At 73.7% G+C, this 114,393-nt stretch carries 98 protein-coding genes, 5 tRNA genes and 1 pseudogene (2 of these 104 running past the window's edge); 57 read left to right on the forward strand and 47 right to left on the reverse strand.

The genetic code is table 11. From position 1 onward, the window contains the following. Both dxs and M8C11_RS17490 read left to right on the forward strand, forming a co-directional pair. Positions 1–132, forward strand: the 3' portion of a protein-coding gene (gene dxs / locus M8C11_RS17485) for a 1-deoxy-D-xylulose-5-phosphate synthase (protein WP_252450680.1). Its footprint begins 1,812 nt before the window's first position; the window shows 132 of its 1,944 coding nt (coding positions 1,813–1,944); its start codon lies beyond the left edge, outside the window; its stop codon occupies positions 130–132. Positions 133–263: 131 nt separating this feature from the next. Next, entirely contained in the window at positions 264–770 is a 507-nt protein-coding gene (locus tag M8C11_RS17490) for a GNAT family N-acetyltransferase (protein ID WP_252450682.1), read from the forward strand. A 277-nt stretch (positions 771–1,047) separates the two neighbouring features. Here M8C11_RS17490 and M8C11_RS17495 read toward each other — a convergent pair whose 3' ends face one another. Then, positions 1,048–2,238: a hypothetical protein gene (locus M8C11_RS17495; RefSeq protein WP_252450684.1), complete on the reverse strand. Its 1,191-nt coding sequence runs from the start codon at positions 2,236–2,238 to the stop codon at positions 1,048–1,050. Between the two features lie 156 nt (positions 2,239–2,394). Between M8C11_RS17495 and M8C11_RS17500 the strand changes: the two genes are divergently transcribed. Together M8C11_RS17500 and M8C11_RS17505 are read left to right on the forward strand one after the other, a co-directional pair. Continuing rightward, entirely contained in the window at positions 2,395–4,326 is a 1,932-nt protein-coding gene (locus M8C11_RS17500; protein ID WP_252450686.1) for a hypothetical protein, read from the forward strand. Beyond that, positions 4,284–6,068, forward strand: coding sequence for a hypothetical protein (locus M8C11_RS17505; protein ID WP_252450688.1), 1,785 nt, complete (start codon positions 4,284–4,286; stop codon positions 6,066–6,068). The genes M8C11_RS17500 and M8C11_RS17505 overlap by 43 nt, the downstream gene beginning before the upstream one ends. A 9-nt stretch (positions 6,069–6,077) precedes the next feature. Here M8C11_RS17505 and M8C11_RS17510 read toward each other — a convergent pair whose 3' ends face one another. Then, complete coding sequence (locus M8C11_RS17510) at positions 6,078–7,949, reverse strand: hypothetical protein (protein ID WP_374668627.1); 1,872 nt, start codon at positions 7,947–7,949, stop codon at positions 6,078–6,080. A gap of 90 nt (positions 7,950–8,039) precedes the next feature. Between M8C11_RS17510 and M8C11_RS17515 the strand changes: the two genes are divergently transcribed. After that, on the forward strand, positions 8,040–9,296 hold the full coding sequence (locus tag M8C11_RS17515; RefSeq protein ID WP_252450690.1) for a PQQ-binding-like beta-propeller repeat protein: 1,257 nt from the start codon (positions 8,040–8,042) through the stop codon (positions 9,294–9,296). Between the two features lie 5 nt (positions 9,297–9,301). Next, positions 9,302–10,585, forward strand: coding sequence for a PQQ-binding-like beta-propeller repeat protein (locus M8C11_RS17520; RefSeq protein WP_252450693.1), 1,284 nt, complete (start codon positions 9,302–9,304; stop codon positions 10,583–10,585). On the opposite strand, the gene M8C11_RS17525 is transcribed toward M8C11_RS17520, so the two are convergent. After that, positions 10,586–11,962, reverse strand: a complete 1,377-nt coding sequence (locus M8C11_RS17525) for a peptidase C39 family protein (protein WP_252450695.1) — start codon at positions 11,960–11,962, stop codon at positions 10,586–10,588. A gap of 423 nt (positions 11,963–12,385) precedes the next feature. On the opposite strand from M8C11_RS17525, the gene M8C11_RS17530 reads away from it, so the two are divergent. The 4 genes from M8C11_RS17530 to M8C11_RS17545 all read left to right on the forward strand — a co-directional run bounded on the left by M8C11_RS17530 (position 12,386) and on the right by M8C11_RS17545 (position 17,564). Next, the gene (locus tag M8C11_RS17530) at positions 12,386–13,054 is read left to right on the forward strand and encodes a response regulator transcription factor (RefSeq protein WP_252450697.1); all 669 of its coding nucleotides are present in this window, start codon (positions 12,386–12,388) and stop codon (positions 13,052–13,054) included. Continuing rightward, on the forward strand, positions 13,051–14,217 hold the full coding sequence (locus tag M8C11_RS17535) for a sensor histidine kinase (protein WP_374668547.1): 1,167 nt from the start codon (positions 13,051–13,053) through the stop codon (positions 14,215–14,217). Before M8C11_RS17530 ends, M8C11_RS17535 begins: the two co-directional genes overlap by 4 nt. A gap of 205 nt (positions 14,218–14,422) precedes the next feature. Then, positions 14,423–16,972, forward strand: a complete 2,550-nt coding sequence (locus M8C11_RS17540; RefSeq protein WP_252450709.1) for a malectin domain-containing carbohydrate-binding protein — start codon at positions 14,423–14,425, stop codon at positions 16,970–16,972. 205 nt (positions 16,973–17,177) lie between these two features. After that, positions 17,178–17,564: a VOC family protein gene (locus M8C11_RS17545; RefSeq protein WP_120571008.1), complete on the forward strand. Its 387-nt coding sequence runs from the start codon at positions 17,178–17,180 to the stop codon at positions 17,562–17,564. Between the two features lie 57 nt (positions 17,565–17,621). Here M8C11_RS17545 and M8C11_RS17550 read toward each other — a convergent pair whose 3' ends face one another. The 4 genes from M8C11_RS17550 to M8C11_RS17565 form a co-directional block, all read right to left on the reverse strand. Beyond that, complete coding sequence (locus tag M8C11_RS17550) at positions 17,622–18,368, reverse strand: hypothetical protein (protein WP_121686449.1); 747 nt, start codon at positions 18,366–18,368, stop codon at positions 17,622–17,624. Between the two features lie 188 nt (positions 18,369–18,556). Continuing rightward, a complete protein-coding gene (locus M8C11_RS17555) occupies positions 18,557–20,620 on the reverse strand; it encodes a 3-hydroxyacyl-CoA dehydrogenase NAD-binding domain-containing protein (RefSeq protein WP_120571006.1) in 2,064 nt (687 codons plus the stop codon). Then, positions 20,617–21,813 carry a thiolase family protein gene (locus M8C11_RS17560; protein WP_120571005.1) on the reverse strand — a complete coding sequence of 399 codons (1,197 nt, stop codon included), beginning with the start codon at positions 21,811–21,813 and terminating at the stop codon, positions 20,617–20,619. Before M8C11_RS17560 ends, M8C11_RS17555 begins: the two co-directional genes overlap by 4 nt. A 101-nt stretch (positions 21,814–21,914) precedes the next feature. Then, positions 21,915–23,237: a ribonuclease D gene (locus M8C11_RS17565; RefSeq protein ID WP_121686448.1), complete on the reverse strand. Its 1,323-nt coding sequence runs from the start codon at positions 23,235–23,237 to the stop codon at positions 21,915–21,917. A 235-nt stretch (positions 23,238–23,472) separates the two neighbouring features. On the opposite strand from M8C11_RS17565, the gene M8C11_RS17570 reads away from it, so the two are divergent. Together M8C11_RS17570 and M8C11_RS17575 are read left to right on the forward strand one after the other, a co-directional pair. Beyond that, a complete protein-coding gene (locus M8C11_RS17570; RefSeq protein WP_252450711.1) occupies positions 23,473–24,891 on the forward strand; it encodes a trypsin-like peptidase domain-containing protein in 1,419 nt (472 codons plus the stop codon). An 87-nt stretch (positions 24,892–24,978) separates the two neighbouring features. Next, a complete protein-coding gene (locus tag M8C11_RS17575; protein WP_252450714.1) occupies positions 24,979–25,857 on the forward strand; it encodes a hypothetical protein in 879 nt (292 codons plus the stop codon). Positions 25,858–25,955: 98 nt separating this feature from the next. Here M8C11_RS17575 and M8C11_RS17580 read toward each other — a convergent pair whose 3' ends face one another. After that, complete coding sequence (locus M8C11_RS17580; RefSeq protein WP_120571001.1) at positions 25,956–26,528, reverse strand: DUF3000 domain-containing protein; 573 nt, start codon at positions 26,526–26,528, stop codon at positions 25,956–25,958. Between the two features lie 166 nt (positions 26,529–26,694). On the opposite strand from M8C11_RS17580, the gene hemE reads away from it, so the two are divergent. Genes hemE through hemQ form a run of 3 tightly spaced genes read left to right on the forward strand, consistent with a single transcriptional unit; the run spans position 26,695 to position 29,903 of the window. After that, the gene (gene hemE / locus M8C11_RS17585) at positions 26,695–27,786 is read left to right on the forward strand and encodes a uroporphyrinogen decarboxylase (protein WP_252450730.1); all 1,092 of its coding nucleotides are present in this window, start codon (positions 26,695–26,697) and stop codon (positions 27,784–27,786) included. Positions 27,787–27,795: 9 nt separating this feature from the next. Next, the gene (gene hemG / locus M8C11_RS17590; protein ID WP_252450742.1) at positions 27,796–29,205 is read left to right on the forward strand and encodes a protoporphyrinogen oxidase; all 1,410 of its coding nucleotides are present in this window, start codon (positions 27,796–27,798) and stop codon (positions 29,203–29,205) included. Beyond that, positions 29,202–29,903, forward strand: a complete 702-nt coding sequence (gene hemQ / locus M8C11_RS17595; protein WP_120570998.1) for a hydrogen peroxide-dependent heme synthase — start codon at positions 29,202–29,204, stop codon at positions 29,901–29,903. Before hemG ends, hemQ begins: the two co-directional genes overlap by 4 nt. Positions 29,904–29,948: 45 nt before the next feature. Here hemQ and M8C11_RS17600 read toward each other — a convergent pair whose 3' ends face one another. From M8C11_RS17600 to M8C11_RS17615, 4 genes are all read right to left on the reverse strand, one after another. Beyond that, positions 29,949–31,079 carry a lytic polysaccharide monooxygenase gene (locus tag M8C11_RS17600; protein WP_120570997.1) on the reverse strand — a complete coding sequence of 377 codons (1,131 nt, stop codon included), beginning with the start codon at positions 31,077–31,079 and terminating at the stop codon, positions 29,949–29,951. Between the two features lie 107 nt (positions 31,080–31,186). Further along, positions 31,187–31,630: a GNAT family N-acetyltransferase gene (locus tag M8C11_RS17605; protein WP_252450750.1), complete on the reverse strand. Its 444-nt coding sequence runs from the start codon at positions 31,628–31,630 to the stop codon at positions 31,187–31,189. A gap of 55 nt (positions 31,631–31,685) precedes the next feature. Next, a complete protein-coding gene (locus M8C11_RS17610) occupies positions 31,686–32,363 on the reverse strand; it encodes a hypothetical protein (protein ID WP_252450753.1) in 678 nt (225 codons plus the stop codon). A gap of 54 nt (positions 32,364–32,417) precedes the next feature. After that, positions 32,418–32,678 carry a hypothetical protein gene (locus tag M8C11_RS17615; protein ID WP_013284826.1) on the reverse strand — a complete coding sequence of 87 codons (261 nt, stop codon included), beginning with the start codon at positions 32,676–32,678 and terminating at the stop codon, positions 32,418–32,420. Positions 32,679–32,833: 155 nt separating this feature from the next. Between M8C11_RS17615 and M8C11_RS17620 the strand changes: the two genes are divergently transcribed. Continuing rightward, positions 32,834–33,109 carry an isoamylase early set domain-containing protein gene (locus M8C11_RS17620; protein ID WP_120570994.1) on the forward strand — a complete coding sequence of 92 codons (276 nt, stop codon included), beginning with the start codon at positions 32,834–32,836 and terminating at the stop codon, positions 33,107–33,109. 8 nt (positions 33,110–33,117) lie between these two features. Here M8C11_RS17620 and msrB read toward each other — a convergent pair whose 3' ends face one another. Continuing rightward, the gene (msrB, locus tag M8C11_RS17625; protein ID WP_013284828.1) at positions 33,118–33,528 is read right to left on the reverse strand and encodes a peptide-methionine (R)-S-oxide reductase MsrB; all 411 of its coding nucleotides are present in this window, start codon (positions 33,526–33,528) and stop codon (positions 33,118–33,120) included. Positions 33,529–33,575: 47 nt separating this feature from the next. Here msrB and ligD point away from each other — a divergent pair, with 47 nt between their 5' ends. Continuing rightward, positions 33,576–34,601, forward strand: coding sequence for a non-homologous end-joining DNA ligase (ligD, locus tag M8C11_RS17630; RefSeq protein WP_252450755.1), 1,026 nt, complete (start codon positions 33,576–33,578; stop codon positions 34,599–34,601). Between the two features lie 20 nt (positions 34,602–34,621). On the opposite strand, the gene M8C11_RS17635 is transcribed toward ligD, so the two are convergent. Genes M8C11_RS17635 through M8C11_RS17645 form a run of 3 tightly spaced genes read right to left on the reverse strand, consistent with a single transcriptional unit; the run spans position 34,622 to position 35,387 of the window. Then, entirely contained in the window at positions 34,622–34,864 is a 243-nt protein-coding gene (locus M8C11_RS17635; RefSeq protein WP_252450758.1) for a hypothetical protein, read from the reverse strand. Continuing rightward, positions 34,861–35,136, reverse strand: coding sequence for a DivIVA domain-containing protein (locus tag M8C11_RS17640; RefSeq protein ID WP_252450760.1), 276 nt, complete (start codon positions 35,134–35,136; stop codon positions 34,861–34,863). The genes M8C11_RS17635 and M8C11_RS17640 overlap by 4 nt, the downstream gene beginning before the upstream one ends. Further along, the gene (locus M8C11_RS17645) at positions 35,133–35,387 is read right to left on the reverse strand and encodes a hypothetical protein (protein WP_252450761.1); all 255 of its coding nucleotides are present in this window, start codon (positions 35,385–35,387) and stop codon (positions 35,133–35,135) included. Before M8C11_RS17645 ends, M8C11_RS17640 begins: the two co-directional genes overlap by 4 nt. A gap of 202 nt (positions 35,388–35,589) precedes the next feature. Between M8C11_RS17645 and M8C11_RS17650 the strand changes: the two are divergent. The 8 genes and pseudogenes from M8C11_RS17650 (at position 35,590) to M8C11_RS17685 (ending at position 47,372) form a co-directional block, all read left to right on the forward strand. Further along, positions 35,590–36,472: pseudogene (locus tag M8C11_RS17650) on the forward strand (helix-turn-helix domain-containing protein). Between the two features lie 4 nt (positions 36,473–36,476). Then, positions 36,477–36,659, forward strand: a complete 183-nt coding sequence (locus tag M8C11_RS17655; RefSeq protein WP_252451119.1) for a DUF397 domain-containing protein — start codon at positions 36,477–36,479, stop codon at positions 36,657–36,659. Positions 36,660–36,968: 309 nt separating this feature from the next. Continuing rightward, a complete protein-coding gene (locus M8C11_RS17660; protein WP_252450764.1) occupies positions 36,969–38,321 on the forward strand; it encodes a DNA cytosine methyltransferase in 1,353 nt (450 codons plus the stop codon). Positions 38,322–38,483: 162 nt separating this feature from the next. After that, a complete protein-coding gene (locus M8C11_RS17665) occupies positions 38,484–39,380 on the forward strand; it encodes a PmeII family type II restriction endonuclease (protein ID WP_252450770.1) in 897 nt (298 codons plus the stop codon). A gap of 325 nt (positions 39,381–39,705) precedes the next feature. Continuing rightward, on the forward strand, positions 39,706–42,891 hold the full coding sequence (locus M8C11_RS17670; RefSeq protein ID WP_252450772.1) for an FtsX-like permease family protein: 3,186 nt from the start codon (positions 39,706–39,708) through the stop codon (positions 42,889–42,891). After that, positions 42,888–45,611, forward strand: a complete 2,724-nt coding sequence (locus M8C11_RS17675) for an FtsX-like permease family protein (protein WP_252450774.1) — start codon at positions 42,888–42,890, stop codon at positions 45,609–45,611. Before M8C11_RS17670 ends, M8C11_RS17675 begins: the two co-directional genes overlap by 4 nt. A 1-nt stretch (position 45,612) precedes the next feature. Further along, positions 45,613–46,647 (forward strand): ABC transporter ATP-binding protein, encoded by a 1,035-nt coding sequence (locus tag M8C11_RS17680; RefSeq protein ID WP_013284833.1) that lies wholly within the window; start codon positions 45,613–45,615, stop codon positions 46,645–46,647. Further along, positions 46,647–47,372 (forward strand): ABC transporter ATP-binding protein, encoded by a 726-nt coding sequence (locus M8C11_RS17685; protein ID WP_252450776.1) that lies wholly within the window; start codon positions 46,647–46,649, stop codon positions 47,370–47,372. The genes M8C11_RS17680 and M8C11_RS17685 overlap by 1 nt, the downstream gene beginning before the upstream one ends. Positions 47,373–47,424: 52 nt before the next feature. Here the strand turns inward: M8C11_RS17685 and M8C11_RS17690 are convergent, their stop codons facing one another. Then, a complete protein-coding gene (locus M8C11_RS17690) occupies positions 47,425–47,877 on the reverse strand; it encodes a GNAT family N-acetyltransferase (protein WP_252450778.1) in 453 nt (150 codons plus the stop codon). A 143-nt stretch (positions 47,878–48,020) separates the two neighbouring features. After that, the gene (locus tag M8C11_RS17695) at positions 48,021–49,169 is read right to left on the reverse strand and encodes a helix-turn-helix domain-containing protein (RefSeq protein ID WP_252450780.1); all 1,149 of its coding nucleotides are present in this window, start codon (positions 49,167–49,169) and stop codon (positions 48,021–48,023) included. 170 nt (positions 49,170–49,339) lie between these two features. Here M8C11_RS17695 and M8C11_RS17700 point away from each other — a divergent pair, with 170 nt between their 5' ends. Beyond that, positions 49,340–50,614: a YncE family protein gene (locus tag M8C11_RS17700; RefSeq protein WP_252450792.1), complete on the forward strand. Its 1,275-nt coding sequence runs from the start codon at positions 49,340–49,342 to the stop codon at positions 50,612–50,614. Positions 50,615–50,629: 15 nt separating this feature from the next. Here the strand turns inward: M8C11_RS17700 and M8C11_RS17705 are convergent, their stop codons facing one another. Together M8C11_RS17705 and M8C11_RS17710 are read right to left on the reverse strand one after the other, a co-directional pair. Then, a complete protein-coding gene (locus tag M8C11_RS17705) occupies positions 50,630–52,219 on the reverse strand; it encodes an alpha/beta hydrolase (RefSeq protein WP_252450794.1) in 1,590 nt (529 codons plus the stop codon). 34 nt (positions 52,220–52,253) lie between these two features. Beyond that, positions 52,254–53,366, reverse strand: a complete 1,113-nt coding sequence (locus tag M8C11_RS17710; RefSeq protein ID WP_120570980.1) for an ATP-dependent DNA ligase — start codon at positions 53,364–53,366, stop codon at positions 52,254–52,256. Positions 53,367–53,502: 136 nt separating this feature from the next. Here M8C11_RS17710 and M8C11_RS17715 point away from each other — a divergent pair, with 136 nt between their 5' ends. Further along, complete coding sequence (locus M8C11_RS17715; RefSeq protein WP_252450796.1) at positions 53,503–53,715, forward strand: hypothetical protein; 213 nt, start codon at positions 53,503–53,505, stop codon at positions 53,713–53,715. Between the two features lie 213 nt (positions 53,716–53,928). Further along, complete coding sequence (locus M8C11_RS17720) at positions 53,929–54,351, forward strand: SRPBCC family protein (RefSeq protein WP_252450799.1); 423 nt, start codon at positions 53,929–53,931, stop codon at positions 54,349–54,351. Between the two features lie 19 nt (positions 54,352–54,370). Here M8C11_RS17720 and M8C11_RS17725 read toward each other — a convergent pair whose 3' ends face one another. After that, positions 54,371–54,859, reverse strand: coding sequence for a GNAT family N-acetyltransferase (locus M8C11_RS17725; RefSeq protein WP_252450806.1), 489 nt, complete (start codon positions 54,857–54,859; stop codon positions 54,371–54,373). A gap of 55 nt (positions 54,860–54,914) precedes the next feature. Between M8C11_RS17725 and M8C11_RS17730 the strand changes: the two genes are divergently transcribed. After that, positions 54,915–55,436, forward strand: a complete 522-nt coding sequence (locus M8C11_RS17730; RefSeq protein ID WP_252450809.1) for a DUF1990 family protein — start codon at positions 54,915–54,917, stop codon at positions 55,434–55,436. Positions 55,437–55,440: 4 nt separating this feature from the next. Here the strand turns inward: M8C11_RS17730 and M8C11_RS17735 are convergent, their stop codons facing one another. The 10 genes from M8C11_RS17735 to M8C11_RS17780 all read right to left on the reverse strand — a co-directional run bounded on the left by M8C11_RS17735 (position 55,441) and on the right by M8C11_RS17780 (position 67,199). Next, positions 55,441–56,355: a DNA-3-methyladenine glycosylase gene (locus M8C11_RS17735; RefSeq protein ID WP_121683104.1), complete on the reverse strand. Its 915-nt coding sequence runs from the start codon at positions 56,353–56,355 to the stop codon at positions 55,441–55,443. 150 nt (positions 56,356–56,505) lie between these two features. Next, the gene (locus tag M8C11_RS17740) at positions 56,506–57,165 is read right to left on the reverse strand and encodes a hypothetical protein (protein ID WP_120570974.1); all 660 of its coding nucleotides are present in this window, start codon (positions 57,163–57,165) and stop codon (positions 56,506–56,508) included. Between the two features lie 204 nt (positions 57,166–57,369). Further along, complete coding sequence (locus M8C11_RS17745; protein WP_252450812.1) at positions 57,370–58,149, reverse strand: anti-sigma factor; 780 nt, start codon at positions 58,147–58,149, stop codon at positions 57,370–57,372. Next, on the reverse strand, positions 58,146–58,844 hold the full coding sequence (locus tag M8C11_RS17750; protein ID WP_013284847.1) for a sigma-70 family RNA polymerase sigma factor: 699 nt from the start codon (positions 58,842–58,844) through the stop codon (positions 58,146–58,148). Before M8C11_RS17750 ends, M8C11_RS17745 begins: the two co-directional genes overlap by 4 nt. An 81-nt stretch (positions 58,845–58,925) precedes the next feature. Beyond that, positions 58,926–59,783: a spermidine synthase gene (locus tag M8C11_RS17755; protein WP_252450824.1), complete on the reverse strand. Its 858-nt coding sequence runs from the start codon at positions 59,781–59,783 to the stop codon at positions 58,926–58,928. Beyond that, a complete protein-coding gene (locus M8C11_RS17760) occupies positions 59,783–60,754 on the reverse strand; it encodes a hypothetical protein (RefSeq protein WP_252450827.1) in 972 nt (323 codons plus the stop codon). The genes M8C11_RS17755 and M8C11_RS17760 overlap by 1 nt, the downstream gene beginning before the upstream one ends. Continuing rightward, complete coding sequence (locus tag M8C11_RS17765; protein ID WP_252450830.1) at positions 60,751–63,225, reverse strand: AAA family ATPase; 2,475 nt, start codon at positions 63,223–63,225, stop codon at positions 60,751–60,753. Before M8C11_RS17765 ends, M8C11_RS17760 begins: the two co-directional genes overlap by 4 nt. Further along, complete coding sequence (locus M8C11_RS17770) at positions 63,225–64,373, reverse strand: exonuclease SbcCD subunit D (protein ID WP_252450833.1); 1,149 nt, start codon at positions 64,371–64,373, stop codon at positions 63,225–63,227. Before M8C11_RS17770 ends, M8C11_RS17765 begins: the two co-directional genes overlap by 1 nt. Before the next feature lie 11 nt (positions 64,374–64,384). After that, positions 64,385–66,133 (reverse strand): ATP-binding protein, encoded by a 1,749-nt coding sequence (locus tag M8C11_RS17775; protein WP_121683098.1) that lies wholly within the window; start codon positions 66,131–66,133, stop codon positions 64,385–64,387. Between the two features lie 280 nt (positions 66,134–66,413). Next, positions 66,414–67,199, reverse strand: a complete 786-nt coding sequence (locus M8C11_RS17780) for a pyrimidine reductase family protein (protein WP_252450836.1) — start codon at positions 67,197–67,199, stop codon at positions 66,414–66,416. Between the two features lie 150 nt (positions 67,200–67,349). Here M8C11_RS17780 and M8C11_RS17785 point away from each other — a divergent pair, with 150 nt between their 5' ends. The 6 genes from M8C11_RS17785 to M8C11_RS17810 all read left to right on the forward strand — a co-directional run bounded on the left by M8C11_RS17785 (position 67,350) and on the right by M8C11_RS17810 (position 74,061). Beyond that, entirely contained in the window at positions 67,350–67,895 is a 546-nt protein-coding gene (locus M8C11_RS17785) for a plasmid pRiA4b ORF-3 family protein (RefSeq protein ID WP_252450839.1), read from the forward strand. A 280-nt stretch (positions 67,896–68,175) separates the two neighbouring features. Next, the gene (locus tag M8C11_RS17790) at positions 68,176–69,495 is read left to right on the forward strand and encodes an ABC transporter substrate-binding protein (RefSeq protein ID WP_120570966.1); all 1,320 of its coding nucleotides are present in this window, start codon (positions 68,176–68,178) and stop codon (positions 69,493–69,495) included. A 118-nt stretch (positions 69,496–69,613) separates the two neighbouring features. Then, positions 69,614–70,594, forward strand: coding sequence for a carbohydrate ABC transporter permease (locus tag M8C11_RS17795; RefSeq protein ID WP_120570965.1), 981 nt, complete (start codon positions 69,614–69,616; stop codon positions 70,592–70,594). A gap of 105 nt (positions 70,595–70,699) precedes the next feature. Next, positions 70,700–71,500 (forward strand): carbohydrate ABC transporter permease, encoded by an 801-nt coding sequence (locus tag M8C11_RS17800; protein ID WP_199733042.1) that lies wholly within the window; start codon positions 70,700–70,702, stop codon positions 71,498–71,500. Continuing rightward, the gene (locus M8C11_RS17805) at positions 71,497–72,930 is read left to right on the forward strand and encodes a GH1 family beta-glucosidase (RefSeq protein WP_120570963.1); all 1,434 of its coding nucleotides are present in this window, start codon (positions 71,497–71,499) and stop codon (positions 72,928–72,930) included. The genes M8C11_RS17800 and M8C11_RS17805 overlap by 4 nt, the downstream gene beginning before the upstream one ends. Positions 72,931–73,014: 84 nt before the next feature. Beyond that, positions 73,015–74,061: a LacI family DNA-binding transcriptional regulator gene (locus M8C11_RS17810; protein WP_120570962.1), complete on the forward strand. Its 1,047-nt coding sequence runs from the start codon at positions 73,015–73,017 to the stop codon at positions 74,059–74,061. Between the two features lie 22 nt (positions 74,062–74,083). On the opposite strand, the gene M8C11_RS17815 is transcribed toward M8C11_RS17810, so the two are convergent. Both M8C11_RS17815 and M8C11_RS17820 read right to left on the reverse strand, forming a co-directional pair. Continuing rightward, positions 74,084–75,295, reverse strand: a complete 1,212-nt coding sequence (locus M8C11_RS17815; RefSeq protein ID WP_252450855.1) for an acyl-CoA dehydrogenase family protein — start codon at positions 75,293–75,295, stop codon at positions 74,084–74,086. Continuing rightward, positions 75,296–76,369: a phosphotransferase family protein gene (locus M8C11_RS17820; protein ID WP_252450858.1), complete on the reverse strand. Its 1,074-nt coding sequence runs from the start codon at positions 76,367–76,369 to the stop codon at positions 75,296–75,298. A 150-nt stretch (positions 76,370–76,519) separates the two neighbouring features. On the opposite strand from M8C11_RS17820, the gene M8C11_RS17825 reads away from it, so the two are divergent. Then, positions 76,520–77,224, forward strand: coding sequence for an amino acid-binding protein (locus M8C11_RS17825; protein ID WP_120570959.1), 705 nt, complete (start codon positions 76,520–76,522; stop codon positions 77,222–77,224). 80 nt (positions 77,225–77,304) lie between these two features. After that, positions 77,305–78,393: a GNAT family N-acetyltransferase gene (locus M8C11_RS17830; RefSeq protein ID WP_252450861.1), complete on the forward strand. Its 1,089-nt coding sequence runs from the start codon at positions 77,305–77,307 to the stop codon at positions 78,391–78,393. 175 nt (positions 78,394–78,568) lie between these two features. Here M8C11_RS17830 and M8C11_RS17835 read toward each other — a convergent pair whose 3' ends face one another. After that, positions 78,569–80,134 (reverse strand): aldehyde dehydrogenase family protein, encoded by a 1,566-nt coding sequence (locus M8C11_RS17835; protein ID WP_252450872.1) that lies wholly within the window; start codon positions 80,132–80,134, stop codon positions 78,569–78,571. Positions 80,135–80,562: 428 nt separating this feature from the next. Between M8C11_RS17835 and M8C11_RS17840 the strand changes: the two genes are divergently transcribed. The 3 genes from M8C11_RS17840 to M8C11_RS17850 all read left to right on the forward strand — a co-directional run bounded on the left by M8C11_RS17840 (position 80,563) and on the right by M8C11_RS17850 (position 86,738). After that, positions 80,563–83,436, forward strand: coding sequence for a glycoside hydrolase family 9 protein (locus M8C11_RS17840; protein ID WP_252450886.1), 2,874 nt, complete (start codon positions 80,563–80,565; stop codon positions 83,434–83,436). A gap of 159 nt (positions 83,437–83,595) precedes the next feature. Then, on the forward strand, positions 83,596–86,091 hold the full coding sequence (locus M8C11_RS17845; RefSeq protein ID WP_252450902.1) for a non-reducing end alpha-L-arabinofuranosidase family hydrolase: 2,496 nt from the start codon (positions 83,596–83,598) through the stop codon (positions 86,089–86,091). A gap of 125 nt (positions 86,092–86,216) precedes the next feature. Next, entirely contained in the window at positions 86,217–86,738 is a 522-nt protein-coding gene (locus M8C11_RS17850; RefSeq protein WP_252451121.1) for a DUF488 family protein, read from the forward strand. 1 nt (position 86,739) lies between these two features. On the opposite strand, the gene M8C11_RS17855 is transcribed toward M8C11_RS17850, so the two are convergent. Genes M8C11_RS17855 through bioB form a run of 3 tightly spaced genes read right to left on the reverse strand, consistent with a single transcriptional unit; the run spans position 86,740 to position 88,471 of the window. Next, a complete protein-coding gene (locus tag M8C11_RS17855) occupies positions 86,740–87,246 on the reverse strand; it encodes a GNAT family N-acetyltransferase (RefSeq protein ID WP_252450905.1) in 507 nt (168 codons plus the stop codon). A 3-nt stretch (positions 87,247–87,249) separates the two neighbouring features. Further along, a complete protein-coding gene (locus M8C11_RS17860) occupies positions 87,250–87,468 on the reverse strand; it encodes a hypothetical protein (protein WP_252450907.1) in 219 nt (72 codons plus the stop codon). 7 nt (positions 87,469–87,475) lie between these two features. Next, on the reverse strand, positions 87,476–88,471 hold the full coding sequence (gene bioB / locus M8C11_RS17865; RefSeq protein ID WP_120570953.1) for a biotin synthase BioB: 996 nt from the start codon (positions 88,469–88,471) through the stop codon (positions 87,476–87,478). Positions 88,472–88,630: 159 nt separating this feature from the next. Between bioB and M8C11_RS17870 the strand changes: the two genes are divergently transcribed. The 4 genes from M8C11_RS17870 to M8C11_RS17885 are packed head-to-tail and all read left to right on the forward strand — an operon-like array spanning position 88,631 to position 92,808. Next, a complete protein-coding gene (locus tag M8C11_RS17870) occupies positions 88,631–89,767 on the forward strand; it encodes an 8-amino-7-oxononanoate synthase (protein ID WP_151501531.1) in 1,137 nt (378 codons plus the stop codon). Further along, complete coding sequence (gene bioD, locus M8C11_RS17875; protein ID WP_120570951.1) at positions 89,764–90,495, forward strand: dethiobiotin synthase; 732 nt, start codon at positions 89,764–89,766, stop codon at positions 90,493–90,495. Before M8C11_RS17870 ends, bioD begins: the two co-directional genes overlap by 4 nt. 46 nt (positions 90,496–90,541) lie before the next feature. Further along, positions 90,542–92,134, forward strand: coding sequence for a sensor histidine kinase (locus M8C11_RS17880; protein WP_252450920.1), 1,593 nt, complete (start codon positions 90,542–90,544; stop codon positions 92,132–92,134). Beyond that, positions 92,131–92,808, forward strand: a complete 678-nt coding sequence (locus M8C11_RS17885) for a response regulator transcription factor (protein WP_252450923.1) — start codon at positions 92,131–92,133, stop codon at positions 92,806–92,808. Before M8C11_RS17880 ends, M8C11_RS17885 begins: the two co-directional genes overlap by 4 nt. A 14-nt stretch (positions 92,809–92,822) precedes the next feature. Here the strand turns inward: M8C11_RS17885 and M8C11_RS17890 are convergent, their stop codons facing one another. From M8C11_RS17890 to M8C11_RS17905, 4 genes are all read right to left on the reverse strand, one after another. Beyond that, entirely contained in the window at positions 92,823–93,644 is an 822-nt protein-coding gene (locus M8C11_RS17890) for an ABC transporter permease subunit (protein WP_252450938.1), read from the reverse strand. Continuing rightward, positions 93,641–94,573 carry an ABC transporter ATP-binding protein gene (locus M8C11_RS17895; protein WP_252450949.1) on the reverse strand — a complete coding sequence of 311 codons (933 nt, stop codon included), beginning with the start codon at positions 94,571–94,573 and terminating at the stop codon, positions 93,641–93,643. The genes M8C11_RS17890 and M8C11_RS17895 overlap by 4 nt, the downstream gene beginning before the upstream one ends. A 69-nt stretch (positions 94,574–94,642) precedes the next feature. Then, positions 94,643–95,806 (reverse strand): cytochrome P450, encoded by a 1,164-nt coding sequence (locus M8C11_RS17900; RefSeq protein WP_252450952.1) that lies wholly within the window; start codon positions 95,804–95,806, stop codon positions 94,643–94,645. Between the two features lie 9 nt (positions 95,807–95,815). Further along, positions 95,816–96,484, reverse strand: coding sequence for a methyltransferase (locus M8C11_RS17905; RefSeq protein ID WP_252450955.1), 669 nt, complete (start codon positions 96,482–96,484; stop codon positions 95,816–95,818). Positions 96,485–96,674: 190 nt separating this feature from the next. Between M8C11_RS17905 and M8C11_RS17910 the strand changes: the two genes are divergently transcribed. Then, positions 96,675–97,505, forward strand: a complete 831-nt coding sequence (locus M8C11_RS17910; RefSeq protein ID WP_252450958.1) for a hypothetical protein — start codon at positions 96,675–96,677, stop codon at positions 97,503–97,505. A gap of 19 nt (positions 97,506–97,524) precedes the next feature. Here M8C11_RS17910 and M8C11_RS17915 read toward each other — a convergent pair whose 3' ends face one another. Then, on the reverse strand, positions 97,525–98,127 hold the full coding sequence (locus M8C11_RS17915; protein ID WP_091420285.1) for a TetR/AcrR family transcriptional regulator: 603 nt from the start codon (positions 98,125–98,127) through the stop codon (positions 97,525–97,527). Positions 98,128–98,401: 274 nt separating this feature from the next. Here M8C11_RS17915 and M8C11_RS17920 point away from each other — a divergent pair. The 6 genes from M8C11_RS17920 to M8C11_RS17945 all read left to right on the forward strand — a co-directional run bounded on the left by M8C11_RS17920 (position 98,402) and on the right by M8C11_RS17945 (position 101,922). Next, a tRNA-Gly gene (locus tag M8C11_RS17920) sits at positions 98,402–98,474 on the forward strand. 34 nt (positions 98,475–98,508) lie between these two features. After that, a tRNA-Cys gene (locus tag M8C11_RS17925) sits at positions 98,509–98,579 on the forward strand. 12 nt (positions 98,580–98,591) lie between these two features. Further along, positions 98,592–98,666 (forward strand) — tRNA-Val (locus tag M8C11_RS17930). A 112-nt stretch (positions 98,667–98,778) separates the two neighbouring features. Continuing rightward, positions 98,779–99,597: an isocitrate lyase/phosphoenolpyruvate mutase family protein gene (locus M8C11_RS17935; protein ID WP_252450961.1), complete on the forward strand. Its 819-nt coding sequence runs from the start codon at positions 98,779–98,781 to the stop codon at positions 99,595–99,597. Positions 99,598–99,649: 52 nt separating this feature from the next. Next, positions 99,650–101,158 carry a response regulator transcription factor gene (locus M8C11_RS30565; protein WP_252450963.1) on the forward strand — a complete coding sequence of 503 codons (1,509 nt, stop codon included), beginning with the start codon at positions 99,650–99,652 and terminating at the stop codon, positions 101,156–101,158. Positions 101,159–101,253: 95 nt separating this feature from the next. Then, a complete protein-coding gene (locus M8C11_RS17945) occupies positions 101,254–101,922 on the forward strand; it encodes a hypothetical protein (protein WP_252450965.1) in 669 nt (222 codons plus the stop codon). 76 nt (positions 101,923–101,998) lie between these two features. Here M8C11_RS17945 and M8C11_RS30570 read toward each other — a convergent pair whose 3' ends face one another. Continuing rightward, positions 101,999–102,244 carry a DUF6458 family protein gene (locus M8C11_RS30570; protein ID WP_013284878.1) on the reverse strand — a complete coding sequence of 82 codons (246 nt, stop codon included), beginning with the start codon at positions 102,242–102,244 and terminating at the stop codon, positions 101,999–102,001. 159 nt (positions 102,245–102,403) lie between these two features. On the opposite strand from M8C11_RS30570, the gene M8C11_RS17955 reads away from it, so the two are divergent. The 3 genes from M8C11_RS17955 (at position 102,404) to M8C11_RS17965 (ending at position 104,373) form a co-directional block, all read left to right on the forward strand. Then, a tRNA-Gly gene (locus tag M8C11_RS17955) sits at positions 102,404–102,476 on the forward strand. 11 nt (positions 102,477–102,487) lie between these two features. Continuing rightward, a tRNA-Val gene (locus M8C11_RS17960) sits at positions 102,488–102,559 on the forward strand. Between the two features lie 167 nt (positions 102,560–102,726). Continuing rightward, positions 102,727–104,373: a PKD domain-containing protein gene (locus M8C11_RS17965; RefSeq protein WP_252450967.1), complete on the forward strand. Its 1,647-nt coding sequence runs from the start codon at positions 102,727–102,729 to the stop codon at positions 104,371–104,373. A gap of 77 nt (positions 104,374–104,450) precedes the next feature. Here the strand turns inward: M8C11_RS17965 and M8C11_RS17970 are convergent, their stop codons facing one another. Further along, positions 104,451–105,026 (reverse strand): hypothetical protein, encoded by a 576-nt coding sequence (locus M8C11_RS17970; RefSeq protein ID WP_252450969.1) that lies wholly within the window; start codon positions 105,024–105,026, stop codon positions 104,451–104,453. Positions 105,027–106,306: 1,280 nt separating this feature from the next. Here M8C11_RS17970 and M8C11_RS17975 point away from each other — a divergent pair. Then, the gene (locus tag M8C11_RS17975; RefSeq protein ID WP_252450977.1) at positions 106,307–107,308 is read left to right on the forward strand and encodes an NAD-dependent epimerase/dehydratase family protein; all 1,002 of its coding nucleotides are present in this window, start codon (positions 106,307–106,309) and stop codon (positions 107,306–107,308) included. Between the two features lie 17 nt (positions 107,309–107,325). On the opposite strand, the gene M8C11_RS17980 is transcribed toward M8C11_RS17975, so the two are convergent. After that, positions 107,326–108,300 (reverse strand): nitroreductase, encoded by a 975-nt coding sequence (locus tag M8C11_RS17980; RefSeq protein WP_252450979.1) that lies wholly within the window; start codon positions 108,298–108,300, stop codon positions 107,326–107,328. Positions 108,301–108,487: 187 nt separating this feature from the next. On the opposite strand from M8C11_RS17980, the gene M8C11_RS17985 reads away from it, so the two are divergent. Then, positions 108,488–109,126 carry a response regulator transcription factor gene (locus M8C11_RS17985; protein WP_013284884.1) on the forward strand — a complete coding sequence of 213 codons (639 nt, stop codon included), beginning with the start codon at positions 108,488–108,490 and terminating at the stop codon, positions 109,124–109,126. A gap of 7 nt (positions 109,127–109,133) precedes the next feature. On the opposite strand, the gene M8C11_RS17990 is transcribed toward M8C11_RS17985, so the two are convergent. Next, the gene (locus tag M8C11_RS17990; RefSeq protein ID WP_252451123.1) at positions 109,134–110,801 is read right to left on the reverse strand and encodes a GAF domain-containing sensor histidine kinase; all 1,668 of its coding nucleotides are present in this window, start codon (positions 110,799–110,801) and stop codon (positions 109,134–109,136) included. A 93-nt stretch (positions 110,802–110,894) separates the two neighbouring features. Then, positions 110,895–111,905: a nitroreductase gene (locus M8C11_RS17995; protein WP_252450992.1), complete on the reverse strand. Its 1,011-nt coding sequence runs from the start codon at positions 111,903–111,905 to the stop codon at positions 110,895–110,897. 153 nt (positions 111,906–112,058) lie between these two features. Here M8C11_RS17995 and M8C11_RS18000 point away from each other — a divergent pair, with 153 nt between their 5' ends. Next, positions 112,059–114,393 carry the 5' portion of a heavy metal translocating P-type ATPase gene (locus M8C11_RS18000; protein ID WP_308212752.1) on the forward strand. 14 nt of this gene lie beyond the right edge of the window, so the window shows 2,335 of its 2,349 coding nt (coding positions 1–2,335); the start codon lies at positions 112,059–112,061; its stop codon lies beyond the right edge, outside the window.

Below are 114,393 nucleotides of genomic sequence, written 5' to 3' on the forward strand. Positions count from 1 at the left end.
ACCCGCGCGCAGATCCTGGCCGACCTGCGGCTGACCGCGCAGGACGTGGCGCGCGACGTGACCGGCTGGATCTCCGGCCTGGACGCCGCCCCGGTCGACCCGGCCACGAACGGAGCCCGAGCCCAGAGCTGACCCGCCCCGCGCGCGCCTCGGTCGGCGCCCGCGTCGATCTTGCACTTGCGGCCCTCCTGATGTCGGCTTCGCCCGATTACGGAGGGCCGCAATCGCAAGATCGCGGGGGCCTTGACGTGGAGGGAGGACTCGTGGAGGTGCGGGAGGCGGGGCTCGGGGATCTCTTGGGGATCGTCGAGGTGCACAGCCGGGCGCGGGTCGCCTATTACGGGGCCGGTGGGCTGCCGGTCGGGGAGATCCTCACGCCGGAGCTGGCCCGGGAGCAGCGGGAGGGCTGGACGGCGGCGATCACCTCGGTGCACAAGCAGGTGCGAGTCGCCATCGTGGACGGTGTGCTGGCCGGGGTGCTCGCCATGGGGCCGCCGCACTCGTCCGACCTGGATCCGCGGACGACCGCGCAGCTCTACCAGATCCACGTCGACCCGGAGATGTGGGGACGAGGCGTGGGCGGTGCGCTGCACGCGTTGTTCGTACGTCACCTGGCGGACGAGGGGTTGGCGCGGGGCGTGCTGGAGGTGTGGGAGCGCAACACCCGGGCCCGCGCGTTCTACACGCGCCACGGATGGCGCCCCGACGGCACCTCCCGCCCCGGCCCAGCCGAGACCCCCTACGTAGGCATGCAGCTGACCCACCCCTAGCCCGTCCCGGGCCTTCGCCGCAGGTCACGCCCGCACCCCGCCCCGATCCCGTCGATCTTGCACTTCCGGCCCCCAGATCGCCGGTTTTGCCCTGATCGGCGGGCCCCCAACTGCAAGATCGCCGAGTCCCGCCAGCCCTGGCCCGATGACACGAACTCCTTGATCACCGAGCCAGTCGGGTGATCATGAGGTTGGCGGTGGTTCGTGTCTGGTTTGTCGCCGTCAAGTTCATGGTCGACGGGGTGGGCGACCCCGGGGCGGGGAAGCGCGGGTCAGGTCAGGGGGTGGGGAGGGAGCGGTACCAGGTCTTCTCGGTGCCGGCCAGGCTGAACGTCTGCCTCTGGTCGGTGTGCTCGACCACCACCAGGCCGGGACGGTCGACCAGACGCGTCGTGCCGGGCGGGGCGGAGAACGAGGCGTCCCGGGTGCGCCAGGACAGCACCGCGAGCGGCCGGCCCGGCATCGGCAGGTGGTACGCCTGAAGCGTGGTGGACCGGTCCGCGGGGGACACCACCGGAGTGCCGCCGTCAGCCGGCCGGTAGACCACCGCCGTCATCGTCCCGGCCGGCGTCTCCCAGCTGAGCTGCTCCAACTCGCCCGGTTCGCCCTCGCCGAGCGCCACCGAGCCGAGCGACCGCGTCGCGATCTTCGCCATCGGCCAGGACTCCGGCGCGGAGCGGGGCGCCTCGCGGTCGCCGATGCGGCGCGGCACGCTGCCGAACGGACCCCGTTCACCGGCCAGCACGCAGGTGTCCAGTCCGGTCAGCGCGCGCTTCCCGGCGCCCGTCTCGTCGCGTACCAGGGGATAGCGGGGCGCTTCGGTGGCCGTACCCAGGTCGAGGACGCGGTCCGCGGCCCGGCCGCGCGGCAGCGACGGCGTGGACCGCAGCGTCGCGGTCAGTTCGACGGCCCGGCAGGCCGGTACGGCGACCGGGTCGGTGACGCCGTCGGTGCTGTCGAGCACCTTGCCGTCGGGCCCGGTCAGGCGCTCGACGCGGGCCGAGGTGAGGTAGCGGCGGCCGGCCGGCTCCCGCACCGGCAGCACGTCGGAGTAGACCAGGTAACCGGGGTCGGTGTACTCGGTGGCGTGGACGACCCGCCAGCGCTGCCCGTCCCGGTCGAGTTGCAGCAGCCAGGACGCGGCCTCACCGGGCACGTCGGCGGCGACGAGCGCGAGCGCCGACCCGGCGACCTGACCGGAGAAGAGGATGCCGGACGTGGGCACGTGCACCCGGTCGTCCACCGGGGAGCGCCAGTCGCGTACCGCTGTGGTGATCGCGGCGGTGGCCTCGGCGTCGCGGGCCAGGCTGCCGCGCGGCGGCCACACCGCGAGCGTGCCGTCCAGACTGTCGTAGCCGACCCGCAGGTCCGCCGGCTGCCGTTCGGCGACCGGTCCGCAACCGACCGTGACCAGCAGCAGAGCTGCCAGCGCGGTGCCCGTCGTAGCGCCTCGGCGGGCTGAAAGCACCCTGATCCCCTCGCCGGTCGTCGGTCGGAAGCCCACATGGTACGAGACGGCCGGTCACCCGGCCGCGCCCGGCTCACCCTTTCGGCCGATCGCCCACTGCGGAACGTGACGGGCGATTCGGGTACCAATATCCGGCTCCGGTAGACTCCGCCGACTGTGACGCCTGCCGAGACCCGCGGCGCCTCGACGCCGGACGCCGCCGCCCCGACGGGCCACCGCGCCGTCACCCTGGACCCACCACCGGTCACCGTCGCCGACGCGCCGGAGCGGGCGGCCACGACCACGCCGGAGGCGCCAGCCGAGCCGGAGGCGCCAGCCACGCCGGGCGCGCGCCGCGCGCGCCGGTGGCGGTGGACCCGCCGCCGGATCGACCTCACGGTGTACGGCGGATTCCTGCTCGCCGCGATCTGGGTCACCAGCGGCATCTGGGTCGACCCGGCCGGGCGGGTGGCCGCGCTCTACAGCAGCGACCCGGCGCAGGTGCAGTTCTTCCTGGCCCACTCGGTGCGGGTGGTGCTGCACGGCGAGTTCCCGTTCTTCACCGAGCAGTTCAACTACCCCGACGGCGTCAACCTGATGGCGAACACCGCCATCCTGGCGCTGGGCATCCCGATGGTGCCGGTGACCCTCCTGTTCGGACCGGCGGTCTCCTTCGTCACGCTCGTCACGCTCGGCCTCGCCGGCACCGCCGCCGCCTGGTACCGGGTGCTGTCCCGGCACCTGATCCGGCACCGCCCGGCCGCCGCCGTGGCGGCCTGGTTCTGCGGGTTCTCACCGGCCATGCTGTCGCACGCCAACTGGCACCCGAACATCATCAGCCAGTTCCTGCTGCCGTTCATCGTGTGGCGGGTGCTGGTGCTGACCCGGTCGGCCCGGCCGGTCCGCGACGGCGTGCTGCTGGCGCTGCTGGTCACCGCGCAGGCGTTCATCAACGAGGAGATCCTCCTCTTCACCGCGCTGGCGCTGGGCGTGTTCCTGATCGCCGTGGTGGTGCAGCAGCGCGAGCGGTGGGCGACCGCCTGGCGGCCGCTCGGCGCCGGGCTCGCGGTGTGCGCGGCACTGGCCGGGGCGCTGCTGGCGTACCCGCTGTGGGTGCAGTTCGCCGGGCCGATGGCGTACCACGGGCTCAGCGACGCGGTGCGCGACTACGGCAACGACATCGCCGCCTTCTTCGCGCCCGGCTCGCCCACGTTCGGCGGCAACGAACGCGCCAACGTCAACCTCGCGCCGAACTACTCGGAGGAGAACGCGTTCTTCGGCTGGAGCCTGTCGCTGCTGGTCGTGGGCATCGTGGTGTGGCTGCGGCGGGACGTGATCGTCCGCGCGCTCGCCGCCACCGGGCTGTTCTTCGCCGTGCTCTCCCTCGGCGAGCGGATCTCCTGGTGGGACCGGGAGATCGCCACCGGCCCGTGGGAGCTGCTGGTACGGCTGCCGCTGCTCGACGCCGTGGTGCCGACCCGCTTCGGCCTGATCACCGGCGTGACGGTGGCGATCCTGCTCGCGTACGCGGTGCGCCGCGCCTGGGCGCTGCGCGGCGTGGACCGGCGTACCGCCCGCAGGCTCACCGCCGCGGGCCTGGTCCTCGCGCTGCTGCCGATCGCGCCGATGCCGTTGCAGGTCACCACGCGGGAGCCGGTGCCGGAGTTCATCACCGCCGACCGGTGGCGCAAGTACGTCGGGCCGGACCAGACGCTCGTCTCCGTGCCGGTGCCCGCGATGGGCAACACCGACCCGATGCGCTGGGCGGCCAGCACCAACCTCGACTTCAAGATCCCCGGCGGCTACTTCCTCGCGCCGCGCAACGGCGTCACCGGCGACCCCGGACGCTTCGGCGGCCGGCCCAGCGGCATCGGCGAGATGCTGCGGGAGGTATCGTCCACCGGCCGTACGCCGAAGCTGGACGATCGGCAGCGCCGTCGCTACCTGGACGAGCTGCGGCACTGGAACGCGGCGGTGGTGGTGCTGCCGCGCGACGAGCAGAACGCCGAGCCGCTGCGCCGAACAGTGGAGCAGCTGGTCGGCCCCGGACGGCAGGAGCTGGACGTGTGGCTGTGGGACGTGCGGAAACTGACCAGCCGGTCCGCCTGACCGAACCGGCGGTCCCCGCCGCCGCGCCCCGCCGCCGCCGGCCCCGCCCGGTCGACGTGCTGGTGGTGGCCGGCTACCTCGGTCTCGCCGTGCTGCTCACCACCGGCCAGTGGCGCCGGCCGGAACGGCTGTTCCACCAGGCCGGCGACCAGATGCTGTTCGAGTGGATGCTGGCCCGGGCCGCCCGCGCGGTCACCGGCGGCGAGAACCCGCTGTGGAGCGGCGCGTTGAACGCCCCGGACGGGGTGAACCTGATGGCGAACACGTCGGTGCTCGGGCTGGGCGTGCCGCTCACCCCGGTCACCGTGGTCTTCGGCTCCCAGGCGGCCTTCCTCGTCGCCGTGACGGTCAGCCTCGCCGGCACCGCCACCGCCTGGTACGCGCTGCTCGCCCGCCGGCTGGTCCGCTCCCGGGCCGCCGCCGGGGTGGGTGGCCTGTTCTGCGGCTTCGCCCCGGGCATGGTGGCGCAGGCCGGGGCGCACCTGCACATGGCCGCCCAGTTCCTGGTGCCGGTGATCCTCGCGCTGGTGTTCCGCCCGGCCACCGACCGGGTACGCCGCGACGGCGTGCTGCTCGGGCTCGCGGTCGCGTACCAGGTGTTCCTCGGCGAGGAGGTGCTGGTCTTCCTGGCGCTCGCCGCCGGGGTGTTCGCCGGGGCGTACGCGCTCGCCGACCGGGCCGCCGCGCGTCGCCTGGCGCCGGTGCTGGCCCGCCGGCTGGGCGTCGGCGCGCTGGTGGCGGGCGTGCTGCTGGCGTACCCGCTGTGGTTCCAGTTCGCCGGGCCGGGCCACTACCGGGGCATGCCGTTCCACACCGAGGGTTACCGGCTGGACGTGGTCTCGTTCGCCGCCACCGCCCGGCAGACGGTCGCCGGGGACGCCCACCGGGCCGGGCTGCTGTCACCGAACCCGACCGAGCAGAACTCTTTCTTCGGTCCGTTCCTGCCGCTGCTGGCCGTACTCGTGGTGGTGCGGCTGTGGCGGCGGCCGCTGGTGCGCGCGCTCGCCGCGTGCGGCCTGCTGTTCGCGCTGCTGTCACTCGGTTCCCCGGTGGTGGTGAACCGGCACGACACCGGGCTGCCCGGCCCGTACCGCCTGCTCGCCGGGGTGCCGCTGCTGGACCTGGTGGTGCCGGCGCGGTTCGCGCTGGTCTGCGTACCGGTGCTCGGGGTGCTGCTCGCGCTGGCTCTGGACCGGGTCCGGCGCGGCGGCGTGCGCACCTGGGCGCCGTGGGCCGGCGCGGTCGCCGCCGCGCTGCTGCCGCTGGCGCCGACGCCGATCCGCGCGGTGCCGGTCCCGCCGGTCCCGGCCGTGGTGTCCGGCGGCGGCTGGCGGGAGTACGTGCCGGCGGGCCGGACGCTGGTGCCGGTGCCGCCGGTGACCGGCGCGGCGGTCAGCCCCGCCATGTTCTGGTCGGCGCGCACCGCGCTGGCGTTCGACGCGCCGGGCGGCTACTTCATCGGCCCGCGGTCGGCCGGCGACCCGGCCGCCCGCTGGGGCGCGCCGGACCGGCCCACGTCGCTGCTGCTGCGCCGGGCCGCCGAGACCGGCCGGGTGCCGCCGGTCGGTGAGACGGAACGCCGGCAGGCGGTCGACGACCTGCGGCACTGGCGGGCGGCGGCCCTGGTGCAGGGCGACTCGTCACCCGGCGACCCGGTCCGCGCCACAGTGGACGCGCTGGTCGGCCCCGGCCGGGACGTGCCCGGCGGGTACCTGTGGGACGTCCGGCCGCTCGTCGGCTGACCGGCGGGGTCACACCCGGTCGCGGACGTCCCAGATCCACACGTCGTCCACCCGCTGCGGCGGGCCGAGCAGCTCGGCCATCAGGTCGCGCAGCACCGCCTCGCGCGGGCCGGCCCCGAGCACCACCACCGAGGCCCGCCAGAAGCGCAGGTCGTCCACGGCCTGGCGGCGGTTCTCCTCGGTGATCTCCGGCACCTCGTTGGCGTCCATCGTGGCGTAGATGAGCGTGCTGGTGGGGCGGTTCGGGGCGCCGAAGACGCCCTCGCCGCGCTCGTTCGGGCCGATGAAGTAGCCACCCGGGATCGGGAACTCCTGGCCGGTCAGCGCGCTCCAGCGCAGCGTGTGCAGCCCGTGCACGTTGCTCGGGATCGGCACCGGCACGAGCGTGCGGCCCTCCGGCACGTACGGCCGCCAGCCGCCGGCGGTGATGAAGTGCGGCGGCGGGTCGATCCGCTCGGCGGGCAGCGGACGCGGGATCAGCGGCACCACGGCGGCGGCGATGGCGACCAGCCCGGCCAGGCGCAGCACCCGGCGGCGCGTGTCGCGCGCGGCCGACTCGCCGTCGGCGTCGTCCCCGCCGTCGTCGGCGCCGGAGCGGGGGGCGGGCACCGGCGGGCGGCCGGCACCGGCGAGCGCGTCCCACGCCAGGGCGAGCAGCACGCCGACGGCGGCCACCACGACCAGGCTCAACCGGGTCGGCATCATCATCTCGACCAGCGGCAGGTCGTCCGGCACGTACGCCCACGGCCCGTCGATGTCGGTCTCCGCGCCGTTGAACCGTACGACCGGGCCGATCGAGGCGATCGTGAACACGACCACCAGCACGGCCAGGATCCGGGCCGGCACCGAGCGGCGGACCAGCAGCACCAGCGCGGCCAGCGCCACCAGCACCAGCGGCCAGCCGAACCAGGTGTTCTGCTCGGTCAGGCCGATGGTCTTCTCCACCGCCTCGTCACCGGCGATCGTGTCCCGGGCGAACGTGACGAACGCGACCAGGTCCTCGCCCCAGTTGTGGAAGACGCCGCCCTGCAAGCCGCGGTAGGACTGCGGGCCGTTGAACTGGAACCAGATCGGGTACGCGGTCAGCAGCAGCGCCAGGCCGCCGCCGAGACCGAGCGCGGCCACGAACGACCCGGCCCGCTCGCGGGCCGCGCGGGGCCGCTGCACCACGAACGCCACCACGACGACCAGGCAGGCCAGCGCGGTCAGCAGCAGCATCTCCTCGTTGATGAAGATCTGGTACGCGACCAGCAACCCGAGCGCCAGCCCGTTGCGCCGCCAGCGGCCCGGCTCACCCAGCCGCAACACCCGGGCCACGATCAGCGGCAGCAGGAAGTTCGACACGAAGTTGGGCTGCCCGTTGGCGTGGTGCACGATGCCCGGCGCGAAACCGAGGAACGCGCCACCGACGAACGCCGCGCCCCGCGAGCGGACCAGGTGCCGGGACAGCACCCAGTACGACGTGGCGGCGGTCGCGGACAGCGCGGCGCCCAGGTAGAGCGCGTACATCACCTGCGGGCCGAGCAGCAGCGTCAGCGGCGCCAGCGGCAACGTCGCCCCGAGCAGCGAGGTGTTCGCCATCATGTTCACCCCGTCCGGCGCGTTCTGCCGGGTGGTGAACAGCGGGTTCTCCAGGTGCTGCACCGAGTACGCGCCGTGCGCGAACAGCCACTCGAACCAGCTGTGGTCGGTGGGCAGGTGCGAGGAGACCCGGTGCTCCACGTCGCCCCAGTAGTTGAGGCAGACGAGGACGCCGAGGAGCACATAGGCTCCGATGGCCAGCACGTCGGCGCGGGCCGGCCGGCGACGGGCGCGGCGTGGCGGGTCGGCCACGACGGCGTCCGCCTCGACGGACGAGGGGTTCAACGAGGGGTCCACCACGGGCACGGCCACGACGCGCCATCGTACAGGCGGTTCGTCACGCGGCCGGTCACGGTCGGGCGGCGGCCCGGCGCGCGGGAGAGGATGGTCGTGACCGTCATCGATCTGGGGGAGATGCGCGACGACGCCTCGCCCGGTCCGGCGCCCCGCCCGCCGCGCGCCGTCGGGCGGCCGTTCCGCCTCCTTGTGGTGCTGCTGGTGGCGCTGCTCACGCTCACCGCCGCGACGCCGCCCCGACGCCCGGCGGAGTGGACGCTGCCCGGCGGGCTGGGATCGGCCGTGTTCGTCTCCGGCGACGTGGTCTACGTGGTGCAACCGGACCGCGGAGGCACCGGCGGCGGGCGGGAACTCGTCGCGTACCGGGGCGACCGGGAGCGGTGGCGCAGTCGGCTGCCCGGCACCGGCACCGCCGTGTCGGTGTGGGAGCAGGACGGCCGGGTGATCGTGGCCGGCCGGAGCGTCGACGACACGGACTGGCAGACGGTGACGTACGACGCGGCCACCGGCGCGGACGTCTGGCGCCGGCCCGGAATCGCGTTCGCGGTGGGCGGGGTGCTGCTGATCCAGTCGGCCACCTCCGACACCACGACGTCGATCATGAGGGTGGACCCGGCTGACGGCCGTACGGTGTGGACGGCGCCGATGACGGGCGTGCTGGGTTTCGACTTCGAGCCGACCGGGCCGGTACGCATGGTGTTGTCCCCGATGACCGGGCAGACGGTCGTCGTGGACGCGCGCACCGGCGCGCGGCTCGTGGCCCGCGACCTGTACCCGGTGCGATCGCCCGGCCCGCGCCGGTTTCAGATCGCCAGCGGGCTGCTGCTGGAGTTCCGCGACGGAGACGGGGCCATCGAGGCGTACGACCTGGACACGCTCCGGCCGCGCTGGACCGTCGCGCGGAAGCTCGTCGGCCACGTCGAGAGTTGCGGCGCCCTGCTCTGCGCCGCCGGGCTGGCCGGCGGGACGACCGCGCTGGACCCGGCGAGCGGCGCCGCGCACTGGAGCGTGGACCGGTGGGTGGGCGTGTCGGCGGAGCGTGGCGGCCGGCTGCTCGTCGGCGTCCCCGACACCGACCTCGACGCCGGCCTGGCGGTGCTCGACCAGCACGACGGGCGGCTGATCGCCGACCTGGGCGGCTGGACACTGGTCCCGCAGCACGAGTCGGGCGGCCCGCTGCTGGCGACACGCCCGCTGGGCGGCGGCCGCCGGCTCCTGGCCGAGGTGGGCCTGTCCGGCGACCCGCCCCCGGTCCGGGGCACGTACACCGGCACCGACTGCACCACGGGCGCGACGCTGCTGATCTGCCGCCGGCCCGGCGGCGACTACATGGTGCGGCGGCTGCCGTGAGCCCGATGATCGAACTGGGGGAGATGCGGCACGGGGAGTCCGCCGACGAGCCGGCTGACCGGCCGCCCCGCCGGCCACCGGGCCGGACGGCGCGGATGGCGCTGCTCGGCTGTCTGGTGCTGCTCGTGGTCACCGCCGCCGCCGCGCCGCCGCGCCGGCCCGAGCCGATCCGGGTGCCCGCCCCGCAGGGCGCGGCGTTCGTGCTCCTGCCGGACCGGGTGGTGGTGGCCGACGGCCCGGGCGCGATCGGCCGGGGTGGGCGGGTGGTCGCCGCACACCGGCTGCCCGGCGGGGAACCGGTGTGGCGGTTCGCGCTGACCGCCGGTGACCACGTGCTCGGGCTGACCGTCGTGGGCGGGGGACTGCTGGTGACGAGCAGCCCGGTCGGGGACGGCGACTCGGTGTCGGCCATGCTCGACCCGGCGACCGGCACGCTGCGCTGGCGGCACCCCGGCTACCCGGTCCGGACCGCGTCCGGCGGGTTGCTGCTGGAGAATCCCCGCCCGCCCGGTGCGGGCACCGTGCGGGCCGTGGACCCGGCCTCCGGCGCGGTGCGGTGGACGCTGCCCGTGCCGGGGCAGGAGGTGGGATACCGCCACGACGCCCACGGGGTGACGCAACTCGTCCTGGTCACCCCGCAGGGCCGGGTGACCGTGTACGACGCGGACTCCGGCGCGGTCGCGCACACCGGGCGGGTGGAGCCCGCGGCCGACCGCGCCGCCTACCGGTACGCGCAGGTGGTGGCCGATCTGCTGCTGGTCGAGGACGCCCGGGGCACCGTCACCGGTTACGGGCTGGACCGGCTCGACGAGCGGTGGAGCCTGCCGGTCGGCTCCCGGGCCGGGCTCTGGTTCGCCGACTGCGCCGGGATGGTGTGCCTACGCGACCAGGTGGGCGGCGCGCAGGCCCTCGACCCGGCCACCGGCCGTCCGGCCTGGTCGGACGAGCGCTGGCTGGGAATGGGGCCGGTCGGCGACCGGCTCATCGCCGCCGAGCGCGGGGTCGGGGAGGAGCTGGAACTGTCGGTGCTGGACCCGCCGACCGGCCGCGTGCTGGCCCGCCTGGGGCGCTGGCGCGTCTCCGGCAACGACCTCCCGTCCGGGCCGCTGCTCGGGCTGCGCACGCTCACCGGGGACCGGACGCTCGCCGGCGCGCTGGACGTGGCGGCCGGGCAGGTACGGATCCGGGGGATCCTCCCCGGTGCCTGGTCCGAGTGCGCGGACACGGGCACGGAACTGGTGTGCCTGCGCCCGACCGGCGGCATGGCGATCTGGCCGGTCGGCCGCTGATCACCAGTTGGCCTGCGCCGGAGGTGACGGCAGCGGCGTCGACTCCGGGCGCAGCACGTACACGATCCCGCTGCTGCCCGCCTGCCAGGCGCTCTCGAACGGCCCGCGCGGGACGGTGCGGCGGACCCGCTCGTCGTCCGGCGCGTACGGGTCGTTGAGCACCGGGTCGCCGTCGGCGGTGAAGCCGGCCAGCACCATGAGGTGTCCCCGGGTGTCGTAGTCCAGGCCGGGTACCTGACCGGCGGTGAACGCGGCCGAGACGATCAGTGGGATGCCGGCGGCCACGAACCGTTCCGCCTCGGCCAGCGAGCGCAGCCGGGTGACGAAGGCGTCCACCCCGTGCGTCGCCGCGTACGCCGTGTTGAACGGCCAGTTGCCCGGCCCGCCGAAGGCGTGGTCGTAGCAGTGCCGGGCGGCGTGCACCACCTGCGGTCGCGGGCCGGGCGGCGCCACCCAGGCGTACCGGTCCGGGGTGGGTCCGGCGCCCCAGAAGTCGAGCACCATCGACACGCAGGTGGGGCTGCACCAGGAGTCGCCGCCGCCACCCCAGCGGGTCTCCCCGGCGGCGTGCAGCCGCTGCGCGTACCGCGGCACGTCCAGCACCCGTCCCCACGCGCCCGCATCCCCGCTGCCGGCGGCCGTCGTGTCACCGGTCGCCGCGCTGCCGGTCTCCGCGCCGGTGGCGTTCGTGCCGTCGGCCTGCGCGCCGCTGGGCGGGTCGGTCGAGGCGACCACGCCCACAGTGCGTAGCACCGGGCCGGCGGGCGCGTCGAGCCGTCGCAGCAGCGTCACCCGGACCTGCCAGCCGGTCACCGTCGCGCCGGTCACCCGCAGCGTGTCGGCGGCGACCCGCGCCCGGTCGTCCTCCTGTCCGGGTACTGACGCGCGGTGCACGGCACTGTCGTCGGCGGCCCAGTGGCCCAGCTCGTACCAGCCGGTGGTGGCCGTGTCGTCGGCCCAGCCGCGCAGCTCGACCCGTAGCCAGCAGCCGGGCGGGGTGTCGGCGGTCCAGGAGGGCACCAGCTCGGTGACGGCGAAGCCGACGGGCGTCACGGGGGAGGCCCAGGTGCCGGCGGCGTACTCGGCCGTGGTCCCGGAGTGCGGGTCGGTGTGCGTGACCCGGCCGGCATCGCCGTCGGGCGTCAGCCCGTCCGGCCCGGCGCGCAGCCCGTCCGCACGACCCCGGTCCCGGTCCGCCGGGAAGCGGAACCGGTGGTACGTGATGTCGCGGCCGCTCATCGGGAACCCGCCCGGCACGGCAGTGACCAGTGGCTGCTGCGCTTGTCGATCATCGCCGCCGAGCATCGCGTACCCGAAGGTTTTCTGCAACGGCGGCCCGTGCCGCCGCACGCGGCGATCGGCCTGGCGTGCTGTCACCGACCGTAACCACAGCGCACCCGCGGCATGGTCACCCCCGCGCCCTTTGCTCTGCAGCCATCGGCGCACCGATGACCCACGGCTACCGCTGCGCATGGGGCTGCAGAGCAAAGGGCGCGGAGGGGTATCTCCGCCGGCGGAGGCCGGTTCAGAGTCTTTGCTGGTCAGAGTGATATGGCCTGCTGGTCGTCGCGTTTGGGTGAGCGAGCGATCACCACGGTGCGTGACGCAGTCGTGAATCGGCACCAACGTCACGGTGAGTCACAACCCTGGGCTCCGGGCCGGGTGTGGTGGCCCGAGCGCGCACCACGGGCGCTCCCCGGTGGTGTGCTCGTCGACGGCCGTCTCGGGTGGACGGCTCCTCCGGCGGCGGGTTTTGCCTGCCGCACTAGGTTGTCAGGGGTCACGAGGTGGGAGGCCGGGATGCGGGTACTGGTGGTCGAGGACGAGCGCAACCTCGCCGACGCGATCGCGCGCGGGCTGCGCAAGCGCGGGATGGCGGTCGACGTGGCCTACGACGGCGACGGCGGGCACGAGGCGGCGTTCGTCACCCGCTACGACGTGGTGATCCTGGACCGCGACCTGCCCGGCGTGCACGGCGACCGGATCTGCGCCGACCTGGCCGCCTCCGGCGCGCTGACCCGGGTGCTGATGCTGACCGCCAGCGGCACCGTCGCCGACCGGGTCGAGGGGCTGCAGCTCGGCGCCGACGACTACCTGGCCAAGCCGTTCGCGTTCGACGAGCTGGTCGCCCGCGTGCAGGCGCTCGGCCGCCGCGCCACCCCGGCCGCGCCGCCGGTGCTGGAGGTGGCCGACCTGGTGCTCGACCCGGCCCGCCGGGTGGTGAGCCGGGGCGGCGTGCCGCTCGACCTCACCAACAAGGAGTTCGGCGTGCTCGCCGAGCTGCTCAAGGCGCGCGGCGCGGTGGTGTCCAGCGAGGAGCTGCTGGAGCGGGTCTGGGACGCCAACACGGACCCGTTCACCACGATCGTCCGGGTCACCGTGATGACACTGCGCAAGAAGCTCGGCGACCCGCCGCTCATCGACACCGTCGTGGGCGCGGGATACCGCATCGGCGGGGTACGGCAGTGAACGCGCGGAGTGCGCGCCGGGTGCGGCCGACGCTGCGGCTGCGTCTGACCCTGCTCAACGGCGTGCTGCTGGTCGGCGCCGGGGCGATCCTGGTGCTGCTCGCCTGGCTGCTGGTCCGCGACGCGCTGCGCCCCACCGACGAGCTGCTACCCGGCACCACTGTGGTGCTCACCGACGGGCGCACGCTCGACGCCGGGCAGTGGCAGCGGCAACTGGTCGACGCCGCGTCACAGGAACTGCTGGTCAAAGGGCTGCTCGCGCTGCTGGCGATCAGCGTGGTCGGGGTGGCCGGGGCGTACCTGGTGGCCGGCCGGGCGCTGCGCCCGCTGCACCAGGTCACCGCCACCGCCCGCCGGCTCGGCGAGGCCACGCTCGACGAGCGGATCGGCTGGTCCGGCGCCGACGACGAGGTGGCCGAGCTGGCCGAGACGTTCGACGCCATGCTCGACCGGATCAGCGGCGCGTTCGAGGCGCAGAAGCGGTTCGTCGCGAACGCCTCGCACGAGCTGCGGACACCGCTGGCGGTGATGCGCACCGAAATCGACGTGACGCTCAGCGACGACGACGCCGACCTCGCCGAGTACCGCCGCATGGCCGGCGTGGTGCGCGACGCCTCCGAGCGCGCCAACGGCCTCGTCGACGCGCTGCTGGTGCTGGCGCGCAGCGAGGCGCAGACCGGACGGCGGCTCGCCCGGCGCGCCGAGTCGGACCTCGCCATCGGCACCGCGAACGCGCTGTCCGCCGTCTCCCGGGAGGTGGAGCGCATCGGCCTGAAGGTGCACACCTCGCTGCGCCCGGCGCCGGTGATCGGTGACCCCGGCCTGCTCGACCGGCTCGCCGGCAACCTGGTGGAGAACGCGGTCCGCTACAACCACCTGCACGGCCGGATCTGGGTCCGCACCGGCACCGACGGGGAACGGTCCTGGCTGGTGGTGGGGAACACCGGCTTCGAGGTCGCCCCGGCCGACGTACCCGGGCTGTTCGAGCCGTTCCGGCGCGGCGGCCAGGAACGCACCGGCGCGCGCGGCTCCGGTCTCGGCCTGTCGATCGTGCGGGCCGTCAGCGACGCGCACGGCGGCACGGTCAAGGCGGTCGCCCAGCCCGGCGGCGGCCTGGAGGTGACAGTCACGCTTCCGTCGGCCGACCCGCCGGCGTCCACCTGACCGCCCACGTCACGCCGACCAGGCGGTGAGGTGGCCTCACCTTTTCGTGCGGGCGGCCTCGGCTGTCCTGCCCGGACCCGACGGTGGTCGGCCGCGGCGGCCCGGTGGTCGGGCAGAATGCGCCACTCCCGCTGGACGCGGAGGCGTGGATCAACGGAGAGTGAGCGCAGCGACGCCTCACCCTGCTCACCCACCGGAGCTGCCCGTGACCCACCCCTCGGCCCCGCGCCGCCGCCGTCTCCTCGCGGTCCTCACCGCCGGCGCCCTCACCGTCGCCGGACTCTCCCCGGCCACGCCCGCGTCGGCCAACGCCGCGCCCGGCCACGACAAAGTGGTCCACACCGTCCCCTCCGCCGCCTCGCCCGACGTCCAGGACGGCTCGGTCGACGCGATCCACGACGCCGGTACGAAGATCATCGCGGGCGGATCGTTCACCCGGGTGCAGAACCGCAACTCCGACGTCGACATCGCCCGTAACTACCTGCTCGCCTTCGACAAGGCGACCGGGCAGGTGGACACCGCGTTCGCGCCCACGCTCGACAACGAGGTGACGGCCGTCGTCGGCGGTCCCACAGCGGGCACCGTCTTCGTCGCCGGCAAGTTCAACACCGTCAACGGCGTGACCCGGCGCAAGGTGGCCCTGCTCGACGTCGCCACCGGCGCTGTCGTCACCAGCTTCGCGCCGCCGGCGTTCAACGGGCTGATCAAGGACATCGCGCTGGTCGGCGACCGGCTGCTGGTGGGCGGCATCTTCACCACGGCCGGCAACCCCAACCCGCGCGGCGGGCTCGCCTCGCTCAACGCCACCACCGGCGCGGTCGACGGCTACCTCACCACGACGCTGACCGAGAACCACAACTGGGACGGCGTCAGCGGCGCCAAGGCCGGCGTGGGCGCGGAGAAGCTGGCGGTATCCCCGGACGGCACGCAGCTCGTCGTCATCGGCAACTTCAAGAAGGCCGACGGGGTCCTGCACGACCAGATCGTCAAGCTCGACCTGGGCGCCACCGCCGCCACCGTCGCGGACTGGAACACCGCCCGGTACACGCCGCGCTGCAAGTGGCAGTCGTTCGACTCGTACGTCCGCGACGTCGCGTTCTCCCCGGACAACAGCTACTTCGTAGTGGTCACCACCGGCGCCCCGTACAGCGGCACGCTCTGCGACACCGCGGCCCGCTGGGAGGCCGGCGCGACCGGCTCCGCTCTCCAGCCGACCTGGGTCGACTACAGCGGCGGCGACACGTTCCTGTCCGTCGGCATCAGCGAGCAGGCCGTGTACGTCGGCGGCCACCTCCGCTGGCTGAACAACACCACGGGCACCGACAACGCCCGGGCCGGCGCGGTCGGCCGGGCCAGCATCGCCGCGCTCGACCCGGTCAACGGCCTGCCGCTGTCCTGGAACCCGGGCCGGCACCCGCGCGGCATCGGCGCGTCCGAGATGCTCGTCACCGAGTCCGGGCTCTGGATCGGCGGCGACACACTCTGGATCGGCAACTTCCAGTACCGGCGGGAGCGGATCGCGTTCTTCCCGCTCGCCGGCGGCAAGGCCCCGCACCCGACCACCACGGCGACGCTGCCCGGCAACGTGTACCAGGCCGGCCTGCCGCAGCCGACGAACGTGCTGCACCGGGTGAACGCGGGCGGCTCGTCCGTCGCCGCCACCGACGGCGGGCCGGACTGGGCGGCCGACACGAACTCCAGCCCCAGCCCGTACCGCAACACCGGCAGCAGCACGTCCAGCTACACCACCGCCCCCACCGTGGACTCGACGGTGCCGGCCGGCACCCCGGCCGTGCTCTACAACGACGAACGGTACGACCCGTCCGGCGGGACGGAGATGACCTGGCAGTTCCCGGTGGCCACCGGCACCGAGGTGCACGTGCGGCTCTACCTGGCCAACCGGTACGCGGGCACCGCCAACGCCGGCACGCGGATCTTCGACGTCGCGCTGGAGGGCGGTGTCGTCCTCGACGACCTCGACCTGTCCGCCACCGCCGGGCACGACGTGGGCACCATGCGGGAGTTCACGGTGGTCAGCGACGGCTCGATCGACGTCGAGTTCCGCCACGTGCGGGAGAACCCGCTGGTCAACGCCATCGAGATCGTCAAGACCGGCCCTCCGCCCAGCGGCGCCGGCTCGCCCGTGCAGGTGCGCTCGTACGACGGGCAGACCGCCGTCGGCGCGCCGGCCCCGGTGGCCGACGCGGACGGGACCGTCTGGGCGGGCGCGCGTGGCGCGTTCTGGGTAGGCGGAACGGTGTTCTACGGCGCTGACGGCGCGCTGTACCGGCGGACGTTCGACGGCACCACGTTCGGCACGCCCGAGCTGGTGGACCCGTACCACGACCCGTACTGGGACACCGTGGTGACCAACTCCGGTCCGGCCGGGCAGACGTACGTCGGCGCGACCACCGGCTTCTACGCCGAGATCCCGAACGTGACCGGCATGTTCTACACCGGCGGGCGGCTCTACTACTCGCTGTCCGGGCAGAACGGCCTGTTCTGGCGCTGGTTCACCCCGGACAGCGGTGTGGTCGGCGCCGACCGGTTCTCCGTGTCCGGGGCGAGCGGGTTCGCCGACGCGGGCGCGCTCTTCGTGGCCGGCTCCACGCTCTACAAGGTGAACCGGAGCACCGGCGACCTGTCCGCCGTCGACTGGGTGAGCGGTGCTCCGTCGGGGACGTTCACGGTGCGCAGCGGCCCGGCGGTCGACGGCGTCGACTGGCGCGCGAAGGCGGTCTTCGTCGGCCCGTGACGCGGCAGTGCCCGCCGGCCCGGTCCCGCACCCGCGGGGCCGGGCCGGCGGCTTGTCCCGGCCGATCGGCGATGGCATGATCATCGGGTCAGCCCGAGAGGTGGAAGGGGGTGTGGTCGATGTCCGTCGTGAACCGTCCCGCGCCCCGCGTTCCCCGCTGACGTTCCCACTCCGTCGGGGCGCGCTCCCCACAGGAGGAAGCACCATGAGTGCACAGATCCACTGCGTGACCGTCGAATCCGACGACCCGTACACCCTGGCCGTCTGGTGGGCCCGCGTGCTCGACCGCCGGCTCGCCGACGACGACCACCCGGGCGACCCGGAGGCGGTCCTGGCCGCACCCGGCGGGCACGGCCCCGACCTGCTGTTCGTCGAGGTGGGCGAGCGGCACGGCAAGGGCGCGTTCCATCTCGACCTGCACGCGGCCGAGGGCACCCGGGACGAGGAGGTGGCGCGGCTGCGTGAGCTGGGCGCCACGCTGGTGGCCGACCGGCGCCGGCCGGACGGGACCGGCTGGGTGGTGCTGGCCGACCCCGAGGGCAACGAGTTCTGCGTCTGCCGGAGCCCCGCCGAACGGGCCGCGTCCGCCTGATCCGGAAACGACACCGGGCCCCCGCCGTCACGGCGGGGGCCCGGTGCGTGACGGGTGTCAGTCCTGCTTCTCGATCTCGCCGCGCATCGTCACGAACTCCGACTGGAGCTCGGCCGCGGACTTGAAGTAGACCACCACCATGCCGAGGCTGCCCCGGTCGACCCAGATGCAGACGGCCACCGGCACGTCCGACGCCTTGCCGTCGGAGCACTTGGCGTCGCCGCCGAGCGGGCCCGCGTCGACCGTCTTGAAGTCCTTGGTGGCCAGGTCCGGGGTGACCGCCGCGGTGGCGTCGGCCAGCTCCTTCTTCGGGTCCGCCATGAGGCCGGACACCGCGACGATCATGACCAGGTCCTTCTTGGCCGGGTCGCCGTAGAAGGCGCCGACAGTGCTGGTCGCGTCCGGCACGTCCTTGCTGAGCTCGGACTTCATCTGCGCCGCGGCGGACTGCAGCTGCGGGTCGGTGACCTTCGCCCGGCCGCCGAGCGTCTGCGGCTCGACCACCCGGGTCTTGGTGGCGGTGACCACCTCGTCGACGGTGTCCTTCGTGGCGAAGTAGGCGGCGACACCGCCGCCGACGCAGAGCACCAGGACCACGGCGAGGACGATCAGCAGGATCTTGCCGACGCCGGACTTCTTCTTCGGCGGGACCGGCGCACCGAGCTGGCCGCCGTACTGCGGTTGCTGCGGAGTCTGCGGGTAGTCACCGCCGTACTGCGGCTGCTGCGGCGGCTGGTAGCCACCGGGCTGTTGCTGGGGGGAGGGGTAGTTGCCGGAGTAGGGACTGGACGGCGGCTGGGACATGTAGGCAGCTCCTGTGAGAAAACTGGACGCGTGATCGTAGCCAGCACCACCGACAGCCCGCTGTCCCGACAAGGGACGACGACGGAAAACCGCGACCTACCCGTGACCTGGACCGCAGACGCCGATCGCGGTGGCCGGACCGTCCGGAACGGACAGCCCGACCACCGCGATCGATGCGTTGCGGCCGGTCAGCGCAGGCTTGCCACGCCGCGCGGCAGGAACCGCTTGCCGGTCACCCGCTCGGAGGTGCCGGTCCGGTCCAGGTACGGCGTGACGCCGCCCAGGTGGAACGGCCAGCCGGCGCCGAGGATCATGCACAGGTCGATGTCCTGCGCCTCGGCGACGACGCCCTCGTCGAGCATGAGCCGGATCTCCTGCGCCAGCGCGTCCAGCGCGTTCTGCCGGACCTGCTCGGCGGTCAGCGGCTCGTCACCGACCACGAGCAGCTTCGCCACCTCGTCGTTGATCTGGTCGTCGACCACGATCGGCTGACCCGAGTCGGCGATCCGCTTGAGGTTCTCGCTGACCCCGAACCGGTCCGGGAACGCCTCGTGCAGGGTGCCGCCGACGTGGTACGCCACGGCCGGGCCGACGAGCTGCAGCAGCGCCAGCGGACGCATCGGCAGGCCCAGCGGGTCCAGCGCGCTGTTCGCCACGTCCAGCGGGGTGCCCTGGTCGACGGCGGCGAACACGGTGCCGAGGAAGCGGGTCAGCAGCCGGTTCACCACGAACGCCGGGGCGTCCTTCACCAGCACCGACGACTTCTTGAGCTGCTTGCCGACCGCGAACGCGGTGGCCAGCGTGGCGTCGTCGGTCCGCTCACCGCGGACGATCTCCAGCAGCGGCAGCACCGCGACCGGGTTGAAGAAGTGGAAGCCGACCACCCGCTCCGGGTGCTCCAGCTCGGCGGCCATCTCGGTGATGGACAGCGAGCTGGTGTTGGTGGCGAGCACCGCCTCCGGCTTGACGATCTTCTCCAGCTCGGCCCAGACCTGCTTCTTGACGCCCAGGTCCTCGAACACGGCCTCGATGACGAAGTCGGCGTCGGCGAAGACGGACTTGTCGACCGAGCCGGACACCAGGCCGTACAGCTTGGCCGCGGTGCCCTTGTCCATCCGGCCCTTGCTGACGGCCTTCTCGATCTGGGTGTGCACGTAGCCGACGCCCTTGTCCACCCGGGACTGATCCAGGTCGGTCATCACGACCGGCACCTGGAGCCGCCGGGCGAACAGCAGCGCGAGCTGGCTGGCCATCAGGCCGGCGCCGACGATGCCCACCTTGGTGACCGGACGGGCCAGGCCCTTGTCCGGCGCGCCGGCCGGGCGCTTGGCCCGCCGCTGCACCAGGTCGAAGGCGTACAGGCCGCTGCGCAGCTCCTCGGAGAAGATCAGGCCCGCGAGGGCCTCGTCCTCCGCCGCGGTGCCGGTGGCGAAGTCGGCGTCCTTCGCCGTCTCCAGCAGGTCCAGCGCCTTGTACGCGGACGGGACCGCGCCGTGCAGCCGCTGGTCCAGGGTCTGCCGGGCGAAGTAGAGCACGCCCGCCCACATGTCCTTGTCGACCTCGGGACGGGTCACGGTGACCTCGCCCCGGACCACGCCGGCGGCCCACTCCAGCGACCGCTCCAGGAAGTCGGCCGGCTCCAGCAGCACGTCCGCGATGCCCATCTCGGCCGCCTGCTTCGGCTTGAGCATCTTGTTCTGCATCAGCGGGTTCTGGATGATCACCTGCGTCGCGGCCGGGATGCCGATCAGGTTCGGCAGCAGCTGCGTACCGCCCCAGCCGGGGATCAGGCCGAGCGAGACCTCGGGCAGCGCCAGGGCCGCCGCGCCCGCCGACAGGGTCCGGTAGTGGCAGTGCAGCGCCAGCTCCAGGCCGCCGCCCATCGCCGCGCCGTTGACGAACGCGAAGGTGGGGACGCCGCTGTCCTTGAGCCGGGCGAAGACCCGGTGGCCCAGCCGCCCGATCTCCAGCGCCTGCTCGCGGTTCTCCAGCGCGGGCAGGCTGGTGATGTCCGCGCCCACGCAGAAGATGTACGGCTTGCCGGTGACCGCGATGAACGCCGGCTCGGCCGCCAGCGCGGCGGTGATCGCCTCGTCCAGGCTGGTCAGGCCGGCCGGGCCGAAGGTGTTCGGCTTGGTGTGGTCGAAGCCGTTGTCCAGGGTGATGAGGGCGGCGGGCCGGTCCAGCCCGGGTACGGCCACCTGGCGCAGCAGCGCCTTGGTGACGACCTCGTTCGGTGCGGCGAGGCTCACTTGTCTCCACCCTCCCAGTGCGGGTTCTCCCAGATCACGGTGCCGCCCATGCCGATGCCGATGCACATGGCGGTGAGGCCGTAGCGGACCTCGGGGTGCTCGGCGAACTGGCGGGCGAGCTGGGTCATCAGCCGGACGCCGGAGGACGCGAGCGGGTGACCGATGGCGATCGCGCCGCCCCACGGGTTGACCCGCGGGTCGTCGTCGGCGATGCCGAAGTGGTCGAGGAAGGCGAGCACCTGCACCGCGAACGCCTCGTTCAGCTCGAACAGGCCGATGTCGTCGATGCTCAGGCCGGCGATGCGCAGCGCCTTCTCGGTCGACGGGATCGGGCCGACGCCCATCACCTCGGGCTCGACGCCGACGAAGCCGAACGACACCAGGCGCATGCCGACCGGCAGGCCCAGCTCGCGGGCGGTCTCCTCGGCGACCAGCAGCGCGGCGGTGGCGCCGTCGTTCAGGCCGGCCGCGTTACCGGCGGTGACCTTGCCGTGCGGCCGGAACGGAGTCTTCAGCCCGGCCAGCTTCTCCATCGAGGTGTCCCGGGGCGCCTCGTCCACAGTGGCCAGGCCCCAGCCCGCCTCCGGGTCGCGGACCGCCACCGGCACCAGGTCGCCCTGGAGCTTGCCGTTGGCGTACGCCTTCGCGGTCTTCTGCTGTGAGGCCAGCGCGAACGCGTCGGTGCGCTCCTTGGTGATGTGCGGGACGCGGTCGTGCAGGTTCTCCGCGGTGGAGCCCATCACCAGGGCGGACGGGTCGACCAGCTTCTCCGCGACGATGCGCGGGTTGGGGTCGACGCCCTCGCCCATCGGGTGGCGGCCCATGTGCTCGACGCCGCCGGCGATCGCCACGTCGTACGCGCCCACTGCGATGCCGCTGGCCACCGTGGTGACGGCGGTCATCGCGCCGGCGCACATCCGGTCGATGGCGAAGCCGGGCACGGTCTTGGGCAGGCCGGCCAGCAGGGCGGCGGTGCGGCCGATGGTCAGGCCCTGGTCACCGATCTGGGTGGTGGCGGCGATGGCCACCTCCTCCACCTTCTCCGGCGGCAGTTGCGGGTTGCGGCGCATCAGCTCGCGGATGCAGCGGATCACCAGATCGTCGGCGCGGGTGTTGGCGTACATCCCACCCGCCTTGCCGAACGGGGTACGGACGCCGTCGACGAAGACGACATCCCGGACTTCACGGGGCACTTGGAGCCTCCCTCGGCACGGGCATTTCCCCGGATGCTACTCGCCAGTAACCAAACGTGGCACCACCCCCCGCGTGGCCCACCTCACACCTGCCACCGACGTTACTGCTGGGGGGTGCGCAGCGCCTCGGTAAGAGCGGGCAGCAGCAGACCGATCTGCCACTCGCGGGCACCGAACCCGCGCAGCGTCTCCGCGACCGTCTCGTCGGTGATCTCCGCGGGCGGCTGCCACGCCAGCCGGCGGATCGAGTCCGGTGCGATCAGGTTCTCCGCCGGCAGGCGGTGCGCCCCGGCGGTGCCGACCACCACCTCCCGGGCGCGGGCCAGCCGGCCGGCCGCCACCGGGTCGCGTTCGGCCCACCGGTGCGGCGGAGGCGGCCCCTCCACCGTCGGGCTCACCGGCAGCGCGTCGTCCGGCAGCTGGCGCGCGTCGTCCAGCGCCGCCAGCCAGGTACGCGCCAGCCGGCGCACCGACCGCCCACCGAACCCGGGCAGCGTGAGCAGCGTCTTCTCGTCCTTCGGGTCCAGCTCGGCGGCCGCCACGATGGCCGAGTCGGGCAGCACCCGGCCCGGCGCGGCGTCCCGGCGGGCAGCGATCTGGTCCCGCGCGTACCAGAGGGAACGCACCCGGGCCTGGGCGCGCGCGCCGCGTACCCGGTGGATGCCGGACGTGCGCCGCCACGGCTCGGCGCGGACGCGCGGCGGGCGGGCGCCGTTGCGCACGAGCGCGTCGAACTCCTCCGCCGCCCAGCCGGACTTGCCCTGCCGCTGCAACTCCTCGTCCAGCGCGTCGCGCAGGTCCACGAGCAGCTCCACGTCGAGCGCCGCGTACGTCAGCCAGGACTCCGGCAGCGGCCGGCTGGACCAGTCGGCGGCGGAGTGGTGCTTCTCCAGGCTGAACCCGAGCAGCTGTTCGGTCAGCGCGGCCAGGCCGACCCGCTCGAACCCGGCCAGCCGGGCGGCCAGTTCGGTGTCGAACAACCGGCGCGGGCGCAGACCCACCTCGGCCAGGCAGGCGAGATCCTGGCTGGCCGCGTGCAGCACCCACTCGGTCTCGGCGATCGCCGCGTCCAGGGCGGACAGGTCGGGCAGCGGCAGCGGGTCGATGAGCGCGGTGCCGGAGCCGCCGCGGCGCAGCTGCACCAGATAGGCGCGCTGGCTGTAGCGGTAGCCGGAGGCGCGTTCGGCGTCCAGGGCCACCGGGCCGGTGCCGGCCGCGAAGCGGGCCACGACCTCGTCCAACTCGGCAGGTGTGGCCACCGGGGCGGGCGTGCCGTCGCGCGGCGCGGTCAGGGGGACGGCCGCGCCCGGGTCGGTCTCGGTCCCCGCGTCCGCCGGCTCCGGCAGGGCCGACGTCGGATCGGCGGACGCCTCTCCGGTACGGCTTTCGGCGGCCCGACGGCGCAGGGGTGGTTCGTCGGTCACCTGACAACCCTAGTAGGCCGGACGATCCGGTGTGCGCAGCCGGTCGGGCGCGTGTCGGCGCGATGGCCGTCAGGTGACCGGAAAGGTGCGGGTTGCGGGGCCGTGAGAGGGTCGGACAAGGGGGAAGACAAAGCCCGTTCCCGCCGGTACGGTCCATCGAGCCGCGAACGGCGTACGGGCCGTGCCACAGCGGTCGGGGGGCGTCGGCGGAAGCCGACGGGGAGGACGGTCGAGCATGACAGGCGGGTACGGAACCGGCGACGACGTGCCGGGGCAGGTCGGCGGCGACACGGCGGCCGACCGGCCGGGGCCGCTGCCGCCGCGCTTCGCCCCGCCCGCCGGCTCGGCCCCGGTGCCGTTCGCCGGTGGATCCGAGTGGAGCGGCACGCCCGGCCACCCGGCGTCCTCGGCTCGGGCCGCCGTCCAGCCGCCGTCCTACGGCACCACACCTTCCCAGCCGGGCCAGTCGTCCTACGGCGCCGCACCGGCCCAGCCGTCGTCCTACGGCGCCGCACCGGCCCAGCCGTCGTCCTACGGCGCCGCACCGGCCCAGCCGTCGTCCTTCGGCGCCGTACCGGCGCAGACCTCCCGGTCCGCCGCTCCGGCGTACCCGGGTCAGCCGGCCGCGTCGCCGTCGTATCCGGGACAGCCGGTCCCCGCGACGCCGTCGTATCCGGGCGGGGCGGGGCCGTCGTCGTACCCGGACCGGCAGCCCGCACCGTCGTATCCGGGCCCGTCCGGCGGCGGCCCGTCGTACCCGGGCCCGCCCGTGTCCGCGCCCGCCTATCCGGGCCAGCCGGTGTCCGGGCCGTCGCAGCCGGGCCCCGCGTACCCGGGTCAGCCCGCGCCCCTGGGCGGCCCGGCCGGCCCGGCGTCCCGGCGCAGCCGGGTGGCGGTGGTGGCGCTGGCCCTGGCCGCCGTGCTGACAGTGGTCACCGGCGTGCAGGCGTACCAGATCTACCGGCTCGACGACCGGCTCGCCGCCGCCGACAAGCGGATGGCCGAGGGGCAGGGCGCGGACGCCGGCCGGCTCGACGGCCTGGAGCAGCGCGCCGGCAGCCTGGAGAAGCAGGCCGACGCGGCCTTCAACCCGGAGGCGGTGGCCAGCGCGGTGCTGCCGAGCGTGTTCCGGGTGCGGGCCGGGCAGTTCACCGGTACCGCGTTCGCCGTCGGCAAGGCGCCGTCGGGCGGCGGCACCACGCTGCTGACGAACTTCCACGTGGTCGAGGCGGTCTTCACCGCCGGTGAGCGCAAGGTGTTCCTGGAGCGCAAGGACCAGCGGTTCGAGGCGACCATCATCGCCACCGACAAGGACAAGGACCTGGCGCAGCTCCGGACCACCGCCAAGTTCACCGGGCTGGTCGCGGCCGGCGCCCCGGTGCGGTCCGGCCAGCAGATCATCGTGGTCGGCGCGCCGCTCGGGTTGCAGGACAGCGTCACCACGGGCGTGGTCAGCGCGTTCCGTGAGGACGAGCGCGGCGGCGGACCGGTGATCCAGTTCGACGCGCCGATCAACCCGGGCAACTCCGGCGGCCCGGTGATCAACGGTTCGAAGGAGGTCGTCGGCATCGCCACGGCCAAGGCCCGTAACGCCGAGGGCATCGGGCTCGCCGTGCCGATCAAGACCGCCTGCGACCGGTTCCGGCTCTGCTGACCGGTGGCCACACCGGCCCGGCCGCACCGCATCGACCCCGGCCCATCGGGCCACCCCGCGGGGGACCAGCACATCTGGAGGAACGACATGTCCTACCCACCGGCCGGGGGCGACAACCCGCCCCCGGCGCCGGGGGGCACGGTCTACGGCAACCCGTACGGCAGCCGGCCCGCGCCCCAGCAGTACGACCCGAACCAGCCCGCGCCGACCCTGCACCAGCCCACCGCGTCCGACGGCGCTCCCGGGTACGGCGGATACCAGCCCGCCGCGCCGGGACAGCCGGGATACGCGCCGGGCACCGCCCCGGTGCCCCCGCCGGCGCAGCCGATGTCGGCGCCGCCGGTATCCGTCCCGCCGGGCACCGCCCCGGTGCCCCCGCCGGCGCAGCCGATGTCGGCGCCGCCGGTATCCGTCCCGCCGGTCTCCGCCCCCGGCTACGCGCAGCCGATGTCGGTCCCGCCGGCGTCCGCTCCGCCGGTGTCCGGCCCCGGCTTCGCGCCGCCGCCGATGTCCGGGCCGCCCGGCCCGTACGGCCCGCCGGCCGCCGCGCCGGCGACCGGCGGCGGCCGGAAGTGGGCCGCGCTGGTGCTCGGCCTCGTGGCCGCGTTGCTGTTCGTCTTCGGCGGCGTGATGACGTTCCTGTACGTCTCCACGAACGGCGAGCTGGACAAGTCCCGGCAGACGGTCAGCCAGCGTGACGGCACGATCTCGGCGAACCAGCAGGAGATCGAGAAGCTCAAGGGTGAGCTGAAGACGGTCCAGGAGCGGCTGTCGGACACCCAGCAGGACCTGACCGGCACCAAGAACGACCGGGACGAGCAGGCCCGGCAGAAGAAGGTCATCGCGAGCTGCCTGGACAAGCTGACCACCGCCATCGCGGCGGCGTCGCGCGGCGACCGGGCCGGCTTCGAGGCGGCCAACAAGGGCCTGGACAAGGTCTGCGACGAGGCCGAGAACTACCTCTGACCGCGTCCGCCCGAAGGCCGCCCCGGCTCGCCCGGGGCGGCCTTCGCGCATCGGGCGTCAGCGGCGGAGCCGGCCGGGCGGCGGAGAGGGTACGACGGTCAGGCGGCGCCCGCCGAGCGGCGGGTGGGCAGCGCGGTGACACCGGGCGGCGGCAGGCCGGCCGTGGAGGCCAGCAGCGTGCACCAGCCGAGCAGGTGCGGGCCGAGGTCGGCGCGCAGCGGCGTCCAGGAGGCGCGGATCTCGATGTCACCGGCGGCGGGCGGCCCGGCCAGCTCGCCGAAGCGGGTGGAGAGCGTCTGGGTGACGGTGCCGCCGATCGCCCGGTGCCCGGCGCCCTGCACGTCGAGCGCGTCGGTCAGCCAGGTCCAGCCGACGCCCGGCAGCAGCGGGTCGCTGGCCAGGTCGACCTCCAGCTCGGCGGTGACGTACGTGACCAGCCGCAGCGTGCCCTGCCACGCCTCGTGCCCGGCCGGGTCGTGCAGCAGGATCAGCCGGCCGGTGGCCACCTCGTCGTCGTCGCGCATCACGGCGGCGGACAGCGCGAACGCGTACGGGGCCAGCCGCTGCGGCGCGCCGACCTCCTCCAGGACGATCTCCGGGCGGGGTGTCACCGACCGCAGCCCCGCGACCGCGCGAGCGAACGTTTCCGGGAGCGCGATCGGGGGGGCCATGCGGGCAGCCTATGCGCGCTCACCGCGCGGCGCGCGACGGCGCGCCGGGTGATCGACGGTTAAGGCGACGCGCTGCCGGAGGCGTCGGGCGGGTGCCCTTCCTTCTACGTCACAAATGCGGACGGTGAGCGCGGGCGCGCACCGGGGGCGTGGCACGATTGCCGCGATGACCACCGACACCACGGGCACTGCCGCCCGAGACGGAGAACCCCGCCGCGGCGGGCCGGCCGACTCGCCCTTCGTCCGCGCCTGCCGGCGCGAGCCGGGCCCGCACACCCCGGTCTGGTTCATGCGCCAGGCCGGCCGGTCGCTGCCGGAGTACCGGGAGATCCGGGCCAACGTGCCGATGCTGGAGTCCTGCCGCCGGCCCGAGCTGGTCACCGAGATCACGCTCCAGCCGGTGCGCCGGCACGGCGTGGACGCGGCGATCCTGTTCAGCGACATCGTGGTGCCGGTCGCCGCGGCCGGCGTCGACCTGGACATCGTGCCCGGCACCGGCCCGGTGGTGGCCGAGCCGGTCCGTACCGCCGCCGACGTCGAGCGGATCAGCCCGATCGGCCGCGACGAGGTGTCGTACGTGGACGAGGCGGTCCGCCGGCTCGTCGTCGAGCTGGGCGACACCCCGCTGATCGGGTTCGCCGGCGCCCCGTTCACGCTCGCCAGCTACCTGGTCGAGGGCGGCCCGTCGCGTACGCACGCCAAGACGAAGGCGCTGATGTACGGCGACCCGGACCTGTGGCACGCGCTGTGCGCGCGGCTGGCCGAGGTGACGCTGGCGTTCCTCCAGGTGCAGATCGACGCCGGGGTCTCCGCGGTGCAGCTGTTCGACTCGTGGGCCGGCGCGCTCTCCGAGGCCGACTACCGCCGTTTCGTGCTGCCGCACTCGACGTACGTGCTGGGCGGGCTCGCCGACGCCGGTGTGCCGCGGATCCACTTCGGGGTGGGCACCGGCGAGCTGCTCGGCGCGATGGGCGAGGCCGGGGCCGACGTGGTGGGCGTGGACTGGCGTACGCCGCTGGACGTCGCCACCGGCCGGATCGGGCCGGACAAGGCGGTGCAGGGCAACCTCGACCCGACGGTGCTGCTCGCTCCCTGGCCGGCGGTGGAGACCGAGGTGCGGCGCATCGTCGAGCAGGGCCGGGCCGCTCCCGGCCACGTGTTCAACCTCGGTCACGGCGTCCTGCCGGAGACCGACCCCGAGGTGCTGACCCGGGTGGTCGCGCTGGTGCACGAGCTGACCGCGCGACCGGAGCGCTAGGAGGAGACAGTGGTGCGACCGTGGCGGGTGGCGATCGTCGGTGGCGGGATCACCGGGCTGGCCGCCGCCGTCCGGTTGCGCGACCGGGCTCCCGAGGGCACCGAGATCACCGTGTACGAGCAGTCGGGCCGCCTCGGCGGCAAGCTGTTCACCGGTGAGCTGGCCGGTGGCCCGGTCGAGTTCGGCGCCGAGTCGTTCCTCATGCGCGACCCGGCCGGTGGCGAGTCGGCGGCGGTGACGCTGGCCCGCCGCCTCGGCCTGGACGAGGAGATCGTGCACCCCACGGTCGGGCAGGCGGCCCTGCTGGTCGACGGCACGTTGCGCCCGGTGCCGGGCGGCACGCTCGTCGGCGTACCCGGGGATCTGGACAAGGTGGCGGCGGTGGCGCCGCCGGCCGCGGACGCCGACCGCGACGCGGGCCACCCGCTGCTGGCCGACGGCGAGGACACCTCGGTCGGTGAGCTGGTCCGCAAGCGTCTCGGTGACGCGGTGGTGGAGCGGCTGGTCGACCCGATGCTCGGCGGCGTGTACGCCGGGCGGGCCGACGACCTGTCGCTGGTCACCACGATGCCGGCGCTGGCCCGCGCGGCCCGCGCCGAGCACACGCTGGTCGGTGCGGTACGCGCCGCGCAGGCAGCCGCGCCGCGCGCGCCGGGCGCCCCGGTCTTCGGCACCCTCGCCGGCGGGCTGAGCACGCTGGTCGCGGCGGCGGCGACGGCGAGCGGTGCGACGATCCGCCGGGGCGCCGCGGTACGGGAGCTGCGCCGCACCCCGGACGGCTGGCGGCTCACCGTCGGGCCGACCCGCGACGCCGAGCACGTCGAGGCCGACGCGGTGCTGCTCGCGGTGCCGGCCCGCCCGGCCGCCCGGCTGCTCGCCGCCGCCGCGCCCGAGGCGGCCGACACGGTCGGCGCGCTCGACTACGCCAGCGTCGCCCTGATCACGCTCGCGCTGCCCGGCCCGGCCCTGCCGGAGCTGTCCGGCTTCCTGGTGCCGGCCGGCGAGGGGCTGACGATCAAGGCGTCGACGTTCTTCACCACGAAGTGGGGGCACCTGCGGCGGCCGGACGGGCTGGCGCTGGTGCGCGCCTCGGTCGGCCGGTACGGCGACGAGACGTCGCTTCAGCTCACCGACGACGACCTGGCCGACGCGGTGCACCGGGAGCTGTCGGCTGTGCTCGGCGCGCCGCTGCCGGTCCCGGTGGCCCGGCACGTGCAGCGGTGGGGTGGCGCGTTGCCGCAGTACACGCCCGGGCACACCGCCCGGGTGGCGGCGGTCCGGACGGCGTTGCGCGCCGCCCATCCGACGCTTGCGGTGGCCGGGGCCGGCTACGACGGCGTCGGCATTCCGGTCTGCGTCCGCTCCGGCGAGACGGCGGCCGAAGAGATCATCACGGCACTGGGAGGATCGGCAGCATGACCGAGCAGACCAACGCGGCGCGGCTGCGGGAGCTCAACGAGACCATCCGCTACACCATGTGGTCGGTGTACCGGGCCACCAGCCCGCTGCCGTCGCTGCGGGAGAACGTCGTCGACGAGGTCGAGTCGCTCTTCACCGAGCTGGCCGGCAAGGACGTCACGATCCGGGGCACGTACGACGTGGCTGGGCTGCGCGCCGACGCCGACCTGATGATCTGGTGGCACTCGTCGTCCAGCGACGCGCTCCAGGACGCGTACCTGCGGTTCCGCCGCACCACGCTGGGCCGGGCGCTCACCCCGGTCTGGTCGCAGATGGCGCTGCACCGCCCGGCCGAGTTCAACAAGAGCCACATTCCGGCGTTCCTGGCCGACGAGCAGCCGCGCGCCTACCTGTGCGTCTACCCGTTCGTGCGCTCGTACGAGTGGTACCTGCTGCCCGACGCCGAGCGGCGTGAGCTGCTGTCCGAGCACGGCAAGATGGCCCGGGGCTACCCGGACGTGCGGGCCAACACGGTCGCCTCGTTCGCGCTCGGCGACTACGAGTGGATGCTGGCGTTCGAGGCCGACGAGCTGCACCGGATCGTGGATCTCATGCGCGACCTGCGCGCCTCCGGCGCCCGCCGGCACGTGCGGGAGGAGATCCCGTTCTACACCGGCCGCCGCCGCCCGGTCGCCGACATCGTCAACTGCCTGGTCTGAGGGTGCCCGGCCGGGACCGCGAGCGCGGTCCCGGCCGGAGCCCCGTCAGGCGGTCGTCGTGCAGGACAGGATGCCGGGCACCGGGTTCGTCGCACCGGCCGAGCCGGTGAAGCCGAACGAGGTGCTGGCACCCGGCGCGAGCGAGCCGTTGTAGGCCACGTTGCGTGCCGTCACCAGCGTCCCGCTGGTGGTGACAGTGGCGTTCCACGCCGAGTTGACCTGCTGGCCGTTCTGGTAGTTCCAGCTCACCGACCAGCCGCGGATCGGTGAACCGCTGCCGTTTGTCACCTTCACCTCGGCCTGGAAACCGCCGCCCCACGAACCGGTGATCGCGTACGTCGCGGTGCAGCCACCGGCCGGGTTCGGCGTGGTCGGGGGCGGGCTGGTCGGCGGCGTGCTGGTGGGCGGCGTGCTCGTCGGCGGGGTGCTGGTGGGCGGGGTGCTGGTGGGCGGCGTGCTGGTCGGCGGGGTGGTCGGGCCGGACCCGCCGAAGTCCACGTCGCTGCACAGGTAGTAGGACTGGTCCAGGTGGCTGGCCTGCCAGATGGTGTAGACGATGTGCCGGCCGGTGCGGCCCGGCGCGTTCGCCGGGATCTGGATGGACACGCCGTCCACCTCACGCGTCCACTGGCTGGCCGGGGTGTTGCCGATCTGGCCGACCAGTTCCAGGTCGCTCCAGCGCAGCGGCGAGGTGAGCGCGTTGAAACCCTGCTTGGTCACGTACACCCGGATGTAGTCGGCGCCGTGGCTGGCCTGGTCGAAGAACTTGACCCGGAAGCTGTTGGTGACCGGCACGGTCTTCCAGGCGCCGACGGTGTCGAGCGCGTTGTACCGGCCGCTCTGGGTGCGTCCGCCGCTGCACAGCTGCCCGTCCGGGATGGCGCCCTGGTGGTTGCCGGCCACGCCCTCGCGGAACAGGCCGTTCCAGTTCCACATGGCGTTCGGGTCGGCCTGCCACGCCTGCCAGCACATCGGGTCCTGGGTGGCCATGGCCGGGTTCTGGAAGTCACCGCCCCAGCGCTGCCAGCAGCTGTAGGCGCGCGAGGCCGGGTCGACAACCGACCCGTGCGCCGAGGCCGGGCCGGAGAACGCGGTGGTGAGCAGCGCCGCCACCACCGCGCAGACGGCGAGGATCGCCGCCGCGAGCGGTAAGGGGCGGCGGTACGGAGTGGACATGGGAAAGCCTCCGGGATGGGTGTCGGTGCACGACGCCCGGACTGTCGGGAGTTGCCCTCTCCCGCGTGGCGGCTCCGCCCGCACGGTGCCACAAAAAGCGACAAACGTCAATGAGTCGGGTCGCGGCGCATCGGGGTGTGCGGGATGCCGTCCTCGACGTAGCCGGGGCCGTCGACGGTGAAGCCGAACCCGGCGTAGAAGCCGACCAGGTGCGTCTGCGCGTCGAGCACGCACGGCCGGTCACCCACCACGGCCAGGGCCTCGGTCATCAGCGCACCGGCCAGGCCCGCGCCGCGCGCCGCCGGCGCCACCACGACCCGTCCGATCCGTGCGACGCCGCCGGGGTCGGCCAGGATCCGCAGGTACGCGACCACGGCGCCGTCACCGCTCAGCCACAGGTGGCGGGTGCCGGGCTCGACGTCCCGGCCGTCCAGTTCCGGGTACGGGCAGGACTGCTCGACCACGAACACGTCGATGCGCAGCCGGAGCAGGTCGTGGAAGGTACGGGCGTCCAGGTCGGCGAAGCCGGCCAGGTGGGACTCGACGGGCATCGGCCCAGGGTAGGCGGCGCGTCTCCGGTCACTCGTGCTCCCCCTGGCGCGGTTCTCAGCCCTTCGACGTGCGCAGCCCGGTGGCGGTGGCGGTGACGGCGCGCTCGAACCAGGTGCCGGTGTCGGCCGCCGAGCGGGTCCAGACTGCGACGCACTGGGTCACCCGGCCGTGGTGCAGGCAGCCGTAGCGGTGCGGGAAGCGCGTGCCGTCGGAAACGGTCATGGTCGCCGACACCACCCGGCCCGGCACGCCCAGCCCGGCGGGCAGGTCCGCCGCGGTGTGTCCGGCGGTCACCTGGCCGCCCTCCTCGTCGCGCTCGCACGCCTCCAGCACGCCGAAGACCTGCCGTACCGCGTCCGCGGCCGTCGGCTCGTCCGGGTAGACCACCGTCTCCTGGACGATCTCGACGAACTCGCCGGCCGGGGTTCCCTCCGGCGTGACGAAGACGCGGGTGGACGCGACGAGCCGCCGGTCGAGCAGGGGCAGGGGGCGACCGCAGGCGACACCGTCGGAGTCGAGCCGCTCGCTGGCGTGCTCGGGCTTCTCGGCCAGGCCGGCCAGGCTGCCGGTCGCGGCGTACCGGTCGCGCAGCGCCGCGGCGGTGCCGCCGTCGGTGGGCGAGGGCGCGACGAGCGCCGGATCGGGGGCGGTCGCGGTACCGGGCTCGGTGACGGAACCGCAGCCGGTGAGGGTGGCGACCAGGGTCACCGCGATGATCAACCGTCGGGGCACCGGAGGGATGGTAGACGGAGATCGACGCTGGTGGTGCCCCGGGATCGGCCCGCGTCAGGCGGGGCGGGCGCCGACCGCGTCGCGTACCTCGGCGCCCTGCTCGCCCTCGACGGCGCGGGCGCAGTGGGCGCAGCAGAAGAAGCGGCCGGAGACCTCGACGCCGTGCCCGACGATCTTGATCTGGCAGTGCTCGCAGATCGGCGCCATCTTGTGCACCGCGCACTCGAAGCAGTCGAACGTGTGCCGCGACCCGTCGACGGTGCGCACCTCGAACGCCATCCAGTAGTCGTTGCCGCAAACCTCGCAGGCAGCCATGCGAAACCCCCCGAAAACGGACCTGTCATCCGAGAGTCGCGCAGAGGACACCTTCGAGCAACCGGAACCGGCGAACCTGATCCGGCCCCACGGCGAGTCGCTCCCGGCGTGTCGCGCGTTGACTCCTGTGACCGCCGAAAATCCCCGGAGGATTCGTGATCAAGCGCAACAGGCTCTTCGGCAACCAGACCCGGGTGACGTTCTCGCTGCCCCGGGACACCCCGGCCGGCACGGTCAGCGTGGTCGGCTGCTTCAACGGGTGGGAGCCCGGCCGGCACGAGCTGGTGCCGCGGCGCGACGGCACCCGTACCGTGACGGTCCGGCTCGCGCCGGGGGAGTACCGCTTCCGCTACCTCGCCACCGGCGGGGTGTGGCTGGACGACGAGGCCGCCGACCAGGTGGACGAGGCCGGCGGCCTGCTGCGGCTGTGACGCCGCCGTCAGCCGGCGCTGGGCTCCAGCCGCACCGAGATCGAGTTGACGCAGTGCCGGGTGTCCTTCGGGGTGAAGCCCTCACCCTCGAAGACGTGCCCGAGGTGGCTGTCGCAGCGCGCGCAGCGGATCTCCACGCGCCGCATGCCGAGCGTGTTGTCCGGGATCTCCTTGACCGCGCCCGGGATGGCGTCGTCGAAGCTCGGCCAGCCGCAGTGCGAGTCGAACTTGTCCTGGCTGCGGAACAGTTCCAGCCCGCAGGCCCGGCAGTGGTAGACCCCGGGGGTCTTGGTGTCGACGTACTCACCGGTCCAGGGCGCCTCGGTGCCGGCCTCGCGGAGCACCCGGAACTCCTCGGGGCTCAGCCGGACGCGCCATTCATCCTCGGTACGGGGCAGTTCGTTGTCGGAAAGACTCACCGTTCCACGGTACGTCGGGTGTCGGTGGCATCGCATATGGTCGCGTGATGGCGGGCAGGAGCGCGGTCGAGGAGATCGAGGTAGCCGGGCACACGGTGCGGCTGAGTAGCCCCGATCGGGTGATCTTCCCGCAGCGCGGCTTCACCAAGGCCGACGTCTTCCGCTACTACCTCGCAGTCGGCGACGGGATCATGCGCGCCCTGCGCGACCGGCCCACCACGCTCCAGCGCTTCCCCGACGGCATCGAGGGGGAGATGTTCTTCCAGAAGCGGGTGCCCCAGCGGGGCGTGCCGCCGTGGGTCAGCACCGCGCGGATCGCCTTCCCCAGCGGCCGCCCGGCCGACGAGCTGTGCCCGGCCGACCTGGCGCACGTGGCCTGGGCGGCGCAGATGGGCACAGTGGTGTTCCACCCGTGGCCGGTGCGCGCCGCCGACACCGACCGCCCCGACGAGCTGCGCGTCGACCTCGACCCGCAACCCGGCACCGACTTCGCCGCCGCGGTGACCGCCGCCGGTGAGCTGCGCGGGCTGCTCGACGAGCTGGGCGTGCCCGGCTGGCCGAAGACCTCCGGCGGCCGGGGCGTGCACGTCTACCTGCGCATCCAGCCGCGCTGGACGTTCGTGGAGGTGCGCCGGGCCACCATCGCGCTGGCCCGCGAGCTGGAACGCCGCCGCCCCGAGCTGGTCACCACCGCCTGGTGGAAGGAGGAGCGCGGCGAGCGGGTCTTCGTCGACTTCAACCAGATGGCGCGGGACCGCACCATCGCCTGCGCGTACTCACTGCGCGCCAACGGCCGCGCCACCGTCTCCACCCCGGTCGACTGGGACGAGCTGCCGCAGGTCGACCCGGACGACTTCCACCTCGGTACGGTGCCGGCCCGGTTCGCCGAGCGCGGTGACCCGCACGCCGGCATCGACGACGCACCGTGGGACATCACGCCGCTGCTGGAGTGGGCCGAGCGGGACGCCGCGGACGGGCTGGGCGACATGCCCTACCCGCCGGAATACCCGAAGATGCCCGGCGAGCCGAAGCGGGTCCAGCCGTCCAAGGACCGCGACCGCCCTCGCCCCTGACGCCGCCGCTTGGTGCCGGGTCACGCGCTGCAAGGGCCGTCGTGGTCGTTGCGGTGGCCGCACCGGCCGGCGCCGTCGAGCCGGGCGTCGCAACAGATCCGGGTACGCACGAACTGGCTGTCCTCCTCGCTCAGCGTGGTCTCGCCGAAGTCGATGACAGTGACGTGGCCGAGCGACTCGCGCAGCGTCACCGCGAGGGCGGCTGCCTCGTCGACGCTGGTCAGCGTGGTGGGCAGGTGGATGATCCAGCGCTGGGCGGTCATCGTGGCCACCCGCCCGGCGGTGCGTCCGGGTCACGGAGACGGCAGGCGCGATGCTGGGACTGCCGCTGCCGCTGCCGCTGCCGCAGCGCCTGGCGGACGCGCTCGGCCTCGGTCCGCGTGGTGACCAGATCACGGCTCAGGCGTTCGAGTTCGTCGGCCACCCGGTCGAGGTGGTCGCGTACCTGGGTCGGGTCGAAGCCTCGCCAGCGCCGGTCGAAGTAGGCGGCGCGCACGTGGTGCGGCAGCAGTCGCTCCCCGGTCACGTAGATCACCGCACGGGCGCCGTCTGCTCGGCGACGAGCGTGTGGATCTGCCTGTCGGTGAGCCCGCGCAGGTCGAGCACCCGTTGGCCCCAGCGGTGCAGCCGGCACGGGTGGGGCGCCCGGTCGTTGCGGCAGCGCGGGCCCTCGGGCCACTGCTCGGGCGCGTGCACGGTGATCGCCCGGACCGCGAAGGTGACATCCTCGGCGGTGACGTAGGGCGGAAGCGGAATGTCGCCCAGGATGCGCTCGATCGAGTCCATGACTCTCCTCTGTTGATTGGTGCCCGATGCGGGGACGGATGCCGGGATGAGGTTTCGGGGAAGGGCATCCGTCCCCGCGAACCCGCCGCGTCCCCGGCGGGCACCACAATGGTCAATTCACCTCTGGCCCGAGGCAATCTTTCACGGCAGAATGCAGACCAAGGGATGAGGTGCCTTACGCGACAACACCAAAGGAGATGACGTGGACGACTCGGGAAGCACCGTCCCGCGTAGGCAGCTCGGCAGATATCTGAGGGAACTTTGCGAAGGCCCGCACGTCACGGTGACCGCGGCGGCCAAGGAATTGGAATGGTCAGGCGCCCCGGATCTGGCGTAACGAAACGGGCCAGGTGCCGATGCACCCGAACGACGTGGAAGCCATGTGCCGCGTTTACGGCGCGTCGCGAGAAACCATCGAAACCATGCGTTCTCTGGCCCAGGAAACCAAGGCGCACGGTTGGTGGCACAGCTACGGGGAGGCAATCAAAGACTGGTTCAAGCTCTATGTCGGGCTGGAGGCCGCCGCGACGAAGATTCGTCACTACGAAACGAATCTCGTGCCGGGTCTGCTGCAAACGGTCGAGTACATGACCGAGGTCATCGCCACCGACAGCCCGCAGTTGAGTGAACACGAGCGACTGGCCAAAGCCGAAGTTCGGCTGCGGCGGCAGCGATTGCTGGCGCGAGCGGTGCCCCGGGCTCCCTATCTCGATGTGATCCTCAACGAAGCGGTGCTCCGTCGACCGTTGCGCGAGCGGGCGGCGATAGGTCGGCAACTCGACGCCCTGGTGATTGCGAGCCAGCAGCACAACATCCGGATTCGGGTGCTCCCACTCAGCGTCGGGCTCTACCGCTGGGCCGCAGCAGGAACCATCACGATGCTCGATTTTCCGACCGACGTGCGCGAGCCGGAGCCGAGCACCATCTACATGGACGGCCCTTGCGGTGCCGTCTACCTTGAAAAGGCTCACGAGATCCAGACCTATGAGGATGCCTGGCGCTCGCTCGGTGAGCGGACGCTCGACGCGGACGAGTCCCGTGAGCTGGTGACGACGATCGCGAAGGAGATGACCGATGGGACGTGACGGGGTGTGGCGCAAGCCGTCCAGGTCCGGTGGCGAGGGCAATTGCGTCGAGGTGGCCGCTTTCGTCGATGTGGTCGGCGCACGGGACAGCAAGGATCGGCAGGGATCGGCGCTGAGTTTCGACCCGGCGGCCTGGACCCGGTTCGTCGGCGCGGTTCGCACGGACCGGCTGGGCGACCAGGGCTGAGCCGTCGCTGCGGGTGGTGCCGGCCCGCCGGCACCACCGACAGCAACTGATCAGCCTGACAGGTTGGGTGGAGTACGACGCCCGGCCTTCCCCATTGCTCTGGTGCCCGGGACGTCTTGTTCGGGTAGAACCTGTGGTGCGGTCCGTTCAGCCGCCATCGCAGGCAGCGCGGCCCGGCACGGTAGCCCGTCGCTTGTCAGCTGATGTCGTAGGGTGCTACTAACCTCCGGCTCTGCGGGTGGTGGCAGTCGGTCCACCTGGTCGCTGATACGGTTACGGTCTTGCTGGGAGGAATGTATGACAAACCCGATGACCGCTGCATCCCGCCAAAAGAGGAAGTTCCGGACCGTCTCACTCTTTTCAGGAGCGGGTGGCTTGGACGTCGGAGTGGACCAGGCTGGCCTATTCGATCTACTTGCTTGTGTGGAACTGCAGCCGCGCTTCTGTGAAACTCTCACGTTGAATCGTGATAATGGATTGTTCGGCACCGAGAATACTAAAATCATTCAGGCCGACTTGTCTAAGCTTGATCCATATGAGTTGATGGACGAACTGGGCTTGAAGCCGGGTGAACTGGATTTGCTGGTCGGGGGGCCGCCCTGCCAGTCGTTCTCAACGGCCGGGCGTCGGCGAACCGTGGAAGATCCTCGCGGCACTCTGCTCTGGGACTTCTTGCGATTTGTTGAAGCATTCAAGCCCAAATACTTCCTCATGGAGAACGTGCGAGGGCTCCTTTCGGCCGCCCTGCGTCATCGCCCTATCGCCGACCGTCCGGATAAGGGTGGGCCGCCCCTTACTGCGGAGGAGCGTCAAGGGTCTGTTATCGACCTGTGGGCCGACGATATGGCTAAGGTTGATAACGGGATCTATCGTGTCGACTGCTTTGAAGTGAACGCAGTGAACTATGGAGCGCCGCAGCTCCGAGAGCGCGTGCTGTTCTTCGGTAACCGCCTCAACCAACAGGTCGAGTTTCCGGAGCCCACCCACGGGCCTATCGATCCTGCGACCGGGCAGCCACAGCCTGGCCTGCTACCCCATTGCACCCTGCGGGACGCGCTAGCTACCTTCAAAGATGACGATCCGGTGCTGATGGACTTCAGTCCTCGCAAGAAGCACTATCTTGCGATGATTCCGGCAGGGGGAAATTGGCGAACGCTGCCGACGGAGATCGCCCAGGAAAGCATGGGTAAGGCCTTCTTTGCGAAGGGCGGCCGGTCGGGGTGGTGGCGTCGCCTTTCTTGGGACTTGCCGTGTCCGACGATCGTTACTCTCCCCAACCACGCCAGCACTTCGATGTGCCACCCCGATGAGGTCCGAGCCTTGTCGGTCGGGGAATTTGCGCGAGTGCAAGAGTTCCCGGACGGATGGTCTTTTGCTGGAAGCGCCACGGAGCAGATGGCGCAGGTCGGGAACGCTGTGCCCGTACGCCTCGGCCTTGTGGCTGCCCGTACCATCGCACGCTACCTCGATCGACCCTCTGATTCGCAGGCGGCTGAAGGCGATTGGCCTCGCTTCCGGCGTGTTTATTTGAACTCGCATGTTCGGACCAGGCAATGGTACAAGGCTGGCCAGGTTTTCGTATGGGATGGAATCGGTGGCTCTGCTCATTACGGTAAGCGGACGCCGGGCCAGCAGGAGCCTCTCCCGCTTTTCGATGTTTGAGTTTTCGGCTAGACGAATGAATCTGGCCTGATTCGTCAAGTTAATGGATGGGCTTCGACTATAAATCGAAAGGGCTTCCGGGTGGCAAGAGGGCATTCTTGGATTCCTGCTAAGCTTGAGCGCTCACTCAGTAAGTCTACCCTGCTGCGAGATCTTCTTGAGGTGGATAGAGACCCTGTTGCGCGCCAGCGGGTGCTAGAGCTGGAGACCGCGTTTCGTGCACGGATGGAAACCGGCGTTGGTGCGTTGCCTCTGGCGTCTGCAAAATTTGCGCGGTTTAAGACGAGTCCGTACGTCCTGCTCATGCATTCGATGATGAATGAATACAGTAGCATCAGTCAGATCGAGCATGACATCCTGCCTGCCAAACTGTTTTCTTCGATGGAAACCTCCGCCGGGAAGATGATAGAAGATGTAACCTTGCCGATATATGGCTGGGAAGTTGTCCCCAGTGCAATGCATAGCGCATATTCCGCCTTGGACGGACGGAAGCGGGCGGGTGATGTTCTGACGGTCGCTACGCTGAAGAGCGGTCCGACGTGTCTGAATGACGAGATGGCCGAGAACTTCGCCGATGCCGTCCTTGCTCATGCGCCTCGATGGGCAAAGGACTACCGAACGTCGGTCGTGGAATTCACGTACGGAGTGCTTTATGGCACTCCGAACCAAAGCAACAAGAAGGATTGGCACATTCTCAGGAACCTCTGGGACAAGCGTCAAGGTCAGGATTTCTTGCTCTCTCCCGAGGGGTGCTGGCAAGCGACATTCACTTATGAGGGTATTCAGATCCGAGCAGCCATAAGGATCGGGACCGACTGGTGGACGTATCTAGGCGGCGCTCCGAGTACGAACATGGAGATATGGATAGCTATGATCAGGGCCTGTGTGGCGGTTGGCCCGCCGGATCCGCCGGGCCATCGGTACACTATTCAGGATTTGGCGGATATCGTCTCGCTTGAGTCAGTGCCGTCGAGCTTCAACGTGTCAGTACTGCAACGTGGTCAGTTGCAATGGCTGTTCTTCGTGGCTCGGCACTTCTGCGATAAACTCGTTCCGTAGTAAAGCTAATGCGAGCATCCCGGTGCGCATGCCGACAGCGGGATGCGCACCAGGTTTGTAAAGCAGGATCTGCGGACCGGCTCTGATGGGTCGCCGCCGGTTGAGGAGCAACCGGTGTAAGCGGGCCGAGCGGACCCAGCGTGCGGCGTGGTGAGGCGTCCCACGAGTGAGGCGGCCCACGGCGTGACCACACCCTACGAAGTCTTCCCGGATCCCGGGCAGTGGCCGGTAGGCCGATAACGATCATGTAACGGGCGCGAACCTTTTGCGGGGTGTCACTGCTCTCTCTCGGCATCGGCCCGCCGGGGCCAGGAGAGGACGTCGGATGAAGCTGGTGTGGAGGCGGGCGGTAGAGGCCCGTGGGCTGCTGCTCGCCGCCGCTGTCGCGGCACTCGTCGCGGTCGCGTTGGTCACCGGGCTCTCCGACTACAACCGCCGTGCGGTCGAGGCGGGCGCCCGCGCGGTGCTCGACGCCGCCCCGGCCGAGGAACGCAGCCTGCTGATCAGCGGCTCCGGCGGCGCGGACGCCGCCGCGTTCGCCGAGCGGGACCGGGCGGTACGGGAACAGTTCGCGAACGGGCTCGGCGGCGCTCCGGTCACCGTGGCCGGGGCCCGCTCCGGGACCGGGCGGGAGCTGACCGGTGACGTGGGCGCCGCCCGTACCGACGACGATCCGATGTTCGCCAACCTGGCCACGCTCGACGACCTGCCCGCGCACGCCGAGCTGGCCGCCGGGGCGTGGCCGGTGCCCGGCAGCAACCCGTTGCAGGTGACGTTGCCGGAGAAGGTGGCCGCGCAACTGAGCCTGGAGGTCGGGGAGCGGGTGCCGCTGTACGACCGGGGCGCGGAGCGCGCCGGCACGGTGGTGGTCGTCGGCACGTGGCGGCCCCGGGACGCCGCCGAGGCGTACTGGCGGCTCGCCCCGGGGGTGGGGGAGAGCCAGGGCGACGCGGAGATCACCTCGTACGGGCCGTTCGCGCTCGACCCGGCCGACTTCGCCCGCACCTTCACGGGCTCCACCTCGGCGGCCTGGGTGGTCGACCCCGAGCTGGTGGCGGTCGAGCCGGCCCGGCTGCCCGCCGTGACGACAGCGCTGGACGAGATCACCGGGAAGCTGCCCGAGGCCACCGGCCTGGGCTCCTCGACACAGCAGGTCAGCCACCTGGACCGGCTCGTCGACCGGCTCAGCCGGGCCGACCTGGTGGGCCGGTCCGCGCTGCTCACCCCGCTGCTGCTGATCGTGGTGCTCGGCGGGTACGCGCTGGTGCTGGTGGCCGCGCTGCTCAACGAGGACCGGCGGGCGCAGACGGCGCTGCTGCGGGCCCGGGGCGCGGCCCGGGGGCAGATCGCCGGGCTGGCCGTACGCGAGGCGACGCTCGTGGTGGCGCCGGCGCTGCTGCTGGCCCCGGCGCTGACCGGGCAGGCGATCCACTACCTGGGCGCGGACCTGGGGCTGGCCGACGGCGATCTGGCCCGGGTGTGGGTGGTCGCGGTCGGCGCGGCGGTGGGCTGCCTGCTCGCCATGGTGCTGCCGGCGATGCGCCGGGCCGGCACGTACGTCGCCGACATGGCGGCCCGGTCCCGTCCCTCCCGGGGAGCGGCGGTGCAGCGGGCGAGCGTGGACATCGCGCTGGTGGCGCTCGCCGTGCTCGCCTGGACGCAGCTGCGGCAGTACTCCTCGCCGCTGGCCGGCGCGAACGGCAGCCTCGGCATCGACCCGCTGCTGGCCGCCGCCCCCACCATCGGCGTGCTGGCCGGCGCGGTGATCGCGCTGCGGCTGCTGCCGCCGACCACCCGGATCGCGGAACGCTTCGTGGACCGCCGGACGTGGAACGCCACCATGTTCGGCATGTGGCAGGCGGGCCGCCGCCCGCACGCCGGTCCGGTGCTGCTGCTCGCGCTCGCCGTCGGCGGCAGCACGCTCGCCTGGTCGCTCGTCGCCTCCTGGGAACGCTCGCAGCGCGACCAGGCGCAGCACACGGTCGGCGCGGACCTGCGGCTGACCGAACGGGACGGCACCGCCCCCGCGGACCGGGCCGCCCAGCTGGCCGCCGTACCCGGCGTCGACCGGGTGCTGCCGGCCTGGCGCGACGACGTACGCCTGGGCCGTGAGGCCCGGCCGGCGACAGTGGTGGCGTTCGACGCCGCCGCCGCGAAGGGGATGATCCGGCTCGACGACGCCGGCGGTGACGCGTCCACCGGCGCCCTGCTGGACCGGCTCGCGAACGGCCGGACCGCGCCGGCCGGCGGCGTTGTGCCCGAGGGGGCGAAGACGCTGTCCGGCACCGTCCGCACGCCTGTCGACAGCATGTACGACCGGCCCCGGGTGACGGTGACCGCGTTGTTCACCACCGACGCCGGGGCCACCTGGAGGGTCCGGCTGGCCGAGGCCGACGGTGACGGGAAGCCGATGCGCTTCTCGGTGCCGGTTCCCGACAGCGGCGGCGCCCCGCTGCGACTGGCCGGCTTCGAGGCCGACGGCGGCGACGCCACCGGCAGTTCCTACCGGCTGCTCCTGGACGAGCTGCGGCTCACCGACGCCGACGGAGGGGTCCTGCCGGTGCCGGTGGAGGGGGCGTGGCGGGTGATCGACCCGGGCTCCGGGCCGCGCGGCACCGCCAAGGCGAGCCCGACCCGGATCGACGGGACGCAGGGCTTCGACGTGCCGGCCGGGCTGTTGCAGTTCGCCCGGGTGCCCTCGTCCCGGTTCGCGCTGGTGCCGCAGGCGCCGGACCGTCCGGTGCCGGTGCTCGTCACCCCCGGCGTTGCCGCCGCGATGAGCCTCAAGACCGGCGACACCGTCAAGCTGTCGGTCGCCGAGGTGACGGTCGAGGTCACGGTGGTCGGCCAGGTCGCCGCGGTGCCCGGCACCGGGGGCGACGGGGTGCTGCTGGACCTGCCCACCGCCACCACGCAGCTCCTCGAACGCAGCGGCGGCGTACGGCCGGTGGCCGAGTGGTGGCTGGGCACCACGCCCGGCGGGCACACCGCCGCCGCTGACGCGCTCGCCCCGACCGGCGGCACGGTGCTGCTGGACCGTCGTGCGGTGGCCGCGGAGGCCGCCGAGGACCCGTACTGGCAGGGCGCGCGCACCGGGCTGCTGGCCGCCGCGCTCGGCTCGGTGCTGCTCGCCCTGGTCGGCCTGGCGGTCGACGTCTGGGCCACCACCCGCCGCCGGCTCACCGAGTTCGCCGTGTTCAACACGCTCGGCGCGAACACCCGGCTGCTGGCACGCGCGTACCTCGCGGAACAGACGTTCCTGGCCGCGATCGGCGTCGGCGTCGGCATGCTCGTCGGCGCCCTCGTCGCGGCCACCATGGTGCCGCTGGTGATCCTCACCCCGGCCGCCGGCCGGCCGGTGCCCGAGGCGGCCTTCACAGTGCCTTGGGTGCCGATCGGGACGACAGCCGCCGGGCTGCTGCTCGCCGCGCTCGCCTTCGCCGCCCTCATCACCACCGGCATCCGCCAGCGGGTCGCCGCCGCGCAGCTCCGGATCGGAGGAGAACGATGAGCCTTCCTGGTGCCGCGCGCCGGGTACGCGCATACGGGGGGCAGTTCCTGCTGCTCGCCGTCCTGACCCTGGTGACCGCGCTGTTGATCACGGGCGTGCCCCGGGTGGCCGACCGGCTGACCGGGCAGGGGCTCACCGAGTACGTGGCCGGTCAGCCGGTGGCCCGCCGCGACCTCACGTACAGCACCGCGCCGACCGCGTTCCCGCCGTCGACCCGGGCCGCCGTGACCGGTAACGCGGCCGAGCTGGCCGGGATCGAGGAGGCGATGCCCGCCGAGGTCCGGGACACCATCGGTCAGCGCTGGTACGTGGCCCAGACCGTCCCCGGACGGCTGCGCGGCCCGACGCTCGCCCCCGAGAAGGGGCTGATCGACGTGCACCTGCGTGCCGGTACCGGCATCAAGGAGGCGGCCACCCTGGTCGACGGGCGGTGGCCGGAACGCCCCGCCGCCCCGGCCCGCACGGTCGAGGTGACGCTCGCCGAGACGATCGCCGGCACGCTCGGCGTGAAGACCGGCGACCGGTTCCAGCTCCTGATCCTCGACCCGGACGACAACGTGCTCAAGTCCCTCCCGGTCCACCTGGTCGGCGTGTGGCGGCCGAACGACCCGGCCGACGGCGTCTGGGACACGCTGCCGTCGATGCTCAAGCTCACCCCGCCCGAGGGCGACGGCGACCCGTTCGTGGGCGTCGCCTACACCGCCGACGGCGGCGTCGACGAGGCCGTCGCGACCGGCTGGCCGGTCAGCTTCGGCTGGCGGTACCGGATCGCCCCGGACCGGCTCGAACCGGGCCGCCTCGACGCGCTGATCGCCGGCGTCGACGGGCTGGAGCGCAGCCGTCCCGCCGTGGCGACGCTCAGCCAGGGCGTGGACATCGCGCTGCGGCGCTTCGCCGACTCGCTCGCCGCCGCGCGTACCCTGCTCGCGGTCATCGCGGCCGGGCTGCTCGCCACGCTGGCCGGGCTGACGCTGCTGGCCGCCCGGCTGGCCGCGCGTCGCCGCCGCGCCGAGTTCCACCTGATCCGGGCACGCGGCGGCTCCGCCGGCGCGGTGCTGCGCCGCGGCCTGGCCGAGTCGCTGCTGGTGCTGCCGGCCGCGGCCGGGATCGGCTGGCTGCTCGGCGGACTGCTGCCCGGCACCGGGGCGTCGTGGCGCTGGGTGGTGATCGCCGGGCTCCTGGCCACGCTGCTGCCGCCACTGGCCGCGCTCGCCGTCGGCCGCCGGGCCGGTGGGCGTTCCGACCTGGGCGGCCGGTCGCCCGCCGTCCGGATCACCGTCGAGGTGGCGGTGCTCGGGCTCGCCGTGCTCGGCGCGTTCCTGCTGCGCCGGCGCGGGCTCACCGCCGGTTCGGTGGACCCGCTGCTCGTCTCGGTGCCGGTGCTGCTGGCGATCGCGGCGGCGCTGCTGGCGCTGCGCGCGTACCCCTGGCCGTTGCGGCTGGTCAGCCGCGTCGCCGCCCGGGCGCGCGGCAGCGTCGCGTTCCTCGGCACCGCCCGCGCGGGCCGGGCCGCGACCACCGGGCCGCTGGTCGTGGTGGTGCTGGCCGTCGCCACCGCCGCGTTCTGCGGCGTGGTCGCGACCGGCATCGAGACCGGCCGGGACACCGCCGCCGCCCAGGCCGTGCCCGGTGACCTGCTGGTAGGCGGGGAGCGCTTCACGCCGGACACCGCCGAGAAGCTGGCCGGGTTGCCGGGGGTACGCGCTGTCGCGCCGCTGCTCACGGTGCCGGCCGAACGCCCGTACTCCGACCGCGCCGGACGTCCCGCCCCGATCACCGAGATGCGTGTGGTGCTGGTGGACGGGGAGCGGTTCGCCGAGGTGGCACGGGAGGCCGGCGTACCGGTGAGCGTGCCCGACGCGGTGCGGGCCCGCGCCGACGGGAACACGCCGCTGCCGGCGCTGGTGTCCCCCGCGGTGGCCGAGGAACTGGCCGACGCCGGGCTCGCCGACGCCCGGGGTGAGCGGCCCGCCTGGCTGGACGTGCAGGGCAACCGGCTGCCGGTGCGGACCGCCGCCACCGTCGACGAGTTCGCGCTGGTCGACAAGGGCGTACGCCGGTTCGTGGTGCTGCCGTGGCCGGCGTTGCCGGCCGACGCGCCGCATCAGCTCGCGCCCACCGGGTTCGTGCTGGCCGGCGCGGGCGTGGACGCCGCCGAGGTGGACCGGGTCGCGCGTGAGGGGCAGAACCGCTACCTGCGCATCGGTGGGGTCGGCACCGGGGACAAGGCCCGCGCGCCGGAGGTGACGACCCGTTCGGCGGTGCGCGCCGACCTGGGCGGCAGCGGCGTGAACGGCCTGCTGGTGTTCGGGTTCGTGCTCGGTGCCGGGGGCGGCGCCGCGCTGGGGCTGCTCGGGCTCGCGCTCGCGGTGCTCGCCGGGGCCCGCTCGCGCGGGCAGGTGCTGTCCCGGCTGCGCACCATGGGCCTGTCCCGCCGGCAGTGGCGCGGACTGCTGATGGTGGAGCTGACGCCGCTGGTGCTGGTGTCGGTGCTCACCGGAGCGGTGGTCGGCGCGTTGCTGCCGCTGCTGCTCACACCGGTGCTCGGCCTGCCCGCCTTCACCGGGGGCGTGGACGTGCGCCCCAGTTTCGAACCCGGCCTGGTGGCCGGGGTGTCGGTCCTGGCCATGCTGGCCCTCGGCTTCGCGATCACCGTGGAAGCCGTGAACAACCGCCGGTTGCGCCTCGGTGAGGTGCTGCGGCTCGGAGAGGAGAGCTGACATGACCGCGACCGCTTCCGGTCACCCGGGCCCGGCGCGTCTCACGCCGCGCGACGAACCGTCGTCCGCCGTACCGGACCTGGCGTCACTGCAACAGCGTGCCGCGCAGCGCGCCGCCGAACGGGCCGGCGGGCGCGACCGGCTGCGCGGGCACATCGTCTGCGACGGCCTGGTGCGCATCTTCAAGACCGAGGGCGTCGAGGTCGTCGCCCTCCAGGGCCTCGACCTGGTCATCGACCGGGGTGAGCTGGTCGCGATCGTCGGCGCCTCCGGTTCCGGCAAGTCGACGCTGCTGAACATCCTGTCCGGACTGGACACCCCCACCGCCGGCATCGCCCGGGTCGCCGACTACGACCTGCTGTCGCTGTCGAACAAGCGGCGGCTGGCGTACCGGCGGGACGTGGTCGGGTTCATCTGGCAGCAGACCGGCCGCAACCTGCTGCCGTACCTGACCGCGCTGGAGAACGTGGAGCTGCCGATGAAGCTGGCCGGACGGGCCGGCGGCGGGCGCAAGCGGCGCGAACGGGCCCGTGAGCTGCTGGACATGGTCGGCGTCGGCTACTGCGCGGACCGCCGGCCGGGCCAGATGAGCGGCGGCGAGCAGCAGCGCTGCGCGGTCGCCGTGGCGGTGGCGAACGACCCGGAGATCCTCTTCGCCGACGAGCCGACGGGCGAGCTGGACGAGGCCACCGGCGCCGAGGTCTTCGCCGCGCTGCGCACCATCAACGCCGAACTGGGGGTCACCATCGTGGTGGTCACCCATGACCACGCCGTGGCCGGCCAGGTCCGCCGTACCGTCGCGATCCGCGACGGCCGGACCGCCTCCGAGGTACGCCGGACCGCGCGCGTCACCGCCGACGGCGGCACCGAGATGGTCAGCGAGGAGTACGCGGTGCTGGACCGCACGGGCCGGATGCAGTTGCCGGCGCAGTTCGTGGAGGCGCTGTCCCTGCGCGACCGGGTCCGGCTCAACCTGGAACCCGACCACGTCGAGGTGCGCCCCGGCGACCGGGCGCACGGCGAGGAGAGTGAGTGATGACCGACCAGACAGTGGTGCTGCCGGCGGTGCCGGCGTCGGCCGTCGAGGACGTGGTCCGGGTCGAGGGGGTGAGCCGCACCTTCGGCAGGGGCGAGCACGCCGTGCACGCCGTGCGGGACGTCTCGTTCACGGCGGGACGCGGCGAGCTGGTCGCCGTCCGGGGTCGCTCCGGCGCCGGCAAGACCACGCTGCTGAACCTGGTCGGCGGCCTGGACCGGCCGGACTCCGGTCTGATCCGGGTGGCCGGGCACGACGTCACAGCGGCCGGTGAGCGGGAGCTGCTGTCGCTGCGCCGGGGCACGATCGGGTTCGTGTTCCAGACGTTCGGCCTGGTGCCGATCCTGTCCGCGGCGGAGAACGTCGGGGTGCCGCTGCGGCTGGCCAAGGTGCCGGCGGCCGAGCGGGAGCAGCGGGTGGCGGTGCTGCTGGAACTGGTCGGGCTGGGCGGGCACGCCGCGCAGCGCCCGTACGAGCTGTCCGGCGGCCAGCAGCAGCGCGTGGCGGTGGCCCGGGCGCTGGCGAACGAACCTGACCTGCTGATCGCCGACGAGCCGACCGGCCAGCTCGACTCCGAGACCGGACGGTCGATCATGGACCTGCTCCGGGCGGTGGTGCACGCCCGCGGCATGACCGCGCTGGTGGCCACGCACGACCCGGCGCTGATCGAGCTGGCCGACCGGACGCTCACGCTGCGCGACGGCCGGCTCGTCTCGGACGACTGACCCGTCCGCCGGGCCGCCACCGGGGCGGCCCGGCGGAGGGGTCGGGGCCGGGTCAGAGCGCCAGCTTCATGCCCTCGTGGCTGGCGACGAAGCCCAGGTCGCGGTAGAACCGGTGCGCGTCGGCGCGCTGCTTGTCGGTGGTGAGCTGCACCAGCGCGCAGCCGCGCTCGCGGGCCCGGTCGATCGCCCAGCGCATCATCGTCCCGCCCAGCCCGCGGCCGCGCCGGTCGGAGCGCACCCGCACCGACTCGATCAGGCACCGTTCGGCACCGTGCCGGCCCAGCCCTGGGATGTACGTGAGCTGGAAACAGCCGACCAGCTCCCCGCCGTCGTCGGCGACGATCAGCTGGTTGCGTGGGTCGGCGTCCAGGTCGGCGAAGGCCCGCTCGTACGCCTCGTCCACCTCGGGCAGGTCGCGGGTGCGGCCCAGCACGTCGTCGGCGAGCAGCGCGAGCACGGCGGGCAGGTCGGCGCGGACCGCCTCCCGGAAGATCACCTCGGTCACCCGGCCAGCCTGGCACAGTGCCTTGCGCCGGTGTGGCCCGGGCGGCGTCCCGACGTGTCGTCCGGTCGTGTCGCCTGGTTGTGTCGCCCGGCCACGGCCGGTCGGTCGCGTCGTCCGGTCGCGGCGCTTCGTTGCGGCGGCCGTCAGCCGCCGTCCAGCCAGCTCCGCAGCGCCCACCACCAGTGCACGGTCTCCGGCACCGTGCACCGCGCGCCCTCCTCGACCGGTGGCCCGCCGGTCAGCTCCCGCAGCCGGCGCAGCCGGTAGCGCACCGTGTTCGGGTGGACGTGCAGCGCGGCGGCGGTCTGGTCCAGCCGCTGACCGTGGTGCAGCCAGGCGAGCGCGGTGCCGGCCAGCTCCCGGTGGAAGCCGTCGGCCGGGTCGAGCGCGCCGAGCAGCGTGCCGCGCAGCAGTTCGGCCAGCAGCGGCTGGGCGGCCAGCGCGGTCTCCCCGGCCAGGTCGGTGACTCGACGCAGCCCACGCAGCCGCCGGTTGGCCGCCGTGGCGAGCGCCGCCAGGCAGAGTGCGTACATGTCCGGGGCCCGCTCCAGCGGCTGCGCGGGCGCCACCAGCGTCAGCAGGTCGGCCGGTACGGCGTCGGGCGGTCGCGGGAGCAGCCCGGCCAGCCGGTCCCCGACCGTGCCGAGCAGGCCGCCCCGCGCGGTGAGCTGCCGGTGCAGGGCGTACGCCCGGACCGGGTCCGGTGGCGCGGCGACCAGGCAGTGGTAGCGCCCGTCCGGCCGCAGCCCGAACCGGGTCAGCTCGGCCGGGGGCAGGCCCGCCGGGCCGTCACGCAGCAGCCGCCGCAGCAGGTGCGCCCGGGCCGCCGCGCCGGTGCGTACCAGTTCCCGCTCGGCGCTGCGGTGCCCGTCGACCACGGCCCGCTCCACCGCCGCGGCGTACCGGCCGATGGTGAGCAGCCCCTCCAGCAGCACCTCGTCGGGGATGCCGGCGGCTCGGCCGTGCCGGACCACCAGCTCCACCGCCCGGTCCCGCCCGGCCTGTACGCCGCGCAGCAGCCCGGCGACGGAGACGCCCTGCGCCGCCCGGTCCGCGCCCAGCCGGCGGGCCTCGGCGAAGTCCCGCCCGGCCGGATCCTCGTGGCGTTCCAGCGCGCCGAGACCGCTGGTCAGCAGCAGGACGACCTGGCGGCGTACCTCGTCGGCGGGCAGCCGGGCCACCTCGGGGGAGTCCGCGCGGGCCGCCCGCGCCACCTCGTCGAGCGCGGCCGGATCCGCGGACAGGTCGCGCAGCAACGCGCCGAACGTCGGGGCCTGTCCGGTACGGGTCATCGGCGTCCGCCGCCCTCCGGTTGTCGACACGACACAACCGGGCCGCGCGGGCGTTGGCGTCAGCTCCCTAGCCCCGGCGGCCGGCCGGTTGCTCTCCTGGTTGTTACCGCAAGGTAACACCTCGCGCCACTGAGAAACGTCGATGTCCTACCGGCTGCCAGGAGGCGTCCATGACACCCGTGCCACCCCGCCCGTCCCGCTCCCGCCGCCGCGCCGGCCTCGCCGTCCTGGCCGCGCTCGCCCTGGTCGCGCCGGCGCCGCTGGTGACGGCCCCCGCGCCGGCCGCCGCCGCGGTCGCGCTCCAGGAGGTGATGTTCGTCGGCAACAACTGGGAGGGCACCGCCGACGTCATCCGGTCCCGTGGCGACTACGCCAAGCTCGGCCGGATCAACGTGATCCCGGACCGCGCCGCGCGCCTGCGCGAGATCTACCTCAACCCGATCAAGCTGGCGTTCTTCCTCGGCATCCGGCAGGGCCCGGGAGAGGGCCACGACCAGCTCATCGACGACATGTACACCACGCCGGACGGCACCGCGCTCGTGGTGTCCCGGCCCAGCTTCGCCGACGTCGTCTCGATCGACCTGGCCACCGGCGCGCTGCGCTGGCGGTTCCCGGTCTCCGGCTACCGCTCCGACCACATGGCCGTCTCGCCCGACGGCACCCGCGTCGCGGTCTCCGCCTCCACCTCCAACACGGTGCACGTGCTGGACATCCGCACCGGCGCGCAACTCGGCTCGTTCGGCGCCGGCGACAAACCGCACGAGAACATCTACACCGACGGCGGCACCCGGCTGTGGAACATGTCCATCGGCGAGGTCAACACCGACCTGGACGCGCCGTGGCTCGACTGGACCAAGGGCGACCGCCGGATCACCGTCGCCGACACCGGCACGTACCAGGTGGTCAAGGTGATCGACATGCGGGACCGGCTGGACGCCGCTGGCCGCCGGGACCTCTCCGACGCGGTCCGCCCGGCCGTGTTCACCCCGGACGGCAGCCGGCTCTACTTCCAGGTGTCCTTCTTCAACGGGGTCGTCGAGTACGACGTGGCCACCGACCGGGTCACCCGCGTCGCCACGCTGCCGAAGAACCCGGCCACCAGCGAGGACCGCACCACCTGGGTCAACGACTCCCGGCACCACGGCCTGTCGATGAGCCCCGACGGCACCCGGATCTGCGTCGCCGGCACCATGGACGACTACGCCACCGTGATGGACCGGGCCACGCTGCGGGAGGGCCCGCTGGTGTCCGCGAGCAAGCCGTACTGGGCCACCGTCAGCGGGGACGGCCGGGACTGCGTGATCTCCGAATCCGGCGCCGACCGGGTCACCGCGATCAGCTTCGCCACCGGGCAGAAGGTCGCGAGCGTCCCGGTAGGCGACCACCCCCAGCGCGTCCGCATCGGGCACATCCCGGAGGGCTGGACGCCCCCGGCCGCCGGCTGACCGGCGGCCGGACCGTCACCGGGCGGGGCAGCGCAGCCCCTCCCGGGGGACGGTGAGCGAGATCAGGTACGCGTCGACGGCCGACGTCACGCACGACGTCTGCGGGTAGGCGGTGTGCCCCTCGCCCTCCCAGGTCAGCACCCGCCCCACACCGAGCATGGACGCGAGCGCGGGCGTCTGCTCGTACGGCGTGGCCGGGTCACCGGTGGTGCCGACCACCAGGATCGGCGGCGCACCGTCCGCCCGCCCGGTCGGGTACGGATCCCGCTCGCCGGGCCACTCCACGCAGCCCAGCATGCCCACCGCCAGCGCGGGACCGAACAGCGGGTACTTCTGCCGCCACTGCGACTGCAACGAGCGGACCTGCTCGCGGGTCGGCTTCTCGGTCTCGTCGGCGCAGTTGACCGCCAGGTTCGCGTCGAACAGGTTGGAGTAGTGCCCGTCGGGCTCGCGGCCCGCGTACGCGTCGGCCAGCTTGAACACGCCGTCCGGGTCGCCGCCCTGGAGGTCGTCGATCGCCCGGGCCAGCTCCTGCCAGCCCTGCTCGGTGTAGAGCGACGAGATCACCGCGTAGAAGACCCACCCGGGGGTGGCCTTGCGGCCGTCCTGCGCGCGTGCCGGGGAGGCCTTCGCCTTGGCGATCGCGTCCGTGACCGCACCCCGCGCGTCCGGGGCGATCGGGCAGCGGCCGGCGTTCGCCGCGCACCACCTGGTGAAGTTGTCGAACGCCCGCTCGAAGCCCTTCGCCTGGCTCTCGGACCCGGCGATCAGCTTCTGCTGCGGGTCGACCGCGCCGTCGAGCACCAGGGCGCGCACACGCTGCGGGTAGAGCTGCGCGTAGGTGGCGCCGAGCAGTGTGCCGTAGGAGTAGCCGAGGTACGTCAGCTTGTCGTCGCCGACCGCCGCGCGGACCGCGTCCATGTCCCGTGCGGCCTGCTCGGTGCCGTAGAGCGGGAGCTGGTCGCCGTACTTCGCGCCGCATCGCTCGCCGATGCGCCGGTTGAGGCCGACGAAGCCGTCGAACGACGACTGGCTCTCCGGGTCGGGGTCGTAGCCGAAACTGGCGTCCAGGTCGGCGTCGGAGATGCACTTGACCGGGCTGGACCGGGCCACCCCGCGCGGGTCGAAGCCGACGATGTCGAACCGGTCCGTGACCGCCGTCGGCAGGCCGCCGAACGCCGGGCCGAAGGACAGGTAGACGGCGGTGTCGACGCCGGACGCCCCGGGACCGCCCGGGTTGATCACCAGCGAGCCGATCCGGTCGCGCTGCTTGGTCGAGCGGGCCCGGATCAGCGCGATCTCGAACGTCTCGCCGGCGCCCGGCCCGGCGGTCGCGCCGGTGGTGGCCCCGGTGCCCCAGTTGCGCGGCACGGCGATCCGGGCGCAGTCGTAGCGCATGTCCGCCGCGCCCCGCCCGACCAACTCGTCGGGCACCTCCGGGCAGGCCCGCCACTCCGGCGCGGTGCCCGGCGGGGCGGCCTCGCCCTCGCTCTCGGCACGCGGGGCGAACGCCGGCAGCGTGCAGCCTGCGGTGAGCACCACCGCCGCGACGAACGCGGCCAGGACGGGCCGGAACCGGCGGGGCCGGTCGGGGAAGCGGGTCACGTGGGCGCCCTCCATGATCGTGTCGACCGTCAGGCTACGCCCGGCCGCGGGTGTCACCGACCGTCGCCGCCGGATCGCCGCGCAGCACCTCGTCGACGTCGTAACGGATCGGGCGGTCGAGCTGGCCGTAGTCGCAGGAGCGGGGATCACGGTCGGGACGCCAGCGCAGGAACCGGGCGGTGTGCCGCAGCCGGTCGCCCTCCATCGCGTCGTACGCCACCTCGACCACCAGCGCCGGGCGCAGCGGCTCCCACTCCAGGTTCTTGCCGCCGGTCCACCGGCTCACCCCGCCCGGGATGCGCTGACCCCGCTCGTGGTCGCCGTGCACCCACGGGTGCTCGCCGCCGACGTCGCGGTAGGGCTCCAGCTCGTCGAGCAGCTCCTTGCGACGGGCCATGGTGAACGAGGAGCTGACGCCGATGTGGTGCAGCACGCCGTCGTCGTCGTAGAGGCCGAGCAGCAGCGAGCCGACCACCGGACCGGACTTGTGCCAGCGGAAACCGGCCACCACCGCGTCCATCGTGCGCGCGTGCTTGACCTTGAACATGAGCCGCTTGCCCGGCTCGTACGGCAGGTCGGCCGGCTTGACGATCAGCCCGTCCAGCCCGGCGCCCTCGAACACGTCGAACCAGCGGCGGGCCGTCTCCGGGTCGGTGGTCACCTGCGTGACGTGCACCGGCGGGCGCACCCCGGACAGCGCCTGCTCCAGCCGCTCGCGGCGCCGGGGATAGGGCTGGTCCGTGAGCAGCTCGTCGTCGATCGCCAGCAGGTCGAACGCGACGAAGTCGGCCGGGGTGGTCTCGGCCAGCATCTTGACCCGGGAGGCGGCCGGATGGATCCGCTGGGCCAGCAGCTCGAAGTCGAGCCGGGGCTGCCCGCCCGGGCCGTCCCGGCGGATCACGATCAGCTCGCCGTCGACCGCGCACCGGGGCGGGAGCTGCCGCCGGGCCTGCTCGACCACCTCGGGGAAATAACGCGTCATCGACTTGCCGCCCCGGCTGGCCAGCTCGACCTCGTCGCCGTCGCGGAACACGATGCAGCGGAAGCCGTCCCACTTCGGCTCGTAGGTCAGGCCGTCGTCGGTGGGCAGCTCGGCCACGCTCTTGGCCAGCATCGGCTCGACCGGGGGGTTGATCGGCAGGTCCACGGCGACCAGTCAACCAGACCCCACCGACAGTGGTGAGGCAGATCACCGCCGGTGGCCGGGTGGCGTGTCCCGTCGCGGCCGCGTTCGTCACCGCCGCCCGAATGGTGAAACCGCAGGTCAGAGCTACCGTCGCGGCGTGCCGGAGTGGAGTTGCGGATGCTGCGGGCGCTGGCGGGTCAGCGTCGAGCTGATCCGTGGCCGCTACCGCTACCGGCTGGCGCACCACTACCCGCCCCAGCACGGCGGCGGCGCGAACGTCCTCGGCGAGGTCGGCTCGGTGGCCGAGCTGGAGGGCCTGCTGAAGCGGTACGCCCCGGTCACCCTGGCCGACCTCCGCGAGGCGGCCTGACTCTCCGGCCGATCCGGCGAACCGCCGATCTTGGAGTTGTGGCACCTCATAAATCTCGCCGAGCGGACATCCTGGGCGCCACAACTCCAAGATCGACGAGAGCGGGCGAGCGGGGCGAGCGGGGCGAGCGGGGCGAGCGGGGCGGGCGCGGGGCGGCGCGGGAGGGCGGCGCGGGCATAGCCTTGGGGGACCGTCCACGGGGGAGGAACGCCGATGCGGTTCGTGGAGTCCGTCGAGATCGCCGCCGACGTCGACCGCGTCTGGGCGGTGCAGAGCGACGTCGAGCGCTGGCCGGAGTGGACGCCCTCGGTCACCGCCGCCCGGCGGCTGGAATCCGGCCCGCTGGTGCTCGGCTCGACCGCCCGGCTGGAGCAGCCCCGGCTGCGCCCGGCGGTGTGGCGGGTCACCGAGATCGAGCCGCCGTACGCGTTCGTCTGGGAGTCGGCGAGCCCCGGTGTGCGTACCCGTGGTGAGCACCGGCTGGTGCCGCTGGAGGACGGGCGGACCCGGGCCGAGCTGGTCCTGGTGCAGACCGGTCCGCTGGCCGGGCTGATCGGGTTGCTGGCCGGCTCGATCATGCGCCGCTACCTGCGGCAGGAGGCGGACGGGCTCCGGCGCCGCTGCGAGGCCCGCTGACCGGCGCCGGAACGCACGCTCAGGCTCCGCCGGGAGACCCGGGGGCCGTCTTCTCCAGCACGGCGAGGCGGTTGCCGTTCTCGTCCGGCCGGTGCGCCACCACCCGGTAGCCGCGGCCCGCGTACAGGGACAGGTTCGCCGCGCTGTCCGCGCCGGTGAACAGCGCGAACCGGGTCACCCGGTGCGCGCAGGCGTGCTCGACGGCGTCCAGCAGCCGCCCGCCGACGCCCCGGCCCTGCTGGTCGGGGGCGACCGAGAGGCGGCCGACGTGGGCGGTGTCGCCGTCGAGGCGGGCGCGTACCGAGCCGACCAGGCGGGTGCCGCGCCGGGCGGCGAGCACCACGTCCGGGCCGGCCAGCGCCGCCCGTACCTCGTCCAGCGTCTCGGTCAGCGGGGGCAGGAACACGTCGCGGTAGCGCTGCGCCTCCACCAGGTACGCGGCACGCTGCACGGTGAGGATCTCGCCCGCGTCGGCGGGGCCGGCGGGGGCGATGGTCACGTCGGTCACCGGCTCAGCTCACCACAGCGCTCCCGGGCGGCCGTACGCTGGCGGGGGTGTTCCCATGAGCGTGGAGGTGGCCGCCGTGCCCGAGCTGACGTACCCGGAGGTGGGCGCGACCCGCGACGGCGGCCTGCCGGCGGGTTACCACCACCTGCGCCACCGGGTCCGGCTGCCGGACGGCGGTTTCCCGGTGGCGGCGGACGCGGTGCTGGGCTGGCGGCTGCACCGCGCCGCCGGCGTGGTGATGCGCGCGGACGCGCCGCGAGCCGCCCCCGGGGTGCGGGTCACGCCGGGGCTCGGTGTCGGCCCGGTGCGGCTGTGGGGCCCGACCGAGGTGGTCTGGACGGTGGACGAGCCGGACCGGGCCGGGTTCGGCTACGGCACGCTGCCCGGGCACCCGGAGGTCGGTGAGGAGGCGTTCCTTGTGACCCGGGGCGCCGACGGCGTCTGGTTCGAGGTGACCGCGTTCAGCCGCCCGGCCCACTGGTACGTCCGTGCCGGCGGGCCGGTCGTGCTGGGCTTCCAGCGGGCGTACGCCTGGTGGCTGGGTCGGACGCTGCGGCGGCTGTGCCGGCGCCGCTGAGCGGTCAGTAGCGGGCGAAGGAGCGGATCGGGGCGCGCGGGCCGTACTTCGGTGCCTGGACGCCGGCCGCCTCCAGCAGCACGCACACCCGGCCGCGGTGCCCCCGGAACGGCTCCAGCAGCGCCAGCATCCGGGCGTCGTCGCCGCGCGGTTCCCCGGCGAGCGCCCAGGCCACGGTGTTCGGCACGTGGTAGTCGCCGACGCTCACCGCGTCCGGATCCCCGTACGCGATGCGCACCACCTCGGCGGCGGTCCACGGCCCGATGCCGGGGACGGCGGTGAGCCGCCGGGTGGCCTCCGCCGAGTCGGCGCAGCGTTCCAGCCGGTCCGCGACGGCCGCCGCACGGCGCAGCGTGTCGGCGCGCCGCTGCTCGACGCCGAACGGGTGGAACACCCAGTACGGCGTGGCCGCCACCGCGGCGGGCTCGGGCGGCAGCAGCAGGGGTTGCAGCGGACCGGGCGCGGGTTCGCGGAAGTGCCGGACCGTGGCGGCGTACGCCCGGTACGCCTCCTTGCCGGTGACCTTCTGCTCGAAGACGGCCCGCAGCAGCCGGGGGAAGATCTGCCCGGTGGCGGGCATCCGCAGCCCGTGGTGCGTGTGGGCGAGCCGGGCCACCAGCGGGTGCGCGGCGGCGAGCGCGGCGAACCCGGTCAGGTCGTCGCACAGCCCGGCGATCCGGTCGGCCCGCTCGACGACCCGGTCGGCGCCCGGGCCGTACCCCTCGGCCAGCAGGTCGCCGGCTTCCGGGCGCAGCGCCAGCGTGGCCGGGCCGTCCGGGGTGCGGGTGGCCCACCAGAACGTGCCGGCGGCGATCCGCGCGCACGGGTCGTACGGGCTGAACGTGAGCGCCCGCACCGACGGGGCCAGCCGGTAGCCGGCCGGCGGGCGCAGCGTACGGCGGGCGTCGGGCGAGGTCACCAGGCCACTCTGCCACGCGGCCCGGCCGTGACGCCGGGCACGCCCCGCGTGCCGGGAGGCGGGCCGATGCCGGTACGCCCCGCCTCCCGGGTCCGCGACGATGACCGGCCGCGCCCTCCCCGGCGGGACCGGTCACCGTGTCCTGGTGCGTCAGTACGAGTAGTCCGAGCCGCCGCCGGAGCTGTTCGAGCCGCCCGCGGCGGGCGGCGCGACCGCCTTGGGCGTGCCGGTCGGCAGGCAGGTCAGGTTCTTCTTGCCGTTCGGGTCGACCACGAACCAGGTGCCGCCGACGCCCTGGCCCTTCCACTGGCCGGGCTTCTTGTCGCCGATGTAGCGGTAGACCGGCCAGCCGCCGATGGTGAGCTGCCGGGTGCCGTCCTGGCGGGTGATGGTGCCGACCTTGTCGTCGGAGACGCCGCGCAGCTGCGGGTTGCCGTCGGTGAGCGACGGCGGCCACACCTCGGCGCACTTGTCCACGCAGTTGGACTGCGGCGGGTCGTCGGAGTCCTTGTCGAACCGGTACAGCACCCAGCCGTCCTGGTCGGTGACGACGCGGCCCATCCGGGGCAGCTTCTTGCCGACCAGCTCGTCGGTGATCTTCACGTTGGACGGGGGCGCCTTGTCCGCGACCGGCTTCTCCTCGGGAGCCGCCGACGCCTCCGGTTCGGCCGCCGCGGTGGGTTCGGCCGCGGCGACGGCGACCGGCTCGGCCGCGCCCGAGTTCGCCCCGTTGTAGCCTGCTGGGGCGCAGGCCGTAAGTGCGACCATCGCGCTCGCGACGATGACGGTCGTCCGCTTGTGGTGTGCCACGTGCCCTCCTCGTTCTTGGCAGTTCGCCGAGTAGTACGGGCGCGGCGGTGTCAAGGTTGAACCCGCAAGGGTGGCACATTTCACAGTGGACCGATTGAACCGTTGGGTGCCGGCGTGCGTGCGTCAGCACGAGGGGGTTCGCCGGCCGGGCACGACACGACGGCGCCGGGTGGCCCAGCCACCCGGCGCCGTCGGCACACCCGGTCAGATGTCGTCGACCGTCACCAGCGGACTCGCCACGCCGTTCGCGTCGACCGACTGCACCTGGAGCTTGTCGATGTCTCGCACCGGGGTCCACGTGGACGCGCTCAGCTGCAGCGGAAGCTGGTTCTGGTTCGTCCCGTAGCCGCCGACCGGCACCGACCAGCTGGAGATCACCTCGCTGGTGGCGTCCTTGCGGACCACCACCAGCCGGCACGTGCGCGGCCCCGGCAGGCGGCTGAGCTGCACCGCGATCTGCGTGCCGTACTCCTTGCGGGCCAGCCACATCGTGGTCTGCACGCCCGTCCCCGGGTCGGTCGCGTTGTGCTGGTCGCCCTCGATCTCCTGTTCCCCGCCGACACCGGGGGCGTTCGGGTCGCCCGGCTCGCCGCTCGGCGCCGCCGTCGGCGCTCCGGGCGTCGGCACCGCCTGCGGCGGCGCCGGGTCGTCGCCGAGCATCCCGGCCGCCGCCGCGCTCACGCCGCCGAACACCACCACGGCCGCCGCCGTCGCCAGCAACTGCCGCACCCGGGTACGGCGGCGATCCCGCCGCACCGCCATCAGCGTCCGGTCCAGCAGCGCCGGATCGGTGTGCGTCTGCTCCAGCGCGGCCATCGCCTCGCCGTCGATGCCGGAGAGCAGCCCCACCACCGGGACCATCGTCTCCAGTTCCGCCGCGCAGGCCCAGCAGGTGGCCAGATGCTCCTCGAAGCGCTCCGCGTCCTGCGCATCCAGCACGCCGAGCGCGTACGCGGCGACGTCCATGTGGTCGGCCCGGCTCATTCGGTCACCCCCCTCTCCTGCAGAGCCGTGCGCAGCGCGCGCAGCGCGTAGTAGACCCGCGACTTGGCGGTACCGAGCGGAAGCCCCAGCTCCTCGGCCGCCTCCGGCACGGTGCGCCCCCGGAAGTACGTCGCCACCAGGATCTCCCGGTGCGACTGGCTCAGCGTACGCAGCGCGTCCGCTACGGTCATCGTGCGCAGCACCCGGTCGGTGCTGTCCGACTCGGCGAACATGGTCAGATCCCGGTCGTACGTCTCGGGCGGGCGGGCCTGCTCGCTGCGGTGCTCGTCGATGGCGATCCGCCGGGCCACGGTGACCAGCCAGGGGCGCAGCGAGCCCTGGCCCTGCACGCCGAGCCGGTGCGCGTTGCGCCAGGCCCGCAGCAGCGTCTCCTGCACGATGTCCTCGGCGCGCTGCCGGTCCCCGCCGGTCAGCCGCATCACGAACATCAGCAGCGGGCCGGCGTGCTCGGCGTACAGCAGGCGGATCAGCTGGTCGGAGTGGCTGGCCTCGGCGGAGGTCGCCTGGTGGCGTCCGGGAGCGGGTCGCGGCGGCACCGGGTCATTCTGGCGATCCGTGGACCGGGCGTCGACCCCCCGGCCCGAACGCGAGGCGCGCGAGTGTGGTTGTGCCCGGGCGAACATCCACTCGGGCCGCGCCACCTCGCCGTGCCAGCCGGCCGCCACCGCATGCATGCAGACCTCCGCTGTCCAATGACATCAGCCGGCCCCCACGGGCATGGCCGCCCGGTGATACGCAGCGATCAGCGGATCGGATCAACGTTTGACGGAAAAAATTCCCGGCGGTGGGGGAGTGGAGTCGACGGCGTCCGCGTCGTGGACCACCGCCGCGCCGCCGGTGAACCGGTCCAGCTCGGCGCCGGCCAGCACCCGGCCGGGGAACCAGTCGCCCGCCGCCCGCCGGGTCAGCTCCGGCACCGGCGGCTCCACCCGGGACGCGACCAGCACCAGGTTGCCGTAGCGCCGGCCGCGCAGCACCGCCGCGTCGCCGACCAGGCAGGCCCGGGGCAGCACGGTACGCACGGTCGCGACCTGCGCCCGCGCGTGCCGCAGCGGCGGGCCGTCGGCCACGTTCGCCAGGTAGCTGCCGCCGGGCGCGAGCACGCGGGCCACCTCGGCGGCGTACTCCACCGAGGTCAGATGCGCGGGGGTACGGGCGCCGGCGAACACGTCGGCCACGATCACGTCGTACGCGCCGTCCCGGCTCGACGTCAGCGTCGCCCGCGCGTCGGCCACCCGTACCCTCAGCCGCGGATCGGACGGCCAGGGCAGCTCCCGGCGGACCAGCTCGACGAGCGCGCCGTCCACCTCGGACACCCGCTGCGTCGAGCCGGGCCGGGTGGCCTGCACGTAGCGGGGCAGGGTCAGCGCGCCGCCGCCCAGGTGCAGCACCCGCAGCGGCGTCCCGGCCGGCGCCACCAGGTCCAGCGCGGCGGCCAGCCGCCGGACGTACTCGAACTCCAGGTGCGACGGGTCGGTCAGGTCCACGTGCGACTGCGGCGCGCCGTCCAGCAGCAGCGTCCACGAGCCCGGGCGGTCGGCGTCCGGCACCAGCTCGGCCCGGCCGGTGTCGACGTCGGCCGCCACCCGGTCGGAGTCGCGTCGCCGGCCCATCAGCGCCGCATCCCGCGCGCCGCGGCGGTGAGCACCCGGTGCAGCAGCCGCGCGTCGCCGAGCATCCCGCGCAGCCGGCGTTCCAGCCCGGCGATCGGCACCAGGTTCTGCGGGGCGCGCGGGTCCTTGTACGGGGTGGAGGCGAACCGGGGCAGCGTCACCAGCGACAGGTCGGCCAGCGCGATCGCCTCCGGCACGGTCAGGTCGGCCGAGCACTCCACCCGTACGATGCCCGCCCAGGGCGCGCCGGCGCGCACCGGCAGCCGCAGATACCACGACCAGCCGCCCCACGCCGTGCCCAGCCGGAACACCGGGCACCGCTCACCCGGCGCCAGCCCGGTCACCACAGCGGTCAGCCGGGCGTCCAGGTATTGGCTGTGCTGCGTCTTGATGTACCCGAGCGTGCGCGGCAGGTTGCGCCGGCTGCGCAGCGGGCCGTCCACCACCAGCAGGTCACCGTCGGTGCGTACCGCGTCGGAGACGGCCACCTCCAGCGCGGTCAGCGGCGCCTGCACCGCCGCCGGCAGCTTGCTCAGCTCACCGGTGCCGCTCACCCGGTGCACCGGGTAACGGACCGAGCCGGCGACCACGTCCTGCGCCGACGGGCTCGCCGTGAACAGCCCCCGGCCCACCCGGGCACCGGCCATCGCGGCGGCGCCCCGGTCCAGGTCGCAGCGCACCACACCGGCCGCGTACGAGGCGGCGATGCCGGGGAACGAGCCGCCGTCCTCCTCGGCCGTCCAGACGCTGGCGTCGATCCGGCGTACCCCGTCGACGAGCAGCACCACGTCCGGTGCCCGCACGCCCGCGCGGGGGCCGATGGCCCGCCAGTCGGTGGCCGGCAGCTCGACGTCGGCGTCGACCTGGGCGCTGCTCGGCGCGGCCGGCCCGGACCCGCCCGCCGCCTCGAACGACGCGCCGTACGCCGGATCCCAGGCGTCGACGAAGAACGCCGGCGACTGTGACGTCACAGGCCGGTCCGTTCCACGCGGGCCGTCCGCGCGTCCTTGCGGACCTCGAACCGGACCGGGATGCGCTCTGCCAGCGCCGGCACGTGGGTGACCACGCCGACCATCCGGTCACCCTGGGCGGCGAGGTTCTCCAGCGTCGCCGCGACCGTGTCCAGCGTCGCCGCGTCGAGTGTGCCGAAGCCCTCGTCCAGCACGATCGACTCCAGGCTCGCGGCGGTGGTGGACATGCCGGCGAGCTGTTCGGACAGCGCCAGCGCGAGCGCCAGCGACGCCTGGAACGTCTCCCCGCCGGACAGCGTCCGCACCCCGCGCCGCAGCCCGGCGTCGTGGTGGTCGACCACGAAGAACTCACCCTTGTCGTGCATCAGGTCGTACTGCCCGCCGGACAGCTCCCGCAGGATCCCCGACGCGCCGTCGACGAGCAGGTCCAGCGCCTCGGTGAGCAGCCAGCGCTCGAAGTTGTTGGCCCGCAGGTGCGAGGCGAGCGCCCGCGCCACCCGCGCCTCGTGCTCGTGCCCGGCCCGCTGCTCCCGCAGCTCGGCCGCCTGCTCGCGGCGCTCGTCGAGCCGGCGCAACTCCGCCTCGGCCCGCTCCACCGCCACCGCCACGTCGCGCGGCGCGTCCTGCGGTGCGTCCAGACCGGCGGCGGTGAACAACGCCGCGATCCCGTCGGCGACCTCGGCCGCGGCCCGCTGCGCCGCCTCCACCGAGTCGGCCAGGCCGTCCCGCTCCGCGCGCCGCGCCTGCGCCTGCTCGCCGGCCCAGCCGGCCAGCGCCGCCCACGCCGCCGCCACGTCGTCCCGGTCGGCGGCCGGCGGGCCGAACCGGGCCAGCCCGTCGCGTACCGCGTCGAAGTCACGCCAGGCCCGGCGCAGCCGCTCCTGCGCGGCGTCGAGCGCGCCCCGCGCCCGCCGGGCCGCCTCCCGGCCGGCCCGCACCGCGCCGGCCGCCTCCTCCAGCGCGGTGCGCAGCCGCGCGTGCTCGGCCAGCGACTCGCGCAGCCGCTCCGGCGCGGGCGCGTCCGCGAGCTGCTCGTCCAGCTCGGCCAGGCGCGCGCCGAGCTGGTCGTGCTGGGTCCGGGCGCGCAGCAGCACCCGGTCCAGCTCGCGCGCGGCGGTGTCGCGTTCCTGCACCACCCGCTTGGCCGCCTCGCTCGCCGCCCGCGCCGCCTTGCCCGCCTCGATCGCCCGGCTCACCGCCGAGCCCTTCGGCACCGCCGGCACGGAGGTGACAGTCTGCTCGCACACCGGGCACGGCGCGCCGTCGACCAGGTGCGCCCGCAGCGCCACCGCCTGGTCGGCGGCCTTCGCCTCCTCGTGCGCGCGGAACGCCGACTCCAGCTCCACCTCGGCCCGCTGCGCGTCCGCGCGCGCCGCCGCCAGCGCCTCCACCGCCGCGTCGTGCTCGGTCCGCGCCGCGTCCACCGCCGCGCGGACCGTCGCCGCCTCCGCGGTCAGGCGGTCCCGGTCCGCGTACGCCTTCAGGTGCAGCCGCAACGCGCTCTCGTCACCGGCGGCGGCCAGCTCCCCGCGCAGCTTCTCCTCGCGCTCCTCGGCCAGCCCGACCGCGCCCGCCGCCTCGTCGGCGGCGACCCGGGCCTGCGCCACCGCCCGCGCCAGCTCGGCGGTGCCCTCCGGCGGCCGCACCCCGGCCAGCACACCCAGCTCGGCGTCGAGGGCGGCCAGCGCCGCCGCCCGCTCACCCGCCGTCGCCCGGGCCCGCTCCCATTCGGGTACGGCGGCAGCGACCGCCGCGGCCAGTTCCCGCATCGCGTCCACCCGCTCCCGGGCGGCGGTCAGGCTGTCGTCGTTGACGTCGGCGAGCCCGCCGAGCATCTTGTCGACCGTCTCCAGCTTCGCCTCGGCCTGCCCGGCCCGCTCGACCGCCTTCTTCTGCACCTCCTCGTAGACGCCCAGCCCGAGCAGGTTCACCAGGATCTGCTGGCGGGTGGCCGGCTTGGCGTGCAGGAAGTCGGCGAACTGCCCCTGCGGCAGCACCACGCAGGAGGTGAACTGCTCGTACGGCAGCCCCACCGCGTCCAGCACCGCCTGTTCCATCTCGGCCGGGGTGCCCGCCACCACCTCGCCCAGATCCTCCGGGCTGAGCCCGGTGTCGAGCTTGGTGACGTCGAACCCCGGCGGCATGAGCTGGAGACCGGCGTTCGCCGTCTTCACAGTGCCCCGCCCGTCACGGCGCACCACCCGGGTCGCCACGTAGCGGTCACCGGCGGACTCGAAGACCAGCCGGACCCGCGCCTCGGTGGCCGACGGCGCCAGCGCGTTCGCCAGCCCCCGCGTGCCGCCCCAGCGCGGCACCGTGCCGTAGAGCGCGAAGCAGATCGCGTCGAGCACCGTCGACTTGCCCGAACCGGTCGGCCCGACCAGCGCGAAGAAGTCGGCGTCGGTGAAGTCGACAGTGGTCTCGTCGCGGAACACCGTGAACCCGGCCATGTCCAGTCGCATCGGCCGCATCAGTGCTCCACCTCCTCGAGCAGCTCGTCGAAGAGCTCCCGGACACCCTCGTCGGCGTGCCCGCGGCTGTCCAGGTAGTCGCCGAACAACTCACCCGGCGACCGGCCGGCCCGCTGGGCGGTACGCGTCCCGCTGCCCGGCGCGGGCACCAGCTCCGGGTCGATCCGGATCTCCAGCGCCCGGGGCAGCAGCTCCTGCACCTCCTCGCGCAGCCCGGCCCGGGGCTGCTCCCGGACGTAGACGCGCAGCCAGCCCTCCGGCGCCTCGATCTCGGCGAGCTGCGCGAGCGTGCCGCGTACCGTGCGCAGCGGCACCGCGCCCGGCACCGGCACCTCGCGGACGCGGGCGGCCGTGGTGGCGGTGACCTCCACGATCGTCACGGAGCAGACGTTCTCCTGCTCGCCGAAGTCGACGGCGAGCGGACTGCCGCTGTAGCGGATCGGGCACGGGCCGATGACCCGCTGCGAGCGGTGCAGGTGACCCAGCGCCACGTAGTGCGCGTTGCCCGGGAAGACCGTGGCCGGTACGGCGTATCCGAGCACCGTGTGCGCGTCCCGCTCGCCGCCGCCGGTGCTCGCCCCGACCACTGTGAGGTGCGCGGTCACCAGGTGCACCCGGTCCGGCTCGGTGAACCCCTCGGCGAGCCGCTCCAGCACCCGGCCCAGGTGGTCGGCGTACGTCTGGTTGGCCTCGGCCGGCGTGAGCGTGTACATCTCCACCGCGCGCACCGCGTACCGCTGGGACAGGAACGGCAGCGCGGCGACCCGCCAGCGCTCCCCGCCGGCGGTGACCCCGTCGACGACGTGCTCGTCCGGGTTCTCCCGGACACTGCCGCGCAGCGTGATCCCGGCCGCCTCGGCCCACGGGCGCAGCGCGTCCAGCGCCGCGCCGTTGTCGTGGTTGCCGCCGATCGCCACCACGTCGGCCCCGGTCCGCCGCAACGCGGTGAGCGCCCGGGTGACCAGCCGGGTCGCCTCCGGGGTCGGAGCCGCGGTGTCGTACAGGTCACCGGCGACGATCACCAGGTCCGGTCGCTCACGCTGGGCGATGTCGATGACCTGGGCGAGGACCTGCTTGTGCTCCTCGGCCCGGGACTGCCCCTTGAGGACCTTGCCGACGTGCCAGTCGGAGGTGTGCAGGATCTTCATCTGGGTGCCGCCTAGAACGGGATGTCGTCGTCGGAGGAGCCGGAGCCGACCACCGCGAACGGATCGGCGGCCTGGGTGATCGACCGTAGCGTCTCCGAGGGCGCGCGGCCCGCCTCCGAGACCCGGGTGGCCCACGCCGGGAACGGGAACTCCAGGCAGAGCGGCACCGGGATGTCCGGCTGGTTGACGAACATCGTGCCCGGCTTGGCCAGCAGCGCCCGCTGCCGCTGGGCGGGCGGCAGGAAACCGTACTCCGGGCGGGACGCCTCGGCCGGGTCGAGCCGGCCCACCACCCGGATCGCCGAGTTGGTGACGATCCGCCGCTCCACCTCGCTGGCGGTCTGCTGCGCGCCGACCAGGATCACGCCCAGCGAGCGGCCCCGCTCGGCGATGTCGAGCAGCACCTCCTTGATCGGCGACGAGCCCTCCCGCGGCGCGTACTTGTTCAGCTCGTCGAGCACGACGAACAGCAGCGGCTTGGCCGTGCCGGCCTTCTCCTTGCGCTCGAACTCGCTCTTGAGCGTCACGCCGACCACGAACCGCTGCGCGCGGTCCGGCAGGTTGTGCAGGTCGACCACAGTCACCTGGGCGCTCTCCGCCGTGTTGATCGAGTGCGGGCGGCGGGTCGCCAGGTCGCCCCGGATCAGCCGGCCCAGATCCTTCTTGCTGCCGATCAGCCGTCGGGCGAACGCGTTCACGGTGCCCAGCCCGACCGCGCTGCCGGCCCACTCGCTGCGCGTCTCGTCGTCGTTCAACTGCTCGACCACGTGGTCGACCAGATCGGCGTACGAACCGAGCCGCACCCCGTCGATGCTGACACCGCCGTCGGCGGGCTGCGCGTAGCGGGCCAGGTGGGCGGCGACCGAGTGGACCACCATCGTGTACTGCTGGCGCTCGTCGTCGGCGTCGGCGAACACGTACGGCAGGAGCCGGTCGGCGCAGAACTCGGACAACGTCCAGTAGAAGCTGTCCACGCCGGTGAGCCGGCTGCTCACATCGGGCGTGCCGGAGGAGTCGCCGACCCGCGGCGGGGCGTACACCCGCACGTCCGGGAACGCGCCCGCGTCCAGGCCCAGCTTCGCGTACGCCGCCCGGGTCGGATCGTCGAGCCGGCTGTTCGGGTGGTCGAGGAAGAGCAGGTCCTCACCCTTGACGTTGAAGATCAGCGCCTTGGCGTTCACCGCGTCGCCGCCCAGCACCCCGGAGCGGAACACCGAGTAGAGCAGGAACGTGGCGAAGCTCGTCTTCGTGGCGACACCGGAGATGCCGGAGATCGACACGTGCGCGCCCCGGGTGCCGTCGAGGAAGTCGGCGTTGAGGTAGACCGGCACGCCGTCACGGCCCATCCCCATCGGGATCCGCCGCTCCATCCGGTCGAAGTGCAGCGCCCGCGCCCGCGCGTCACCCTCGGCCCGGTGCACCACGGCACCCGGCGTGGGCGGCACGTAGAACTCCGGGTCGACCCGCGTGGTGGTCACCTCGGCCGCCTCCTGCACCTGCGCCGGCAGCGTGCCGTCGGCGATGGCGAAGACGTCGGAGTCGAACTGCGCCCCCTCGTGCCGGGCGCGCACCTGGGTCACCACCCCGGCGATCGTCACCGGCTCGCGGTCGGGCAGGTCGCGGCGGGTCACCACCACGTCGTCGAGTTGCAGGTAGCTGCCCGGCGCGACCGCGGTCCAGAAGGTGAGCGGGGTGGCGTCGGCGGTGCCGAGCACCCGGCCGACACCCTCGCCGGGCCCGTCGAGCTGGTCGTCGGTCATCGGCGGTCTCCGGTCGGCTGGTCGTACCGTTGGCGGTGCACGTCGTGCATCCTGCCCGAGGGATGCGACAGGTTGCCACGCGACGCGGCGGACGCCACGTCACCCGTGCGCCGAACGGTAGCCACCCGGATCCGTCCGATCACGATGCGTGCGTTTCCTCCACGTTCGCCATCTCCTTTCGCCCGCCGCTTGTCAGGACGGCGCGGAGATCTTGGTAGGAAAGCGCCCCTATAGGGGCCGTTTGCTACCAAGATCTCTGGTGCCGCGAGCCGCGGGCGGGTCAGGCGGCGGGGGCGGCGCCGGCGGGCGGTGTCTCGGCGGGGTCGCGGGCGTAGCGCAGCATCAGCACGCCGTCGGCGGCGACCAGCACGTGGCGCAGCGGCAGGTGACGCGGGACGCCGGCGTCCCCGGCGGTGATCCGGCCCGGGCCGGCGCCGGCGAGCAGCGGCACCACGGTCAGGCACAGCTCGTCGACCAGGTCGGCGGCGGTGAGCGCGCCGAACAGGTGCGGGCCGCCCTCGCAGAGCAACTGGTCGAGTCCGCGCCGGCGCAGCTCGGCCAGGCCCGCGGCGAGGTCGACCCGGTCGGTGCCGCAGCGGACCACGTCGGCGACGTCGGTCAGCCCGGGCGGCGGTACGGCGTCGGCGTGGGTGAGCACGACCGGCCGGACCGGGGCGTCGGCGAACGCGGCCTGCGCCGGGTCGAGGTCGAGTGAACCGGAGACGACCACCAGCGTCGGGTACTCGGCCAGCCCCTGCTCGCGGCGCCAGGCCCGGCGTTCCGGGCTCAGCCGCACCGCCCGGTAACCCTCGTGCCGCAGCGTGCCGGCGGCCACCACGAGACCGTCGCAGAGCATCCGCAGCAGCCCGAAGACCCGCTTGTCCGGCTCGCCGGAGAGCCCGGCGGAGTAGCCGTCCAGAGTGACCGCACCGTCGGCGCTGGCGACGAAGTTGACCCGCAGGTGCGGACGGTCCGCCCGGCCGTAGAGCGCGGTGAGCTGCGGATCGGTCAGCGCACCGGTGACGGGTGCGGGCCAGATCCGTTCGATCGGGGTTCCGACGGTCATTCGCCGGCCGGACCGGTGACCGGAGGGGTGGGTTCGGGGGTACGGTGCTGGCAGTCGCACCACTTCCGGCCAGGACAGTCGTCGTGCCGCCGTTCCCGGCAGGCTCGGCAGATCATGCAGGCAGCCTATGCCCAGGAAGGATGGGACGTCGTGTCGCGTCAGATCTTCCAGCTCATGGTGTCGCTGGCCGGCGTCCGGCCACCGGTGTGGCGGCGGGTGCTGGTGCCCGGCGGCTACACGCTGGACCGGCTGCACCGGGTGATCCAGCACGCGATGGGCTGGCGCGACTGCCACCTGCACTCGTTCGACGTCGACGGCCGGCAGTACGGCGAGCCCGACCCGGACGGCGAGCTGTCGTTGCGCGACGAGCTGGACGTCCGGCTGGACGCGCTCGTGGGCAAGGGCGACCGGTTCCGCTACACCTACGACTTCGGCGACTGGTGGGAGCACGACCTGGTGGTGGAGGACTGCTGCGCCGCCGACCCGGACGAGCGCTACCCGCTGTGCCTGGACGGGGAGCGGGCCTGCCCGCCGGAGGACGTGGGCGGTCCGGCCGGGTACGCGGTCCTGCTGGCCGCGCTCGCCGACCCCGGGCATCCGGAGCACCCGACCATGCGGGAGTGGGCCGGCCCGGCGTTCGATCCGGCCGTGTTCGATCCGGACCGCGCCACCGTCCTGCTGCGCCGCTGCTGCTGAGCAACCGGCCACCGCAGCGCCGAAAGCAACCACCGCGCCGCTGACCGAGTGACGCCCGCACCGCTGAGCCGGCGGCCCTCGGACCGGGGCCGCGCGCCGACGCGGTAACGAAATGGGAACGCTCCCAACGGTCTATTGACACCCCTGTCACCTCCCGGCAACCTCATGGGAGCGCTCCCGAGAGTGGTGCGGATCTCCCTCCTGCCCGCTCCGGCCCGCGCGAAACGCACCCCCCCACCACACAGCAGATATCGCCTCACCACCGAAAGAGGGGTCTCGGATGAGCGTCCCAATCCGTCGTCGGCGCTTCGCGGCCATCGCGCTCGCGTCCGTCGTCGTGCTCGGCACCACCGCCGCCTGCGGCGACGACTCGGACAGCGGCGACAGCGGCAGCGGCGGCGGCCCGATCACGCTGGTCGTCGACGTCTTCGGCGACCAGGGCTTCGGCTACGAAGAGCTGTACAAGCAGTACGAGGCGGAGCACACGAACGTCAAGATCCAGGAGCGGGGCAAGGGCCTCGGCCTCGGTGACTACAACACCCGCCTCACCCAGCAGATCACCGCGGGCTCGGGCGCCGGCGACGTGGTGGCCCTGGAAGAGGGCACGATCGTCCAGTTCTACGCGCAGGCCGACAAGTTCGTGAACCTCGCCGACCACGGCGCGAACGACCTCAAGGGCAACTTCCTGCCGTGGAAGTGGGAGCAGGGCACCACCCCCGACGGCAAGGTGCTGGGCCTCGGCACCGACGTCGGCTCGATGGCGCTGTGCTACCGCAGCGACCTGTTCAAGGCCGCCGGGCTGCCCACCGACCGCGAGCAGGTCGGCGCGCTCTGGCCGACCTGGGACGAGTTCATCGCCACCGGCCAGAAGTTCGCCGCCGCCGACAAGAAGCACAAGTTCGTCGACTCGGCGACCAACTTCTACAACGTGGTGCTGATGCAGGTCGCGGGCCAGGGCACCGGCTACACGTACTACGACAAGAGCAACAAGATGGTCATCGACCAGAACCCGGACGTGAAGACGGCGTACGACCTCACCACCAAGATGATCGCCGCCGGGCTGTCCAACAACCTCCAGTCGTTCTCCAACGAGTGGAACGCCGGCTTCAAGAACGGCACCTTCGCCACCATCGCCTGCCCCGCCTGGATGACCGGTGTCATCAAGGGCCAGGCCGGTGACGCGGCGGCCGGCAAGTGGGACATCGCCAAGGCGCCGGGCGCCGGTGGCAACTGGGGCGGCTCCTTCCTCGGCGTGCCGAAGTCGAGCAAGCACCAGAAGGAGGCCGCGGAGCTGGCCAAGTTCCTGACCAGCGCCAAGGGCCAGATCGGCGCGTACAAGGCGGTCGGCAACCTGCCCTCGAACCCGCAGGCGCTCACCGACCCGGCCGTGGCCGACTCGACCAACGACTACTTCAGCAAGGCCCCGGTCGGCAAGATCTTCGCCGCCGGCGCCACCGAGCTGAAGCCGGTCTACCTCGGCCCGAAGAACAACGCGGTCCGCACCGCGGTGGAGAACAGCCTGCGCGCCGTGGAGCAGGGCAAGTCGGCCGGCGAGCAGTGGCAGACGGCCCTCAAGAACGGTGCGGCCGCCGGTAAGTGACCGGTTGAGCCGCCCGCGGGTGGCGTCGGCAGCCCGGCTGCCGGCGCCACCCGCGGTGCCCGCAGAGTCCGGCGTCGCCCGTGTGGCGGGTGACGCCGGCTGAGGAGAAGGACTCCCCATGAGCCTCGACCTGCACGCCGCGGCGCCGCCCGATCCCGGCCCGCCGCGCGCCGCCCGTCACTCGCGCCGCCGTGCCGCCTCGCTGACGCGCCTGGACCTGAAGTACTCGCCGTACCTGTACGTCCTGCCGTTCTTCGTGATCTTCGCCGTGTTCGGCGTGTACCCGATCGCGTACACGGTCTGGATCGCGCTGACCGACCGGTCGCCGCTGAACTCGACGATCTCCTTCGTCGGGATGGACAACTTCGTCGAGCTGATCACCCAGGACCCGCAGTTCTGGAACGCGGTGGTCAACACGTTCGGCATGTTCCTGCTCTCCACGGTGCCCCAGCTGCTGCTGGCGCTGATGCTCGCCAACGCGCTGAACCGGAAGCTGCGCGCGCAGACGTTCTTCCGGATGGCCATCGCGATGCCGATCATCACCTCGACCGCCGTGGTCGCGCTGATCTTCTCGATGATCTACGCCAAGGACTTCGGCCTGGTCAACTGGCTGCTCGACAGCGTCGGCCTGGACCCGATCGACTGGCGGGCGAACCGCTTCGCGTCCTGGTTCGCCATCTCCACCATGGTCGACTGGCGCTGGGTCGGCTACAACGCGCTGATCTACCTGGCCGCCATGCAGTCGATCAGCAAGGACATGTACGAGGCCGCGGCGCTGGACGGCGCCTCCCGGCGGCGCCAGTTCTGGTCCATCACGGTCCCGCAGCTGCGCCCCACGATCATCTTCACGCTGATCATCTCCACCATCGGCGGCCTCCAGCTGTTCACCGAGCCCCTGCTGTTCACCAGCGGCTCGGGCGGCCTCTCCGGTGGTTCGGAGGGTCAGTTCCAGACCATCACGATGTACCTGCTCGACGTGATGAACCAGCGCTTCCGGTGGGGCTACGCCGGAGCGGTCGCGCTCGTGCTCTTCGTGCTCATCGCGTTGATGTCGGCGATCAACTACCTGCTCGCCCGCCGCATCAGCTCCGACAAGTGAGGTGACGAGATGACGACCACCGCCGTCCGCCCGCCCACCCGGCAGAGCCCGCCGGTGAAGACCACCCACCAGGCCGAGCGGCTCTGGAAGGCCAGCCCGCTCACCATGATCGGCCTGATCTTCGGCGTGCTGCTGTCCCTGTTCCCGTTCTACTGGATGATCGTGATCGCCAGCCGGACGAACGACGCGGCCAACTCGTGGCCGCCGCCGTTCCTGCCCGGCGGCAAGCTCGGCGAGAACATCGAGCGGGTGCTCGCCAACAGCGACGCCAACATCGTCAAGGGCCTGATGAACTCGTTCCTGGTCTCCGGGACGATCACCGTCGCGACGGTGTTCTTCGGCTCGCTGGCCGGCTTCGCGTTCGCCAAGCTCCGCTTCCGGGGCAAGAACGCGCTGCTGCTGATCATCCTCACCTCGATGATGGTGCCGATCCAGCTGGGCGTGCTGCCGCTGTACATCCTGATGGCCAAGCTCGACTGGCTGAACACCATGCCGTCGGTGACCGTTCCGTTCCTGATCGGCGGCTTCGGCATCTTCATGATGCGCCAGTACGCCGAGCAGGCGGTACCGAACGAGTTGATCGAGGCCGCCCGGGTGGACGGCTGCTCCACCTGGCGGGTGTACTGGCACGTGGTGGCACCCGCGCTGCGTCCGGCCGCCGCGGTGCTGGGCCTGCTGACCTTCATGGAGCAGTGGAACCAGTTCTTCTGGCCGTTCGTGGTGCTGGCGGACCCGTCCAACCCGACCGTCCAGATCTCGCTGCGCAGCCTCAACACCGCCTACTTCGCCGACAACTCGCAGATCTTCGCCGGTACGTTGATCGCGACCCTGCCCCTGTTCATCGTGTTCGTTCTGTTCGGCCGCCAGATCATCGGCGGCATCATGGAAGGCGCCGTCAAGTCGTGAGCAACCCAGCAAGCCCGCCCGCCGTCGGCGTCCTCGACGCCGGTCCGGCCCTCACCTTCCCGCCCGACTTCCTCTGGGGCGCGGCCACCGCCGCGTACCAGATCGAGGGCGCGGCGACGGAGGGCGGCCGTGCCCCGTCGATCTGGGACACCTTCAGCCACACGGAGGGCCGGACGGTGGCCGGGCACACCGGCGACGTGGCGTGCGACCACTACCACCGGATGCCGGACGACGTGCGGCTGATGGCCGACCTGGGCCTGCGGTCGTACCGCTTCTCGGTGAGCTGGCCGCGGGTGCAGCCGGGCGGTAGCGGCGGGATCAACCAGGAGGGCATGGACTTCTACCGCCGGTTGATCGACGAGCTGCTCGGCCACGGCATCGAGCCCTGGCTGACGCTCTACCACTGGGACCTGCCGCAGCCGCTGGAGGACGCGGGCGGCTGGCCGGCGCGCGACACCGCCGGCCGCTTCGCCGAGTACGCCCACCTGGTCGCGGAGGCGCTCGGTGACCGGGTGAAGTACTTCACCACGCTGAACGAGCCGTGGTGCTCGGCGTTCCTCGGCTACGGCTCCGGCGTGCACGCGCCGGGCCGCTCCGACGGCGCGGACGCGGTCCGGGCCGGGCACCACCTGATGCTCGGGCACGGCCTGGCCGTGCAGGCGGTCCGCGCGGTCCGCCCGGAGGCGCAGCTCGGCATCACCGTCAACCTGTACCCGGTGACCCCGGCGAGCGGATCGGCGGCGGACGCCGACGCGGCCCGCCGGATCGACGCGCTGGCGAACCGGTTCTTCCTGGACCCGGTGCTGCGCGGCGCGTACCCGGCGGATCTCGTCGCGGACCTGCGTCAGGTCACCGACATGGGGCACGTGCGCGACGGTGACCTGGCGACCATCTCCACGCCGCTGGACATGGTCGGGGTCAACTACTACAGCCGGCACGTGGTCGCCGCGCCGGTCGAGGGCGCGGAGCCGGAGCCCTACTGGCGGGCGCAGTCCTGCTGGCCGGGCAGCGAGGACGTCCGGTTCGTCACCCGGGGTGTCCCGGTGACTGACATGAACTGGGAGATCGACGCCCCGGGCCTGGTGGAGACGCTGGAGCGGGTCCACCGGGAGTACACCGACCTGCCGCTCTACGTCACCGAGAACGGCTCGGCGTTCGTCGACGAACTCGTCGACGGCCGGGTGGACGACCCGGACCGGCTGGCCTACTTCGCCGCGCACCTGCGCGCGGCGCACGCCGCGATCGAGGCCGGCGTGCCGCTCAAGGGCTACTTCGCCTGGTCGCTGATGGACAACTTCGAGTGGGCCTGGGGCTACACGAAGCGGTTCGGCATGGTCTATGTCGACTACGACAGCCAGGCCCGGATCGCGAAGTCCAGCGCCAGGTGGTACGCCGACGTGATCCGACGCAACGGACTGCCCGCACAATAAGCTGGGCCAGCCAGTAACGGGCGGCCCGGCGCCGACGCCTCAATCGGTGCCGGGTCCGCCCGACCGTCGGAGGAGCAACAGACGATGACAACGCAGCGCACCCGCTCGCTCGGGCGTCCGACCCTCGACGCGGTCGCGGCCCGCGCCGGCGTCGGGCGCGGCACGGTCTCCCGCGTGGTCAACGGCTCGCCGCAGGTCAGCCCGGAGGCCCGGGCCGCCGTCCAGCAGGCCATCGCCGAGCTGGGGTACGTGCCGAACCGCGCCGCCCGTGCGCTGGTCACCCAGCGGACCGACTCGGTGGCCCTGGTCGTCTCCGAGTCGGGGGAGCGGGTCTTCACCGAGCCGTTCTTCGCGGCCATCGTCCGGGGTGTCAGCTCCGGGCTGGTGGAGACGCCCATGCAGCTCTGGCTGGCCATGGTGCAGTCGCCGATCGAGCGGGAACGGGTCGAGCACCACCTGACCAACCAGCACGTGGACGGCGTACTCCTGCTCTCCCTGCACGACGCCGACCCGCTGCCCACGCTGCTCGAGGAGCGCGGGCTGCCGACTGTGCTCGGCGGCCGGCCGGCCCGGATGCTGCACCCGAACGCGCAGCCGGCCTGGTTCGTCGACATGGACAACGTGGGCGGCGCGCGCCAGGCGGTGGAGCACCTGTTCCGCCAGGGCCGCCGGCGGGTGGCGACCATCGCCGGCCCGCAGGACATGGGCGCCGGCCTGGCCCGGCTCTCCGGCTACCAGGAGGCCGTGCGCGCGTCCGGCGTCCGCGTCGACCCGGGCCTGATCGCGTACGGGGACTTCAGCGAGGGCAGCGGCACCGCTGCCATGCGCCGGCTGCTCGACGTCTGCCCGGAGCTGGACGCGGTGTTCGTCGCTTCCGACCTGATGGCGTTCGGCGCGCTGCGCGCGTTGCGCGAGGCCGGCCGCCGGGTGCCCGAGGACGTGGCGGTGATCGGCTTCGACGACGCCCCGATCGCGCGCCAGGCCGAGCCGCCGCTGACCACGGTGTTCCAGCCGGTGGAGGAGATGGGCCGGCAGATGGCCCGGCTGCTGGTCTCCCGCATCCGGGGCGAGGAGGTCCCCTCGCCGCACGTGCTGCTGGACACCGAACTCGTCCACCGGGCCTCCGCCTGACCCACCCCGTGCGGGGCGCCGGTCAGGAGTGACGGCGCAGCTCCCGGCGGGCCAGCGAGGCGCGGTGGACCTCGTCCGGGCCGTCGGCCAGGCGCAGCGTGCGGGCCTGCGCCCACAGCTCGGCCAGCGGGGTGTCCTGGCTGACCCCGGCCCCGCCGTACGCCTGGATGGCCTTGTCGATCACCCATTCGGCCATCAGCGGGGTAGCGATCTTGATGGCCTGGATCTCGGTGTGCGCGCCCTTGTTGCCGACGGTGTCCATCAGCCACGCGGTCTTGAGCACCAGCAGGCGGGCCTGCTCGATCCGGACCCGCGACTCGGCGATCCACTCGCGTACCACGCCCTGCTCGGCGAGCGGGCGGCCGAACGCGACCCGGTCGAGCACGCGCCGGCAGAGCAGCTCCAGGGCCCGCTCGGCCATGCCGACCAGGCGCATGCAGTGGTGGATCCGGCCGGGGCCGAGCCGGGCCTGGGCGATGGCGAATCCGGTGCCCTCCTCGCCGACGAGGTTGTCCACCGGCACTCGTACGTCGGTGAAGTCGATCTCGGCGTGCCCGCCGTGCGGGGCGTCGCTGTAGCCGAAGACCCGCATCCCGCGGCGTACCGTCACGCCGGGGGTGTCCCGGGGGACCAGGATCATGCTCTGCTGGCGGTGCCGGTCGGCGTCCGGGTCGGTCTTGCCCATCACGATGAAGATCTCGCAGCGCGGGTCCATCGCCCCGGACGACCACCACTTGCGGCCGTTGATCACGTAGTGGTCGCCGTCGCGGACGATCCGGGTGGCGATGTTCGTCGCGTCGGAGGACGCCACCTCCGGCTCGGTCATGCAGAACGCGGACCGGATCTCGCCGGCCAGCAGCGGCGTGAGCCACTGCTTCCGCTGCTCCTCGGAGCCGAACTCGGCCAGCAGCTCCATGTTGCCGGTGTCCGGCGCGGCGCAGTTGAGCGCCTCCGGCGCCAGGTGCGGGCTGCGGCCGGTCAGCTCGGCCAGCGGCGCGTACTGGAGGTTGGTCAGGCCGGCGCCGTAGCGGGCGTCGGGCAGGAACAGGTTCCACAGGCCGCGCTCCCGCGCCTGCGCCTTCAGCTCCTCCATGACCGGCGGGCGGGCCCACGGGTCGCCGGCGGCGAGCACCTGCTCGTGGTGCACCGGCTCGGCCGGGTACACGCACTCGGTGAGGAACGCCTCCAGCCGCTGCCGCAGCTCGACCGTCCGGTCGTCGTACGCGAACTCCATCTAGCTCTCCCTCGCCGCGCGCAGCCCGTGTGCCACGAGCGGCGCCACCATGTTGCCGATCCGGTCGAAACCCTCGCCCAGCGTCTGCCCGAGCGTGTGCCGGTAGTGGATGCCCTCGCAGATCACCGCGAGCTTGAAACAGCCGAGCGCCACGTGCCAGTGCAGCGGGCCGACGTCGGCGTCGCTGCGCCCGGCGTACCGCTCGATCAGCTCGGCGCCGGTGGGGAAGCCGGCACGCGGGCCGATGCCGTCGGCCACCGGGTTGCCCTCGCCGTGGTCGCTGTCGCCGAGCACGTCCCAGTACGTCAGCAGCAGCCCGAGGTCGGCCAGCGGGTCGCCGAGCGTGGCCATCTCCCAGTCGAGCACCGCCCGCACCGCCACCGGGTCGACGGTGGCGAGCAGGTTGTCCAGCCGGTAGTCGCCGTGCACGATCCGGCCCGCGTTCGCGCCCTCGGGCACGCTGGCGGCCAGCGCGTCGCGCAGCTCGTCGATGCCCGGCAGCGGCCGGCTGCGGGACCGGTCGAGCTGGCCGCCCCAGCGGCGTACCTGCCGGGCCAGGTAGCCCTCCGGGCGGCCGAAGTCGGCCAGCCCCACCTCGGCCGGCTCGACCCGGTGCAGCGTGGCGAGCGTGTCCATCATCGCCATGGCGAGGTCGCGCCGCTGCGCGGCGGTGAGCGCGTCGGTCTGCTCCCGCCGCCGGTAGACCTCGCCGTCGACCTTCGCCATCAGGTAGAACGGCGCACCGATGACGCTCTCGTCGGCGCAGAGCAGCAGTGCCTCCGGCACCGGTACGCCGGTCGGGGCGAGCGCCGAGATCACCCGGTGCTCGCGGGCCATGTCGTGCGCGGTGGCCAGCACGTGCCCGAGCGGCGGCCGGCGCAGCACCACCTCGCGGTCACCGGCGCCCAGCAGGTAGGTGAGGTTGGACTTGCCGCCGGCGATCAGCCGCGCCGACAGCGGCCCGCTCAGGTCCGGCCGGTGGACGGCCAGGTGGGTGGCGAGCCGGTCGAGGTCGAGCCCGCGCGGGGCCGGACCGGTCGAGGGCGCGGCGACATCGGCGGCCGGATCGGTCATCCGATTAGTTGATGGCAGCTCAGCTTTGTTGTCAAGGTCGGGTTTTCCCGGCGGGACATGCCCTTGCAACAGGGGCGAAATGGTCAACCGGCAGGCTGGGCCCCAGCCTGCCGGCCGCTCGGCCGGCCCGCCGAGCGGAGGGGATCAGACATGCTGCTGAGAGTTCGGGTGACCCTGCCGGACCGTCCGGGCACGCTCGGCCAGGTGGCCCGGACACTCGGCGTCTCCGGCGCGGACATCGTGCAGGTGGTGGTGCTGGAACGGCTCGGCGGCCGGGCGGTGGACGACTTCACTGTGGTCTGGCCGGGTGCGGCGCGGGTGGAGCGGATGCTCGCCGGGCTGGCCGCGATCCCCGGCGTCCGGGTGGACGGCGTGTGGCGGGCGATCGGCGCGCCCACCACCACCGGCCAGGACGCCGAACTGCTCGCCCAGGTGGCGGCGAACCCGGTCGACGGGGTGGCCACGCTCGTCGACGCGGTGCCCGGGCTGCTCGCCGCGGACTGGGCGGTGGCCGCCGTCGTACCGCTGGACTGGGCCTCGCGCAGCGGCGAGGCGGGTGTCGCCGCGATCGGGCACGCGAGCTGGCGGGCGCCGTCGCCGCCGCGCCTGCCGGAGGTGACCCCGCTGCGGGCACGCTCGATGACCAGCCCGGACGGGCACCACTACGCGGTGGCGCCGTTCGGCCGGGCCGGGCTGGTGCTCGTGGTCGCCCGCGACCACAGCGAGCCGCTCGCCGCCGCCGGGTTCCACTCCACCGAGGTCGACCGGCTCGCCCAGCTCGTCCGCGCCAGCGCGGTGATCCTCGGCGATCGGCTGGACCTGGTCGGCGCGCCGTCAGTGACCACCGTCACCTGACCGGACGGCCCGCGTCACCCCGGGGCAACGGGCCCGCAACAGGCGGACGGCATGGTCGGTGCCGAGGAAGGGAGACAACCATGGCGCTGTGGCGGATCCGAGCCACCGTGGACGACCGGCCGGGCTACCTGTCGGTGCTCACGGCGAGCCTCGCGTTGCGCGGGGTCAACATCCTCAGCGTGCAGGTGCACACCACCGAGGCCGGCGCGGTCGACGACTTCCTGGTCGACGCGCCCGAGCAGGTGACCGAGGCGGAGCTGCGGGCCGCCGTGGAGCGGGGCCGGGGCCGGGACTGCTGGGTCGCGCGCAGCGGGGCTCGTGGGCTGGCCGACGAGCCGACCCGGGTGCTCGGGCTCGCCGGGCGGCTGGTCCGCGACCCGGAGGCGACCGGCGAGGTGCTGCGTACGCTGCTCGGCGCCGACACGGTGACCTGGCGTCCGGCGTCCGCCACCGCGCCGGGCGGGGTGGGCGGCACCACGATGGTGCTCGCCGACCCGGCCGGCGGCGCGCACGAACTGCACCGCCGGGAGCCGAGTTTCACCCCGGCCGAGTACGCCCGCGCGCAGGCCCTGGTCGAGCTGGCCGCGACGCTGGCCCGGCGGGACGCCGACCGGATCACGCTGGTGCTGCCGGACGGCGGCGAGGTGTCGGTGCGGGCCGCGACCGCCGAGGATGTCCCCGGCGTACGCGATCTGCACGCCGCCTGCTCGGCGCGCAGCCGGCAGCGGCGCTACCTGAGCGGGGCGGCGGACCCGTCGCCGGCCCGGCTGCGCCGGCTGCTGGAGCCGGCCCGGGGCGTGACCCTGCTCGCCACGGCGGGCTCCGGCGGGGCGGCGGAGCCGGTCGTGGCGATGGCGAACCTGCTCGGTGAGGGCGACGAGGCCGAGGCGGCGCTGCTGGTCCGCGACGACTGGCAGCGGCGGGGCCTCGGTTCGGCGCTGCTGCGCCGCCTGGTCGGGCACGCCGACCGGGCCGGGTACGCCGCCGTGCTGCTGCACGTGCAGTCCGAGAACACGCCGATGCTGCGTACGCTGCGCCGGCTGGACCGGCCGGTGGCGATGGAACGCGACGGCGGCGTGCTGACCGCGACGCTGCCGCTGGCTCCACGGCCGGTGGCCGAGCCGGCCGCGCGGGCCGAGGTGACGGTGCCCGCGCAGCGGTCGAGTTGAGCTGACGGCCGACCGGCCGGACCCCGGAGGTGCGCCGCAACGGCGCGGCACACCCGAGGGGTACGGCCCGGCGGCCGGAACCGGCGCGGTCACGCGCCACAGGGGCCGACCTCCGATACGGAGGACGGTGACACGGCGGGGCTCCCGATGCGGGGGCCCCGCCCGTCTGTGCGGATCAGGTGGCCGGGTAGCTGCTGTAGTCGGGGAAGTTGCCGTAGAGCCGGCCGTCACCGCCCACCGTGACCGCCTGCACGAGCAGGTCGCCGCCCACGAACGCGCCCTTCCAGGACGCGCCCCGGCCGCCGAACGGCTCGTCCCGGTCGCCCCGGGAGCGCGGCTTGTTGATGCCCACCTTGAACGCCTGGAGGTCCACCGCCAGCTTGCCGGCCAGCTCCTCGTCGTCGCAGGCGAGCGACGCGACGAGCGCGCCGTTGGAGGCGTTCATCTGGGCCAGCAGCTCGTCGGTGGTGTCCACCACGACGATGGTGTCCACCGGGCCGAACGGCTCGGCGTGCATGAGGCGGGACCGGCCGGGCGGGGCCAGCAGCACGGCCGGGGCGACGTACGCGGAGGTGTCCTGCCCGTCCAGGAACGGGGCGCCGTCCAGCTTGCCGCGGTGCAGCGGCACGGCGCCGCCGCGTACCGCCTCGTCGACCTTGCGTCGCAGCTCGTCGGCCTTGGCGGCGCTGATCAGCGGCCCGAAGTCCAGCTCGGGCAGCGGGTCGCCGGCCGACCAGTCGTCACCGACGGCGAGCGGGTGGCCGAACCGGATCGAGCGGACGACCGGCAGGTACATGTCGAGGAACTCGTCGACCAGGTCGCGCTGGACCACGAACCGGGGGTACGCGGTGCAGCGCTGCTTGCCGTACTCGAAGCCCTTGCGCAGGTGCGCGGCGAGCGAGTCCCACTGGGAGAAGTTCCAGATGCCCCAGGCGTTCAGGCCCTCCTGCTCGATGAAGTGCCGCTTGTCGCAGTCGAGCAGCGCGGCGGCGACCTTGCCGCCGTTGGAGCGCCCGCCGACGAACGCCACCGCGCCGATCTCCGGCGCGCGGACGAGCACCTCGGACAGTTCCTCGCCACTGCCGGACAGCAGCGTGGCGGGCAGTCCGGCGCGGCGCATCAGCGCATGCGCGACGGTGAGGCAGACCGCCCCGCCCTGCGACGGCGTCTTGGCGATGACCGCGTTGCCGGCCAGCAACTGCACCAGCTCGGCGTGCACCAGCACGCTCATCGGGTAGTTCCAGGAGGCGATGTTGCTGACCGGGCCGGGCAGCGGCTCCCGGCCGTCGGCGAGCATCCGCTCGATCTCCTGCACGTACCAGCGCACGCCGTCCAGCGCGCGGTCCACGTCCGCGCAGGCCAGCCGCCACGGCTTGCCGATCTCCCAGACCAGCAGCAGGGCGAGCAGGTCGCGGTGCGCGGTGAGCGCGTCCAGCGCGTCGGTGACCCGGGCGACGCGCTCGGCCAGCGGGGTCTGCGCCCACTCCCGGTGCGCGGCGGCGGCGTGGGCGACGGCGGCGCGGGCCGTGTCGGCGTCGAGCCGGGCCAGGTGTACGAGCACGGTGTTGTCCACCGGGGTACGCACGGCGGTGGGCGTGCCGAGCGCGCGCCAGTCGCCCTGGACGAGGTTGTGCAGGGTGGTGGTGCCGTCGGGGCCGGTGCCGAACGCCTCGGGCGTGGCGGTCACCGCCCGGGCGAGCGTGTCGGACCAGGAGGTGCCCTCGGCGAGTCGTAGAGCCATCGCGATCTCCTCAGTGTCGTCCGGGGAGCGGCGGCGTCGATGGCACCGCAGGTGAGGCGTACTGTCCCGCGGGGCCGAGCGGCCGGGCAACCGTACGTTCGTATGCCAGGACGGCCGGGCCGCCGCCGGCGCTCTCGCGGGCGTGTCCACCACCGTGCCGATGTCGCTGAGCTGGGACTTAACGCGCTCAATATTGAGGAGTTTCGATGATGTGATCCAGCTCCCGATGGTTACCCGTGAGTACGCCCGGGTGCTGCGGATCAGCGTGGTCTTCCCCTGTGATGAACGGCGCATTACATTGTCGGTTGTCCATGGGAGCGCTCCCGAACCTCCCGCGGACACCCACCACCACCGCCACGCGGCAGCCGGAGCCCTGCGAACCCGTCCCCGCTCCGGCTGCCGCCCGGCGCCAGCCACAGGAGCTCGCCATGCCCCGTCCGATTCCGCCGCCGGGAGGCCGGTCCCGGCTCCGCCGGCTGTTCGCCGCCGGTGCCGCGCTGGCCGTCGGCCTGGCCACTGCCGTCGCCGCCCCGCCACCCGTGTCCGCCTCCGCCGCGCAGGCCGCGCCCGCGTTCAACTACGCCGAGGCGTTGCAGAAGTCGCTGTTCTTCTACGAGGCGCAGCAGTCGGGCCGCAAGCCCTCCTGGAACCGGGTGTCCTGGCGGGGCGACTCGGCGCTCACCGACGGCGCCGACGTCGGCGTCGACCTCACCGGCGGCTGGTACGACGCCGGCGACCACGTGAAGTTCGGCTTCCCGATGGCGTTCAGCGCCACCATGCTGGCGTGGGGCGCGGTCGAGTACCGCGACGGGTACGCCGCCTCCGGCCAGCTCACCCACCTGCTCAACAACCTGCGTTTCGTCAACGACTACTTCGTCAAGGCGCACCCCGCCCCGAACGTCCTCTACGGACAGGTCGGCAAGGGCGACGACGACCACAAGTGGTGGGGCCCGGCCGAGGTGATGCCGATGGCGCGGCCCGCGTACAAGATCGACGCGAGCTGTGGTGGCGCGGACCTGGCGGGGGAGACGGCGGCCGCGATGGCCGCCTCGTCGATGGTCTTCCGGCCCACCGACGCGGCCTACGCGGACAAGCTGCTCGGCCACGCCAAGCAGCTCTACACGTTCGCCGACACCGTGCGGAAGAACTACCACGAGTGCATCACCGACGCGACGAGCTTCTACAAGTCGTGGAGCGGCTACACCGACGAACTGGTCTGGGGCGCGATCTGGCTGTACCGGGCCACCGGCGACGCCACCTACCTGGCCAAGGCCGAGAGCGAGTACGACAAGCTCGGCACCGAGCCGCAGTCCACCACCCGCTCCTACAAGTGGACCATCGCCTGGGACAACAAGCAGTTCGGCGCGTACGTGCTGCTGGCGAACCTGACCGGCAAGCAGAAGTACGTCGACGACGCCAACCGGTGGCTGGACTACTGGACCGTGGGCGTCAACGGGCAGCGGGTGCCGTACTCGCCCGGCGGGATGGCCGTGCTCGACTCCTGGGGCGCGCTGCGGTACGCCTCCAACACCGCGTTCGCCGCGCTGGTCTACAGCGACAGGACCACCGACACCACGCGCAAGTCGCGCTACCACGACTTCGCCGTCCGGCAGATCAACTACGCGCTGGGCGACAACCCGCGCAACTCCAGCTACCAGATCGGCTTCGGCGCCAACTCGCCGCGCAACCCGCACCACCGCACCGCGCACGGCTCCTGGTGGGACAGCCAGACCGTGCCCACCGAGACCCGGCACGTGCTCTACGGCGCGCTGGTCGGCGGCCCGTCCTCGGCCAACGACGCGTACACCGACAGCCGGTCGGACTACGTGATGAACGAGGTGGCCACCGACTACAACGCCGGGTTCACCTCCGCGCTGGCCCGGCTGACGAACGAGTACGGCGGCAGCCCGCTCGCCGGCTTCCCGGTCGCCGAGACGCCCGACCTGGACGAGCTGACTGTGGAGACCACCGTGATGCAGGCCGAGCCGCGCGCCACCGGGCTCAAGGCGATCGTCTACAACAAGTCGGCGTTCCCGGCCCGGGCGCTGACCACCGGTAAGTTCCGGTACTTCTTCCGGCCCGACGGCACCGGCCCGGTCACAGTCACGCCCGGCTACACCCAGGGCTGCCCGTCCCCGTCGGCGGCGAAGCAGTTCTCCGGCGACATCTGGTACGTCGAGGTCGACTGCACCGGCTACACCATCGCGCCCGCCGGCCAGTCGCAGCACCGGATGGAGGTCCAGTTCAAGATCGGGGTGCCGGAGGGCGGCACCTGGGATCCGACGAACGACCCGTCGTACCAGGCCACGGCCGGGCCGAACCGTAAGGTGCCGCTCTACTCCGCCGGCGTACGCGTCTGGGGCGAGGAGCCCGGACCGGCCACGCCGGACACCACGGCGCCCTCGGTGCCCGGCACGCCAGTCGCGTCCGCCGTCACGTCGAGCGGGCTCACGCTGACCTGGGCCGCGTCCACCGACACCGGCGGCAGCGGCCTGGCCGGCTACGAGATCACCCAGTCGCAGACCGGCAGCGACGCGCTGGTGCTGCGGACCGCCACCACCAACACGCTCGCGGTGACCGGGCTGCTGCCGGAGCGGACGTACCAGTTCACCGTGCGGGCGCTCGACGGCGCCGGCAACCGCTCGGCGTCGTCGGCTGCCGTCAGCGTCACCACGCCGGCCGGCCCGGCGCCGGACACCACCCCGCCGACCGCACCCGGTACGCCCACCGCCTCGGCGGTCGGCCCGACCGGCCTGACGCTGACCTGGGGCCCGTCCACCGACGCCGTCGGGGTCACCGGGTACCGCGTCTACCGGGGCGGGAACGTCCTGGTCGGCACCGCCACCGGCACCACGCTGGCGGTGACGGGGCTGACCGCCTCCACCACGTACACCTTCACTGTGGTGGCGGTGGACGCGGCCGGCAACGTCTCGCCGGCCTCGCCCGGCGTCACAGTGACCACCACGGCCCCGCCCACGGGCGGCGCCTGCGCGGTGACGTGGACGGCGAACACCTGGGACACCGGGTTCACCGCGAACGTCACTGTCGCCAACACCGGCACCACGGCGATCAACGGCTGGACGCTCGCGTTCACGTTCGGCAACAGCGGGCAGAAGGTCGGGCAGGCCTGGTCGGCGAACGTGACCCAGACCGGCACCGCGGTGACCGCGTCGAGCCTGTCCTACAACGGCGCGCTGGCGCCGGGGGCGTCGACGAGCTTCGGCTTCAACGGCACCCACACCGGCGCCAATCCGAGGCCCGCCGCCTTCACCCTGAACGGCTCCGCCTGCACCGTCTCCTGACCGTCGAGGCCGCGCGGCCAGAACCTTTCCGAAACGTTTCCGAAACACCATTGTCCCCGTCGATGCGCGATGGAAGCATCGACGGAGCTAGATAACCAACCGAGACGTCCAGTCGTCTTCGCCCCGGCGGCCTGGGTGTTGGCCAGTAAGGAGGCCAAGATGGCCATGAGCCCATCCGTTCATCGTGGCGGGAGCCGGCGACGGCGATCACCCGCCGTCCGAGCGCTGCTCGCCGGCGCGGTCAGCGCCGTGACGGTGGCTGCCGTCGCGGTGATGATGCCGTCGGCGAACGCCGCCGCGAGCACGCTGGGCGCGGCCGCCGCGCAGTCGGGCCGGTACTTCGGCACGGCGATCGCGGCGGGCCGGCTCGGCGACTCGACGTACAGCACCATCGCCGGGCGCGAGTTCAACATGATCACCGCCGAGAACGAGATGAAGCCGGACGCGACGCAGCCCCAGCGGGGCCAGTTCAACTTCAACTCCGGTGACCAGATCTACAACTGGGCGACCCAGCGCGGCTTGAAGGTCCGCGGGCACACCCTGGCGTGGCACGCGCAGCAGCCGGGCTGGATGCAGAGCCTGAGCGGCAGCAACCTGCGTCAGGCGATGATCGACCACATCAACGGCGTGATGGGCCACTACCGGGGCAAGCTCGCCGCGTGGGACGTGGTGAACGAGGCGTTCAACGAGGACGGCAGTCGCCGCCAGTCGAACCTTCAGGGCACCGGCAACGACTGGATCGAGGTGGCGTTCCGTACCGCGCGGGCGGCCGACCCGTCGGTGAAGCTCTGCTACAACGACTACAACATCGAGAACTGGTCGTACGGCAAGACGCAGGGCGTCTACAACATGATCCGGGACTTCAAGTCCCGTGGCGTGCCGATCGACTGCGTCGGGTTGCAGACCCACTTCACCGGCGGCAGCTCGCTGCCGGGCAACTTCCAGACCACGCTGTCCAGCTTCGCGGCGCTCGGCGTGGACGTGGCGCTGACCGAGGCGGACGTCACCAACGCCTCGACCAGCCAGTACGCGGGTCTGACCCAGGCGTGCCTGAACGTGCCGCGCTGCATCGGCATCACCGTGTGGGGCGTCCGCGACAGCGACTCGTGGCGCTCCAACGAGAACCCGCTGCTGTTCGACGGCGGCGGCAACAAGAAGGCCGCGTACAACTCGGTCCTCAACGCGCTCAACGCCGCCGCCCCGACCTCGGGGCCGACCACGACCCCGACCACGGGACCGCCGCCGAGCGGCGGCGCCGGCCGGATCGTCGGCGTGCAGTCGGGCCGGTGCATCGACGTGCCGAACGCCACCCAGACCAACGGCACCCGCGTCCAGCTCTACGACTGCAACGGCCAGTCCAACCAGCAGTGGACGTACACCTCGAACAAGCAGCTGATGGTCTACGGCAGCAAGTGCCTGGACGCGAACGGCGCGGCCACCGCCAACGGCACCGGAATCATCATCTGGGACTGCAACGGCCAGTCGAACCAGCAGTGGAACATCAACTCCAACGGCACCATCAGCGGCGTGCAGTCCGGCCGCTGCCTGGACGTCTGGGGCACCGGCAACGGCCAGCAGGTCCAGCTGTACGACTGCCACGGACAGACCAACCAGCAGTGGCGGACCGACTTCGGTGGCACCACGCCCCCGACCACGCCGCCCCCGACCACGCCGCCCCCGACCACGCCGCCCCCGACCACGCCGCCCCCGACCACGCCGCCGCCGACCACGACGCCCCCGCCGGGCGGCTGCTCGCTCCCCTCGACCTACCGGTGGTCGTCGACCGGCGCGCTGGCCAACCCGCAGAACGGCTGGGTCTCGCTCAAGGACTTCACCAACGTGGTCTACAACGGCAAGCACCTGGTCTACGGGTCGTACGTCAACAGCAGCGGCCAGTACAGCTCGATGAACTTCAGCACGTTCACGAACTGGTCCGACATGGCCTCGGCCGGCCAGAACGGAATGAGCCAGGGCACCGTGGCGCCCACCCTGCTGTACTTCGCGCCGAAGAACATCTGGGTGCTGGCGTACCAGTGGGGACCGACCTCGTTCAGCTACAAGACGTCGAGCGACCCGACGAACGCCAACGGCTGGTCCTCGGCGCAGACGCTGTCCACCGCCACCCTGCCCGACGCCCCGTACGGCGTGATCGACCAGACGCTCATCGGCGACGACCAGAACATGTACCTGTTCTTCGCCGGGGACAACGGCAAGATCTACCGGTCGAGCATGCCGCTCGGGAACTTCCCGGGCAGCTTCGGTTCGAGCTACACGACGATCATGACCGACTCGACGAACAACCTGTTCGAGGGCGTCGAGGTCTACAAGGTGGCGGGCCAGAACCAGTACCTCATGATCGTCGAGGCGATCGGGAGCCAGGGCCGCTACTTCCGGTCGTTCACGTCCAGCAGCCTGAACGGCTCGTGGACCCCGCAGGCCGCCACCGAGAGCAACCCGTTCGCCGGCAAGGCCAACAGCGGCGCGACGTGGACCAACGACATCAGCCACGGTGACCTGGTCCGCACCAACCCCGACCAGACCAAGACCGTCGACGCCTGCAACCTGCAGTTCCTGTACCAGGGCAAGAACCCCAGTGCGGGAGGCGACTACAACCTGCTGCCGTGGCGGCCGGGTGTGCTGACCCTCCAGCGCTGACCGTCACACCGTTCGAGGAGAGCGTGCCCGGCACCCGTGCGGTGCCGGGCACGCCCGTTCCGGTGGGCCGGACCGGCCGGCGGGCGGACGGCGGTGACCCGGGGCAAGCTGGATCGGTGGAGCGCATGCTGCTGACCGTCGGCCACGGGGCCGCCCACCGCGACCAGCTCGGGGACCTGCTGGCCGGCGCGGAGGTCGCCCTGGTCGTGGACGTGCGCCGCTACCCGGCCAGCCGGACCAACCCCGACGTCCGCCGTGAGGCCCTCGAACGCTGGCTGCCCGAACGGGGCATCGACTACCGCTGGGAGCCGCGCCTCGGCGGCCGCCGGCACGTCCGCGCCGGCGAGCCGGAACCGGACACCTGGTGGACGGTCGCGGCCTTCCGGGCGTACGCCGCGTACACCCGCACGCCCGACTTCGACGCCGCACTGGACGAGGTGCTGGCCGACGCCGCGCGGCGGAGAACCGCGGTGATGTGCAGCGAGAGCGTCTGGTGGCGCTGCCACCGGCGGCTGATCGCCGACGTCGCCGTGCTCGGCCGCGGCGTACCGGTGTCGCACCTCATGCCGGACGGGCGGCTCAGCCCGCACCGGCCCGCCGAGGGCGCCCGCCGCCTGCCCGACGGGCACCTGCTCTGGGAAGGCTGACTCAGCCGGCCAGGTCCTCGGCGAGCAGGTCCATCAACAGCGCGTCGTGCCAGCGCCCGTCCGCGCCGCGCTCGTAGCGGCGCATGATGCCCACCGGGCGGAACCCCACCTTCGCGTACGCGCGGATCGCCGCCGTGTTCGCCGCCGCCGGGTCGATGGTGAACCGGTGGTGGCCGTACTCGTCGATCAGGTGCCGGACCAGCGTGCGGATCGCGTCGCCGCCCAGCCCCGAGCCGCGTACCGCCGGGTCGAGGAACACGTCCAGGCTGGCGTGGCGGTAGTCCGGGTCGGTCTCGGCGTACCACTGGATCGCGCCGACCAGCCGGCCGTCGTGCTCGACCGCGTAGGTCGTCAGCGCGTCGTCGGCGAGGTCGGCCCGCACCGACGCGGCCAGGTCGTCGCCGCCGCGCCACCAGCGGCGCACCTCGGGGGTGGCCCGGATCGCGGCCAGGGCGGGCACGTCGGCGTCGGTCACCGGCCGCAGCGTCACCGCCCGCCCCCGCAGCACGCCTCAGCCCCGCCGCTCGCCGTGCTCGACGCAGACCGCCGACCAGCCCGCCGGTACGACCTGCACCTTCATCCGCCGCCGGCAGGACGCGCACCAGCGCGGCGGCTCCCACGCCCGGGCCGCCTCACACGCCGGGTGCGGCCCGGCCGCCACCGACTCGCCGCACCTGTCGCACCAGAGCGCGGCGGGGAGGGCCGCCGTGGCGGGGGAGGATTCGGTCACCGCTGCCTCACAGGGTCGCCGAGAGCGCCTTCACCGGCATCTTCAGATCTTCCAGCAGCTTCAGGTCGGCCGTCGCCGGCCGGCCCAGCGTGGTCAGGTAGTTGCCGACGATCACCGCGTTGATGCCGCCGAGCAGACCGTCGCGGGTGCCCAGGTCACCGAGGGTGAGTTCGCGGCCGCCCGCGTACCGCAGGATGGTGCGCGGCATGGCCAGCCGGAACGCGGCGATGGCGCGCAGCGCGTCCTTGCCCTCCACCACCGGGCGGTCGCCGAGCGGCGTGCCGGGGCGCGGGTTGAGGAAGTTCAGCGGCACCTCGTGCGGGTCCAGCTCGGCGAGCTGGGCGGCGAACTCGGCGCGCTGCTCGACCGTCTCGCCGAGCCCGAGGATGCCGCCGCAGCAGACCTCCATGCCGGACTCGCGGACCATCCGCAGCGTCTCCCAGCGCTCCTCCCACGAGTGCGTGGTGACCACGTTCGGGAAGTAGGAGCGGCAGGTCTCCAGGTTGTGGTTGTAGCGGTGCACGCCCATCTCGACCAGCTCGTCGACCTGCTCCTGGGTGAGCATGCCGAGCGAGGCGGCGACCTGGATGTCGACCTCGGCGCGGATGGCGGCGACGCCCTCGCGCATCTGCTTCATCAGCCGGGCGTCCGGGCCGCGCACGGCGGCCACGATGCAGAACTCGGTCGCCCCGGTCGCGGCCGTCTGCTTCGCGGCCTCGACCAGCGCCGGGATGTCCAGCCAGACCGAACGCACCGGGGAGGTGAACAGGCCGGACTGCGAGCAGAAGTGGCAGTCCTCCGGGCAGCCGCCGGTCTTCAGCGAGATGATGCCCTCGACCTCGACCTCCGGGCCGCACCAGCGCATCCGGACCTCGTGGGCGAGCTGGAGCGCGGCGGGCAGGTGCTCGTCGGGAAGGTTCAGCACCGCGAGGACGCCGGCCTCGTCGAGGCCGACGCCGTTGCCCAGCACCCGCTCCCGGGCCTGGTCGAGGATCTCTGGCATGGCTCGTAACCTAACAGGCCACCGTGAGCCCGGGAAACCGCCGCCGCCGGCCCTCCGGCGAGCCGGGACCGCGCCACGCCGGGGCCCTCCGCGCGGGTGGTAACTTCGCCCCGCGGAAGCGCCCGGCGGGGCGGGGAGTCGGCGGGAGGGGACGGCACGGTGGCGGACTGGCTGGCGGCCCTGGACCGCCGCGCCGAGCTGCGGGCCCGGGCGGGGCTGACCCGCACGCTGCGCCCCCGGGCCGCCGACGACGCCGTGGTCGACCTGGCCGGCAACGACTACCTCGGCCTGGCCACCCACCCGGAGGTCACGGCCGCCGCCGCGACGGCCCTGTCCGCGTACGGGCTGGGCGCCACCGGGTCGCGTCTGGTGCGCGGGTCCACCGACGCCCACCACGCGCTGGAGGACGACCTGGCCGGCTGGCTCGGCGTCGACCGTGCGCTGGTGTTCTCCTCCGGCTACCTGGCCAACCTCGCCGCCGTCCGGGGGCTGACGCAGCCGCGTACGCTGCTCGTCTCCGACGCCCACAACCACGCCTCGCTGATCGACGGCTGCCGGATCTCCGGCGCCGAAACGCTCGTGACGCCGCACGCCGACGTCGCAGCGGTGGCCGCGGCGCTGGCCGCCGCGCCGGGCCGCCCGGCGGTGGTGGTGACCGAGTCGGTCTTCTCCGTCGACGGCGACCTGGCCCCGCTCGCGGAGCTGCACGCGGTGGCCCGCCGGCACGGCGCGCTGCTGCTCGTCGACGACGCGCACGCGCTCGGCGTCACCGGCCCGGCCGGCGCCGGCGGGGTGGCCGCCGCCGGGCTGGCCGGCGCGCCCGACGTGGTGGTCACCGCGACGCTGTCCAAGGCGCTCGGCGGGGCCGGCGGCGTGGTCGCCGGGCCGGCCGAGTTCGTCCGCCACCTGGTGGAGACCGGCCGCACGTTCATCTTCGACACCGCGCCGCCGCCCGCCGTGGTGGCCGGGGTCCGCGCCGCGGTGCGCCTGGCCCGCACCGGTGACGCGCTGCGCGCCGAGCTGGCCGACCGGGTCGCGGCGGCGGTGCGCCGGCTCGGCGGGGCCGGGCTGTCCGTGTCCGCCCCGGACGGCGCCGTGATCTCGGTGACCGCGCCCGGCCCGCAGGAGGCGACCGCCTGGGCCGCCGCCTGCCGGGACCGGGGCGTCGCGGTCGGCTGCTTCCGTCCCCCGTCCACGCCGGACAGCCGCTCCCGGCTGCGGCTCACCGTCAGCGCCGGGGTGGACCGGGCCGACTTCGACCGGGCCCTGGACGTCATCGTGGAGTGTGCGCCATGAGCTTCGGCGACGCCTGGACCGGGCCGGTGCTGGTGACCGGCACGGACACCGAGGTCGGCAAGACGGTGGTGACCGCCGCCGTCGCCGCCGCCGCGCAGGCGGCCGGCCTGCGGGTCGCCGTGGTCAAGCCCGGCCAGACGGGTACGGCGACAGGCGAGCCCGGCGACGTCGACTCGGTGACCCGGCTGGCCGCCCCGCTGACCGGCCGGACGCTGGCGAGCTACCCCGATCCGCTGGCCCCGCTGGCCGCGGCCCGGGTGGCGGAGCTGCCGCCGCTGGAGCTGTACAACGCGGTCGACGCCGTCCGCGAGGAGGCGGACAAGCACGACCTGGTGCTCGTCGAGGGCGCGGGCGGGCTGCTCGTACCGATGGGGTTGCGCCCGTCCGGGGAGCCGTGGACGGTGGCCGACCTGGCGGTCTCGCTCGGCGCGCCCGCGGTGGTGGTGGCGCGGGCCGGGCTCGGCACGCTCAACCACACCGCGCTGACGCTGGAGGCGCTGGAACGGCGGGCCGTCCCGGCCGGCGTGGTGATCGGCGCCTGGCCGGCCGAACCGGAGCTGGTGCACTGGCTCAACCTGTCCGAGCTGGTGCCGAACCTGCTCGGCGCGGTGCCGGCCGGCGCGGGCGGGATGGACCCGGGCGTGTTCCGCCGGTCCGCGTCCGGCTGGCTCACCCCCGCCCTGTACGGCGTGCTGGACGACTGGCGGGCCTGGGCCGAGGAGACCTGACTTTCGTCGGTGCCCGGCCCGGCCGGGCGTGGGTAGCGTGACCGCCGTGGAACCCCGCGAACGACAGCGCCGGGCCGGTGACCTGCTGCTCTGGGCCGTGCTCGCGGCGCCTGTCGCGTACGGCCGGCTCACCCCGCCGCAGATCGGCGAGCTGCCGCCGCTGGCCGCCGCGCTGGCGCTGCTCGGCACGGCGGTGTGGATCGGCCGCCGGTGGCCGCTGGTCGCGGTGCTCGCGGTGGTGGCCGGCTCGCTCGTCGACGGCAACGTGGTGTTCGCCATCCCGGTCTTCGGCTACCTGGCCGGGCGGCGCAGCGACCGGGCCGCACCGGCCGCCGCCGTCTTCGCCACCATCGCGGTCACCGGCTCGGTGCTCAACCTGGGGCTGCTCGGCACCGAGCCGTCCACCTGGTTCCTGCTCGCGTCGGTGCTGCTGTTCGCCGGGGTGTTCCCCTGGCTGCTGGGCCGGCTGCGGCGGCAGCACCGCGCGCTCGCCGACGCCGGGCTGCGGCACGCGCAGGCCGAGCGCCGGGCCGAGGTCGAGCGGGTACGCCTGCGCGAGCGGGCCCGCATCGCCCAGGACATGCACGACTCGCTCGGCCACGACCTGAGCCTCATCGCGCTGCGGGCGGGCGCGCTGGAACTGGCGCCGGACCTGTCCCCGGCGCACCGGGCGGCGGCCGGTGAGCTGCGGGCCAGCGTCGCCGCCGCCACCGAACGGCTGCACGACGTGATCGGCGTGCTGCGCGAGGAACGCACGTTGCGGCCGCCAGGGGAGACGGTCGTCGACGTGGTCGACGGCGCGCGCGACGCCGGGATGACGGTCGACCTGCGCGCCGACGGGGCGGACCTGCCGCCGCTGCCCGCGCACGCCGTGCACCGGGTGGTCCGGGAGGCGCTCACCAACGCCGCCCGCTACGCCCCCGGCGCCCCCGTCACCGTCGCTGTGGCACGCGATGCCGGCGCGGTGACTGTCGCGGTGGTGAACGCTCCGCCGCCGGCCGGTCCGCTGCCCGGGCCGCCGTCGCACGGCTCCGGGTTGCTGGCGCTGCGCGAGCGGGTACGCCTCGCCGGCGGCACCCTGGACGCCGGTCCCCGCGACGGTGGCTGGGCGGTCACCGCACGCGTTCCGCTGGACGGGCCGCCCGCCACCGGCCCGCTCGACGGGGCGCGTGTCCCGCCCGGGCGCGCCGACGCCGGGGTGCCGGTCACCGGCCGGGCCGACGGACCCGGTGACGGTGACGACGTCGCGGACGCCGGCCCGTTCGCCGGTGCCGGCGTACCCCGGCGGGGTGAACCGGGGGACGCGGCCCGGCGGCTGCGGGAGGCCCGGCGGCGGGTGCGGCGCAGCCTGCTCGTCGCGATCGGCGCGCCCGCCGGGCTCGCACTGGTGCTGGCGCTCGTCTACTACCCGCTCGCCACGGCCGGCGCGGTGCTCGACCGGGCCGGCTACGAACGGCTGCGGCCGGGTGAGCCGCGTGACGCGCTCGGGCTGCCCCGGCGGCAGGCCGACCCGCCCGCGACCGGCGCGGTGCCGGGCTGCGAGTTCTACACCGACGGCAACTTCCCGTTCGCCCAGGCGACCTGGCGGCTCTGCTTCGCCGACGGCCGGCTGGTCAGCAAGGAGCAGATCGCACCATGAGCGACGACCTCGACCGCCCGCTGCGGGTGGTGCTCGCCGACGACGAGGCGCTGGTCCGGGCCGGGGTCCGGGCGATCCTTGCCGCCGACCCCGGCATCGAGGTGGTCGGTGAGGCGGGCGACGGCCTCGCGGCGGTGGAACTGGTCCGCGCGCACCGGCCCCGGGTGGCGCTGCTGGACATCCGGATGCCCCGCTGCGACGGGCTCAGCGCCGCCGCGCAGATCCGCCGGCTGGTGCCGGAGACGGCGGCGGTCATGCTCACCACGTTCGGCGACGACGACCTGATCGCCCGCGCGCTCGGTCACGGCGCCGCCGGGTTCCTGCTCAAGTCCGGTGACCCGCGCGAACTGCTGGCCGGGGTGCGGGCGGCGGCCGACGGCGGGGCGTACCTGTCGCCGCGGGTGGCCCGCCGGGTGATCGAGCTGAGCGGCGGCCGGATGGCCCGCGGCCCGTACGCGCGGGACCGGCTGGCCGGGCTGACCGACCGGGAGCGCGACGTGCTGGCGCTGGTCGGGGCGGGACTGTCGAACGCCGAGATCGCCCGCCGGCTGCACCTGGTCGAGGGCACCGTGAAGAGCTATCTGACCAGCATCTTCACCCGGCTGGACGTGCGCAACCGGGTGCAGGCGGCGATCCTCGCGTACGAGGCGGGGCTGGTCCCGCCCGCCGGCTGACCAGCCCCGCCCGCTCAGGCGTCGCGTCGTGCCAGCGCCCACCGGCCCAGCGCCAGCGCGGCGGCGGTCCAGGCGGCGAGCACCAGCAGCCCTGCCGCCGCCGGGTACGGCTCGGTGTCCCCGGCCAGGAAGTGGTTGCCGGCCACGCCGGGGAACGCGTCGGCGATCCGGGTCAGCACCGTGATGTCCGGCTCCTGCAACGACAGCGGCACGATCATCAGCAGTGCGAACAGCACGGTCAGCGTCAGTACCGCGCCGCGCAGCGCCGCCGCCAGGCCGAGCGCCAGCACACCGACGAGCGCCAGGTACGCCGCGGCGGCGACCACGTCGGCCACCGTGCCGCCCAGCGGGGCGCGGCCCCACTCGCCCAGCACCGGCCGGGCCGTCACCGCGCCGACAGTGCCGAGCAGCAGCCCGAGGCCGAACGTCACCGCGCCCACCACGATCGCCTTGGCCGCCAGCACCCGCCCCCGTGACGGGGTGCACCGCAGCGTGGTGCGGATCGTGCCGGTGGTGAACTCGCTGGTGATCGCGAACAGGCCGAGCGCCAGCACCACGTACTGGGTCAGCTCCAGCGACCCGGCCACGATCTCGCCGACGTCCACCACACCCGGGTTGTTGGCCGGGTCGTCGTCGGTGTTGGCGTTCTGCGCGTAGATGGCGAGCTGGGCGCTGGTGGCCGCCATGGTCAGCACCGCCGCGAGCAGCGTCCACCAGGTGGAGCGGACCGACCAGAGTTTCGTCCACTCGGCGGCCACCGCCCCGGCGAGCGGACGTCCGGTGGGGGCGGGCCGGGCGGTCCGCCGGGCCGGGTCGAGCGTGGACGGTGCGGTCATCGGGTGCCACCTCGGGTCGGGCCGGCGGCGTACTCCACGCTGTCGGCGGTCAGCTCCAGGAACGCCTCCTCCAGGGAGGGGGCGACGGGGGTCAGCTCGTGCAGGCGTACCCCCATCTCGTGCGCCAGGTCGCCGACGCGGCCGGCGGTGCTGCCGGCGACGGACATCCCGCCCTCGTCGGTGGTGACAGTCGCGCCCTCGGCGGCGAGCCGGTCGCCGAGCGCGGCGAGCGCGGCCGGCTCGGGCCCGCGTACCCGGACCGACGCGGCGGGCCGGGCGGCGATCAGCTCGGCCAGCGGCGCGTCGGCCACCAGCCGGCCGCGCCCCAGCACCACCACCCGGTCGGCGGTCTGCTGCATCTCGCTCATCAGGTGGCTGGAGACGAGGACGGTGCGTCCCTCGTCGGCGAGGCGGCGGGTGAAGCCCCGGATCCACCGCACGCCGTCCGGGTCGAGCCCGTTGACCGGCTCGTCGAGCAGCAGCACCGGCGGGTCGCCGAGCAGCGCGCCGGCGATGCCGAGCCGCTGGCCCATGCCCAGCGACAGCGCCCGGCCCGGCTTGCCGGCCGCGCGGGCGTCCAGGCCGACCAGGTCGAGCACCTCGGTCACCCGCCGGGCCGGTACGCCGTTGCTGCGCGCCATCGCCCGCAGGTGCGCCACGCCGGAGCGGGCCGGGTGCACGCCGGTGGCGTCGAGCAGCGCGCCGACCTCGTGCAGCGGGTGCCGCAGCGTGCGGTAGTCCCGCCCGTTGACCAGTGCCTGCCCGGCGGTGGGCCGGTCCAGGCCGAGCACCATCCGCATGGTGGTGGACTTGCCCGCGCCGTTCGGGCCGAGGAACCCGGTGACCTGCCCGGGGCGGATCTCGACGGTCAGGTCGTCGACGGCTGTCACGTCGCCGAACCGTTTCGTCAACGCACGAAGTGTGATCATGCGGCGACGCTATGGGCCGGCGGGGGTGCGGCACCGCCGTCGAACGGCAGCGGCCCACACTGACTTTCGTCAGGTGCGACGGACCACGAACGCGTCCGGCATCCGGAAGGTGAGGTTGTCCGGGCACCACGGTGGACGCACCACAGTCACGCCGTCGAGCAGCGCGGTGGCCTCGGCGACCACCACGGCGGCCTCCATCCGGGCCAGCTGCGCGCCGACGCAGCGGTGCGGCCCGGCGCCGAACGCCAGGTGCCGCCGCGACCCGGGTTGGCCGGGGCGGAACTCGCCCGGCGCGCCGACCACTGCCGGGTCGCGCCCGGCGCGGGCCAGCCACGCGACCACGCTGGTGCCCGCCGGTACGGGGATCTCGCCGAGCGTGGTGTCGACGGCTGCCACCCGCCGCCAGGTGACGATCGGCGGCTCCAGCCGCAGCCCCTCCTCGACCACGTCGTCCACGTCGATCTCCCCGGCGCGCAGCCCGGCCCGTACCGCCGGTTCGCCGGACAGCCGGTGCAGCAGCAGGGTGAGGAACTGCGAGGTGGTCTCCTGACCGGCGACCAGCAGGAAGAACAGCGCCCCGACCACCACGTCGGGGGAGTGCGCGGCCTCGCGCAGCCGCGCGGCGAGCCCGCCCCCGGTGGCGGCGAACTCCCGCAGCACGGTGTGGAACCGGCCCACCTCGGCGGCCAGCGTGAGCTGCCGGTCGGCGTCCAGCGGCGCCCAGAACAGCTCCAGCGCGGCGCGGGCGAAGTCCTTCACCGCGCCGACCGGGGCATCCGGCAGCTCGACCAGCCGGGCCAGCACCAGCAGCGGCAGGTCGGCGGCGAGCCCGGCGTACAGGTCGACCGGGCGGCCCGCGTCCAGCTCCGCCGCCAGCCCGGCCACCCGCTCCCGGACCAGCCCGGTCAGCCACCGGCGCTGGGCGTCCACGCGGTGCGGGTGCAGCGCGTCGGCGACGATGCCCCGGATCTCCGGGTGGCCGGCGCCGCCGTTGTTCGCCAGCGTCGGCGGCAGCCGGAACCGGTGCCCGGCGAGCACCCGCAGCGCGGCCACCGGGATCGGGGTGACCGCGTCGAGCGCGTTGTCCGGCCGGAACGTCACCGGATCGGTGAGCACCCTGCGGACGAGCGCGTGCCGGGTCACCACCAGGTGCGGCACGCCGACGTGGTCGACCACCGTGGCCGCGTCGGGCCACTGTCCGTCGACGGACTCCCCCCAGCCCCGGAACAGCACGCGGTAACGCTAGCGGCGGGCGCCGGGCGGGTTCGGGTCCAGCTCCCAGACGGTGGTGTGCTTCACCCGTACGCTCTCCAGCGCCTCGGACACCGGCACGTCGTACGCGGCCAGCTCGTGGAAGCGTTCGCGGGGCAGGAACGCCCGGCCCGGGTCGCCCACCAGCACCCGGGCGCCCGCGCGGGCGGCCCGGAGCAGGAACCGCAGCATCCGGCGGGCCATCGCCTCGCTGTAGAAGACGTCCCCGGCCAGCACCACCTCGGCGTCGCCGGCACCGGAGTCGAGGATGTCGCCGAGTTCGGCGTCGACGCGTACCCCGTTGGCCTCGGCGTTGAGCGCGACGGCGGCCACGGCCCGCTCGTCCACCTCGACCGCCCGGACGGCGGCGGCCCCGGCGCGGGCGGCGGCGATGGCGACCAGACCGGAGCCGGAGGCCAGGTCGAGCACGCGGCGGCCGGCGACCACCTCGGGGTGGTCGGTGACGTAGCGGGCCAGGCCCTGCCCGCCGGCCCAGGCGAACGCCCAGAACGGCGGCGGCTGGGCGCTGCGGAACTCGCCCTCGGTCAGCTCCCACAGGCCGATCGGCTCGTCGGCCTGGTGCAGCAGCACCTCGGGGACGAACGCCACCGGGGCGAGACGGGCGTGCAGCCGGACGAACGCGGCGGACAGCTCGGACACCGGAGAATTGTGTCCCACCCCGGTTTCCCACCCGCATCCCGGGCGTGTCGCGGTGCGGTCGTGACCGGTTCACCACGCTCGGTGAAACAGGCCCCGTGTTGTGGCGTTGGATGCGAACACGCCCGTCTACCGGCGTGCCCGGCCCGCTCCTAGCGTTGCCTGTGGACACGACCGAGGGTGAGGAGGCGTGGTGAGCGGCTGGCGGCACGCGCTGCGGATCGGACTGGTGCTGACCTTCGTGGCCGGGACCGGATACGGCGGAGCCGTGCCGGCACGGGCGGCGGCGGCCTTCTCCACCGAGCTGAGCGGCCTGCCGGACGAGTTCACCGCCGGGGACCGGGTGGAGACGCTGTCCGCCGTGGTGTCCCGCTCCGACGGGGGCGGCTGTGTCAAGGTGCGCTGGTCGATGCTGGTGCGGGTGCAGGGCCTGCGGCTGGACCAGCTCAAGGTGGACCGGGTGGAGGACAGCGGCTCGTTCCCGCTGGAGATCCGCACCGAGGGAGACACCGCCCGGCTCACCGACCGGCAGCTCGACCCGGGTGTGCTGTGTCCCGGCCGTACCGTGACGGCCCGCTACCGGGTCGCGTTCGCCGAGGACGTCGGGCGCGGGCGGGTGAGCTTCGCCGCCGAGGCGTACGACCCGCAGTTGCGGCTGCTGGCCCGGCGGACCGCCTCCCGTGAGGTGGTGGGGGAGGAGGCGGCTTCGCCGACTCCCTCGCCGAGCAGCGCGGAGCCCACACCGAGCGACGAGCCGTCTTCCGAGGCGCCCGACGAGAAGCCCACTGACGAGCCGACCGACGCCGCGGTGGTGGAGCCTCCCGCGCCCGGTGGCGTGGCCGGGCGGCCGGTGGCGGACAGCGGCGGGTTCGGCCTGGTTCAGGCCGCGTTCCTGCTCGGCGGTCTGCTGCTGTTCCTGGGCGCCGGTCTGCTGCTGCGGATGCGCCGCCTGCTGCGCCCCGCCCCGCAGACTGACCCCGACCTCCCGCCCCCGTTCGAACGCCCCCGCCCTCGCTGGCACTGACCCGCCGCGGGTGGGGTGGTCAGTCGAGCTGGCTGGGCTCCAGGCCCAGCTCCCTGGCGGCCACCAGACGGATCCACTCGGCGATCTGCCGGCGGGTGATGACCCGCTCGTGCACCGCGAGCTGGACCGCCAGCCCGTCCATCACCGCGCTGATCCGCCAGGCCGCGCCGGCCGGGTCGGGGCAGTCGAACGTGCCCTCGGCGACCCCGGCGGTGATCACCGCGGCCAGGTCCTGCCGCCACCGCAGGTCGAGACGGCGGGAGAGCTTCTCCAGCTCCGGCGTACGCAGCGACTCCGCCCAGCCGTCGATCCACATCGACCAGGAGGTGGCCCGGCCGGTCGGCGCGTAGAGGCGCAGCATCCGGCGCAGCTTCGCCAGCGGCGGGGCGGAGGAGCGCAGCACCGCGTCGAGGCGGGCCAGATCCTGCTCGACCGCGTACGCGAAGGCCTGCGCGAGGAGGCGGTCCTTCGTCGCGAAGTGGTAGAAGACGAGCGCCTGGCTGACCCCGGCGGCCTCGGCCACGTCCGCGGTGCGCGTGTTGGCGAGCCCTCTTTCCGCGATCACCTCGCAGGCCGTACGCAGCAGCGCGTCCAGGCGGATCTCGGCGGCTCGTCTCGTCACGGCGTTACGGTAACCCATCCGTATGACCACAGGGAGTTACCGAAGCGGCCGGTCGGCGGCAGGACAGTCGGATGCCGGACACTCCGGCCGCCGAGCGGATTCCGCAGGTCGCGGCCCTGCCTGCCAGCCCCGGAGGCCAGCCACCCAGGCTCCTAGGAAGCCTGCGAGGTGCAGCGCCGACGGCATCCGGACGCGCCGGAAGGGGACCCGATTTGGCAACCGTTCCCGGGCTCGGCTAAAGTTCTCATCCGTCACCGGATAACACCGGGGGCGTGCGGACGTAGCGCAGCTGGTAGCGCATCACCTTGCCAAGGTGAGGGTCGCGGGTTCGAATCCCGTCGTCCGCTCGGAGATGCCGCCACGCAGTTCGGGGGCAACCTCGGTGGAGTGGCCGAGAGGCGAGGCAACGGCCTGCAAAGCCGTGTACACGGGTTCAAATCCCGTCTCCACCTCGCAGTAGACGAGGGCGATTGGCGCAGTGGGAGCGCGCTTCCTTGACACGGAAGAGGTCACTGGTTCAAACCCAGTATCGCCCACCAGCGGAAAGGCCGTGTCGATCATTCGACACGGCCTTTCTCGTCGTCGTCGATCAGTCCAGTGCCGTGCCGCTGGCCATTGCCGCCGCCGCAGCGCCCCGCCCAGACTGGCCCGGTGGACGATCAGCAGACCCGAGCCCGGCAGTTCCGCGCCCTGCACCTGCCCGGTGAACCACTGATCCTGGTCAACGCCTGGGACGCGCTGAGCGCCCGGATCGTCGCCGCGGCCGGCGCACGGGCGGTCGCGACCACGAGCGCCGGGGTCGCGTGGAGCCGTGGCGCCCCGGACGGCGACGCGCTCGCCCGGGACACCGCCGTCGACGTGATCCGCCGGGTGGCCGACGCGGTCCGCGTACCGGTCACCGCCGACATCGAATCCGGGTACGGCGACAGCCCCGCAGAGGTCGCCGAGACGATCGCGGCGGTGCTCGCGGCCGGGGCCGTCGGCGTCAACGTGGAGGACTCCCGGCACGACGGCGGAGGCCCGCTGCGCCCGGTCGACGAGCAGGTCGGCCGGCTCGCCGCGGTCCGGGCCGCCGCCGACCGCGCCGGCATCCCGCTGTACGTCAACGCGCGGGTGGACACGTATCTGCGCGGCGCCGGTGGCGTACCCGAGACGGTCGCGCGCGCCGAGGCGTACCTGGCTGCCGGCGCGGACGGGATCTTCGTACCCGGAACCGTGGAACCGGAGACGGTGGCCGCGCTGGCGGCGGCGATCCCCGCACCGCTGAACGTGCTGGCCGGGCCGGGCGCGCCACCGATCGGCGAGCTGGCCCGGCTCGGCGTGGCCCGGGTGAGCATCGGACCGGCGGTGGCCGAGGCCGCGTACGCGGTGGCCCAGCGGGCGGCGGCGGAGGTGCTCGGCGCCGGGACGTACGGCGCGCTCGCCGGCGGGCTCGACTTCGACGCGCTGAACGAGCTGATGCGGAGCTGACCCGGACGGCGCGGCATCGACCGCGGGGCGGGGCAGCGGGTTGAATGTGCCGGTGACCGCCTCCGTCCGCCCGGTGCCCGCGCTGCTCGGCCTGCCCGTCGTCACGGGGGCCACGGCGGGGGCGTGCGTCGTTGCGCTCGCCGCCCTGGGGGCAGCCGGTCACGGCGGCTTTGCGACCGAGCCGGCCGGCGCCCTCGCCCTGGCCGTGGCGGCAGTGGCCGCGGCAGTCGCCGCGTCCCGGCTCGCCCGGTCGGGCCACCGCGCCGCCGGGCGGCTGGCGACCGGGCTCGCCGCGTCGCTGCTGGCGTACCTGGGACTCGCCGTCCTGGCGGTGGCCACCGTCGCGGCCGGGCACCGGTGGGCCGGTCCGGCCGTCGCGGCGTGGAACTCGGCGTGGATCCCGCCGCTCGCGCTCCTGCAACTGACCGCCTCGGCCGCCGTCCGCACCGGCACCGTCACCCCGAAGGCGCACCGGTACGTGGGTCTCGTCCTCGGCGCGGCCACGCTCGTCAACGCGCTGCTGACGACGGCGACCGAGCCGTTCGACGGACTGCCGACGATCGCGGGGGAGTCCTGGCGTACCGCCCTCGCCCCGGTCGGCGCCGCCGTCACCGTGCTGGGCGTGGCGGCGCTGCTCCTGCTGCCGGTGACGCTCTGGCGGGCCGCCCTCGGCTCGCACCACACCGTGCGGGCGCGGCTCGGCGTGGCCGCCGCGGCCGCCACGGCGGCGCCGTTGACTGTCGTCTTCTGCCTGCTCCTCGCGATCGCCCGCGCTCCCGGTGACGTCGAGCCGTCGCTGGGCTCGGTGGCCTTCCTGGTGGCCCTGTCCGGCGCTGCCGTGTTCGCCGTGGCCTGCGCGGTCACCGCCGCCCGGGGCGCCACCGGGCCTCGCCGGGCCGGCACTGTGGTGCGCGCCACCGGCCTGGCCGCCGCGGCTCTCCTGGTCGTCGGCGCCGGCACGCTCGTCGCCGCTCCGGGCTCGTCCCTGGGCCCGACCTCGGTCGCCCTGGTCGTGTCGGCGCTGACTGTCGTGGTGGGTGGCGGGGCGTGGGCCGGCACCGGCCGGCTGGCGGCGCTCCTCACCGCCGCGCCGGAAGTGCCGGCGGTGGCGCCGGTGACGCCAGTGACGCCGCGAGGCGGCGCGGAGGGTACGGCGGCAGGCGACGCGCCACCGCACGCCGGAACGCCCGATGCGGCGGTTTCGGATGTCGTCGAGACGACGGGCCCGGGCGCGGCGGCAGCGGAGACCGCGCCGGACGCCTCCGGTGCGGCGGTGCGGGCCCCGGCGCCGACCGGCGCGGGAGTACGCGTCCCGGTGCCGGCCGGTGCGGTTCCGGCATCGATCGGCGGGCTGACGGCGCGCGAACGTGAGGTGCTCGCCGCGCTCGCCGAAGGCGCCAGCAACGCGGGGATCGCGGCGCAGCTCGTGGTCTCCGAGCGCACCGTCGACGCCCACCTGCGCGCGATCTTCGTCAAGCTCGACCTGACCCCGGGCGGCGACACGAACCGGCGGGTACGGGCGGCGCGGATCTGGCTGGAGCACGCACGACAGCGGCGCTGAGCAGGGCGTTTCCGAAGATAGGTGTTGAGGCCGATGCCCGCGCCGGTGGTGCCTCGGCACGGTGGGGCGACACCCGATCGACGGAGGCTCTCACAGTGCCCGTACCGAAGCTGCGCCGCGCCGCGCTCGTCGCGCTTTTTGCCCTGCTCCTGGTGGCCCTGGCCGGCCGTACCCTGTTCATGTTGTGGGAGCCGCCGTTCGACGGCGCGATCCACTACGACGACGTACGCGAGCTGGGGTCCGCGTACTGGCCGATGAACCTCTACCTGGGCGGGCCCGCGTACGCCGTCTCCTGGATCGCCGCGGCGGTGTTCATCGTCGGTCTCGCCCGGGGCCGCGCGGGCGTGCTGAACCTGGTGGGGGCCTTCCTGGCCGGCCTCGGTGGCGTGGTGTTCGCGCTGGCGATCACCGCCGAGGTGCTGCCGTTCGCCTACGCCGCCGACCCGGCCGTCCTGCCGGAGCAGGAGGGGCGCGCGTTGTTCGACGTGTTCAACGACCAACTGGACGGGCTGCTCCCGGCAATCCTCGGCAGCCAGGTGGCGATCGTCCTCGGCATGGTCCTGGCGCTCGTCGGGATCCTGATCGGCCGGACCATGCCGCGCCCGCTGGTCGTCGCCGCGCTCGTCTACGTCGTGGCGTTCGTGCTGGTCCCGCAGGACGCGGGTCGCGCGGTGGTCGTCGTGAGCTACCTGCTCCAGGTGGCGCTCGTCGCCGCGATCGGCTGGTACGGGCTGCGCGCCGCCACGGACGGGGAGCGCCCGTAGCAGAGCGGGCCGGCCGGATCGGGTGATCCGGCCGGCCCGTTCCGGGACCGATCAGCTCCGTCGGCCCCGGTCGCTGTCACATCGGCGGGGCGACGTCCCGGCGCTCCTCGACCCGGCGGTACTCCACCGGCTGCTCGGCGGTGGTCGTGACCACCTGGCGACGGCGGCCCCACACCAGCGTGGTCATGATCAGGCCGAGGACGCCGGCCGCCATCAGGATCCAGCCGACGACGTCGAGGTCGACCCCGCCGACGCTGGCGTTGAGCGCGAACGTGAGGATCGCGCCGACCGCGATCAGGAAAATGCTCGTACCGATACCCACGACAGCCTCCTTCGGGGGGATGGTTGTGCTGTCACCGGCCTCAGTACCCCGGCGGCGAGCAGCGCAACCACACGGCCACCCGACGCGGCGGGGGCCTGCCGCACGGCGATCTTGGCATCGGGTAGAGTTCACCCCGTCGCCGGCGCGAACCGGCGGCACGCGGACGTAGCGCAGCTGGTAGCGCATCACCTTGCCAAGGTGAGGGTCGCGGGTTCGAATCCCGTCGTCCGCTCGCGATTGCCCGGGCGATTGGCGCAGTGGGAGCGCGCTTCCTTGACACGGAAGAGGTCACTGGTTCAAACCCAGTATCGCCCACCGAGAGTCACCCTCACCGCCCGCCGGCGCCGCCGGTCGATCGGCGGACGTATCCCACCGGACGGTTCGTACCGGCCACATCGGTCACCCGGCTCCACCGTGCGGATTATTCAGCCGCTGCCACCGCGCGTGTCACTGTGATGCCCGATGCGCAGGGAGGCGGTCACATGGCAACGATCGAGCGGGGACGGTGGCGGCGGACGGCCGCCCGGTTAGGGGTGGCGACTGTCGTCGCGGCGGCCGGGGTGACGGTCTCGGCCGCGCCCGCGCAGGCCACCGCGACGCGGACGGTGGCGTTCTTCAGCATGGACGAGCCCGCGTCGTCGACGGTGCTGACCGACTACAGCGGCAACGGCCGCCACGGCACGATCGGCGGCGAGGTGGTCACCGGCGCGCTCTACGCCGGGGCGACCGGCCACCGCTTCGCCACCCACCTGCCCACCGACCAGGAGTACGTCCCGGGCCACGTCGACCTGGTGCCGCACAGCACCGACTTCAACCCGGACGCCGGGGACTTCTCGGTGACCATCCGCTACCGGACCACGTACTCCTTCGGCAACATCCTCCAGAAGGGACAGGGCAACACGGCCGGCGGCTACTGGAAGTTCGAGGCGCCCAACGGCAAGCCGAAGTGCCTGTTCCGGGGCGCGGACGGCGCCTCCCGTACCGGCTACACGGACGTGCCGATCTCCGACGGCCAGTGGCACACGGTCACGTGCAACCGCACGTCCGCGTACGTGGAGATGTACGTCGACGGTGTGCGGACCAGCCGCCTCAACGGGCCGACCGGCACCATCGCCAACACCTGGCCGCTGTCCGCCGGCGGGAAGAGCCAGTGCGACGGTACGAAGGTCACCTGCGACTACTTCGCCGGCGACATCGACTACGTGAAGATCCTGAAGGGATCGGGCGGCCCGGCCAACCAGGCGCCGGTGGCAGCGCTGACGCCGACCTGCTCCGGACTGGTGTGCACGTTCTCCGGTGCGGCGTCCAGCGACGCCGACGGCGCGATCCAGGACCACGGCTGGGCCTTCGGCGACGGGGACACCACCGGCACCGCCTCCGTACCGACCACGTCCCACACGTACGCGGCCGCCGGCACCTACCCGGTCACGCTCACCGTCACCGACGACCGGGGCGCCACCGGCACCGCAACCGTCGCCGTGACTGTGGCGCCCGTACCGGAGCGGATCTCGTTCGTCGGCCAGGCCACCGCGAACGCCAACTGGACCAGCCACACGGTCACCGTCCCGGCGGGCGTGCAGGCAGGCGACACGTTGCTGCTCCTGCTCAGCCAGAACACGCACACCGGCACCGGCGAGCCGACCGGGGTGACCGGCTGGACCAGGCTCGACCGCCTCGACGGTGGCTTCGCCACCACCACCGCCTGGTGGAAGACAGCGGGCGCGGGCGACGCCGGCACGGCGGTCCGGGTAACCCTGGACGGTCAGGCGAAGGGCAACCTGGTGCTGGCCGCGTACCGGGGTGCCGCCCCGACCGCGCCAGCCTTCGCCAGGGCCACCGACCCGGCGAGCACCGCCACCCGGATCACCCCGTACGCGCCGGTGACCGCCGCGCAGAGCTGGGCCGTGTCGTACTGGCTGCACGGCGACAGCACGTCCACCGCGCTCACCCCGCCGTCCGGCGTGGCGGTGCGCAGCAACTCCTCGCAGACCGGCGGCGGCCGGGTGACCGGACTGCTCGCCGACTCGGCGAGCAGCGTGCCGACCGGCAGCTACGGGGGACTCACCGCAACGGGCGCCGCGGCCAGCACGACCACCACCACGTGGACGTTCGTCCTGCCCCCGGCCTGACCGATCGGGTACGCGAAAAGGCCGGCACCCCGTTGGTTCGGGGTGCCGGCCTTCTCGCTGTGTCTTGCTTGTTGGTCTTACTTGTTCCAGTGCTCGGCCACGAGGTCGGCGGCCTGCTGCTCCCACTGGGCGTAGTGGTCGGGGTAGGCGGACACCTGGACGGTCTGGGCGGCCTTGGTCAGGGGCATGTCCTGCCAGCCGTCGACCTGCTTCAGACCCTTCAGGAACGCCGTTGTCGAGTATTCGGGGTCGGTGATCTGCTCGACCGTGCCCCAGCCGGAGGAGGGGCGCTGCTGGAACAGGCCCTGCGAGTCGTGGTCGTTACGGTCACCGAGGTGGCCGAGGTTCTCCAGCTTCGACTCCTGCAACGCCGTCGCGATCGACACCACCGCGGCGCGCTCGTCCATGCCGGCCTTCTTCGTCGCCGCGATGATCGCCTTCACATTCTTGATCTGCTCGTCGTTCAGATCGATACGGGACTGGGCGCCCTGCACGCCGTGCGGGATCAGCTTGTCACCCTGCACGCTCACACTCACCGGCTTGACCGCGTGGGTGGTGTCCGCCGCGTGAGCGGCCACCGGACCGGCGAACACGCCACCGGTGAAGGCCAGACCAGCAACACCCAGAATGCTCTTACGCAGAATCGTGTTCATGAGGGGGCTCCATTCGGGGGATCGACGCCCACACCGACGGGGGTCGGCGCGGATGCGAGCACCGTCAGGCACTCAAGAAAGTCTTCAAGGGGGATTCGGCTGCTCGCGCGGCAAGGGGGTTGCCTCGTCGCGGTGCCGGAAGCATGTCCAACGACCCGCCACCCGCCACCATTCCCGAGGCGGTGCACGCCACCAGGGGGGCGCGGGGGTTCACGTCGTCGGAACCGTGTTCAACGACCAGCCCGCCGGGATCATTCCCCGCGGCTCACGTCGCCAGGATCGAACTCAACGACCGACAGCCCGAGACTGTTCCCGCAGCCAGCACGGCCCCTTGAAGGGCTCGGCCGGTACTCGGTCGCTCACCCGGTTACAACGCCACCCACCCGCCAGCCATTCCACCCTCAGAGTGCCGCCCACCACCCCCGAACCGGACACCCCCACCCACACACCGGACCGGACACCACGCCGACAAGTTGCCCGCACTCCGGCCCAGCCTCAGCAGCATCTCGGACCCCTCGCCAGGCGGCCTCCCTCCGCATCCAGAGAGCAGCCGCAGATCTTGGTACCAAATTGCCCCCACAGGGGCCGTTTTGCACCAAGATCTACGGCCGGCTCGGTCCGAGGCGAGCGAGGGCATCCCACCCTGGCGGTCGATCATGAACTTGGCGGCGACAAACCGGACACCAAACGCCGCCAAGTTCATGATCGACCAGGCCGGGGCGGGTCGACGTGCCGGCCGGGCTGCGTCGCCCGGGGAGGGCGGGAGAAGGCGCGTCGGGGTCCCGGCGATCTTGCAGTTCGAGCCTCCGCGCGTCCCATTCGCGCGGTTTGCGGGGCACCAAAGTGCAAGATCGCGGGCGGTCAGGCGGTCAGGCGGTCAGGCGGTCAGGCGGTCAGGCGGTCAGGGCGGTCGCGGCGGCCCGGGGTGGCCCGGGGTGGCCCGGGGTGGCCCGGGTTGTCTTGGGGTGGCTGTTGATCGAGGGGTGGCGAAAAGGGGCCGTGAACTCTGGGGCGAACTCGTCGATCTTGGAGTTGTGGCACCTCGTGAACTGGTCTTATCGGGCATCCGGGGCGCCACAACTCCAAGATCGGCGGTGAGGGGCGAGGGGCGAGGGGGCGGCAGGGCTCCCGGACGGCGCGGGACAGGTCGGGACGGGGCAGGTTCGGGTGGGGGAGTGCGGTGGCGCCCCCATGACGGGACGCCGGGTTCTGCCGTTGGCAGATCCGCTGACCGTGAAACAGGGCAGCCATACCCGGCCGGCGGCGGCACGCTGGGAGTCATGCGACTCCTGATGCTTGGCGGTACGGGCTTTGTCGGTGGTGCGGTGGTGGCCGAGGCGGTACGCCGCGACTGGCAGGTCACCGTGTTCAACCGGGGTGTGCACGGTCACGTGCCGGACGGCGTACACCGGTTGCGGGGTGACCGGACCGCGCCGGACGGCCTGGCGGCGCTCACCGGCGGCGAGTGGGATCTGGTGGTGGACACCTGGGACGGCGCGCCCCGGGCGGTACGTGACGCGGCGTCGGCGCTGGAAGGCGCGGTGCCGCACTACGTCTACGTGTCCAGCGGATCGGTGTACGCGCCACCCGTCGCGCCCGGCAGCGGCGAGGAGGCGCCCACAGTGGCGGCCGACCCGGACGCGGACGACGGTGACTACCCGGCGAACAAGGCCGGCGGGGAACGCGCTGCGACGCGGGTGTTCGGTGACCGGGCGCTGCTGGCGCGTGCCGGGCTGATCCTGGGGCCGGGGGAGGACATCGGGCGGTTGCCGTGGTGGCTGAACCGGGTCGCCCGGGGCGGTGACGTGCTGGCGCCGGGTCCGCGTGACCTGCCGATCCAGTACGTGGACGTGCGTGACCTGGCGACCTGGCTGCTGGACCGGGGTGCCGAGGGCGTCGGCGGGGCGTACAACGTGGTGGGTCGCACCGGGCACGCGACGATGGGTGACCTGCTCGACGCGGCGGTGGCCGCGACCGGGTCGGACGCGACGCTGCGGTGGACCGCGCCGGAGCCGATCCTGGCCGCCGGGGTGGAGCCGTGGAACGACCTGCCGGTGTGGATTCCGCGCGGGCACGAGTACCGCTGGTTGCAGGAGCGGGACGTGGAACGCGCGTACGCGGCGGGGCTGGTCTGCCGGCCGGTGACCGAGACGGTCGCGGACACCTGGCGGTGGCTGCGCGAGGTGGGCCGCGTGCCGGACCGGGCGGGGCGGCCGGCGCGCGCCCCGGTCGGCCTGGCGCCGGAGCGGGAGGCCGCCCTGCTGGCCGCACTCCCGGCCTGACCGCGGAGGGGTACGGGTCAGGCCGACACGACCGGCAGGTCGAGCACCTCCTCGACCGGGCGGCGCGGGGTGGCGCGACCGGGCTGGCCGTACCCGATCCGCATCACCATCTGCGGGGTGCCGAACCGGCCCAGCGACATCCGCAGCGCCTCCCGCGCGGCGGGCACCTCGATCGGCTGGGAGAGCATCGACACGCTCAGCCCGGCGTCGGTGGCGGTGAGCAGCACCCGCTGCAGCGCCTGCCCGGCGAGGATCTGGTCGGCGGAGGTGTTGCCGGCCGAGCCGAGCACCGCGACCAGCGGCTCCGGCTCGAAGTCGCGGCCGGGGGCGCGGTTGCGTCCGCCGAAGCCGCGCTGGGGCAGGAGGTCCTGCGGCTCGCTCTGCGGTCCGCCCGCGTCGGTGGGCACGCCGTCCGGGGCCGGCTCGGAGCGGATCCACTCGGCCCGTTCGGCCACGTAGGCGGGGTCGCGTTCCAGCACCCGGTGGGCGCTGCGGGCGACCTCGGCGACCGCGTTGACGGCGCTGGTGCCGATCACCAGCTCCAGCCAGCACTGCTCGGCGCGGGCCGCCTCGCCGAGCCGCCAGCGGGCCTCGGCCGGCACCGGGTCGGGCCAGAACGGCGCACGGTTGCTGAACCGGTGGCTGATCGCTCCGTACAGGCTCTGCTCGACCGGGGTGGGTCGGCGCGGCACGTCCGGGACCAGCCGGGCCACGACGTCGGGGTCGGCGGGGTACGGGCGCAGCCGCACAGTGGCCGGGGTGCCCGCGACGGCGAGCGCCAGCCGCAGGTTGAACAGCGCCGCCCCGGCGGCGATGCGCGCGCCCCAGCCGGTCGGGTCGGTGGCGGGCAGGCCGCGCAGCGGGTCGACGGACACCTCGATGCCGCCGTCGACGAGCCGGAACCGCCACGGCTGGGTGTTGTGCAGCGACGGCGCCCGGACCGCGTCGGCGACCGCGGCCCGCAGTTGCTCGCCGGTGTATTCGGTCGTCATGGTGGTGCTCCCTCTCGTGCGGCGCCGGCTTCCCCGGCCGGGTACACCACTACGGTGCGTCAGCGGGCGGCGTGGTGAGCAGGGCCGGAGGTCCCCACCTGGGCCCGGCCGTCGGTCCCGGCCGACGCGGTCAGGACGGGACTTTCGACCCGTGCTACGGGGGCGGGAAAGCGGGTAGAAAGGACTGATGATCCGGGTGTTCCTGCTCGACGACCACGAGGTCGTCCGTCGTGGCCTTGCCGACCTGCTCCAGAGCAGCGGCGACATCGAGGTGGTCGGCGAGTCCGGCCTGGCCCAGGAGGCGGCGCGCCGCATCCCGGCGCTGCGCCCGGACGTGGCGATCCTCGACGCCCGGCTGCCCGACGGCAACGGCATCGACGTGTGCCGGGACGTCCGTGCCGTGGACTCCTCGATCAAGGGGCTGATCCTCACCTCGTACGAGGACGACGAGGCGTTGTTCGCGGCGATCATGGCCGGCGCCGCCGGGTACGTGCTCAAGCAGATCCGCGGCACCGACCTGGTGGACGCGGTCCGCCGGGTGGCGGCGGGGCAGTCGCTGCTCGACCCGGCGATCACCACCCGCGTGCTGGAGCGCATCCGCAGCGGCGTGGAGCAGCCGCGGGAGCTGAAGTCGCTCACCGAGCAGGAACGGCGGATCCTGGAGTACGTGGCGGAGGGGCTCACCAACCGGGAGATCGCCGGGAAGATGTTCCTCGCCGAGAAGACGGTGAAGAACTACGTCTCCAGCGTGCTCGCCAAGCTGGGCCTGGAGCGGCGTACGCAGGCGGCGGTGCTGGCCACCCGCCTGCTCGGCAAGAACACCTGACGGCGCCTCAGTCGAGCGGGACGCTCCAGCGCACCTCGGTGCCGCGCGGCTCGGCCCGGCGCAGCGTGAACTCGCCGCCCAGCCGCTCGGCCCGCTCCCGCAGGTTGACCAGGCCGCTGCGGGCCGCCTCCGGGTCGCAGCCGATCCCGTCGTCGGTGACGGTGATCTCGACCCGGCCGGAGTCGACGCGTACGCGCACCGACACCCGGTCGGCCTGCGCGTGGCGTACCGCGTTGGACAGCGCCTCGCGCAGCACGGCGGTGAGTTCGGGGCGCAGGTCGTCCGGGACGGCGCTGTCGATCGGGCCGATCAGCTCCAGGTCGGGGCGGTAGCCGAGCGATTCGGCGGCCACCTCGATCGCCTCGCGGATCTCGGTGCGCAGCGCCGCGCTCATCGGCGTCCGCAGCTCGAAGATGGTGCGGCGGATGTCTCGGATGGTGGCGTCCAGGTCGTCGACCGCCTGGTTGATCCGCTTGGCCGCCTCGGGGCGGGCGTTCATCGCGCCGCTCTGCAGTTGCAGGCCGGTGGCGAACAGCCGCTGGATCACCACGTCGTGCAGGTCGCGGGCGATGCGCTCGCGGTCCTCCAGGACCACCAGCAGTTCCCGTTCCTCCTGCCCGCGGGCGCGTTCCATGGCCAGCGCGGCCTGCCCGGCGAAGCTGGCGAGCAGGGCGAGGTCGTCGTCGGCGGCGGGCCCGTGGTCGGGCAGGTAGCCGATCACCAGGACGCCGTGCAGCGTGTCGGCGGCGGCGAGCGGGGAGACCACGGCCGGCCCGGCGACCACCGGCCGGGGCCAGGGCGCCGCGGCGGCGAGGTCGTCGACCTGGTCGTGGCGGCCCTGCGTGACGGACGCGGCGAAGCTGGTCTCGGCGGCCGGCAGCACCGCGCCGACCAGTTCCCGGCTGACCGGGTCGGCGCCGTCGACGACCTCGACGGTGAACTGGGCCTCGTCCTCGTCGTAGAGCAGCACCAGCGCCAGTTCGGCCTCGGCGACCTCGCGGGCGCGGCGGGCCACGAGCGTCAGCGCGTCGGTGCGGCGTACCTCGCCGAGCAGCACCGAGGTGATCTCCGCGGCGGCCGCCAGCCAGCGTTCGCGGCGGTGCGCCAGCGCGTAGAGGCGGGCGTTCTCGATCGCCACGCCGGCCGCGGCGGCGAGCGCCACCACGATCTCCTCGTCGTCCTCGGTGAACTCGGCCGCGCCCTGCTTCTCGGCCAGGTAGAGGTTGCCCCAGACGTGGTCGCGGATGCGCACCGGCACACCGAGGAAGCTGTGCATCGGCGGGTGGTTCGGCGGGAAGCCGTACGAGTTGGGGTGCTTGGTGATGTCCGGCATGCGGAGCGGCTTCGGCTCGTCGATGAGCAGACCCAGCACGCCGCGGCCGTGCGGCAGCTCGCCGATCTTCGCGTGCTGCTCGGGGCTGATGCCGTGGACGATGAAGTCGTGCAGCATGCGGTCCGGCCCGATCACGCCGAGCGCGCCGTAGCGGGCGCCGGCCAGCTCGCACGCCGACTGCACGATCCGCTGCAGCGTGCTGCGCAGGTCGAGGTCGGACCCGATACCGACGACCGCGTCCAGCAGCGCCCGTAGCCGCTCGCGGCTGGTGACCACCTCGCCGACGCGGTCGAGCATCTCCTGGAGCAGTTCGTCCAGGCGGACGCGGGACAGCGGGGTCAGCCCGAGCGACGGTGTGTTGTGCTCGTGCCGGGACTGGGGTGCGGCGGCCACCCGGCGATGGTATCGCCCGGCGGCCGCCGTGATCGAGACCGGTCAGCCGAGCCGGTCGCGGACCGCCGAGGTGTCGACCGTCTGCGCGACGTCCAGCCGGGGCGTGTGCGGCGGACCGGCGTGGTTCGGGTCGGCCAGGCCGAGCCGCATGCTGATGTACGGGAACCCCAGGCCGGAGAGCATCTGCCGCAGCACCTCGCGGGTGCTCTCGACCTCCACCACACCGGACAGCGGCACCAGCGACACCCCGTGCCGGGTGGCGGTGAGCCAGGCGGCGGAGAGCGCCTCACCGGCGCGCAGCCAGCTCATCAGCTCGTCGTCGGAGCCCCACAGGATCCCGTACACGGCGGCCTTGTCGTGGCCGGGCCCGATCGGCAGCGAGCCGGCGCGGCCGAAGTCGCGGGCCGGAACGGTCGTCTGCGGGGCCTGCTCGGGCAGCACCTCCGGCGGCAGCCCGGTGCCGGTGCCGGCCCGGCTGGTCCAGTACGCCAGCTCCTCGCGCAGTTCCGGGCTGTCCGCCTCGACGGCGGCGGCCTGCTGCGCGGCGCCGGCGAGCTGGATCTTCTGGGTGTCGTCGAGCAGTTGCAGGTTCACCCCCTCCAGCGTGGCGGCCCGGTCGATGTCGTTCAGCGCGGCGGTGGGGATCGGCTCGTCGCTGACCGGCCGCCGGTCGGTGTGCCGCACCTGCATGCACTGCACGACGCGCATGGCGTCGGGGTCGGCGCCGGTGTGCTTGAGGGTGGTGATCCGGGCCAGCAGGTCGGGTTCCTTCGGGTCGGGCAGCCGTTCCACCACCGGGGTCCAGCCCTCGGCGGCCAGCGCCACCCGGGCGTGGTGCAGCGCGGCGCCGCAGCTCACCACCAGCAGGTGCCCTTCCGGGTCCAGGGCGCTGAGGTGCCGTTCGCGGACCACCCGCAGCTCCAGCGCGTCGGGCAGGACCGTCCAGTGCCACGGCTGTGTGTTGTGCACCGAGGGGGCGTGGCCGGCCATTCCGGCGGCCTCCGCGAGCGCGGTGGTCAACGGGCGATCGCCGGCCGGCGTCTCGTGGCTCATCGTCACGACCTTTCCTGTTTTCCCCATCGTGCCCCACGCCCGGGACGCCCGGGTGGGGATGCCGCTCCATCCTCGGCCATGCCCGGCCGCCCCGCAGGGTCGGATTACCCGTGTCGCCCCGCCGCCCCACGCCGGGACTGAGACGATCCACACGTGGGAACCGAGCCACGCGAGTGCGTACCCGAGCAGCCGGCCCGCGCCCGGCGGTGGGCGTGGGCCGAGTGGGTGCCGCTGGTGCTGCTCACCGCGGCGGTGCTGGCCGGTGCGGCGCTGTGGTTCGCCGGCGCGCACGACGCCGCCCGGCTGGTCTGGGCGGCGGTCACGGTGGTCGCCCTGGTGCCGGCGGCCTGGACGACGCTGCGCCAGTTGTGGCTGCGGCAGTTCGGGGTGGACGTCATCGCGGTGCTGGCACTGCTCGGCGCGCTGCTGGTGCGGGAGTACCTGGCCGGCGCCGTGATCGCGGTGATGGTCGCCACCGGGCGGGCGCTGGAGGAGTACGCCCAGCGCCGCGCCACCCGTGACCTGCGGGCGCTGCTGGAGCGGGCGCCCCGGCAGGCCCGCCGGCGCACCCCGGACGGCGGGATCGAGGTGGTGCCGCTGGACCGCGTCGCGGTGGGGGACCGCCTCGTGGTCGGGCCGGGCGACGTGGTGCCTGTGGACGGCGTGGTCGAGGAGGCGGCCACACTCGACGAGTCGGTGGTCACCGGCGAGTCGCGGCTGGTCACCCGCGCGGCCGGGGAGGAGGTGGGCAGCGGCGTCGTGAACGCGGGCGCCGGCTTCGGGCTGCGGGCGCGCCGCAACGCGGCGGAGAGCACCTACGCCGGCATCGTCCGCCTGGCCGGTGAGGCGACGGCGCGCAAGGCCCCGATGGTACGGCTGGCCGACCGGTACGCCGCCGCGTTCGTGCCGTTCACGCTGGTGCTGGCCGGGCTGGCGTGGCTGCTGTCCGGCGAGTTCACCCGGGCGGTGGCGGTGCTCGTGGTGGCGACACCGTGCCCGCTGCTGCTGGCCACCCCGATCGCCGTGGTCTCCGGGCTGTCCCGGGTGGCCCGGCGCGGTGTGCTGGTCCGGGACGGCGGGTCGCTGGAACAGCTCGGCCGCGCTCGTACCCTGCTGCTGGACAAGACCGGCACGCTCACCGCCGGCCGGCCCCGGGCGGCCGAGGTGGTGGTGGCGCCGGGTGGCGACCGGGACGAGGTGCTGCGGCTGGCCGCATCGGTCGAGCAGCTCTCCCCGCACGTGCTGGCCGCCGCACTGGTCCGGCAGGCTCGCGAGCGCGGGCTGGCGCTGGCCGAGCCGACGCAGGTCACCGAGGAGCCGGGGCACGGGGTGAGCGGGCGCGTCGACGGGCGGATGGTGCACGTCGGGCAGCTCGCCGGGGAACCGCCGGAGTGGGCGGGCCGGCTCGGTGAGCGCGCCGAACGGGCCGGGCGCTCCGCGGTCTGGGTCAGCGACGACCACGGGCCGCTCGGCGCGATCCTGCTGGAGGACCCGGTCCGGCCGGACGCCCGGCGCACGGTGCGGCGGCTGCGCGAGGCGGGACTGACCCGCCTGGTCATGGTGACCGGCGACCGGCCGGGCACGGCCCGGCAGGTGGCGCAGGTCGTGGGCGTGGACGACGTGATCGCGCGGTGCTCGCCGCAGGAGAAGGCCGATCGGGTACGCGAGGAGTCGGCGCACGCGGTGACCGTGATGGTCGGCGACGGCGTGAACGACGCGCCCGCGCTGGCCGAGGCGCACGTCGGCGTGGCGATGGGCGCGACCGGGGCGACCGCCTCGGCGGACGTGGCAGACGCGGTGCTCACCGTGGACCGGCTGGACCGGCTCGCCGACGCGGTCGAGATCGCCCGGTACGCGCGCCGCATCGCGGTGCAGAGCGCCACCGTCGGGATGGGCCTTGCGGTGCTGGCCATGCTGGTGGCCGCGGCGGGGCGGCTGCCACCGGTGGCCGGCGCGTTCCTCCAGGAGGGCATCGACGTCCTGGTGATCCTCAACGCGTTGCGCGCGCTCGGCGGCGGCCTGCGGCGGCGGGACCTGCCCGCGCACACGGTCGAGCTGATCGACCGGTACGCGGGCGAGCACGGCGGCGTCCGGGACGTGCTGGCGGCGCTGCGGGACACCGCCGACATGGTGGCGACCCGCCCGGACGACCCGGCGTGCCTGCCGGCGCTGCGCGAGGTGCACCGGCGCCTGGTCGACGAGGTGCTGCCGCACGAGGCGGCCGAGGACCGGCAGCTCTACCCGGCGCTGGCCGGTCCGCTCGGCAGCGACGAGGCGACCTCCACGATGAGCCGGGCGCACGTGGAGATCGTCCGGCTGGTGGAGCGGGTCGGCGGGCACCTCACGGCGCAGCCGGACGGCCGGCTGCGCCGTGACGAGGTGCCCGATCTGCTGGCCGCGCTCTACGGCCTGGACGCGGTGCTGCGCCTGCACCTGGCCCAGGAGGAGGAGGACTACTTCTCGCTCAACCCGGAGGAGGGCTCCACCG

Origin of the sequence: Micromonospora sp. CPM1, assembly GCF_023896895.1 — a bacterium.
Classification (GTDB): domain Bacteria; phylum Actinomycetota; class Actinomycetes; order Mycobacteriales; family Micromonosporaceae; genus Micromonospora; species Micromonospora tulbaghiae.

Excerpts from the sequence above, each read along its gene's own strand:
- M8C11_RS17520 (WP_252450693.1), top strand. The coding sequence starts at position 9,302 with ATGATCGAACTGGGGGAGATGCGGCACGGGGAGTCCGCCGACGAGCCG.
- M8C11_RS17530 (WP_252450697.1), top strand. The coding sequence starts at position 12,386 with ATGCGGGTACTGGTGGTCGAGGACGAGCGCAACCTCGCCGACGCGATC.
- M8C11_RS17545 (WP_120571008.1), top strand. The coding sequence starts at position 17,178 with ATGAGTGCACAGATCCACTGCGTGACCGTCGAATCCGACGACCCGTAC.
- M8C11_RS17550 (WP_121686449.1), bottom strand. The coding sequence starts at position 18,368 with ATGTCCCAGCCGCCGTCCAGTCCCTACTCCGGCAACTACCCCTCCCCC.
- M8C11_RS17570 (WP_252450711.1), top strand. The coding sequence starts at position 23,473 with ATGACAGGCGGGTACGGAACCGGCGACGACGTGCCGGGGCAGGTCGGC.
- M8C11_RS17575 (WP_252450714.1), top strand. The coding sequence starts at position 24,979 with ATGTCCTACCCACCGGCCGGGGGCGACAACCCGCCCCCGGCGCCGGGG.
- M8C11_RS17580 (WP_120571001.1), bottom strand. The coding sequence starts at position 26,528 with ATGGCCCCCCCGATCGCGCTCCCGGAAACGTTCGCTCGCGCGGTCGCG.
- hemE (WP_252450730.1), top strand. The coding sequence starts at position 26,695 with ATGACCACCGACACCACGGGCACTGCCGCCCGAGACGGAGAACCCCGC.
- hemQ (WP_120570998.1), top strand. The coding sequence starts at position 29,202 with ATGACCGAGCAGACCAACGCGGCGCGGCTGCGGGAGCTCAACGAGACC.
- M8C11_RS17600 (WP_120570997.1), bottom strand. The coding sequence starts at position 31,079 with ATGTCCACTCCGTACCGCCGCCCCTTACCGCTCGCGGCGGCGATCCTC.
- M8C11_RS17605 (WP_252450750.1), bottom strand. The coding sequence starts at position 31,630 with ATGCCCGTCGAGTCCCACCTGGCCGGCTTCGCCGACCTGGACGCCCGT.
- M8C11_RS17615 (WP_013284826.1), bottom strand. The coding sequence starts at position 32,678 with ATGGCTGCCTGCGAGGTTTGCGGCAACGACTACTGGATGGCGTTCGAG.
- ligD (WP_252450755.1), top strand. The coding sequence starts at position 33,576 with ATGGCGGGCAGGAGCGCGGTCGAGGAGATCGAGGTAGCCGGGCACACG.
- M8C11_RS17635 (WP_252450758.1), bottom strand. The coding sequence starts at position 34,864 with ATGACCGCCCAGCGCTGGATCATCCACCTGCCCACCACGCTGACCAGC.
- M8C11_RS17645 (WP_252450761.1), bottom strand. The coding sequence starts at position 35,387 with ATGGACTCGATCGAGCGCATCCTGGGCGACATTCCGCTTCCGCCCTAC.
- M8C11_RS17660 (WP_252450764.1), top strand. The coding sequence starts at position 36,969 with ATGACCGCTGCATCCCGCCAAAAGAGGAAGTTCCGGACCGTCTCACTC.
- M8C11_RS17670 (WP_252450772.1), top strand. The coding sequence starts at position 39,706 with ATGAAGCTGGTGTGGAGGCGGGCGGTAGAGGCCCGTGGGCTGCTGCTC.
- M8C11_RS17675 (WP_252450774.1), top strand. The coding sequence starts at position 42,888 with ATGAGCCTTCCTGGTGCCGCGCGCCGGGTACGCGCATACGGGGGGCAG.
- M8C11_RS17680 (WP_013284833.1), top strand. The coding sequence starts at position 45,613 with ATGACCGCGACCGCTTCCGGTCACCCGGGCCCGGCGCGTCTCACGCCG.
- M8C11_RS17685 (WP_252450776.1), top strand. The coding sequence starts at position 46,647 with ATGACCGACCAGACAGTGGTGCTGCCGGCGGTGCCGGCGTCGGCCGTC.
- M8C11_RS17695 (WP_252450780.1), bottom strand. The coding sequence starts at position 49,169 with ATGACCCGTACCGGACAGGCCCCGACGTTCGGCGCGTTGCTGCGCGAC.
- M8C11_RS17700 (WP_252450792.1), top strand. The coding sequence starts at position 49,340 with ATGACACCCGTGCCACCCCGCCCGTCCCGCTCCCGCCGCCGCGCCGGC.
- M8C11_RS17720 (WP_252450799.1), top strand. The coding sequence starts at position 53,929 with ATGCGGTTCGTGGAGTCCGTCGAGATCGCCGCCGACGTCGACCGCGTC.
- M8C11_RS17730 (WP_252450809.1), top strand. The coding sequence starts at position 54,915 with ATGAGCGTGGAGGTGGCCGCCGTGCCCGAGCTGACGTACCCGGAGGTG.
- M8C11_RS17745 (WP_252450812.1), bottom strand. The coding sequence starts at position 58,149 with ATGAGCCGGGCCGACCACATGGACGTCGCCGCGTACGCGCTCGGCGTG.
- M8C11_RS17750 (WP_013284847.1), bottom strand. The coding sequence starts at position 58,844 with ATGCATGCGGTGGCGGCCGGCTGGCACGGCGAGGTGGCGCGGCCCGAG.
- M8C11_RS17755 (WP_252450824.1), bottom strand. The coding sequence starts at position 59,783 with ATGGGCCGGCGACGCGACTCCGACCGGGTGGCGGCCGACGTCGACACC.
- M8C11_RS17765 (WP_252450830.1), bottom strand. The coding sequence starts at position 63,225 with ATGCGGCCGATGCGACTGGACATGGCCGGGTTCACGGTGTTCCGCGAC.
- M8C11_RS17770 (WP_252450833.1), bottom strand. The coding sequence starts at position 64,373 with ATGAAGATCCTGCACACCTCCGACTGGCACGTCGGCAAGGTCCTCAAG.
- M8C11_RS17775 (WP_121683098.1), bottom strand. The coding sequence starts at position 66,133 with ATGACCGACGACCAGCTCGACGGGCCCGGCGAGGGTGTCGGCCGGGTG.
- M8C11_RS17780 (WP_252450836.1), bottom strand. The coding sequence starts at position 67,199 with ATGACCGTCGGAACCCCGATCGAACGGATCTGGCCCGCACCCGTCACC.
- M8C11_RS17790 (WP_120570966.1), top strand. The coding sequence starts at position 68,176 with ATGAGCGTCCCAATCCGTCGTCGGCGCTTCGCGGCCATCGCGCTCGCG.
- M8C11_RS17795 (WP_120570965.1), top strand. The coding sequence starts at position 69,614 with ATGAGCCTCGACCTGCACGCCGCGGCGCCGCCCGATCCCGGCCCGCCG.
- M8C11_RS17800 (WP_199733042.1), top strand. The coding sequence starts at position 70,700 with ATGATCGGCCTGATCTTCGGCGTGCTGCTGTCCCTGTTCCCGTTCTAC.
- M8C11_RS17810 (WP_120570962.1), top strand. The coding sequence starts at position 73,015 with ATGACAACGCAGCGCACCCGCTCGCTCGGGCGTCCGACCCTCGACGCG.
- M8C11_RS17815 (WP_252450855.1), bottom strand. The coding sequence starts at position 75,295 with ATGGAGTTCGCGTACGACGACCGGACGGTCGAGCTGCGGCAGCGGCTG.
- M8C11_RS17820 (WP_252450858.1), bottom strand. The coding sequence starts at position 76,369 with ATGACCGATCCGGCCGCCGATGTCGCCGCGCCCTCGACCGGTCCGGCC.
- M8C11_RS17825 (WP_120570959.1), top strand. The coding sequence starts at position 76,520 with ATGCTGCTGAGAGTTCGGGTGACCCTGCCGGACCGTCCGGGCACGCTC.
- M8C11_RS17830 (WP_252450861.1), top strand. The coding sequence starts at position 77,305 with ATGGCGCTGTGGCGGATCCGAGCCACCGTGGACGACCGGCCGGGCTAC.
- M8C11_RS17835 (WP_252450872.1), bottom strand. The coding sequence starts at position 80,134 with ATGGCTCTACGACTCGCCGAGGGCACCTCCTGGTCCGACACGCTCGCC.
- M8C11_RS17840 (WP_252450886.1), top strand. The coding sequence starts at position 80,563 with ATGCCCCGTCCGATTCCGCCGCCGGGAGGCCGGTCCCGGCTCCGCCGG.
- M8C11_RS17845 (WP_252450902.1), top strand. The coding sequence starts at position 83,596 with ATGGCCATGAGCCCATCCGTTCATCGTGGCGGGAGCCGGCGACGGCGA.
- M8C11_RS17850 (WP_252451121.1), top strand. The coding sequence starts at position 86,217 with ATGCTGCTGACCGTCGGCCACGGGGCCGCCCACCGCGACCAGCTCGGG.
- bioB (WP_120570953.1), bottom strand. The coding sequence starts at position 88,471 with ATGCCAGAGATCCTCGACCAGGCCCGGGAGCGGGTGCTGGGCAACGGC.
- bioD (WP_120570951.1), top strand. The coding sequence starts at position 89,764 with ATGAGCTTCGGCGACGCCTGGACCGGGCCGGTGCTGGTGACCGGCACG.
- M8C11_RS17885 (WP_252450923.1), top strand. The coding sequence starts at position 92,131 with ATGAGCGACGACCTCGACCGCCCGCTGCGGGTGGTGCTCGCCGACGAC.
- M8C11_RS17890 (WP_252450938.1), bottom strand. The coding sequence starts at position 93,644 with ATGACCGCACCGTCCACGCTCGACCCGGCCCGGCGGACCGCCCGGCCC.
- M8C11_RS17895 (WP_252450949.1), bottom strand. The coding sequence starts at position 94,573 with ATGATCACACTTCGTGCGTTGACGAAACGGTTCGGCGACGTGACAGCC.
- M8C11_RS17965 (WP_252450967.1), top strand. The coding sequence starts at position 102,727 with ATGGCAACGATCGAGCGGGGACGGTGGCGGCGGACGGCCGCCCGGTTA.
- M8C11_RS17970 (WP_252450969.1), bottom strand. The coding sequence starts at position 105,026 with ATGAACACGATTCTGCGTAAGAGCATTCTGGGTGTTGCTGGTCTGGCC.
- M8C11_RS17975 (WP_252450977.1), top strand. The coding sequence starts at position 106,307 with ATGCGACTCCTGATGCTTGGCGGTACGGGCTTTGTCGGTGGTGCGGTG.
- M8C11_RS17980 (WP_252450979.1), bottom strand. The coding sequence starts at position 108,300 with ATGACGACCGAATACACCGGCGAGCAACTGCGGGCCGCGGTCGCCGAC.
- M8C11_RS17985 (WP_013284884.1), top strand. The coding sequence starts at position 108,488 with ATGATCCGGGTGTTCCTGCTCGACGACCACGAGGTCGTCCGTCGTGGC.
- M8C11_RS17995 (WP_252450992.1), bottom strand. The coding sequence starts at position 111,905 with ATGAGCCACGAGACGCCGGCCGGCGATCGCCCGTTGACCACCGCGCTC.